Raw genomic sequence first — 84,832 nt, forward strand, 5'->3', positions numbered from 1 at the left:
GAAAGATTAATGAAAGTATTAGGATTAAAAGCTATACAAAAGCGTAAATTCAAAGTTACAACAAATTCTAATCATAACCTGCCAATAAAAGATAATATTCTTAACCGAGAATTTGATGTATCTCAAAAAAATAAAGTCTGGGTCTCAGACATCACATATATTCCTACTCAGGAAGGTTGGCTTTACCTTGCTGTCATAATAGATCTATATTCTCGTAAAGTTGTTGGTTGGTCAATGGATAGCACAATGAAAAAGAATCTTGTAATAAATGCTCTTAATATGGCTCTAAACAATCGCCAAGTCTCAAGAGGACTTATATTTCATTCAGATCGAGGAAGTCAGTACGCTAGTATAGAATTTCAAGAACTATTAATTGAAAATGGATTTAAATCATCAATGAGTCGTAAGGGTAATTGCTGGGATAATGGAGTGTCAGAAAGCTTTTTTGGAACATTGAAAACAGAATTAATTCATCATAATAACTATATAACAAGAGCTCAAGCAAGAAGAGATATATTTGAATATATTGAAGTCTTTTACAATAGATTTAGAATGCACTCGACTTTAAATTATAAAAGTCCAGAAAAATACGAAAACGAGAGAAAAGCCACTAAACTTAGTGTCTAATTTAATGGGGGAACCTCAGACTCATCTTGATTATATAGAGCAAGTATACGATTATGAATGTGAGCATGGTGAAGTCGAAATAGAGCTTAACAATACAGAGGTAACGATAACAATCCCTATGATAATTGAATTCACCTTTGATGGGCGAGCCAATGGTTTTGAATTTACAGAGGCGAAGGCAGAGTATGAATTCGATGTTGAATTTACTAAAGAGCTAGACAATGATGATGTGGATCTTATAAAGTGTGAAGTTGATGCAGAAGAATTAGCATGTAGTATAAGTGAATGGGACTTCGATGGTGACACCAAGGAATTAAAAGTTGATGGTAGTGTTTCAGGAAATATTAAATGTGTTATAGCTGTACCAGAGCTTATAGAGGTACAGGAGTGTGTAGTTGATCCTGATTAATGATGAATGGTTTTAATAATATGTATCAAGTTTTAAAATTATAAATATAAATTATATTTAATTAGATTAAATTCATATTAATCTCAAAAACCTCCTTATGATAGCTATCATAAGGAGGTTTTTGAGAAAAAATAATATATCAAAATCACAAAAAAGTATATATTTCATATTATATAATGAACCAACAAGGAGGTGAGATAAAAGATGGCAGAGAAATGTGAGCAGTGTCAATGTAAACCCTATGAGAATAAGTGTTGTTGTCCAGTAAAGGATGGTATTTTTGTAGCTCAGCCAGAGTGCCAACGTTTACCTGATGGGAGGGTAGTAAATAATCCCTGCTACTGTGTTGAGGGGGATATAAAGTGCTCCTTTTGGACCTATAAGGTAGTTACAAATTGTGATAGGGGCACTCGAGGTGTCAGTAGTATTGCTATTCCTATCTGTGAAGCTATACCAGCAGATAATATCAGAGTCGAGGAGAAGGTAGATGGATGTGGAGAGTTTGAAGAGGTAGATACCTTTGAATTGAAGAGAACAGATCCTAACTATGGGGAGGCTTCAGAAGGATTTAGATTCTTAAAGATAGAGACTAACGACAGGTATGATAAAGGTGTCGCAGTAGACTATAGAATAAGAATCCATGGTAACTATCCAGTTGGAACCCAGCCTATCTCAGTTAAAGCAGGACCAAATATCTTAACCTTTGATTGTGATGATGACTGTTATCAAGTTCCAGCTTGCCCTGCAATCCCAAGATTATTTGTAGTCAAAGATTGTAAAGAAATTATAGAGGATAATATGGCAACCTTAAAATATAATATAACTGTCAGCAATACAGGTGATACAGACTTCGATGATGTGGATATATTAGATCGAATAACTTATGATGCTTCTAATATTGTCTTTGGAGCTATAAGTGTTGATCCTCAATTAGAGATAGATATAGTAGCCCCAGGGGTTATAGAGATTAGTGGTAGTCTTGGTGAGATAAATCGAGGAGAGTCAAAGCATATTAGTATAGAGGTTCCAATTATAAATGTGGAGACACCTAATAGATATCTAATCAACAATACTGCAGTAGCTTCCTTTGAAGGTATAGAGGCCACAGATTCATGTATCTTAAATTTAGATGCAGTACAGTTGGCAGTAGATAAATGTTGTATTCAAGGGGCAACAGCCAATTCAAAAATATTTAGAATAATAGTCAATAATGTAGGACATTCGCCTCAGACTGATATAGGTATTAAAGATATAATGATAATACCCCAAGAGGTAACAGTTAGATTTACTAACTTCGATGTATGTACAGCAACCTTTGCTGATGATGGCAGCCCAGTTCCTTTAAACACAGATATATCAGGGCGTGCTATTAATATAACTTGTAGTAATATAAATATACCGCAGGGTGGATCAGCAGTTAAGGAGATTAGTTTTAATGTGGTAGGAACTACAGCTATAAGCAGTCCAATAGAAATAATTAATACTATTCAAGATATAAACTTTTTAAATGAAGGTGAACAGATATTGCTAGGTGTAGATAATTTACCTGCAACTGCATCCGTAGCAATTATAGGAAATGTTGATTGTGAAGACCCTTGCTAATTTTTGCTATAGAGAGTAAAAAAAGTAGTTTCCTGAGAGCTTATCTTAATTGTTAAAATTTAATTTAACCCTTCTATCAAATAAGATAAAAGCATAAGATAAATAATGTATCGAAAAGATTATAGCTATTCATATCTATATTAATAAATAATAAGATTTATAAAATTTCAATTAGCTATATAAAAGTATTGCATATTAAAGATCAAGGAGGAAAAGGTATGGAGGTACTAAAAAAAGATAGGTTTCAGGGTTATCCATCGGGGGTTAAAAGAGAGTTAAAGCTAAGGGTTGATCATTTATTTAATTCCTATCAAGATCAAAGGCCAGGTTATCTTTCTCTTAGGGTTAGTGATTATATGAAAGGGTTTGGAAGAGTAAGGTTCTATGGAGTTAAAGAGTTTGGAGAAGAGGTATCAGGAGAAGGGGTAAGGGTTTCAAAGGTCATAAATAAGTCAAAAGGATCTTTGATTTTATTATTTAATATCAGTAAGTTGACTAAAAGTAGCCAGTTTACTGAGGATACGGTTGAAGGGGTTTTAACTTTGGATGGTAGCGAGATAGGTCGGATTAAGGTTGAGAGTAATCCAGCGATTTATTTGGGTTAAAGATAATTTGATATTTTAATATAAAGAAAAGAACCTATCAATTAATTAATTGATAGGTTCTTTTTGTTATCTTTTTCCCATCTGGTATATAAAGGTTGAAAATTAGTCGGTTCTTATAAAAGTATCTTTTAGTAATTGTAAAGAGGTGGTATGAATTCTCTCTTCTATTACCAATGGTCTGAACTCGATGTGCTCTATAGAAGATGTCGTCAACCTTAAAGTTAGTCACTAGGATGAGCAGATTATTATTAAAGTCTATAGGTTCAGTTTTGCTTATGTTATACATCCTAAATACTCTATCTTGTTCTCTATTGCTATCTATTATATATAGTTTGACACTATGTTCGTTGGCCCAATTTTCAGCATCCATTATATTATTAATAGTTAAGGGAATATATTCGATAGCAGGATAAGGTAAAATCTCATTAGGATAACCCAAAGTTAATAAATCCATTATTTCACCTCCTTTTTTTATTAATAAAGCAAAGCTTTATTAATAGTGTCAGTGTGAGTGTCTGTGTCTGTGTCAGTAAAAACCTCAGACCCATCAAAAGAGAGCTAGAGTTATGTCGAGTTTTGAACTAGCTCAGGACTCACAGCTCATAGCTAGTGGCACGATCGTGCCACTGCATAACTTATTTCTCAATATTGGAATAAGGGTCTAATCAAATATATATATATATTAATATATGCAAAGGAGTTGAAAAAAGGGATTATCCAATAATTGTAAGGTTAACTCATGCACATTTTAATTTCTCTTGCATATATTTATAAATGAAGGAAGCTAGTTATATAGGAAGGAGGAAAAAAATGTCTATTAATTTTAAGGAAGAGATGGTAAGGGTAGAGTATTTAATCGGTGAAGATACAGTACGTGAATCAATTACCCAAGAGGTAGAGATTCCAGTAGCAGCTAAGCCAGATATTGAAAGAATATTGGAGGTAAAGACCCAGCTTAGAAATATAGAGTATATGGTTGAAGATGGTGGAGTTACTATAGATGGAGTAATTGACATTGGAGTTATGTATGTAGCAGAAACTGTAGAGGGTGACCAACCAGTTCACTTCTTTGAAGGGGAGATAACCTTTAGTAACTTTGTTGAGATTCCTGAAGCTGAAGCTGATATGAGTGCTTTTGCTGATGTTCATATTTTAAGGGCAAGTTATGATGTAGTCGATGAGCGTACCTTAAGGTTAACAGTTATAATTAGAAAGTTTGCTAAGGTATTTGATTATCGTCAAATCAATATTATCACTGATGTAACAGGGATTAGAAAGGATCTAGTAGAGAAAGAATTACTAAGGATAGAAAATGTAGTTGCCGAAGATGTTTATCAAGTAATTGTAGGTGGTATAGTTGATGTGCCAGATAGAAAGCCAGATATTGAGAGAGTACTGAAGGTAACAGGGGGGCTGGTAGAAGCAGATCGAGCAGATGTAACAGATGATGGGGTAATAATAGATGGGGTCTTTGAAGGTGGAGTAATGTATGTAGCTGAGACTGTAGAGGGTGATCAACCAGTTCACTTTGCTGAAGGTCGTTTTGACTTCTCTGAGGTTGTTGATCTTCCTGGGGTAGATGAAGGTATGGCAGCTTTCACTAACATTAGAGTGAAGAGGTGGGATTATACTGTCCGGGCCGAGGGTAGACAGGTAGAGGTTAGAGCGGTAATTGAGGTCTTTGTTAAGGTGACTGAGCCTAAGCAGATGAAGGTTGTAACCAATATCTTAAGTGATAAGGTTGAAGTTGAGGAAAAATTGCTTAGAGTAGAAGAGGTTATTGGTGAAAATACTGTAACAGAGACTATTACTGAAAACCTTATTGTACCAGATGTTAAGCCAGATATTGAAAGGATACTAGAGGCCAATGCTCAGCTCTTTGACCCAACAGGTACTGTAGAAGAAGGAGGAGTATTGATAGAAGCCACCATTGAAGGTAGCGTTCTTTATGTAGCTGCTACCGTTGAAGGTGATCAACCAGTCCATTACTTCCGCCGTGAGATAGACTTTAGTAACTTTGTCAGTGTACCAGGTGCTGAGCCAGGGATGTCAAGTTATATAAATGTAATACTTAAGAGAATCAGGGCCAACCGTTTAGGGCCAAGAACGGTAGAACTTTCCTTGACTTTAAGTAAGTTTGCTAAAGTTACTAACTTCAGACAGCTTACTATTGTTACTGATATAGTTGTAGTATCTCCAATAGTTGATAAGCCAGTTTGTGATCGTCCATCAAGAGTTGTTTATGTAGTCCAACCAGGCGATACCTTATATAAGATAGCTAGACGTTATAGAACTACCATAGATGCAATAGTAGATGCTAATAATTTGGTTAATCCAGACTATTTAGAGGTAGGGCAAAAGCTTGTAATACCAAAGTGCATCATAGATAAACCAAAAGGATAAGAAAATGCTGTGGGATTACCCACAGCATTTTTTATTTTTTGGGTACTTCCATTATAATAGGTATTATCATAGGATTTCTTCTTGTTTCTTCATAGATATAGTCTCTTAGTGGATTCTTGATTTTAGACTTTAAGCTAGACCAATCGGTGATATTATTTTCTTCACATTCTTTTAATACTTTAGTTAGCATTCTCTTTGCTTTTTCTATCAACTCCTGTGACTCCTTCATATAAACAAAGCCTCTAGATAGTATATCTGGTCCAGCTAATATTTTCCCAGTTTTATGCTCGATTGTAGTTATAACCACTATCATACCATGCTCAGATAGTATTCGCCGATCTCTTAGGACTATATTACCAACATCACCTACTCCAGATCCATCAATTAATACTTTACCAGTAGGGACAGAAGAAGAAAAATAACCCTTATCCTCTGAAACATTTAATCTCGATCCATTTTTAGCAATAAAGATATTATCTTCTGCTATCCCTACCTCTTGTGCTAAAAGAGAGTGATGGTGAAGGTGTCTATACTCCCCATGAACAGGTATAAAGTACTTTGGCTTGGTCATATTAAGCATCATCTTTAGCTCTTCTTGATAGGCATGGCCAGAGGCATGAACATCAAGTTCTCTTCCGTAGATAACTTTGGCCCCTCTTTCAAAAAGCTGATTTATAGTATGGCCAACTGATCTCTCATTTCCAGGAATAGGGGTGGCAGACAAGAGAACTGTATCACCCTTATGGAGGTTAATCTGTCTGTGATCACCTCTAGCTATTCTAGTAAGAGATGCCATGGTTTCACCTTGGCTACCAGTCATCATATAAACTACTTTATGGTCAGGTAAATTTTTAATCTCTCTTATCTCTAATAACATATCATCAGGAAAGTCTAGATACCCTAGATCTTTAGCAATCTTAGTATTAGCAATCATACTGCGCCCAGAGATAGCTATCTTACGACCTGTTTTATAGGCAGCATTGATGATCTGCTGTAATCTATCTAAATGGGAAGAGAAGGTAGCAACAATAATTCTGCCTCTAGTCTTAGAGAAAATTTCATTTATACTCTCTGCGACTACACTCTCAGAGATTGAATAACCCTTATGTTCTGCATTTGTACTATCTGAGAGTAAAGCTAGTACTCCTTTTTCCCCTATACTGGTTAGACTATTAAAATCTGTTGTATCATCATTAATAGGAGTTTGATCGAATTTGAAGTCACCAGTATAAAGAATTGTTCCAGAAGGGGTATGAATACCCATTGCAACAGCATCTGGGATACTATGGTTTACTTTGATGAATTTAACTTGAAACGGATGAAGGTTTATTTGATCTCCAGCACTTATCTCTCTTAATTCAGTCTCTCTTAAGAGTTTATGCTCATCCAATTTCTTCTTAACCATTCCAAGAGTAAGTTTTGTTCCGTAGATAGGAACATTTATATCCCTAAGGAAGTAAGGGATTGCTCCAATATGATCCTCATGTCCATGGCTTATAAGTAGCCCCTTTATCTTATCTTTGTTTTCTTTTAGATAGGTGATATCAGGCATTACTAAATCAATACCTAACATATCTTCAGTAGGGAACATAATCCCACAGTCTAATATCAGAATCTGATCATCATATTCGATTAGAATCATATTGTTACCTATTTCTTCTCTACCTCCTAAAGGGATAATAGAGATCTCTTTGTTTTTACTCATTTATAATCACCTCAATTATTATTATATACATAATTACAATATTTATCCTAATGCCAGGTTAATAGGGTATCTTAATTTTCTGACCTGGATGGATAAGGTTTTTATTACTAATTCTATTTATTTTGATAATCTCCTCTATTGTTGTATTAAATCTTTTAGCAATTTTGTAGAGAGTATCACCTGGCTGTATTGTATAGTATTTAAAATTTTCATAATCTTTATCCCGTTTTGTAGAGTTAGATTTAATTTTTATCTCAGTTCCAACTTGAACTTGATCATAAAGGTACTCAGCATCATGATTATACATTCTAACACATCCTTTTGAAACAGCTTTCCCAATTGACCAAGGTGCGTTTGTTCCGTGTATTCCATGCATCCGATGAGTAAATTGCATCCAACGTGTACCTAAAGCTTTATTATATGGATTTTTGGTCATATTAATAATGTGGAAGGTTCCAGTAGGGGTAGGAGCATCTGCCTTTCCTATAGCAACAGGAAAAGATCTAAGCATTTTATCACCTTCATAAAGGTATAGTCTCCTTTCGTTTAAAATGATTACTATTCTTTTCATCATTAACACCTCCTTTTAAATAATTTTGTTTTTCAATTAAGAGGAAAAGAATTAAATTTGTTTAAATTAAGATACAAAGTAATATAAAATCAAAGCCTTGCTTTATTTTATCCTGAGCTCAGTTTCCTGTTACCATTATATTCATAAAATGAAAGAAGAGTTAAAGGATATGAATTACTTTTTATAAATTGGTTAAACTAATCTTTAGGCTTAAAATTAAATCGTTTTGGAGGAGAGAGATGATAAGTAAAGGGAGTTTGAAGGTGGTAGAACTTGAGGAAGAGATGATAAAGGCAGTAGCTAAAAAGATGGGTATACCTACAATAAAATTGGAGAATAATTTATTACAATTAGGTTATGGTCGTTATCGTAGGATACTAGATGGTGTTATTAGTGATAATGTTTCACATTTAGGAGTAAATATTAGTTTAGATCAAGATTTTACTCGGAGTTTTTTAAAGGGGTTAGGTTTAAAGGTACATGATAAGGAGGATAAAAGCGAAGAAGGTGATATTTATCGGTTTTTGGTCATAGGCGAGAGGGTTTTAAGGGCCAAAAATATAACAACAAGGAAGTCTTTATCTTTAGACAGCGTAGATAAATCTTATAAGGATTTAGCAGTTAAAGCAGTTGGTAGTTTAGGATTAGAAGTTGGAGAAGTATATCTATACTCTTATACTTTAGATGGGCCAATTAGAGAAGGTGAAGGGGTAATAAAATTAGATTCTAAGCCTTTGCTTGATAACAAGGGTTTAATAAAGAAATTTATTAGGTTTTTAAGTGTAGATAGGATTCCGATAGTAACATTAGCAGGAGGTAAAGATGACATAATTATACTAGAGATACTGAAAAAAATTTGTGAGGAGTTTGGGTTACAAGCTGGGGTGAATGATAGTTATGAAGATAAAGAAAGAAAAGGTTTATTAAGGAATGAGAATTTAGAAGTTGCGCTCTTTTTAGAAGAGGCAGAGGGTTTATTGAGAGAAGGTTTTGGTTATGAAGGGATTGATATAGGAATTGTTGGCCCTTCCTTTAACAAAGTTCTTGAAGATAATCAACCTAGTCAAGTTAAGGGCTTGCTTAAAGATAATATCTTAGATGGTGGATATTTAATCCTAGAAAGTAGTGATCCATATTTATTTAATCTATTAAAAGATAATAATGACTTTAATATAATAATATCATCCCTAGAGGAGAATGATATTATTATACGTAAGCAGATAAGTCAAAATAAAGCTGCAGTTTATCTACGAGATAGAAATATAATTCTATTTGATGAGGAAGAAGAGCTTCCAATAATTTCTCTAGATGAATTGGAGGGGCAACTAACAGAAAAATTACTTAGAAAAATAATGCTAATTATAGCAGTTTCCTTTGCTCATCATATACCAATCTTTATCCTTCGTTCAGTTTTGTTAGAATTTTTTAGAATTTAATTTAAGAAAAGCTGATTAATTAAAAGTTAAGGAGGACTTTATTTAGAAATGATTAAATAATTTATATAAGTAGTTATAAAGAGGTGAGAAGGATGAAGAAATTAAATTTAGTATCATATGGAAAAATAAATTTAGGGCTTGATGTATTGGCAAAAAGAAGCGATGGATACCATGAAGTTCAAATGGTTATGCAGAGTATAGATTTAAAAGACAAATTATTTTTTACTAAGATTGAAAAGGGGATTGAGATTATAACTGATCATTCAAAAATACCTACAGATAGTTCAAATCTCATTTATAAAGCAGCTCAGTTATTATTTGAGGAGTTTTCTTTACAAGGTGGGCTAAGAGTTGAGTTAAAGAAGAATATCCCCTTAGCAGCAGGATTAGCAGGGGGAAGCAGTAATGCAGCAGCTACCCTGGTAGCAGTTAATAAGCTTTGGGAGTTGGCTTTATCAGAAGAAGAGTTAGCTTCAAGAGGGGCAAAGTTGGGAGCTGATATACCATTTTGTATTAAAGGTGGGACACAATTAGCTAGTGGTATAGGAACTGATCTAGAAGTTTTAGATGATTCTCCAGAGCTTAATATTGTCTTAATCAACCCGCCATTAGAGGTATCAACAGCTGAAGTTTATGGCAGTTTGAATGTGGATGAGATCAAGCAACATCCCAATATAAAAAGCTTAATTAAGGCTTTAAGGGAAGGGAATAAAGAAGATACCCTTAGAAATTTAGGGAATGTCTTAGAAGAGGTGACTTTAAATCTTTATCCTCAAGTTAAAAAATTAAAGGAATTAGCTAACTCTTTAAGTGTAAAAACATTGATGTCAGGAAGCGGGCCAACAATCTTAGCCTTTGTCAATGGAGTAAAAGAGGGTAAAGAGGTAAAAAGTAGATTAAAGAAGCACTTAGGTGAAGAGCATGTAATTGAACTTGTTAAAACGACTAGTCAAGGGATAGATAACAGATAACAGGCTGATAATCATTTTCGATAATTTTAGATTAATACCTATAATCTATTATCTGTTTAAAAAAAAGGGGGGTAATTATGGGGGTGGATGCGGTTGTTTTGGCTGGGGCAAGAAATGATGGAGATTTAGCAGGTTTTAGTGATCAAGATTATGAAGCCTTAATTGAAATAAACAAAAGACCAATGATTGAGTATGTGATAGAGAGTTTAAGGGGTACCCCTTTGATTGATCGGATCATAGTCGTTGGCCCTGGAGAGTTGAATGTAGAAGGTGTTAATCAAGTAATTACTGCTAAAGGTGATTTAGTCTCTAATATAGAGTTAGGTTTGAAAGCCTCTCTTAGTCCTTATACTTTAATTATAAGCTCTGACATCCCATTGATTACTCCAGAGGCAATAGAAAGTTTCTTAGTAGAATGTGAGGAAGATAAAGCTGCTTTTTATTATCCAATAGTTAGAAAAGAGGTTTTAGAAGCTAGTTTTCCTCAAAGTAATAGGACATATTTTTCTTTAGAGGAGGGTGTATTTAGTGGGGGAAATATATTTTTAGTTAACGGGGAAATCTTACTTCAATTAACTAGTTTGTTAGAGGGGATTTTAAAATGGAGAAAGCAACCTTGGAAGATGGCTTATTTGTTAGGTTTTAAATTTATTATCAAGTTATTGACAGGCAAATTATCTATAAGTTTAATAGAAGAGGAATTATTTAATTTGACTGGATATTTAGGAAAAGCTATTGTTTTAGACCATCCAGAAGTAGGATTTGATGTTGACAAACTCGAGCATTTTATTATGGCAGAAAATATTCACAAAAGTTCGGATACAAAAAGTGGATGAACTATTTACAAAGGAATTAATTAGTGATAAGATGGAATGAAATAAAGGTTTATAAAAATTGAAGCTAGAATGTTCGGAAGGAGTGTCTATTTTCTAACCATGAAAATGCGTCGTAGTGAAAGAATTGTTGGAGTGACTAAGATATTAATTGATAATCCTTATAAATTGATATCATTAAATTATTTTACAGAACGTTTTGAGGCTGCTAAATCAACGATTAGTGAAGATTTATCAATAATAAAAAGGGTCTTTAATATTGAGAAGATGGGTAAGGTAGAGACAGTAGCAGGTGCTGCAGGTGGAGTGAGGTTTATACCTAATAAAGGGATTAAAGATATAAAGTTAGTCATCGATGAATTATGTGAAAAATTATCTGATTCCACTAGGATTTTAGCAGGTGGATATATATATATGACAGATATAATTTTTAATCCAAATCTTATAGATAGGGTTGGAGAGATATTTGCTACAAAATTCTCTGATTTAGGTGCTGAATATATAATAACTATGGAAACCAAAGGAATTCCTATTGCTTTAATGGCTGCTAGAGCTTTGAATTTACCTTTAGTTAGTATTAGAAAAAGTAGTAAGGTAACAGAGGGCTCTGTTGTTAGTATAAATTATGTAACCGGATCTTCTAGAAAGATAGAGACGATGTCTCTATCACGTCGTGCACTTCCAGAAGGTGCTAAGGTAATAATTATTGATGATTTTATGAAGGCTGGTGGAACCGCAAAGGGAATGTTAGATCTTATGAAAGAGTTTAAAGCAGAGGTTTTAGATATAGGAGTTCTAGTTGAAACTGCACAGCCAAAAGAGAAATTAGTCAAAGAATATACGGCATTAGTTGTACTAGAAGATGTAGATGAGATTGAGGATCAGATTATTGTAAAACCAAGCAGTTGGGTTGAAAATTTATAGTAATTCAATCGTTACTCTTAAATTTAGAAGGAAATATATTTTTATATTTTATGAGATTAAAGTACTATTTATTTTATAAGTTTTTATTTCTTGATTAAATTTTTCTTAAAAGGCTTTAACTATCAATTATTAGTTGTAAATTATAAACTGAATTAAAGAGGAGGGATAATTGTGTCTGAGTTGGATTCAAAAACTCCCATATATTCTATTGGTGTAGTGCAAGAGAAGACAGGGTTAACAGGAAGGCAGATTCGTTATTATGAAGATTCTGGGCTTATAAAACCTGCCAGAACTAAGGGTAATCAACGTATATATTCACCAAATGATATCAAGAAGCTAGAAGAAATCAAAGATATGCTAGAAAAAGGTTTGAATATAGCAGGTATTAAGGAGAAATTAGCTTCGGCTGCAGCTAAAAAGACAAAGGAAGCTAAAAGGGTAAAGAAGTCCTATGATGGTAGGCCATTAAGGAGATTTAATCCCGGTAAAGGTGGATTAACATCTTTATATCCAGTATCTAATCGGGCTCAATTGTTAGAGATATTAGATAAAAAAGAAAGTAAAAAGGATAAAGAATAAAGAATAAAGAATAAAGAATAAAGAATAAATTTATCACTTCTTACTCATTGCTATAAATATATGATAATTAATTATGCAATAAATTTATTTCAAATACATATAATAAACTTGACAGGTGATAGGCACTTTGTTATAATACCTGTGGTTAATCACGAATAATCTGATTTTTAAGGTTATTTTGTCAAAAGATAGTTGGATTTAAAGCAATATATCCATTGAGTTAAGAAGGTTTATTTTCTATTAAAATAAAAAGCTGAAATAAATATATTATATTATATTATTTTATTTTATGATAGTAAAGGTGATTTTAACTTAAACAATGGGTAATTACCCATTGTTTATTTTATATATTCTTCGCTTAGGGAAGGGGTTATTTATGAAGATTTATCTCGATACCGATGAGCTTTATCAAGATGAACTTTATGAACATAAATTAGCTATTATTTTAGGAAGAGGTAAGAGGCTTAAAAGGATGCTGAAAGAATTTCCAACTGAATATGATTTTAAGAAGGCTTCCTTAAGTCATATAGCAAAGGTAGTCGGGATAGAGAATAGAGGATCTAAGACATTAAATCAACTAAATCAATTAGATAAGACTTATCAGAGGTTAACTAAACCTAAATTTAGCCCTAAGCTAAGTAAGAATTCTAAAGCAGAGGTAATAATGTGTATAGATACTGAATATCTATGGAGTGAATTAGATTCTATACAGTATGCAATTAAAAGCAATAAAGGGTGGGAGTTAGGCATTATATTTACTAATCAAAAGTTGGCCCCATCGGTAAGCATTAAAGAAGGAATAGATATATTATTAGACATAATAGATCAGTTTAAACCAGATATATTTGTGGGGCACAACTTTAATTGTGATATTACGGTTTTGGAGAAAGCTTATGGAGAGAAGATAAAAGCTTTACATTATTATGATGATACTATGAAGATGGTTAGAAGAAGTAATATAGCCAATGTAATCGGTGGAGCTAGTTTAGATAATATTATGGAAGAAGTATTTAATTCAGAGACAATAGGTCTCTTTAATGCTTATAATGATTTAGATCTTTTTATCAAGTATGGATTAAAAGATGCTATATATCCAATTTATGCAAGAGATTATTTTATTACAGGAGAGCTTCCGTTGATTAAGCAGAGTCTTGAAATCAATAAAGTGATTAAGGCTGAGGTTTTAGATTTGATAGATTTTAATTCGATTTCTTTAAAGGGGGATGATTAATGTCTGATCTGTTAACGATTACTTTAGCTGCTGGTAAGGGAACGAGGATGAAGTCTAAGTTGCCAAAAGTATTACATAAAGTATTGGGTAAGAGTATGGTTCAACATGTTTTGGATACAGCTTCTAATTTAGACCCTTCTCTAAATATTACTGTAATAGGATATAAAGGAGAAGAGGTTAAAGAAAATACTGAAGGTGATATTAAATTTGTAGAACAGAAGGAACAGCTAGGAACTGGGCATGCAGTTATGCAAGCGCGAGAATACTTAAAAGAGTTTGATGGTACTGTTTTGGTTCTTTATGGTGATACACCTTTATTGACTGAAGAGACCTTAAATAGGCTTGTTAAGGATCATCAAAATAAAGAGGCTGCAGTAACAATTTTAACTGCTAAACTAGATGATCCAAGTGGTTATGGTAGGATTGTTAGAGATGAGATAGGAAATGTTCTTGGAATTGTTGAAGATAAAGATACTACCCAAGATCAGGCAAAGATTAAGGAGATAAATACAGGTATTTGCTGTTTTAATAGTAGATTACTATTAAAAGCTTTAGATTCTTTGGATACAGATAATGCTCAAGGAGAATATTATCTAACAGATGTGGCTGGTATTTTAGCTAAAGAAGGTAAGGTTGTTAGTGCAATGCTAACAGATAATTATAAAGAGACTATTGGGGTAAATAGTAGGCGTCATTTAGCAAAAGCTGAAAAGGTACTACAACAAAGAGTCTGTGAGTATCATATGGATTCTGGTGTGACCATTATTGATCCCCAAAGCACTTATATAGATACCAAAGTTAAGATTGGTCAAGATACTATAATTTATCCGTTCACCTTTATAGAAGGAGAGACAGAGATAAAAGAAGATGTTATTGTTGGCCCACAGAGTAGGATTGTAGATTCAGTTATTGGTAATAAGGTAGAGATAGAATCTTCTACTATTGTTGGAAGTGAGATTGGAGATAGGACAGTTGTTGGCCCTTATGCTTATTTGCGACCTGGCAATAAGATTGGTCAAGGTGTAAAGATAGGTGATTTTGTTGAGGTTAAAAATTCTCAAATTGGAAATGAGTCCAAAGTTCCACATTTGAGCTATATTGGTGATACAACTATTGGAAGAAGGACAAATGTTGGTGCAGGTACTATTACAGCCAATTATGATGGGGAGAATAAACATAGGACAGTCATAGGCGATGACGTATTTATAGGAAGTGATTCTACATTAATTGCTCCTATTAGGATAGGAGATAGATCTGTCAGTGGAGCAGGTTCAGTTATAACAAAGGATGTTAAAGAGGGAGAAACTGTAATTGGAGTTCCCGCTAAACCAAAAGAATAGACTCAGATATAAGGATATCTACATTCAGTAAGAAGATTAATCTTCTTACTGAATGTTAGTAAATTAATCTACTGGCTTAAAGGCCACGATTAAGATTATCATATAGATATATTAATTTAGGAGGTTTATATTAAATGTCATCCAATAGTGAATTAAAGATTATCAGTGGTAATGCAAATCCTAAGTTAGCAGCGAAGGTCTGTGAAGTCTTAGGAACTAGTTTGATTAAGGTTAAGGCAAGTCGTTTTAGTGATGGAGAAATTGGCGTTCAGATTCAAGAGAGTGTTAGAGGGGATCATGTATTTGTTATTCAACCAACATGTCCACCAGTTAATGAGAATTTAATGGAGTTATTGGTTATTATTGATGCTTTAAAGAGGGCATCTGCTCGAGAAATAACAGCGGTAATACCATATTACGGCTATGCACGACAGGATAGAAAAGCAAAACCTAGAGATCCAATTACTGCAAAGTTAGTTGGAAATTTATTGACTGAGGCTGGAGCAGATCGTATGTTGGCTATTGATCTTCATGCTACACAGATTCAAGGGTTCTTTGATATACCAGTTGATAATCTTTTTGGAGCACCTAGATTAGCTGATTATTTTTTAAATAAAGGTTTAGAGGATTTAATCGTTGTAGCTCCAGATATTGGTGGAGTAAAGCGAGCAAGAGATTTTGCTGATAAGCTAGATACTTCAATTGCTATTATAGATAAGAGAAGACCTAAGGCAAATGTATCAGAGGTTATGAATATTATTGGTGATGTTAAGGGTAAAAATGTAATATTAGTCGATGATATGATAGATACTGCGGGTACAATTACTAATGCAGCTAGAGCATTAAAGGAACAAGGTGCTAAGGATGTATTTGCTGCCTGTTCTCATCCGTTATTCTCTGGTCCTGCTATTGAAAGGTTAGAGAATTCACCTATTAGTGAGTTGGTAGTTACGGATACAATTCCTTTAGATGAAGCCAAGATGATGGATAAGCTTACTGTGTTATCTACTGCACCATTATTGGCAGAAGGTATTGAAAGAATATATAAGAACCTTCCTGTAAGTGTATTATTTTAAATTTTTTTTGCTACTTAGCGATAAAAGTGTTATAATTTAATTTATGAGAAATTAAAAAAGGAGAGGGTAAGTAATGGAACGTTTAAAACTTAAGGCTAGTCTTAGAGAGCAGAAAGGTAAGGGTGCTGCTAAAAGGTTAAGAAGAAAAGGGCTAGTTCCTGGTGTTCTATATGGACTCGACCGTGAACCAGTTAATTTAACTGTAAATGCTAAAGAACTGGGGCAAGTAGTTGGAGGAAATGCAATTATCGATTTAGAGGTTGCTGAAAAAGAAAATCAACCAGTTATGGTTAAAGAACTTCAACGTGAGCCAGTAAGAAAAGACATTTTACACGTTGATCTTTATAGAATTGACCTTAATGAAACTGTTGTTGTTTCTGTACCTGTTGAGCTTGTAGGACAAGCAGCTGGTACTAGAGAAGGTGGAATCTTAGAGCAAATACTTAGAGAAGTTGAGATTGAAACTCTACCAACTAATATTCCAGAGAAGCTTGAAGCAGATGTTACTGAGCTAGAGGTTGGTAAGTCACTAAGTGTCTCTGAAATTACTGTTGAAGAGGGTGTTACTATCTTAACTGATGCTTCTGATACAATTGCTACAGTAGTTATTCCTACTGAGCTTGATCTAGAAACCGATGAAGAAGAGGAAGTAACTGAACCAGAAGTAATTGGTGAGGATCCTGAAGAAGAAGAAGGCGAAGAAGAGTAATATCTTTTAGCTAATTAAAAATAGGTGTAATCATAATTATGATTACACCTATTTTTAATATTATTAGATAAGGAAGTGATCAGATGAAGCTTGTAGTTGGTTTAGGTAATCCAGGGCCAAAATATGAAACTACCCGTCATAATGCTGGATTTTTAGCTATAGATAAGATTGCTGATTATTATAGGGTTAATATCAATAGTAAAGAAAAGAAAGCTTTAGTTGCTAAAGCTAGGGTTGGAGGAGAGAAGATAATCCTTGCTAAACCTCAAACATATATGAATAATAGTGGTCAGGCTGTTAGAGCTTTGGCTGATTATTATAATATAGTAAGTGAAGATATTATAATAATCTATGATGATTTAGATTTGGACTTGGGTAAGATAAAGATTAAGAAAAAAGGTGGACATGGAGGTCATAATGGTATAAAATCTATCTTTAGTCATTTAGGGACTAAAGAATTTACAAGGCTAAGGGTAGGGATTGGTAGACCAGAGTATGGAAATGTAGTAGATTATGTTTTAGGTAGGTTTTCTAAACAAGAGATTAAAGTATTAGAACCTCTTTTAGATGATATAAGAGGAGCAACAGAACTTTGTATAGAAGAAAAAGTTGATAAAGCTATGAATAGATATAATTAATCCTGAGAATTAATTCTCAGGATTTTTTGTATATAAAATATATAATAGGAGATAATAGAATTTGTATAATAAATTAGAAAAAATAATCTGAAAAAATTAGAGGTTGATCTATGAGTTTAATTTTTCCTGGAATTTTAGCTTCTTTTTTAGCCTTTATTATCAATCGTTATTTAGTCTTTAATTTTGGAAACAAGGTTATAGTATACTTAATACCATTATTAGAAGAGGTATTAAAGAGTGGGTTGTATTATATTTTTGGAAGTAGTCTAATTCTTACCCATTTAATTTTTGGGATTATAGAAGGGATATTTGATTATTTAGATAGTAGGGTAGCAGCCTTAACAGCTGTAATAAGTCATCTTTTATTTGGTTATATTACAATATATATATGGGATTTAGTAGGAAATTTATTAGTTGGAGTTTTAGTTACAATTTTAGTCCATACTATATGGAATTATCTAGTAGGAAGGATGGTAATATGAAAGTTTTCTACAGGTGCCCTAAATGTCAAAAGTTAATAGATTTCTTAGAGGTGGAAGAGTATAACGAAAAGGCCTTGGGGCTGAATATCTTGACTGAGGATGAGAAAGAAGATATAATAGAGGTAGAATATGACAATATATATATAGATTTGACCTGCGATGAATGTTTGGAAGAGGATAATTGGGTTGAGATGATTCATAATGTAAGGATACATTAATTTAAAGAATTTAGGGTCTTAGGTTAGCCTAAGGCTCTTTTTACTGTTTATAGAGAGTTGAAAAGTTAATAATAAGATTAAGAATGAAAGGGCTGTTGAAGCACTTTTTATTATGGATGAATTTTTTAGTTTAAGTTGATAGCTGACAGATAAAATTGGAGTTAGTTAATTTGTTAATTTTAAAGGAGTAGATTAGGATGGGAAATAGTTTACTAAATATTTTAAAAGGAAATAAAGTCTTTGAGAAAACACTAGACTCTTATGATAATGGAATAGAAGGAGAGGTGGTTGGCTTAGATGATAGTAGCCAGAACCTCTTTTTAGCTAATTTAGATAATTCTATTGATGATAGGATGTTGATAGTCACACCGACTTTGGAGTTGGGAGAATCTATTTTTGAAGACTTAGTTAGGCTCTTAGGTGAAGAAAGGGTTTTGTTATTTCCTAAATTAGATATATTACCTCATGAAGAGTTAGAGATTGAGCAGTTAATTAAGGTGGAAAGATTAAAGGTTTTAGATAGTTTGACCAAAGGAGAGGGTAAGGTAATAATTGCTCCTATAGGTTCTCTTTTAGAGGTTGTTATACCCTCTGATCTTTATAAAGATTTAAGCTTAGATCTAACTATAGAAGATGAAATTATCTTAGATCAGCTAAGTTATAAGTTGGTAAGTATGGGTTATAGTAGAGTTCAAAGAGTTGAAGATAGAGGAGAGTATAGTATTAGAGGTGGGGTAGTTGATATTTATCCCCCTATCCTTGATGAACCTGTTAGAATTGAATTTTTTGGTGACGAAATAGAATCTATTAGAAGTTTTGATGTAGCAACTCAGGTATCATCTAAAGAGTTAGAAGATGTATCAATTGATCTGGCAAGGGAGTTTATAATTACTTCAAAGATGAGAGATGATATTATAAAGTCGATTAAGAGTGCTTTAAAAGAGGAAATAACATCTTTACCTAAGGATAAGGCAAAGAAATTAAAAGAAAAGGTGGCTTATGATTTAGAGAGGCTAGAGGAAGGGGTTTATTTTCCTGGAGTTAGAAAGTATTTAAACTATGCTTATGGAGAAAGTACTTTGGCTGATTACTTTAATGGGGTAGTTATCTTTATTAACCCCTTTAAGGTTAAAGAAGAAGGGGTTAATTTTTTAAAGCAAATAAATGGAGTCTACCTTGATCTAGTAGATGAAGGTAAAGTACTTTCTAACTACAAGAAACTATTTTTAGATTTTTATGATCTCTTTTATAAGATTCAAGATTATAAGTTGTATTTATCACCATTAAAAAGAGAAGTAGATTATATAAATAAAGGTTTTTCTTTTGATATTAAAGCAAGGAAAGTAGAAGTATTTAGAGGTAGTTTAGATCGGTTAATAGATAGTATTAAAGGCTATGTAGGGCAGAAGTATAAAATTGTAATTGGGATGTCTACTTTAAGTAAGGCAAGAAGGTTAGAAGAGAGACTTGAGGAAGAGTTTCCTGTGAGTTTTATAGAAAAGATAGAAGATCAAATAAAGTTAGGAAATATAGTAATAACTATAGCTAATTTGAATAATGGTGTCTTATTTTCTGATGATAAGTTTATACTGTATACAGAAAGTGAGATATTTAAAGTTGCTAAGAGGAAGAGAAGAAGGGCCAAAGCCTTTAAGGAAGGGGCTAAGATTTCTTCCTTTACTGAGTTGGATGTTGGAGATTATGTGGTTCATGAAAACCATGGTATTGGAAAGTATTTGGGTATAAAGAAGCTTAAGATTCAGGGTAAAAGTAAGGATTATCTATTATTACTTTATGCTAAGGATGATAAATTATATATTCCAACAGATCAGGTTGATCTGATTCAAAAGTATGTAGGTTTACAAGATAAAAAGCCTAAATTACATAAGTTAAATAGTGATAGTTGGAATAGGGCCAAAGCTAGGGTTAAGGAATCTGTAGAAGAGATGGCTGAAGAGCTCTTAGAATTATATGCTAAGCGAGAATTAAAGAGGGGGCATTCCTTTTCTGAGGATACTATTTGGCAAAATGAGTTTGAAGAGTCCTTCCCCTTTGAGGAGACTCCCGATCAAATCAAGGCTATTACAGAGGTTAAGGAAGATATGGAGTCTAATCAACCTATGGATAGATTAATTTGTGGTGATGTTGGGTATGGTAAGACCGAGGTGGGAATAAGAGCTATATTTAAGGCGATTATGGATGGAAAACAGGCTGCTTTTTTGGTTCCTACAACGATTTTGGCTCAGCAACATTGGAGCAATTTTGTGGATCGCTTTAGTGATTACCCTATAAGAGTAGAGGTTTTAAGCCGTTTTAAGAGTGCCAAGGAGCAAAAAGAGATTATTAAAGGTTTAAAGCGTGGATCAGTAGATTTAATTATTGGAACTCATAGATTATTATCTTCTGATATTAAGTTTAAGGATTTGGGATTAGTAGTTGTAGATGAGGAACAACGATTTGGAGTAAAACAGAAGGAAAGGTTAAAGAGGTTAAGGGAGAGTGTAGATATCTTGACCTTAACTGCTACTCCTATTCCAAGAACTTTACATATGTCTTTGGTTGGAGTTAGAGATATAAGTTTAATTGAAACTCCACCTGAAAATAGGTATCCAATTAGAACATATGTAGGTGAGTATGAAGAGCATTTGATAAAGGATGCTATTAATAGAGAGATAAATAGAGGTGGGCAGATATATTTTGTCCATAATCGAGTTAGAGATATAAAGGAGATTGCAGCAAAGATAAACACTTTAGTGCCAAAGGCAAGGGTTGGTGTAGCTCATGGTCAGATGAGTGAAGTTAAATTAGAAGATTTAATGATGAAATTTTTGGCTGGAGAGTATGATGTTTTAGTTTGTACAACGATTATAGAGACTGGAATGGATATCTCCAATGTAAATACAATTATTATCAATAGAGCTGATAGATTTGGGTTGGCTCAGTTGTATCAATTGCGAGGCAGGGTGGGAAGAAGTAGTCGACTTGCTTATGCTTATCTATTGTATAAAAAGGATCAGGTCTTATCAGAAATAGCAGAGAAGAGATTGAAGGCTATAAAAGAGTTTACTAGTTTAGGATCAGGATTTAAGATAGCTATGCGTGATTTAGAGATTAGGGGAGCGGGTAATATCCTTGGCCCACAGCAGCATGGTCATATTGAAGCAATTGGGTTCTCTCTTTACTGTAAGTTGTTAGAAGGAGCAGTAAATAGCTTAAAGAAGGGAGAAGTAAAAGAAGAGGAAGAGATATCATTAGATCTGAAGGTAGATGCATATATTCCTGATGATTATATAGGAGATTCTAAGGAGAAGATTGATATATATAAAAAGATAGATGGAATTAGAGATATTGAAGATTATGAAGAGATTAAGGATGAATTAAGGGATAGATTTGGTGATTTAAGGGAAGAAATAATAATATTACTCCAACTAGCTTTAATAAAAGTAAAAGGAAAAGAGTTAGGATTACTTCAAATCAAAGAGCTTGGTCAGAGTTTAGAGATGCTATTCTCTAGTGAACATAGGTTATCAGGAGAAAATCTAATCAATTTAAGTAATAGATTTTCTAACCTTAAATTTACTGCTTCCAAAGAGCTTGTAATTAAGGTCTCTTCAGAAGGATTATCTGATTTGAGAAAACTTAACTTATTAATTGATATCTTTGATTTTTTACTTTCTGATTAAAAAAGACAATTAATTTTACATTAGTTGCCACATTAAGAATAATATTTTCAATCTAAATATATACTAATAATGAAGTAGTTAGCAAATAGCCTAAAAATAATAATTGGGAGGTGAAGGTTGTTTAGCAATTTGGAGGTTTTAGATTGCTAAATAGTTAAATATGAAAGCTACAGGTATTGTACGTAGGATAGATGACTTGGGTCGGGTTGTAATACCAAAAGAGATCAGAAGAACTATGAGGATAAGAGAAGGCGAGCCTTTAGAGATTTTTGTTGATAGGGATGGCGAAGTTATCTTAAAGAAGTATTCACCAATTGGCGAGTTAGGAGAATTTGCTCAAGAGTATGTAGAGTCATTGGCAGAGGTAACAGGCCATATAGCTTGTGTATTAGATCGAGATGCTATTGTTGCAGTAGCAGGGGCCAAAAAAAAGGTCTTCATTGATAAGCCTATTAGTAAAAAGGCAGAAGAGATATTAAATAGTAGAGAGACTAAGGTTATAAATCAAGAAACTGAAGATATATTCTGTGAGGGGATTTATGGAGAAGATTATAGCTCCTTTACAGCTCAAGTCTTGGCCCCAATTATTGCTGATGGGGATGCAATTGGATTGGTAGCACTTGCCTCAACTAAAGGTGGAGAAGAGATGGGAGATTTAGAAGTAAAGCTAGCTAATACAGCAGCAGGATTCTTAGCCAAACAGATGGAGAGCTAGAGTTAATTAACAATTGTTGGTTAAGTGAAAAATTAGATATAATTAATTAAAGGTAAAAACTATTTAAATCTATTGATTATTTCATAGGGTATATTACAATTTTTTTGTAATATACCCTATGAAATTTTTGTAAAAGGGGTGGCATAATTGAGATAAATTTGTTATTATTATTAGTTAGAGGTAGTAGATTTTTAAGGAAGGAAGATTTATTTGACTAAAGAGAAGAATACTCTATTACAAGGGACAATGATATTAACAAGTGCTGCTTTAATAAGTAAATTTCTAGGTTTTTTTTATAAAGCCATCTTAGCTAGATTAATTGGTTCAGAAGGCTTAGGAATATATGAGCAGGCCTATCCAATATATACTATGGTTCTAGCTATATCTATAGCTGGAATACCTGTAGCTATCTCTAAGTTAATTTCAGCTAAGAGAGCAGAAGATAAGCCATATTTAGCTGATCATATCTTTAGGACAACCTTGAAGTTAAGTTTTTCTATTGGTTTAATCGGTTCTATAGGTGTGGGTTTATTGGCTAGATTTTTGGCCCTATATATATGGCAGGATATAAGTGTGTACTATTCTATACTAGCTATATCACCGGCAATATTCATTGTATCTATTATGGCAGCATACCGTGGTTATTTTCAAGGGTGTCAGAAGATGGAACCAACAGCTATATCTCAGGTTCTAGAACAGTTTATTAGAATTGTTGCAATGTTGATATTGGCTTATCTACTAATCCCTTATGGTGTAGAATTTGGTGCTGCAGGTGCAGCAGCTGGAGCATTTTTTGGTTCAATTGGCGGGCTAATAGTAATGCTAATAATTTATCGTCGCTTTAAGAGAAGAAGTAAGGCTCTTAAAGAAGGTGCTAAAAGAGTGGATGAAGAACAACTACCTGATATAAAAAAGGTTTTTAGAGAAGTATCTGCTTTAGCTGTACCTGTTACAATTAGTGCTATGATCTTGCCTCTAATGAGATTAATTGATTCTTTTATGGTGGCTAATCGCTTACAGGTTGCAGGATTTTCATTAGGCGAGGCCAGGGCTTTATTTGGTCAATTTAGTGGGATGGCAATGACCTTAGTTCGTTTTCCTACTGTTCTGGCAGGGTCTTTAGCAGTGAGTTTGGTTCCTGCAATATCTGAGGCTGCTTCTTTAGGTGAGGATAAACTGGTTCGAGCTAGGATACGTAAGGCAATTAAGTTGGTTCTTTACATAACTATTCCAGCCTTTGTAGGACTATTTATCTTAGCTGAGCCTTTAACTGGAGTTATCTTTGACCATCCAGAGGCTGCAATACCATTGCGTTATTTAGCTGTTGGTGTTATAGCAGTTAGCTTACAGCAGGTAACATCTAGTATATTACAAGGCTTTGGTAAGGCAAAGTTGCCTGCAAGAAATCTTTTAATTGGTGTTATGGTTAATGTTGTTTTAAATTACACATTAACTGCAAACCCTATATTAGGTATTAGGGGAGCTGCTATTGGAACAACGACTGGGTTCTCTTTGGCTGCTGCTTTAAATATTATTAATGTCTTCCAGATAACTAAGCCTAAATTTGATAATTATAATCTCTTAGTTAAGCCAATCTTTAGTAGTCTAGTGATGGCTTTTGTAGTCTGCTTATCATACAGAGGGGTGTTGGCCCTTTTAGGGATAAGGTCAATTGCAACTTTAGTTGCTGTTGGCATCGGTATGCTAGCTTATGGTCTGGCTTTATTATCAAGTGGTGCTATAGTTGAAGAGGATCTTAGGATAGTTCCAAAGATTGGCGAAAAGATGGCAAATATTTTAGCAAAATTAGGATTTGTGAGGGGATAAAATGATAAGTATAATAGGGTTAGGAGCTGGTGATTTAAAGCTCCTTACTTTGGAAGGGTATAGAGAGTTAAAGAGTGGTAAGAAGGTTTATTTAAGGACTAAGGAGCATCCGATAGTTAATGATTTTAAAGATGAAGGTATAGAGTTTATTTCCTTTGATTATCTATATGAGAAGGAAGATACCTTCTCTAAGGTCTATGATAAGATAGTTGATCAAATTTTAAAATTAAGTAAAAAGGAAGATATAATCTATGGGGTTCCAGGTCATCCTTTGGTAGCCGAGTCTACAGTTAAGATTCTTATTGATAAATTAAGTAAAGAAGATTATAAGATTATTGGCGGGCCAAGTTTTTTAGATCAGATATTTGTTTCTTTGGAGTTAGATCCTATTGATGGTGTTAAGTTATTGGATGGTTTAAATTTTGAAGTAAAAGATTTAGATCCAAGAACTCCTACTATCATTAGCCAGGTTTATAACTCTAGAGTGGGTTCTGATGTTAAATTAGAACTGATGGAAATCTACCCTGATGAATTTAAAATTAAGGTTTTAAGAGGTGTGGGTCTTGATGATGAGAGGATAGAGGAAGTTCCACTTTATAAATTAGATCACTTAGATTGGTTAGATAGTTTAACTAGTATCTACCTTCCACCAGAAAGGGATAATTTAAGACAGTTTAATTATCTTTTAGAGATTGTTGATATTCTAAGAAGCCCTGGTGGTTGTCCTTGGGATATAAAACAGACACACAGCTCTTTAAAGAAACATTTAATAGAAGAGGCTTATGAAGTTATTGATAGAATTGAAGAAGGAGATTACTTTGGCTTGGCTAATGAGTTAGGTGATGTACTTTTACAGGTTATTATGCATGCTCAAATTGCCTCAGAAGATTTTAGATTCAATATTTATGATGTTATTGAGGAGATAAATCAGAAGATGATTAGGCGACATCCTCATATTTTTGGTGATGTTGAGGTTGAAGATGAGAAGGATGTAATGAAAAATTGGGCCCAAATTAAGAAAGAAGAGAAAAAAGAGAGTGGGGAAGAAGGGGAGTCTATATTATCTGGTATTCCCAATTCATTACCTGCTTTGATGTTGGCCCAGAAGATACAATCTAAAGCGGCTAAGGTTGGCTTTGATTGGCCCGAGATTGATCAAGTCATAGATAAAGTTGAAGAGGAAATAGGAGAATTTAAAGAAGCTTTAGCTTTTAAAAGGGATCAGGATGTTAAAGAAGAGTTTGGAGACCTTATTTTTGCTCTTGTAAATTTAGGTAGGTTTTTGGACTTAGATGTAGAGGAAGAGCTAAGGTTTGGAATCAAAAAGTTTCAAGGGAGATTTGCTTATGTTGAAAGAGAGGTTAAGAAAAAAGGATTTAGTTTAGAAGAAATGAATTTAGAAGAGTTAGATAAGCTATGGGAAGAAGCAAAAGGAGAAGATAGGGGGAATTATGATGTTTAATTTTAAAAGGGGAATGAGTTTTGTTTTAATTGTACTTTTATTATTATCTCCTAGCATGGCTTATGCTGGAGGCAATTTTGATGTTAGTGTAGATTCGGCTATCTTAGTTGATGCTCAAACAGGACAGGTTCTATTTGCTAAGAATGAGCATAAGCAATTACCACCAGCTTCAATTACTAAGGTAATGGCTATCCTATTAGTGATGGAAGCTTTAGAAGCAGGAGAGATAAGCTTAGAGGATGAGGTTACAGCAAGTCAATTAGCTAGTTCTAAGGGTGGATCTCAGATTTGGTTATCTACCGGAGAGAAGATGAGTGTTGAAGATTTATTAGTAGCTACTATTATTCCTTCAGCAAATGATGCTACAGTAGCTTTAGCAGAATATATAGGTGGAACTAAGGGCAATTTTGTAAGAATGATGAATCGCAGGGCTGGGGAGCTAGATATGGAGAACACCTATTTTGCTAATGCAACAGGTCTTCCAGTTAAAGGGGGAGGAACTTATACAACAGCCTATGATATTGCTATAATGTCTAGAGAGTTGGCTAAACATGATCTTTACTTTAACTGGTCTGGAAGAAGGACTGCTCGAATTAGAGATGGAGAATACCCAGTCTTTACTACCAATGAACTCATAGGACATTTTGCTGGTGCTGATGGCTTAAAGACTGGTTGGACTACCGAAGCTGGTTACGGTTTAGTAGGAACAGCTGATCATGGAGATGGGCGTTTAATAAGTGTTGTTCTTGGAGCAGAGAGTGATGATGAGCGAGTTAATGAAACAATTAGATTATTAAGCCATGGTTTTAGAGCTTTTATTAGAGATATCTTTGTAGTTGAAGGTACAGAGGTAGGTAGTGCCGAGGTAGATAAAGGGAGAGAGGCAGAAGTTCCGGTAAGAACAGTCAATTCTTTTGAAGCTTTTATTGAACGTGGTACGAAAGGTGATGTAGAGCAAGAGATAGTAATAGATAGAGAGTTAGAAGCCCCTGTTGAGGAAGGTGAGCCTGTAGGTCAATTAGTATTTACTCAGTATGGAAATGAATTAGGAAGTGTAGAGTTAGTAACGGCTGGCGAGGTTGAAAGGGCTGGGATCTTTACTCTAATCTTTAGATGGGTGAGAGATTTTATAATGGGGTTTTTCTAGAATAGGAAGTTAAAAGGATTAGTATGCAGATCTGCATACTAATCCTTTTGGACTTTTATATACCACAATTTATCAAAAGAAGGTCTATGCACTTTATATACTTAACTATATAGGTACAAGATTAATATCGATTAATAAGAAAAAGGAGGTAGTTAAGATGGTAATAGATTCACATCTACACTTTGGAAAGATAGGTAAGTTTGATATGGGGGTTGACGTACTCTTAGAATCTTTAGACAAGTATGGAATTGACTTTGGTATTGTATCAAATATTGAGGGTGTTGAATTTGATACAGAACTTAGGAAGATCCCTAAAGAATTTATGGTATCTCAGATGGAGGTTAATAAAAAGACGTTGGAGTTAGTTAAGGATCATTTTGATAAGTTGATAGGACTAGTTTGGATTAAGCCTCATACTGAATCCTTTACTAATGAACTAGGAGATTTCATTTTAGATAATAGAGATTACTTTGTTGGTTTTAAGATACATCCTTACCACTCTAAATTAAAGATAAGTGATGATAGATATAAGGAGTATTTAGGTTTTGCTAATGAGATAAGTCTACCCTGTGCTGTTCATACAGCTAAATGTCCTTACTCAGATATCGGAGATCTTTATAAGGTGGCAAAGGAGTATTCTAAAGTTAATTTTATTGCAGTACATATGGGGCTAGGAAGTGATAATAGCAGAGCTATTGATTATATCAGTAAACTTGATAATTTATATGGAGATACAACATGGGTTCCTTTGGAGAGAGTTATAGATGCTGTAGAGGGGTGTGGAAGTCATAAGATCTTATTTGGAACTGATAACCCTATTGATGGTTTAGATACTTATCAAAAGTATGAAGAATTATTGATTAAAGGAAGAGATTTATTTAAAGAGGAAGATTATCAGGATATTTTTAGCTTAAATGCTAAAAGGATATTTGGATTAGAATTAAATAGTTAGTAGATAATAAAATAACAACCCCCTATATAACATTATTTGTTATATAGGGGGTTGTTATTTTATTTAAATAAGAAAGCCTCAAACAAACACTAACAAACAAAAAAAATAAAAAACAAACAAAAAGGTATTGACATAAAAAAAATAATAGTGTAAAATAACATTAAGAAACAAAAACAAACACAAACAAACAGAACTGGGGTCGTTATTATGATAAAAGAAGAACGATTAGAAAAAATTATGGAAATATTAGATGAAGAAGGGTTAATTAAGGTATCTGAGATCACAGAGCTTTTGGGTGTTACTGAAATGACTATTAGAAGAGACTTAAATATTCTAGAAGGTAGAGGTCTATTGATTAGAGTTCATGGGGGAGCCAAGAAGAAAGAGAAGAAAATTCTTAAGGAGCTAACTCATAATGAGAAGAAAGAGATTAATACTGAGGAGAAAAGACATATAGCTGAAATTGCCGCAACTTTTATCGAAGATAATGACACTATTTATATTGGCCCAGGAACAACTTGTGAATTTATTTATGATTATATTGATGCTCAAAATATTAAAGTTGTAACCAATTCAATTTCTATCTTTTCAAAGTTTGCTGACGACAAGAGATTTGAATTAATCTTAGCTGGTGGTCGTTTAAGACCTTCTACTGGAACTTTTGTAGGAAGCTTTACTAATGAATTATTGACTAAATTAAGTGTTAAAGCTGCTTTTGTTGGAGCTAATGGTATTTATAAAAATTATATCACAACCTCTAATGAAGAAGAAGGAGTTGCTCAAAATATTATTTTAGATAATTCTTTAGAGAAGTATGTCTTAGCTGATCACGAAAAAATAGACAGACAAGATTTTTATAGTTTCTATAATCTAGAGGATGTAACTGCACTTATTACTGATAAAAACTTAAAAAAAGGTGTAAAGAGAAGATACTCAGAGTTTATTAAAATTATTGATTAAAATAAGGAGGAATTGAAATGAAGATAATCATTGGTTCAGATAAGGATGGATTAGAGCTAAAAGAATATGTAAAGGATTGCTTAGAGAAGTCAGGATATGAGATAGTTGATAAAACTCCAAAGGGAGCAGATGATTTTGTAGATTCTGCAAAATCTGTTGCTCAAGCAGTAGTAGAGCAAGAAGGGGCTAATGGGATTTTGGTTGATGAGTATGGAGTAGGATCTTTTATGGTAGCTAATAAAATAAAAGGAGCTATCTGTGCAGTGGTTTCTGAGGAGCATTCCGCAAAGATGACTAAAGATCATAACAATGCTACTATCCTAGCCTTAGGATCAGGAATAGTAGGCAAGAAGTTGGCTAAAGAAATTGTTGATAATTTTGTTGGATCAGAATACTCAGGAGGTAGACATCAAGTAAGAGTAGATATGCTAAATAAGATGCTTTAATATAATTAATATAAATATAAAGGAGGAGTTAAAATGATTATCTCAATAGGATGTGATCATATAGTAACGGATTTAAAAAATCATATTATTGAATATTTAGAAGCAAAAGGTCATAAAATAATTGACAATGGGACTTATGATCATATTAGAACACATTACCCGATTTATGGTAAGAAGACTGCTGATAAGGTAGCCAGTGGAGAAGCAGATTTAGGAATAGTTATCTGTGGGACAGGTGTAGGTATTACTACTAGTGCTGCAAAAGTAAAAGGTATAAGGGCTGCTCTAGTTAGAGATATAACTACTGCTAAATATGCAAAAGAAGAGTTGAATGCTAATATTATAGGTGTAGGAGGAAGAATTTGTGGAGTTGGCTTAATAGAAAATATTATAGATGAGTTTTTAGAATCTAAATATAAAGAAAATTTTGAAAATGATAAGATAATAGAAAAAATAGATCAAATTGTTGAAGATGATAGTCAAGTTGGAGATGAAGAATTCTTTGCTGAATTTATTGAGAAATGGGAAAATGGTTACTATCCAAAAAAATAATTAATAATAGGAGGGCTAAAGATGTCTGAAGAAACTTCAATGATTGCTTTAGAGATAATAGGAAATGCAGGAGATGCAAGAACTAGATACATGGCAGCTATGAAAAAAGCTCAAAATGGAGAATTTGAAGAAGCAGAAAAATTGATAGAAGAGGGAAATGAGTTTATTTTAAAATCACATAAGGTACAGACTAGCTTAATTCAAGCAGAAGCTAAAGGGGAAGCAAAAGAGATGGGCTTTTTAATAGTTCATGCCCAAGATCATTTAATGACAAATATGTTATTAAGGGATGTAATTGAAAACTTTATTACTCTTTATAAGAGAACAACTTAAAACAATTATAGTTTTAAGTATTATATAAATTAAAATTTCACTTTAGAACTTGCTAACATAAGTGTTCTCTAATAATGAAAATAAGTTTTTATAGAGATATAAGTAGAAAAGATTAAGTAAGTCTAAAGGGTTCTTTGAGAAATTATCACTATAAGTTTATAATTTTATCTTTAGCTGTATAGATAAGTTTTAAGATTTATGATTCAAAAATTTAAAATGAGGTGATAAAATATGGAATCCTTAATTAAAAAGATTGAAAAGATGAAACCATTTTTCGAGAAAATTTCTAACAATCCTTATCTAAGAGCAATACGTGATGGATTTATCAGTTTAATTCCTGTCATTTTATTCTCAAGTCTATTTTTGTTGGTGGCTTTTGTACCAAATATCTTTAACTATTATTTACCTGATCATATGGTAGATTCATTGCTTAAAGCGTATACCTATTCAATGGGAATATTGGCGTTATTTATGTCTGCTACTGTAGCTAAAAGCTTAACTGAGAACTTTAATGGTAATCTACCTAAAACTAGACAGATAAATGTTGTTTCAGTAATGGTAGCTTCAATGATTGGATTTTTATTAATTGGCGTGGGCCAAGTAGATGGTGGGCTTTCTCTATCCTATCTTGGAACTAGAGGTTTATTAGCAGCCTTTGTAGTTGCTTTTATTGTACCGAATATTTATAAATTTTGTGTAAAGAATAATATTACTATTAAATTACCTGATGAGGTTCCGGCAAATATATCTCAAACCTTTGCTGACTTAATACCTTTATCGGTTTCAATCTTATTCTTTTGGGTCTTTGATATTGTCTTTAGAACAGTCTTTAGCGTAGGATTTAGTGTTTGGATTCTTGAAGTATTTCAACCACTCTTTACTGCGGCAGATGGATATTTAGGATTAGCACTTATCTTTGGTGCAATGGCCTTCTTCTGGTTTGTTGGAATTCATGGTCCATCAATTGTAGAGCCAGCAGTAGCTGCTATTTATATAGCTAATGTTGAAGCTAACTTCCAATTGTTCCAAGCAGGAGAGCACGCATCAAACGTACTATCCCAAGGTTCTCAATATTTTGTTGCTACTTTAGGAGGTACAGGAGCAACTCTGGTTATTACCTTTATGTTTGCTTTTATGGCTAAGTCAAAGCAGTTAAAAGCAGTTGGTAAGGCTTCTAGTATACCAGTTATATTTGGTGTAAATGAGCCTGTCTTATTTGGAGCACCAATTGTATTGAATCCGGTATTTTTTATTCCATTTATTGCAACACCAATAGTTAATGTCTGGCTGTTAAGATTCTTCATTACAACTTTAAATATGAATGGATTTGTTTATAATCTACCTTGGACTACTCCAGGGCCAATAGGATTGGTACTAGGTACAGCCTTTGCTCCATTAGCTTTTATATTGGCTCCGTTGTTATTAGCAGTAGACTTTGCTATCTACTATCCATTTATGAAAGTCTATGATAAACAGTTAGTAGAAGAAGAGAAGGAACGTGCAGATGAAGAGGAATCAGATTTAGTTGAATTAGAAACTCCAGCTGAAGAGGTAGAGGCGGTAAGTGAAGTAGCCTCATCTAATGAAGAGTTATCAGTTTTAGTAGTCTGTGCTAATGGTGCAACTAGTGGGATGTTAGCTAATGCTATAGGAAAAGGGGCAAAATCAAAAGGAATTAACCTAGAGTCTACAGCAATGGCATATGGTCAGCATAAAGAAGTAATTGCAGATTTTGATTTAATTATATTAGCACCACAGATGGCTTCTATGTTAGAAGAGTTAGAAAAGGACTGTCAAGGAAAAGGTACTAAAGCAATGTCAACTTCTGGCCAAGAGTATGTAAGTCTTGCTCGTGACCCAGAAAATGCTATTAAATTTACGCTAAAGAATTTAAACTAATAAAACAATAATTTAGTGGCAACTTAAGTTGCCACTAAATTACAAAAATGTGAAAATTTTAAATCTAATTCTAATTAGAGGGGTGTTTAATTATGAGATTCCCAGAAAATTTTATTTTTGGAGGAGCAACAGCAGCATATCAAGCAGAAGGATCTACTAATGTAGATGGTAGAGGTCCTTGTTATTGGGATGAATATCTTAATAGAGAAGAAAGTAGATTCAATGGTGATACAGCTAGTGATTTTTATAATAAATATCCAAAAGATTTGGAGTTGGCCCAAAAATACGGAGTTAATGGAATTAGAATCTCTATTGCTTGGAGTAGAGTGATTCCAGATGGAAGTGGAGAAGTTAACCCTAAGGGGATTGAGTTTTATAATAACTTAATAGATGAATGTCTTAAAAGAGGTATTGAGCTTTATGTTACACTGCACCACTTTGATACCCCTCTTAGCTTGTTTAAAAATGGAGACTGGCTAGATAGAGACAATATCGATCATTTCCTTAATTTTGCTAAGGTTTGTTTTGAGAACTTTGGTGATAGAGTTAAGAAATGGGTTAGTATTAATGAGCCTTGGTCAGTTGTAGCAGGGCAGTATATTATAGGTCACTTTCCGCCTAATATTCATTATGATATTACAAAGGCAGTACAAGCAATGCATAATATGATGGTAGCACATTCTAAAGTTGTAGAACTTTATAAATCTATGAACTTAGATGGTGAAGTAGGTATAATTCATATCCTTGAATCTAAATACCCTATTTCTGATAAGAAAGAGGATGAAAAGGCAGCATATTTAGAGGATACAATTGCTAATAGGTTTATGTTAGATGCTTGCTTAGGTGGAGGGTATGAAGAAGAAACCTTAGAAACTATTAAAGGTATTTTAAGTAAGAATGATGGTAAATTAGTAATTGAAGATGGGGATATGGAAGTTATAAAATCTGCTGCTATTAAAAATGATTTCTTAGGTATTAACTATTATGCAAGCCATTTCCTAAAAGGTTATGAAGGAGAAAGTAACATTTATCATAATGGTACTGGAGAGAAAGGAACTAGTATATTTGCTTTAAAAGGAATAGGAGAGAGAGTAGATAATCCTGATGTTCCTACTACTGATTGGGATTGGCCAATTTATCCTAAAGGATTATATGATATGTTAATTAGAATTAAAGAAGATTATCCAAATTATAATAAGATCTATGTTACAGAGAATGGTATGGGGTATAAGGATGATTTTGAAGATGGTAGGGTTGAAGATGATCCAAGAATTGATTATATAAAACAGCATTTCCAAGCAATTTTGGAAGCAATTGAAGATGGTGTAGATATTAGAGGATATTTCTTATGGTCGTTAATGGATGTTCTATCTTGGACCAACGGTTATAACAAGAGGTATGGATTATTCTATGTAGATTTTGATAGCCAAGAGAGATATGTTAAGAAGAGTGCACATTGGTTTAAAAAGGTTTCTGAAGAAAAGAGGATAGTTGAAATAGATGAAATAGATTATTAGGGGGGGTTGAAAAATGTTAGTAAATACTAAGAATATGTTAATAGAAGCTCAAAAGAATGGATATGCAATACCTGCTTTTAATATCCATAATCTAGAAACGTTAAGGGTAGTAGTAGAGGTATCTAACAAATTGCGCTCTCCTGTTATTTTAGCAGCAACACCAGGTACCTTTAAATTTTCAGGAAGAGATTATATCCAAGCTATATCAGAGGTTGCGTCAAATCGTTATGATATTCCAATTGCCCTTCATTTAGATCACCATGAAGAATTTTCTGATATTAAGGAGTCGATAGATTTAGGGACAAAATCAGTGATGATTGATGCTTCTCACTCTGATCTTGAAGAGAATATTAGAAGGGTAAAAGAGGTTGTTGATTATGCTCATCCTCGAGGTGTAACTGTTGAAGCAGAGCTTGGATGTTTAGCAGGTCAAGAAGATGATTTAGTGGTAGATGAAGCCGACTCTAAATATACCGATCCAGATCAAGCAGTAGAGTTTGTAGAGAGAACAGGGATTGATTCTTTAGCAGTTGCTATCGGTACGGCACATGGACTATATAAAGAGGAACCTAATTTGGACTTTAATAGGTTAAAGGAGATTAAACAGAAGATTTCTATACCTTTAGTATTGCATGGAGCATCTGGAGTTTCTAAGAAGGATGTTAAAAGAAGTATTGAATTAGGAATTTCTAAGGTTAATATAGCAACAGAGTTGAAAATTCCATTTTCTAAGGCTGTAGAGGAGTATTTTGAAAGGCACCCTGAGATTAATGATCCAAGAAAGTATTTGGCCCCAGGAAAAGAGGCTATGGCTAAGGTTGTAGAAGATAAGATTAGAATGTGTATGAGCAATAATAGATATTAATATAACAGAAAATCCCCACTGACTAAATTTAGTCAGTGGGGATTTTCTGTTATTTAGTTGGTTAAATTAATTCTCACAATAATAAATTATAAACAAAATTATAATATTATTCCTTGACAAAACATATAATCATATATATACTTTAGGTAGTAATGGAAATTAAATCTAAAAAGAGAAAGGGGGTTGTGAATATGAGAAGGCTTAGGATAAGGCAGATTGGTAGAAGAGAAAATGTAAAACTATATTTATATTCACAACCAACTTGGGAGCTGAGGGATAAGTAGAAGTAAGGTGATTAATATCATCTTCTTTGAGTATGCCTCAGTATAAATAATCGGATTACTATACCCATAGGTTGTGAAAACCTGTGGGTATTTGCTTTTTTGTATAGGTATATAAGTTAAAGGTGTGTTATAAAGTCTTTGGAAAATCTAAGAGCTGATTATTTATTTTCTAAGTGTTTAGATAATGATATTAGCTAGTGGATTAATAAGGTCTATCTTTAGCTATATATCTTAGATTAAAGTTGTTTTATCTATTTAACCACAGGTGAGTTTTATACCTGTGGTTTTTTGTATGTTAATTTAAATTGAAGGGATTGATTATATGAGGATAGACTCTCATTTACACTTGCCAACTTTTAAAGGTTGGTAGTTTAGATGAAATTTTAAATTTATTTGATGATGAGAGAAGAATTTTTATAATGGGGACTTTGAATATATTAAAGGATAGTAAGCAAACCATAAAGAAATTAGACATCCTAGCAAAGGAAAAGGAGATTGTTGGAATAAAGATTTTTCCCGGTAATGATAAACATTATCCAAATGATTCAAGATTAGAGGCAATATTTAGGATGTGTGCAGAAAATGAAATTCCATTAGTCATACACACAGGGTGGAATAGTGGCGATTCTAATGCTGCTAAGTATAATGATCCTAAATATATAATCGATATTGTAGAAAGGTATAGGGGTCTAAAGGTGGTTATTTCTCACTATTTTTGGCCCGAAGTTGAGTATTGCTATAGAATAACTAAGGACTTTGATAATATTTACTTTGATACCTCAGCTTTAGAAGATTATGAAGTTGGAGAAGTAACAGGAAGAGATAATATTATTAATATCTTAGAGAGGACAATTAGCGATAATTCAAAGAGAGTTTTATTTGGCAGTGACTATGGTATCTGTAGTATAGAAGACCATATAGAACTTATAAATCAGTTGGATATAAGTTTTGAAGATAGGGAGAGGGTTTTTTACAAAAATGCAATTGAGGTATTTAACCTAGGTTTATAAAATTTTGAAGAAATTTAAGGAGTTGATTAAATGATAGTAGATAAGTTTAATTTTGAAATAGAAGAGGTTTTGGATTCCCAAAGAAAGGCAATGGTATGTGAAGATATATTAAGAAGTTTACCAGAATGGTTTGGAGTAGAAGATGCTATTAAGGATTATATAGAAGGGGTAAAGGATAAATGTTTTTTTCTTGCTAAGGTTGAGGAGAAAGTAGTTGGATTTTTAGCTATAAAAGATCATAATGACCATACTAGTGAGCTTTATGTAATGGGAATTTTAGAAGGTTATCATAGAAAAGGGATTGGTAAAGAACTTATTATAATTACAGAGGAGAGATTAAAAGGTTTAGGAAGAAAGTTCTTCACCGTTAAGACTCTAGGAGAAGGTAGGGAGTCAGAGCATTATGATAGAACAAGAAAGTTTTATAGTGGGATTGGATTCTATCCCTTAGAAGAGTTTAAAGAGTTATGGGATGAAGATAATCCATGCTTGTTTATGGTTAAAAGTTTGGGTTGAAGTAATGCATTGTCCAGTATCAAATTGATACTTAGTAGTAATTAAGCTATTCTTTGGTGAGAATAGTATGGAGGAGATTAATAGCTTTTTGCCAGATTGTCAGGCCAATAAAGAGTATATAGACCTTATTAATATTTTCTTTCCGAAGATGGAATCACATTTTTATATGGCCAAAAGATAAGCTTTGTTCAGGGTGATGCAATGGCTTTACTTTATGATGATAATAGTTTTGATAAGATAATTTGCCTCGAAGTTTTAGAATGGGTTGAAGACCCTAAGAAGGTTATCAGTGAAATGAAGAGGGTCTTAAAGCCTGGAGGCAAGGCATTGATTGGACACACAGACTTTGATACCCAGATCTTTACTACTAAAAATTTGGCTAGAGAGAGAAGAATAAATCAAACTTTTTGTGATTTAGGTCCAGATGGGACGATAGGTCGTAAGTTAAAGGGGATGTGTAATAAGGTTGGTTTTAAAAAGGTAGATTATATAGTTTATACCTTGACCAATGAAAGCTTTGAGGAGAATAATTACTCCTATAGAATAGCTTATATGATGAAGGAATGGTTAGTTAAAGAAAGTGAGGTTTATTTAGAAGATTTAGAGGCTTGGATTGAAGAGATGAAAGATTTATCTAGCAAGGAAGAATTCTATTATTCGATTAATAGGTACTTAACGATTTGTGAGAAGTAGTAATAAAGACGTCACTTTTAGGAGTTAGGAGGGTAGGAGGTAGGTGTTTAGGAAGGTCTTACCTACCTAGCCACCCACCTACCCATCTAACCGACACTTTATTACTATCTCTGTATAATCGTTCCTTGCCATAGGGTGGTCGGTTCAAATTGGTCATTGACAGGTTATGCAGGAGGACTATGGAGGAAGAAGTGGCTGCTTGAGCATGAGAGAAAGAATCTGAAGTGATTAAAATGAATAAATAGTGTCAGTAAATTGAATGATTTAGATTTTAACAGACACTGGCACAGGCACTGACACAAAAAATGAAGGGGTGAAGAGAATGATTGTTGTTAATGAGTTTAGTAAAGTAGAAGGCGGTAAGAAGAAAATTTCAAATAAAAAAGGAGAGATTAACATTGGATAGATTTAAGCGTGTTAATAATTATGATCAGAAGTGGATAGATGAAAATAGAATGGGGCCAAATCCGTTATACGGATTAGAGGATTTGACTAATCAGATGGACTTGAAGGAAGGGATGAGGGTTCTAGACTTAGGGTGTGGTAAAGCAATGACCTCAATTTTCTTAGCCAAGGAGTTTGGAGTAGAGGTCTGGGCTACTGACCTATGGATAGACCAGACAGAGAATTGGGAGAGGATTAAAGAGGCAGGAGTTGAGGATAAGGTGTTTCCAATCAAAGGGGAGGCCCATCAGTTGCCATATGCCGAAGGTTTCTTTGATGCTGTTGTCAGTATTGATGCTTACCATTACTTTGGTACTAATGAACTTTATCTACCTTGGTATCTTCACAAGTTAGTAAAGCCAGGCGGAGAGATAGGAATAGTAGTACCGGGTCTAACAAGGGAGTTAAAAGGTGGAATTCCTAAAGGTGTTGAGGAGTATTGGGCCAACGATATGTTCACCTTCCATTCAGGAGAGTGGTGGAAGAATCATTGGAGTAAGACAGGTCTGGTAGAGGTTCAATTGGTTAGAGATATTGAAGATAGCAAGGAGATATGGAAGACATCCCAGTTTGAAATAGATGAGAAGTTAATGGAAGCAGATGTAGAGGACTGTTTAACCTTTGTGATGGTATTGGCGAATAAAAGGTGATATTTTATAGTAATAAAGCGTAGCTTTATTACTATAGCAGTCAGCTATCAGCTATCAGTCGTCAGCTAAGGTCAAGAGCTTAAAAGCTTTAAATTCTTTAGCTGATAGCTGAAGGTTGACGACTGATAGCTAGTTGCACAGAGTGCAACTATATTATCTAGAAAGTTTCATTTAGAATTGTGAAGTAGTTTTATGGCAAGTTTGACACAAAATTAAAAATAAAGGAGTGGTGAGAATGATTGTTATAGATAAGTTCGGAGTTAATGGTTCGGTGATGGAAGGTGAAATAAGAAGAGAATAGGTTAAATTAAAAGGAGGAAGAAACGTTGAATTTGATAAAATTAGGTTGGAATGATGATTATTTAAAGGATATAGATAGAGAAGGTTATAAGATAGCAAGGGTAGCTATCAAGTATAGAGATATATACAAGGTTTATAGTGAAGAGGGAGAGATATTGGCCGAGACTACAGGGAAGATGCGATATAATGAGGCCTTTCCAGCAGTAGGAGACTGGGTCTTAGTATCGATTAATGAAGGTGATGAGCGGGCAATAATTCACAGTATCTTACCTAGAAAGAGTAAGGTCTCTAGGAAGGTTGCTGGAAATACAACCTATGAGCAGGTGGTGGCTTCTAATTTAGATACCATCTTTATCGTCTCATCTTTGAATCAAGACTTTAATTTAAGGAGGATTGAGAGGTATCTGACCATCGTCTGGGAGAGCGGGGCCAACCCAGTCATAGTCTTGAGCAAGGCCGATCTCTGCCCTGATGTTGACTCTAAGATAATGGAGGTAGAAGGGGTCGCCTTCGGTGTGCCGGTTCATCCAATAAGCTCCTTGACCGATGAAGGTATAGGAGACCTTAGCCAATATTTGCAGGAGGGAGAGACCGTTGCTTTAATTGGGTCCTCTGGTGTTGGTAAGTCTACCTTAGTTAATAAGTTAATTGGAGAAGAGAGGTTGAAGGTTCAGGATATTCGCGAGGATGACGATAAAGGAAAGCATACTACTACCCATCGAGAGTTGATTCCCTTAAAGGAGGGTGGAGTGATAATCGATACCCCAGGGATGAGAGAGATACAACTCTGGGATGGTGGAGAAGGTCTAAAGGATACCTTTGGTGATATTGAAGAGTTGGCAAGCCGTTGCCATTTCAATGACTGCAACCATGACTCTGAGCCTAAGTGTGCAGTAAAGAGAGCAATAGAGGAGGGTGAACTCCCTCAGGAAAGGTTGAAGAGTTATAGGAAGCTACAGAGGGAGCTTGAGTATATTGAGTTAAAGAAGAAGTATGGATCAGAGGGAGCATCTAGGATAAAATTGAAGAGAATGGGTTTGTAGAAGGTAGGACCAACGATTTAAATCGTTGGCCCTTTTTTAGTTGAGGTTATTATAAAGTGTCAGTGTTGGTGTCGGTGTCAGCAAATTCAAGAACTTAAATCTTAACTGACACAGACACTGGCACTGACACTAGTAATAAAGTTACACAGCCAATGTATAAAACCAAACCTCCAGTTGTATCCTAATCTTAAGATTTTATATTAATTAAAGAGAAGGAGAAATATAAATGGAGACTTTGGAAATATTAGAAAGTCTATTGCATGGATTTAAGTTTCTTTTATGGGCTATAGCTACACATTTATTTCACTATCGGCAGAACTTCTTTCATTGGAGCTTGTGGGTGCCAGTAATAGCCCTTTATTTTTTAGCAGCAATCTTACTTCTAGCAGAGTTTTATCCAGCAGCCTGGGTGTTGACCTTATTATTTATAACTTTAGTTATTGTTATAGCAACACATCTATGGGGGTTCTATCTCCATTTTGATGGTGTAGGCAAGCGTGTAGGTGGTCAGAATGTACATAACCATATGGTTGGTCCGCCTATAATCTTACCCTTGATAGTTGCTACCGTTGCTGCTATTGATCTGTTGCGACTTTTGCAAGGGAGGTTTTAATAGATGGAGAAGGGAAAGACTTATTATCCAGACTTTGATGTCTTAGACTCTGTTAAAGAGTGGGATCCTGTTACTGCAGACGTGGTACTTAAGAGGCTTGGCCCTTTTCCTCCATTGAAGTTCTTAACTGATGAGGAAGAATCCAAGCTAAGAGTAATATGTAAACACCTTATGTACGATAATCGGGATGAGATATTTGATTGGGTTATCCATTCTATAGATGCTAGACTAAACGACAAGACAGGAGAATATCAGAGAAGCTCTAAGGCTCCACCAGAGCATATCTTGGTCAGGGAGGGTTTGAAGGCAATTAATGATCTTTCAAGAAAGTTATATGATACAGATTTTCTGTCTATAGGAGTCCAGGAGCAGTTTGATATCATAGCATCCTTGCAGGTGGGAGAAGCAGCCCAGATTCCCCAATGGTCACAGATTCCTCAAAAAGATCTATTTGATAAGCTATTGATACTGACTGTAGCACCTTACTATTCACATCCAACTATCTGGTCAGAGATAGGTTATGGTGGCCCTGCCCATCCAAGGGGGTATTATAGGCTAGAGATTGGCTTGGCAGATCCTTGGGAAGCTGTAAGGAAAAGAGAGGGCAACAAGGGAGATGATGACGGTGGAGAATGAGAGCTATGTAAAGCATAATTGTGATCATTATAAGGATAGTCGCTATGATGATCTAAATCATAGAAAGTATGGAGATAAAGAGGTAGATGTCTGTATAGTCGGTGTGGGAGCAGCTGGGGGAGTCTTAGCTTATGAATTGAGTAAAGCAGGTTTAGATGTAGTAGGAATTGAAGCAGGACCTTTCTGGGATCCTCAAGTGGATTTTGCCAGTGATGAACTACATGCTTATCGATTAAATTGGCAGGATACCCGCTTATCTGATGGAAATGATGCCTTAAAGTTCGGGCCAAATAACTCGGGTCGAGGTGTTGGAGGTGGAACTACCCATTTTACTGGTGTCTTCTATCGTTTTCATAAAAGTGACTTTAGAACCAAATCTACTGATGGGGTAGGCGAGGATTGGCCCATCACCTATGAGGATCTTGAGCCTTACTATACAAAGATAGAGAATGATATTAAGGTCTCTGGGCCAAAGCAATTCCCTTGGGGACCCTTCAATGGACCATATCCTTACCCTGAGAGGGAGCCGATAAGTGCCTGGGCTCAGGTCTTTCGGGAAGGGTGTGAGGTCTTAGGAATTAGAAGTAGTGTTCCTCCCCTTGCTATCTTATCTGCTCCCTTCGATGGGCGGCCACCTTGTACCAATCGGGGTTTTTGTAATGAAGGGTGTAAGCCAAATGCTAAGTTCAGTACCCTTATACATCATGTCCCCAAAGCCATAAAGTATGGGGCAGAGATAATTACTGATTCCATGGTTACTAGAATTTTGGTAGACCAAGATGGGAAGGCTCAGGGTGTGGAGTTCAATCATGATGGAAGCTACTACCTACAAAAAGCTAAGGTCGTAATTGTTTCGGCTTTTGCCGTTGAAACACCAAGATTATTACTCAATTCGGCCTGTTCTCAGTATCCAGATGGATTAGCCAATAATAGTGGTCTAGTAGGAAAGTATCTTATGACCCATAGTGGACATGATATCTTTGCTAAATTCGATGAAGAGATGAGGTTATATAAAGGAACTCCAGTGATGGCATGTACTCAAGACTTCTATGAGACCGATCCTGATAATGATTTTTTAAGGGGATATACTCTAAATGCCCATGGTGATAGGCCAGTAGCGCTTTCCAAGATATTGACAGCCGACGCAGGGTATTGGGGTAAGGATCTAAGGGAGAAGATGCTCGACTTTAACTTCTACTCTCAGATAACAATGGTAGGGGAGGTTCTTCCTCAAAAAGATAATTGCGTAACTTTAAGTGATCAAAAGGATGAGTATGGATTGCCAAGGCCTAAGGTTATCTTTAATTATTGTGAGAATGATAATAAGATGATTGAGCATGGAGTAGAGAAGGCCAATCAGATCTTTAAAGCAAGGGGCGGGAAACCGACCTTTGTAGCAGCTGATACAGGTCATTTAATGGGAGGGTGTCGAATGGGCGATGATCCAGACAACTCTGTGGTCAATGGCTACTGCCAAAGCCATGATATCTCTAACCTCTTTGTCTGTGATGCCAGTGTCTTTACGACCTCTGGAGGTTGTAATCCGACTAATACAGTTCTAGCAATTGCTGCTAGGACAGCAGATTATATAATTCAGATGGGTAAGAAGGGTGAGTTTTGATATGAAGGGCCAATGCTTTTTAAGCGTTGGCCCTGTTTTATGGTTGAAAAAAGTTTTTAAAGGTCTAATGGATTATTTTGGTGAATAAATGATAGTATAAAGATAGAGGAGGTGATGATAATGGATTTAATTTTGATAATTTCAGTTACAGGACTTATAATTATTACCGGTTTAGGTTTTATTGTTAAGTTGCAATATGATTATATTGAAGGTATGGAAGAGAAGAGAAATAAGCTAGGATTATCTCAGGGAGAGATGAATGAGAGGGCAACCTTGCAAGAAGATGTAAATAACTATTTTATGAGAGCAAACCCTTTAATTGCAATCTCAGGATTTATTGCTTGGTTAATCTATGAGTTTAAAAAGAGAAGAAAGTAAAATCTGGGCTTATAATATTTTATTAAATTATCACTTCTTTAGATATAATAAATAATAATCTTTATAATAAGATATTTAAAAAATAAAGTTGTAGCAAGATAAGAGGGGGCCAATGGATGGAGATTAAAGACCTTATTGGAGGATCTAAAGAAGAACTTTTAAATTGGTTTGAAGCTATTGTTGATTCTGTTCATAATGGAGTAATTGCTATTAATAATGATGGTAGAATAATTATCTTCAATCAAAGTAGTGAAAGTTTATTAGGGATAAAGAAAGGTAAAGCATTAGGAAGACCTATTGAAAAGGTAATTCCAGAGACTGACTTTAAAGACATATTGAGCTCTAAAAAAGATCAGCCAGGGTATCACTTAAAAATCAAAGATAAGGAAATTTACTCCAATAGAACCTTGATATCTTATGAAGGAGATGTAGTTGGGGCGATAGCTGTCTTTCAAGATATAACAGAATTAAATAGAATAAAGTGTAGCTTAGAGAGAGCAGAAGATGATCTTGGAATTTTAGAAGCAATCATAAATAGTGCTTATGAAGGGATAATAATTGTCGATAATGAAGGAAGGATAACTAAGTTAAATCAAGCTTATCAAGAGTTTCTAGGCATCAAAGAGGAGAATGTATTAGGAAATCATATAACTGATGTGATTGAAAATACAAGGATGCACATAGTAGCTAAGAGTGGAAAAGAAGAGATAGGACATGTCCAAAGGATTCAAGGCTATGATATGATAGCAAGTAGAATTCCCTTTAAAAGAGATGGCAGGGTGGCTGGTGCTGTAGGAAAGGTTCTATTTCAGGATATCAAGGAGTTAAATGCTTTAGCTAAGAGGTTAGAGTCCTTAGAGGATAAACTGGATTATTATAAGAATGAGATTAAGAGTATGCAAAAGTCTAAGTACTCTTTTGATAATATTATTACTCGTAATAAAAGGATGGAATATCTTAAAGAGGTAGGAATGAGGGCAGCTGAAAGTAGTTCGACAGTACTTATTCAAGGTGAGAGTGGAACAGGTAAGGAGTTATTTGCCCATGCTATTCATAAGGCTAGCCATCGTAAGTATGGTGCCTTTATCAGGGTTAATTGTGCTGCCATTCCTGAAAATTTATTAGAATCTGAACTTTTTGGCTATGAGAAGGGTGCTTTTACAGGGGCCAACGCTAAGGGGAAGGCTGGTAAGTTTGAGTTGGCCCATGGAGGAACAATTTTCTTAGATGAGATAGGTGAGATGCCTCTTGATATGCAGGTTAAGTTACTAAGGGTTTTGCAGGAGAGAGAGGTTGAAAGGGTAGGTGGTGGAAAGACTATTGATATTGATATTAGAGTAATAGCTGCCACTAATGAAGATTTGGAGGAAATGGTAAGTGAAGGTAAGTTTCGAAAGGATCTCTATTATCGTTTGAATGTTATTAGATTATCCATCCCCCCTTTAAGAGATAGATTAAATGATATTCCATTATTATCAAAGGCAATACTAAAGAATTTGGTGGAAGAGCTTGATCTTGGGCCAAAGGAGTTGTCGACTAAGAGTATTATGGCTTTGATGAATTATGATTGGCCGGGAAATGTTAGAGAGTTGCGTAATTTTCTAGAAAGGGCTATAAATTTAACTTCGGAACGTATTATTCACCCTTCTCATTTGCCTGATATTTTAGGAGCTAATCAGAATAAAGTTAGTAAAATAAAGAAAGAAGAGAATTGGAACTTAAAGAATATTGTCGTCCAGACTGAGGTCAATACTATAAAACAAGTACTTAAAGAGACAGATGGCAATAGAACTGAAGCGGCTAAATTATTAGGGATTCATCGAACTTCTCTTTACAATAAAATAGATAGTTACGGGATAGATATGTCTAATTTTTAGGCATATCTATTTTTATTTTGAATTAGAAGTCGCACTAAATTACTATAAATTCTAACCTTATAATTACTTGAATACAAAGATGTATAAAAAAATCTACACTCTTGATCAAGAGTGTAGATTTTTTTATACAGTAACTTTTTGATAGCTCACAATAAAGTTAGATAACAAGTGATATGAAGCACAAATAGTTAAGGATATATTTCACTAAATAGTGTAGATAAAAATATACAAAAACAATAAAACTAACTTTTTTACAAAAAATTAAAAAAGATATTAAAAGCATAAGGAACCCTATTCTAGCGGGGTTTTTAGTTTTTTAAAAAAGAAATTTAATATATTTTTCGACTTTGGCACGGAAGTTGCATTTTAATATAGGTGGAGGCAGATAAAGTTCTAATATAAGATTATAAGAATATAAGAGAGATAATTTAAAGATATATAAGTTTATAAGCGGAAACTAAAACCTAAGAACTAGTTAAACCAAAGGAGGTTATAATATGTCAAAGAATAAGATAAAGAAATTAGAAGAAGCTTTAGGGATGATTAAAGATGGCATAACTGTAGCTACAGGAGGTTTTGTTGGCTTTGGACATGCAGAAGAGATTACTGCAGCTTTAGAAGAGAAGTATAAAGAAGAATCTACTCCTGCAGATTTAACTTTAGTTTATGCAGCAGGCCAAGGTGATGGAAAAGATAGAGGTTTAAATCACTTTGCTCAACCAGGTATGGTTAAGCGTGTTATTGGAGGTCACTGGGGATTAGCACCTAAATTAGGTAAGTTAGCTAACCAGAATAAGATTGAAGCTTATAACTTCCCACAAGGTGTAATTACTCATCTGTTTAGAGATATAGCAGCTGGTAAACCAGGGACAATTACTCACGTTGGTTTGAAAACTTTAGTTGATCCAAGGGTGCAAGGTGGTAAGTTAAATGATGTAACTACAGAAGATTTAGTAGAAGTTGTTAACTTCAACGACCAAGAATGGTTAATGTATAAGACATTCCCAATAGATGTAGCAATTTTGCGTGGAACTAGTGCTGATGAAAAAGGAAATATAAGTATGGAAAAAGAGGCTATGCCATTAACAGCACTATCAATTGCTCAAGCAGTTAGAAATTCTGGAGGAAAGGTAATCGTTCAAGTTGAGAGGGTTGTTAAAGCAGGCAGTATCGATCCTAAGCTAGTTAAGATTCCTGGAATCTTAGTTGATGCAGTAGTAGAAAGACAGGATTCAGCTAAACACATGCAGTCTTTTGTAGAGGCATATAACCCAGCTTATACTGGTGAAGTTAGAGTTCCTTTAGAATCATTAAAGCCATTAGCTTTAAATGAGAGAAAGATTATTGCTCGTAGAGCAGCTATGGAATTAATTTCTAATGCGACTGTAAACTTAGGAATTGGAATGCCTGAGGGTGTAGCATCTGTAGCTTCTGAAGAAGGAATTAATGAAGAGATGAACTTGACTGTAGAATCAGGGCCAATTGGCGGTATCCCTGCTGGGGGCTTAAGCTTTGGTGGATCTACTAATCCAGAAGCAATTGTGGACCAACCATATCAATTTGATTTCTATGACGGTGGTGGATTAGATGTAGCATTCTTGGGGTTGGCCCAAGCTGATAAAGTTGGTAATGTTAATGTAAGTAAGTTTGGCCCCAAGATTGCTGGAGTAGGTGGATTTATAAATATCACTCAAAACGCAGAGAAGGTTGTTTATTGTGGAACCTTCACAGCTAGAGGCTTAAAGGTAGAAGTTAAGGACGGAGGGCTTAATATTCTAGAAGAAGGAAAGATTAAGAAGTTCTTAGACCAAGTAGAGCAAATATCCTTCAGTGGAGAATATGCAAGTGAGAAGAAGCAAGAGGTAATCTATATAACTGAAAGGGCTGTCTTTGAATTAAGAATTGAAGGCTTAGTCTTAACAGAAATTGCTCCAGGGATAGATTTAGAGAAGGATGTACTAGCTTTAATGGATTTCAAACCTTTAATTGCTGATGATTTAAAGACTATGGATAATAGAATTTTTAACGACCAAGCAATGGATCTAGAGATATAAATAAAAAAGTTCAGGATTATATTCTTAAAAAATACTAAAAATATCAATAAGGGGGCCAACAAACAATGGAAATGTTATCATTAATCGGAATTATACTTGGATTAGCAGGTCTTATGTATGCTTGTATGAAAGGTGTAAGTATTATTATTGCTGCTCCAATATTCTCTCTATTTGTTGCTGCAACAGGTGGGTTACCACTCTTAGATACGTTTTTAGATACTTTCATGGGAGGATCAGTAGGTTATATTCAATCTTTCTTCCCAATGTTTATGCTAGGTGCTGTATTTGGAAAGATTATGGAGAATACAGGTGCTGCTGCTGCAGTAGGTAACTGGGTTATAAGTAAGATAGGTGCAAAGAGAGCTATTTTAGCAGTAGTTGCAGCTTGTGGTGTCTTGACTTATGGTGGAATTAGTTTATTTGTTGTTGTATTTACTATGTATCCTTTAGCAATGGGAATCTTCAAAGAGGCTGATTTACCAAGAAGGTTAATTCCTGGTACTATCGCTTTAGGTGCATTCACCTTTACAATGACAGCTATTCCAGGTACACCTCAAATTCAAAATATTATCCCAACAGAGTTCTTTGGTACAAATGCAATGGCTGCACCTCTAATGGGTATTGTTGGTGCTTTAATCATGGGAATTGGTGGTGTAACTTATCTTAATAATGAAGCAAGAAAGGCTAAAGCTAATGGTGAAAGGTTTGAAGTAGGAGGTGCTTCAGATTATGAAGATATTGCTGAGGATAAATTACCAAGCTTTGCTTTATCAATTACACCTTTAGTCAGTGTTGTATTACTTTTAAATTTATTTGATATGAACATTAATGTTGCCTTATTCTGGGGAGTTATCTTATCTGTAGTTCTATTATGGAATAAGCTTGAGACATTAGATAGACTAAAAGAAACAGTAAATGTAGGTGCTACTGGTTCTTTAACAGCTATTATGAATACAGCTTTAGCTGTAGGTTTTGGATCTGTAGTAAGAGCAGTAGATGGTTTTGATGTATTAGTAGATGCTTTATCTAGAGTAACATTTGGCAACTCATATCTTTACAGTGTAATTTCAACCAATGTTTTAGCAGGAGCTACAGGTTCTGCTTCTGGAGGTATGAGTATTGCCCTAGAAGCTCTTTCTGAGTCTTTCTTAGCAATGGGAGGTAACCCTGAAGCACTTCATAGAGCTGTTGCTTTAGCATCAGGAGGTCTTGATGTATTACCTCACAATGGTGCAGTAATTACTCTATTAGTTGTTACTGGTTTGACTCATAAGGAATCTTATAAGGATATCTTCGTTGTAGCACTTGCTATCCCTGTTGTTGCTGGTCTAGTTGGAGTAGTAATGGCTACTATTGGTATCTTTTAATATGAGCAATCAGTTTTAATAAATAAGTATAATTTTATTTAAATTGTATAAAATGGAGAGAGTTAATTTAGCTGCCCTCTATTATACACTTTTATTTTTTAGTTTATAGAAGTGGTTTGAATTAGATAAATAACGGTAATATTTTAATAGGAAATAGACAATAACTATAATTAAGAAATTAAATTTAATGGAGGGGTTATAATGAGATTAGAAGGAAAAGTTGCAATTATTACAGGGTCTGCACAGGGAATTGGTGAAGAGGCAGCTAAGATATTTGCTCGTGAGGGCGCTAAAGTTGTTGTAGCTGACTATAGTGCTGAAGGTGGAGAAAAGACTGTAGAAGATATCAAAAATGCTGGTGGAGAGGCAATGTTCTATAAGATAGATGTCTCTGATTATAGTGCTTGTGAAGAGATGATTGATAGGACTGTAGAGGAATATGGCAAGTTGGATATTTTAGTAAATAATGCAGGTATAACTGCTGATGGATTCCTAGTTAAGATGAGTGAAGAAGCTTGGGATAAAGTAATAGATGTTAACTTAAAAGGGGTATTTAACTGTGCTAAGCATGCTGCTAAGGCAATGATGAAACAAGGTGGTGGAGCTATTATTAATGCGACTTCTATAGTTGGTTTATATGGAAATGTTGGGCAAACTAACTATGCTGCAGCTAAATTTGGAGTAATCGGTCTAACTAAGACTTGGGCCAAAGAATTAGCAAGTAGAGGAATTAGAGTTAATGCTGTTGCACCAGGATTTATTCAAACTCCAATGACTGATGCAGTACCAGAGAAGATATTAGGTAAGATGGAAGCTAAGACACCTTTAAAGAGGCTTGGTAAGCCAGAAGATATAGCAAATGCATACCTTTACTTAGCATCTGATGAATCTTCTTACGTAAACGGAGAAATCCTAAGCGTTGATGGAGGACTTGTGTTAGGATAATTCTAATTCAGAGAATATAGTTTCAGGAATTAAGAGTTGGTCTCAGTATAGAAATTCAAGTCTAAAATTTTGAATTTATTGATTCCTAATTCCTGATTCCTATAAATAAATCGAGGAGGGTTTATAATGAATGAGGTTGTAATTGCAAGTGCTGTTAGAACACCAGTTGGTAGTTTTGGTGGTTCTTTAAAGAAAGTATTAGCTGTAAAGCTTGGAAGTATAGTAATTGAAGAAGCTATAAAGAGAGCAGGAATTAAGACTGATGATGTAGACGAAGTAATTATGGGTAACGTACTACAAGGTGGTTTGGGTCAAAATCCAGCCCGTCAATCTGCAATAAATGCTGGCTTACCAGAGACTGTTCCGGCCACTACAATTAATAAACTTTGTGGTTCAGGGCTTAAAGCAATCAACTTAGCAGCCCAAGCTATTAGAGCAGGTGATACAGATGTTCTTGTAGTAGGTGGGATGGAGAATATGAGTGGTGCTCCTTATCTATTAAAGAAAGCTCGTTGGGGAGAGAAGATGGGCGATGGTAGATTAATTGATTCAATGATTCATGATGGTCTGCAATGTGCTTTTAATGACTACCATATGGGAATTACTGCTGAAAATATAGCAGAAAAATATGGTATCAGTAGAGAAGAGCAGGATAAATTCGCGGCAATGAGCCAACAGCGCGCAGAAAAAGCTCAGAAGGAAGGTAAATTCGAAGCTGAGATAGTACCAGTAGAGATACCGCAGCGTAAGGGTGATCCGATAATCTTTGACAAGGACGAGTATCCAAAGACAGGAGTAACTGCCCAAGGTTTAGGTAATTTAAGGGCAGCATTTAAAAAGGATGGTACAGTAACAGCAGGTAATGCTTCTGGAATTAATGATGGTGCAGCAGCTTTAGTTATAATGTCAAAGGAGAGAGCAGATGCTCTTGGAGTTATACCTTTAGCTACAATTAAAGCTTATGCTTCTGCAGGTGTAGATCCTAAGATAATGGGTATTGGTCCAGTTCCTTCTACAATTATGGCCTTAAAGAAAGCAGGGTTAGAGATATCAGATATGGACTTAATAGAAGCAAATGAAGCCTTTGCAGTTCAATCTATTGCAGTAGCAAGAGATCTTGAGTTAGATATGGAGAAGGTAAATGTAAATGGAGGTTCTATTGCTATAGGACACCCTATAGGTGCTAGTGGAGCTAGAATCTTAATTACTTTATTACATGAAATGGAGAAGAGAGATTCTAAACGTGGTCTAGCTACACTCTGTGTTGGTGGAGGACAAGGACTTGCTACCATAGTAGAGAGGTAATTGAGCTATCAGCGAATGGTTTTTATTACGGAAGGTCTTGATTTTTAGACCTGTAGGGTGAGCTAGTTAAAAATCAGAAGATTAAAAGATATAATCTTTTGTAATATAGTGTAACTTTTATAAAATTAAATGTAGGGGCAGACCTATGTGTCTGCCCAAACGGTACATTACCGTTATATTTTCTGATTTGATAAAAGTTATATGAAAGCTCCAAAAATAATCGGCAATGTATTTCGGGTGAACACATAGGTTCACCCCTACATTTACTATATAACTTCAACTCTCATATACATATTAGAGAATCTATAAACACTACATATAAGAATTGGAAATTGATACTACTCTCTTTTTGTAGAAATTTCAGCCCAAATGTGATAAATTTAAAGTAAGAAGAGAGTAAGAAAGGAGAGTAAATGAAACTCAAAGAGGGTCTTACTCATAAGATTAAAATTAAAGTAAGTGATGAAGATAATGCTAATAACCTTGGAAACCCTGGAGTTAATGTCTTTGCCACACCAGCAATGCTAAGGTTAATGGAGCATACAGCTAGTGAAGGGGTACTTCCTTATCTAGAGGAAGGACAGGCAACTGTTGGGATTTCATTGGATATTAATCACCTTGCTGCTACACCTATAGGTATGGAAGTAGAAGCAAGAGCAGAGTTAATTAAGGTTGATGGCAAAAAACTTACCTTTAAAGTAGTAGCGGAGGATGAAATAGAAAAGGTTGGAGAAGGAATTCATATGAGATATATTATTGACTTAGATGAGTTCGAAAACAGAACTAATGATAAATTATCTAAGATATAGTCGCTATATAAGAAGGTTTTTAATAACTGTATAATATTAATATAAGGCACTATCTCTTTATTAATTTAATATTTAAGCTAAAAATAAGCTTAAAAGGTGGTGCTTACTATGATGTTAAATCAGGATATAAATTTACAACAAGAACAGAATCTAATAATGACTCCAAAGTTACAGCAAGCTATAGAATTATTGCAACTATCTACTTTAGAGCTTACTGAGTATCTAGAGAAAGAAGTAATGGAAAACCCTTTATTAGAGTTAGAAGATAATTATAGATATCAAAGTAGTACAAATTATGAAGAATTTGATTATAAAGAATTTATAGCTAAAGAAATTAGTTTAGAAGAACATCTATTAAAGCAGTTGAAATTAGTGGTAAATAATAAGAGTGAAGAGGAAATAGGAAGATATATTATCGGAAACTTAGATGGTTCCGGATTCTTTAGTTTAGATGAGGAAATTATTTGTAAGTTGAATAATAGTTTAAAAGGTGAGAAGTTTTACAAAGTTTTAGATATGATCAAAGGGTTTACTCCAAGGGGGATAGCTTCTTCAGGAATAAAAGAATCACTCCAAATACAATTAGATTCTTTAAAGGGGCTAAAAGAGCAAAGACAAGTCAAATTAGCTAAAAAAGTTGTAGAGAACTACCTTGAGGAGGTAGGAAAGAATCAGGTGAAAAAAATTGCTAGAGCTTTAAGAGTTAAAACAAGAGAAGCCCAAAGTATTATTGATTTTATTAAATCTCTTAACCCAATTCCAAGTGATATGTTTACAAAGAGTAATAGCAATAGTTACTTGGAACCTGATATTATCATAAAAAAACACAGTAATGATTATACAATTATAATGGATGAGAGAAGTTTTCCTACTTTAAGAATTAATAACTATTATAAAAATTTATTAAAGAATAGCAATCAAAGTGATGTTAATGAATATATTGATGATAGATTGAACTCTGCTTTATGGTTGATTAAAAGCATAGAGCAAAGAAGACAGACAGTCTATAACATTGTTGAAGCTTTTATTAATCTTCAGCAAGAGTTTTTAGATAACGGGCCAAAGTATTTAAAACCAATGACTATGAAAGCAATTGCCGATCAGATTGGTGTCCATGAGTCAACAGTTAGTCGTGCAACTAATGATAAATATATTCAGACACCTTATGGTTTATTTCCATTTAAATATCTTTTTAGTGAGAGTATTGACTGTAAATTTACAAATGTATCAGCAGTTAGTGTTAAAGAAGATATTAAAGAAATTATAAGCAAAGAGAGTATAATTAGTCCTTTAAGTGATGAAAAAATTAAAGCAGAACTTGAAGAGAAAGGGATAATAATTTCTCGCCGAACAATAGCTAAATATAGACAAGAGTTGAAAATACCTTCATCAAGGTTAAGAAAAAGGTATGAGTAAAGAAAGGAGAGACCATTGGTCTCTCCTTTCTTTTATTTTTATATCTTGTAAATTAAAGCTGCACTCAAACTTTTAGTTTAACTTTTTAGATTTAGAGTATTTAACGCAGTAAGTTAATCAAAACTTAAAACAGTAGAAGGTTAAGGGGGGTTATAAAATATTATTATAAATTAAATTGGTTTAGGGAAAATATAGATTGAACTATAGGAAACAAAATATATATGATTAATTGTAACAATAGTCCTCTCTTATCTTCAATATGTGACAAACAAACTTCAATATTCCTGGAACTTTAGATTATATTGGAAATTATACCATAAAAACTTGACATTTTACACCAATCAAAGTATAATAATTCAATAAGTGGTTTTAAAAGTTTAATTATGCATTATTATATCGATATAAGGCATTTATACAAGGTAAAAAAGGGAGTAGATATAAGTTGCAGTATTTTATGTAAATCATTTGCACATTAAAACATTTTATTGGGGGTGATTTAAATGAATAAAGCTACAAAAATTAAATATAGAAAAAAGGTTAGGGATAAATATTTAACACCTAAATTATATGAACTTGGATACTCAAAATCTAACATAAAATACAATTCTAAATTATTGATAGAAAAAGGAAGAAGGAAGGTTTTTATTAGAGCTGATATGTCAGTAGAATTAAATAGTAATCCAGCTATTATAATAGCTGTTAGGTATAATGATGAAGAGATAACTGATTATTTAAAGGGTAGAATGTTGGCTTATGCTAGATTATTAGATAATCCAGCTCCAATTATAGTAATTACTAATGGCATAGAAACAAAGGTTTATGATGTTTATACAGGAAAAAATATAGAAGAGATCCCATCTAAAGATAAATTAAATAAATTAATCTTAACAAGTAAAATTGATCAAAGAATGAAAGACGAGGCTTTAGATAACATCTTCTCTTTGATTTCTTTATGGGATAAAACAGAACAAAAGAGTCCTTATCACTTTAAAGATATTAGAGCTTATGATGATCCTAATGAAAATACTCCTTTCACAACAGACTTATTTCATGACTATAACTATTTTCCTGATATTCCTAATTCAATTGATGAGGTTTCAATTCGAGTTAGTAGTAAAAGAAATTTAGTAGATAAAGTATATTTATATTATACAACTGACGGAAGTAATACTTGTTATAAACAAGAACAAGCTAAAAATGTGACTAAAATAGATTTAGAAAAGAAGTATACTGAAATAGCTCCTAACAATAACATATTAATTGATTGGTGGGAATGTAAAATACCAGCACAAAGTGATGGAACTATTGTTAAGTATTTAATACAAGGTTATGATAGCGAAGCAGATAAATTATACTTTACTGAACAGGAGCAAAGTACACTAAAAGGAACAACTAAATTTTCATATTTAGTAGATAATTATTCAACACCAAATTGGGCTAAGGAAGCAATAGTTTATGAAATCTTTGTGGATCGCTTTTATCAGGGTAATTCTAATGAAGATTATAGAGTAAATAATTGTTATAAAAGTTATCAAGGTGGTAACTTACAAGGAGTTATTGATAAATTAGATTATATTAGCGATTTAGGTGTAAATGCTATCTGGTTAACTCCCTTCTATAGTAGTGAAGGTTATCATGGTTATCATATTAAAGATTATTTAAAGGTTGATTATCGTTTTGGTGATAATAAATTACTAAAAGAATTAGTAGATAAGGCTCATCAATATGACTTAAAGGTTATTTTTGATTTTGTTCCCAATCACTGTTCTAATCAACATCCTTTTTTTCAAGAAGCGCAAAGAAGTAAGGATAGTCTGTATTATGATTGGTTTATCTTTTATAATTGGCCAGAGGATTATGAAGCTTTTTGTGGGATTAAGGAATTACCAAAATTAAATACTAATAATCCTAGTGTACGTGATTATTTGATTAATCAGGTAGCTATAAAATTAATACAAGAATATGATATTGATGGAATTAGAATTGATCATATAGAAGGTCTTTCTCATGATTTCTGGGTAGAATTTAGAAAAACGATCAAAGAATTTAGTCCAGACACCTATATTTTTGGAGAAGTTTGGCAAGGTCCTGGAATTACTAAAAAATATACAAGTCAATTAGATGGTTGTTTCGATTTTGCTTTAGTGTGGTCTTTTAGAGAATTATTTATTTATGGTAGCAAAAACATTTCAGAATTTAAAGAAGATTTAGATTATTTAGATGAGGTTTATCCACAAGAATTTAATATAGGAAGATTTTTAGATAATCATGATATGAATCGTTTTTTATGGGAAGCAGAAGGTGAAAAACAAAGGCTTAAATTAGCAGCTGTTTGTCAATTTACTCTACGAGGAACCCAGTTTATTTATTATGGAACTGAAGTAGGTTTGTCTCAAGACAGAGACTGTCGTGATGATAATACTGGAGATATTATTTATGATTATTCACGTAAATTTATGCATTGGGGAGAAGAACAAGATAAAGAATTATATGATTTCTATCGAAATTTATGTAAGATTAGAAGAAATAATAAAGCACTATCTCTTGGTAAGAGAAAAGACTTAGTAGTAGATGATGATACGGGGATTTTTATTTATTCTAAAATATATAATCAACAACAATTAATAATTATATTAAATACTAAAGATAAGACAAATAAAATAAATCTTAATCTAGAAGGATTAAAAGTAAAATCTAAAACAAACTTAGTAGATTTATTATCACTTAAGGAGTATAAAGTTAAAGGTGGTAGATTAGAGTTAACTTTAGATAATTTAACAGGAGCTATTTTGAAGTAATCACGTTTTTATTAAATTTTATAAATCAGGAGGAATAGAAATGGAGTCTTTGGGGGGAAAAACAATAATTGATTTATTTGAAGAACAAGTTCAAAAAACTCCAGATAGAATAGCTTTAATCTATAAAGAAGACAGTTTAAGTTATAGGGAATTGAATAAAAAAGCAAAAAAGGTAGCTATAAATCTTAGAAAGCATCAGGTTAAACCAAATGATATTGTAGCTATAATGATAGATAGATCTATAGATATGATTATCTCTATTTTAGGGGTATTAAAGTCAGGGGCAGCTTATTTACCAATTGATATTAATTACCCTAAGGAGAGAAAAGATTATATTTTTGCTGATAGTAGGGCCAAAGTTTTGTTGACAGAGAGTAATTTAAAGCAGGAAATAGATTTTAAAGGACAAGTAATCAAGGTTGATAAAATTGCTCAACAATCTTTAATAGATTCAAAGCTAGATAAAGTTAATAGCCCTTCAGATTTGGCATATATAATTTATACTTCTGGAACAACTGGACAACCTAAAGGGGTTATGATAGAGCATCATAGTGTGATTAATTTAGTGCAGAATTTTAAAAATAAAGTATATGATAGATATAATCAGCCTTTGAAGGTAGGATTTTTATCTCCTTATGTCTTTGATGCATCAATAAAGCAGATTTTTCCTTGTTTATTATTGGGGCATACGTTAGTCATTGTTCCCGAAAGTGCTAGATTAGATGGGAATAAATTAATAGATTATTACAATCAACATAAAGTAGATATTTCTGATGGAACTCCTACTCATTTATCTATCTTATTTGAAGTGCTCTCTAATAATAAAGATCAAAATATATCTATTCAACATTTTATTATTGGAGGAGAAGCTTTATCAATTAACTTAGTAGAAGATATTTTTGCTACAGTAGATAATTTTAATTTGATAATTACAAATGTTTATGGTCCAACTGAATGTTGTGATGTAAGCACTTTGTTTTCTATCGACTCCAATATTATAGATGATTTAGAAGATATTCCAATTGGATTTCCTTTGCAAAATGTTAATGTTTATATTGTAGACCAGAATTTAAAGGAAGTAGCTCAAGGAGAATATGGGGAAATTATTATAGGAGGGCTAGGGTTAGCACGAGGCTATTTAAATAAAGCGACTTTAACACAAGAGAAGTTTATAGAATCTACTTTTAAAACAGGAGAAAGAATATATAAAACAGGAGATCAAGGAAGAATTTTAAAAGATGGTAGTTTAGAGTTTAAAGGACGATTAGATCATCAGGTTAAAATTAGAGGATTTAGAATAGAATTAGGAGAAATAGAAAAAAATTTACTAGAGCATAAATCTATTAAAGAGGCAGTTGTAACTGATATTAAACAGGATAAACAAGAAAAGTATTTATGTGGATATATTGTTACAAAAAAATCTTTAAATATTGAAGAGATTAGAAGATATTTAACAAAGAAATTACCTGACTATATGATTCCGCAGTACTTTGTATTTTTAGATAAAATTCCCGTAACTAATAATGGTAAGTTGAAAAGGAAAAAATTACCTAAACCTGATACAAAGGCAGTGCTTACTACAAATTATGTTAGTCCTCGTAATAGTGTAGAAAAGAAGTTAGTTGAGATATGGCAAGACATATTGGGCGTAGAAGAGATAGGAATAGAAGATGATTTTTTTGTTTTAGGTGGTACTTCTTTAAAAGCTATTAAGATTTTGGTACAGGCTAACAAATATCAAATTCCTATTTCAGTTAAAGATATTTTAGAAAATAAGACAGTTAAAAATATTATTGATAAAATACCACAAGGAAAATTAGAGATACTTAAAAGTAAAGCAGAGGTAGCTGCTACAGCCTTAAAAGAAAGAGATAATAGAGTTTATAATAAAAAATTTAAGCCAGATAGTTATTATGAACCTTATTATGGGTGTATAGCAGGGGCTTTATTAGAAAAATTAAAGTATGAAAATGATCTTTCTATCAAAAAACATTTTGTTCCAATCGGTCTAAAGAATGCAATTTTAAATTATGGCTTTGTAAATGATTCAACATTAGCTAATGAATTAATTTATAGGGAATTACCATCAGAAAAGATTATGGAGTTAGGATCTATTTTAGATTATTTAGATATTAGAATGGATAAAGTTTCCTTTTCTTCTTTAGAAGAAGGGTTAAAGTATTGTGAACAAGAATTGAGTAAAGATAAATTAGTCTTAGCTTTAGGTGCTACTTATTATCTTAATTATACTCCAGATTATAAATTAGATGAAGAAGAATTTGCAAAGAATTTTAACGTTTTTGGTAATGATGAAATAGCTATTTTTCAAGATAATGAGATTCACAATCATGCTTTTTTAGTAGTTGACAATATTGATAATCAATACCTTGTTTATGATGTAACTTATGATTATTTTGGTGCAATTTCAGCAAGTGATTTTAAGAAATCCTTTAGTGGGAATAAAGAGATTAACTTTATAGATAAATATTTTCCACACAAAAAAGATATCCCTTATCAAATAATCAATGTAGATACAACTAATTTAAAAAAATATAAAATGGAAGATATCGGAAGGTATATTTTACAGCAACATATTGATTTATACTTATCTGCTAAAGAAAAAGAGGTGCAAGGACCTACTAATAAGTTTAGCTTTTATTTTGGATTAAGGGTATTTAAAGAAATAGCAAATAAAATAGATAAGTGTATAAATTATGAAAAAAATTATGATCAAATTAAAACACTATTATTATCTGCTTTAAATTCTTGGCATTTTAAGTATGATTATATAGTAAAGTTTTTATTAGATTATTCTGAATATCAGCAGATACCTAAAGATATCATAGATAACTTGATACAATGTCAAAAAAAGTTCGAGATTTTACAGCCAAATAACAAAGTAACTAAAGAATATCTTAGTAAAGTTAATAAAGAATTACTTAACATATATAATGAACAAAAGGAATTATTTAAAGAGTTAAAGTATATTATCAAATAAAGGAGGAAGTTAGATGAAAAAGGGAGAGTCTGATCCATTTAATAAAATTATAAATAGAGTTTATAATAAGAGCTTTAAACCAGATATATCTTATGAATCACATTATGGTTGTGTAGCAGGAGCTTTATTAGAAAAGTTAAAATATGAACATAATCTTTCTATTAAAAAACATTTTATCCCAATTGGTCTAAAGAATGCAATTTTAAATTATGGCTTTGTAAATGATTCAACAATAGCTGATGAATTAACTTATAGAGAGTTAATGTCCGAAAATATTATGGAGTTAGGATCTATATTAGATTATTTAAATATTAGAATGGATACAGTTGTATTTTCTTCTTTAGAAGAAGGGTTAAAGTATTGTAAGCAAGAATTAAGTGAAGGTAGAGTAGTTTTGGCTTTGGGTACTACTTATTATCTTGATTATACCCCAGATTATAAATTAGATAAAGAAGAATTTGAAAAGAATATTAATTTTTTTGGTAATGATGAAATAGCTATTTCTGAAAATAAAGAGGGTAATAATCATGCTTTTTTAGTTATTGACATCATTAATGATAAATATCTTGTTTATGACGCAAGTTATGATTATTTTGGTAAAATTTCAGCAAGTGATTTTAAGAAATGCTTTAGTGGAAATAAAGAGGTTGACTTTATAGATGAATATTTTCCACATAAAAAAGATGTTCCTTATCAAATAATCAATGTGGATACAACTAATTTAAAAAGGTGTGGAATGAAGGAGCTTGGGAGGTATATTTTACAGGAAAACATTGATGTATACTTATCTGCTAAAGAAAAAGAGGTGCAAGGACCTACTAATAAATTTAGCTTTTATTTTGGATTAAGGGTATTTAAAGAAATAGCAAATAAGATAGATAAGTATATAGATTATCAAGAAAATTATGATCAACTCAAAATACTATTATCATCTGCGTTAAATTCTTGGCATTTTAAGTATAAATATCTAGTAAGTTTTTTATTAGATTATTCTAAATATCAGCAAATACCTAAAGATATTATTAATGCTTTTGTGGAGTGTCAAGAAAAGTTTGAGATTTTACAGCCAAATAATAAAATTACCAAACAATATCTTAGTAAAGTTAATAAAGAATTACTAAATATATATAATGAACAGAGGGAATTATTTGAAGAGTTAAAATCACTTATTAAATAAAGGGGGAGTTAAGATGAAAAAGGTAGCGTTTTATCCATTTAATAAAATTACAAGAGGATTAATTAAATTTAGTGATTTATTAGACTTTGAAATAGCTTCAGTAGTAGATTTTGGATTTTATAAAGAAGAAGGATTTAGAGAAGGAGATGAGTACTTTGAAGATATCTGTATCACAGCCTCTTTAACAAAAGCTTTAGCAGATGTAGATACCCTTATCTTAAATGGAGAAGGTGTTTCTATGGAGGGAATGAAGGATTTTTATGCAACTGGAGGATTAAAAGAGAAGTGGAAAGAACTAATTAAATTTGCTGACCAAAAGGGAATCGAAATAATTAATATCCATAAAGTAGAAGATGAAGAATTAAGAATGTGGCTACAAGAAAAAGATATTGCCATTAATAATTATGATAAAAGCAGGGAGTATATTCAAAAATATATAACAGAAGCTGAAAAATTAGATGTTGCTGATAAGATAACAAAGATAGGAATTTATGCTACAAGAGGTTGTATTGGCAAATTTACTACTCAAATGACTTTATTAAGGTCTTTAAAAGAAGCTAATGAGAAGGTTGGAGCAATTATTACAGAACCAACATCATATTTATTTAATCAATATGATGGAGATTATTTAAGATTAAACGTTAAAGGTCACCCCCTTGATGCTATTCAATATATGTCAGCAACAGCTAAGTATGCAGAAAAGGATGGTAAGGAATATTTATTATTTTCTGATCAACAAAGTTTAACTGGGAATGTAGAAACACTTAATATGGTATTATATAAGGTTGGTATGTTAAAAGAATTTAATCCAGACATTATATTATTAATTGTAGGATATGACGATGATGATGTAATTGAAGAATGTTTAAATGTTTTGCAGGTGTATTCTGATACCAAGAAACCTTTAGCTTTAATGTTACCAGATTGTGTACAGGTTAAGTATGGACAATATAAAAAGAAGAGCCCTAAAGAGATTGAAGAGAGAAAAAAAGAATTAAAGGAGAAGTTTGCTATAGAAAATATAGAATTAATAAAAGATATTGATAATATTAGAGATTTAATTACTAATCAATAGATAATTAAAAAGAGAGGTTTTAAAGTGATGACATCTAAGATAGAGAAAAAACAGAAAAATAATAGTCAATCTATTAAGAAGATAAATTATAAGCAAAACTTTATATTAATGATTTTAGGGAGATTGGTATCACAATTAGGTACTTCTATATTCTCCTTTGCTTTAAGTCTTTATGTACTAGATCTTACTGGATCAGCAGGTGCTTTTTCAATGGTATTAAGTTTTTCAATTATTCCTAATGTGATATTAAATATCTTTGGTGGAGTATTTGTAGATAGAAATAATAAAAAGAAAATCATTGTGGGTGCTGATATTTTAAGTGGTATTTTTGTATTAGTCTTTATGTCAATTTTTTATTTAAATGATAAAAATATTATCATTCTAATAATTTGTAATATGTTATTAGCATCTATACAATGTATTTTTAACCTTGCTATGAATGCCTCAATTTCAAATATAGTAAAAAAAGAACAGGTTCCAAAGTTGAATTCTGTATTTACTGCTACAGGATCTATTATTAATATCATTGGACCTATCTTAGGCGCTATTGCTTATACCGTATTAGGAATGAATGTTATTTTTTGGCTTAATAGTATTTCTTTTATTCTTTCTGGTATTTCTGAGTTATTTATTACTTTCATTCAAAAGAAGAATAGTGGAGAGGTTAGTACTATAGAACAAAATTACCTTAATGATTTTAAAAAGATATTAATATATTTAAAGAAAGCTAAAACAGTTAGGTTTTTACTTATATTTAATAGTACTATTTTATTAATCTTTAGTCCGATGTGGGCTGTAGTGGTTCCCTACATTACTTATAATGTCATTAACGTATCAGAAATACAACTTTCAATTGTGAAAGGTTCTTTAGCTGCAGGAGCTGTTATTGGTTCAGTTATTATATCCTATATTTCTGCAGAAACTACTACTAAATTATTAAAAAGAATATTTACTTTAGTAAGTATACAAGCTGTTTTTATTATTTTATTAGTTATACCTAATTTATTTCTTGATTATGATCCATCTAAATGGATTACTACCTTAGCCTTTAGTTTATTATTAAGTGTTAATGGAGTTATTACTGTGGTTTGTGCAGTTCCATTAAATAGTTATTTTCAAATAACTGTTCCAGAAGGTTTAAGAGGTAAATTTTTTGGGGTTATGAGTACGACAACATCTTTAGCTGCTGTAGTAGGGATGTGGATTTATGGTGCTTTTTTAGAAACAATGGATTGGTATAAAATAATTGTTTTTTCAGGAGTAATTGTTTTAACTGCAATGTTATACTTGATACATAATCAACAAAGTGATGAATTAGAATTAAAGTATCAAGAGCAGGAAATTGAGAGTCAAGGTGGGTTGTTATAGATAAAAAAAGCGAGCTACAGTTTTAAAACTGTAGCTCGCTTTTTTTATTTGAGCAGTATAATTAAGTCTTCTATATATTTTTGTTTGTTTATAGTTTTGCTTATATATATTGTAAATTATAGATATTTTTAAAATTTTAATCTAATAAAAAAATTTTTGTTGATAATATTGACAATTGAAATATATTGGATATAATATGACTATAAGGTCATATGACTACTAAGTCATATAGATAATTTAAGGGGGAATAAAGATGCCAAAGGAAACATTCTTTAATTTACCAGAGGAGAAGCGAAGAAGAATAATTGATGCTGCAATTAATGAGTTTGCTAATTATTCCTTTTATAAATCAAGTATTAATCGTATTGTGGAGAGGGCCCAGATAGCTAAAGGAAGTTTTTATCAGTATTTTTCGGGGAAGAAGGATTTATATAAGCATATAATAGATCTTGTTGGAGAAAGAAAATTAGATTATTTTGGTGATTTTATAAATAATCTAGACAGCCTTGAATTCTTTCAACTTTTAAGAGAACTTTATGTTAGAGGAATTAAATTTACTAAGGAAAATCCTAAATTCCAAGCTATAGGAGAGAACTTTATCAAGACAGAGAATGAGGCTTTAAAAAGAGAGATCTATGGAGAGGCAAGTAAGAGGAGTGATGATTTTTTTGAGAAGATATTAGTTATGGGCAGAGAGAAAGGGGATATAAACCCTAATCTAGATTTGAAATTGACCTCTTTTCTCTTAACAAAATTAAATTTTGCTATATCAGATTATCTTTTTGAGAATATAGATAGAGAGGGTGAGGTTAGTATGGAGGATATCTATGATGAGTTATTACCATTAGTTGATAAATTTATATATATTCTAGAGAATGGAATAGGGATAAGGGATAAGGGATAAGGGATAAGGGATAAGGGATAAGGGAATATTGGTATTTTAATAACAATGTTATGTTTTATTCAATATTCTTTATGTACTGTTAATTGATTTTAAAATAAGGGGGTATGGATAATGTCATTATTAGAACTTACAGAGGTAAAGAAGATTTATAGACAGGGAGAGATTGAGGTAGAGGCTTTGAGAGGGGTTGATTTGACGGTAGATAAGGGTGAATTCACTACAGTCTTTGGCCCGTCTGGTTCTGGGAAGACTACTTTATTGAATTTAATCGGGGCTTTAGATAAGCCCAGCAGTGGTACAGTAGTAATAAATGGTGAGAGTATTGGAGAGATGGACAAGAATGGTTTGGCTATATTACGTAGGTACCATATAGGCTTTATATTTCAAAGCTATAACTTAATTCCCGTACTTACAGCTTATGAGAATGTAGAGTTTGCTTTAAAGATTGCCAAAGGAAATGAGGGAGAAGAGACAAAGGAGAAAGTTACAAAAATATTAGAACAGGTTGGCTTAGGTAATATGTTAGATAGAAGGCCCAATGAGCTCTCTGGTGGACAGAAGCAGAGAGTAGCAATAGCTAGGGCTTTGGTTAAAGAACCCAAACTTGTTTTGGCTGATGAGCCTACGGCAAATCTTGATTCTAAGACCAGTAAAGAGGTATTAGAGTTAATGCTTAAGATGAATCAAGAATTAGATACTACTTTTATTTTTTCTACTCATGATTCAATGGTAATGGAATATGCTAGTCGTTTACTTGAAATTCGTGATGGTCAGATTTCTCGTGAAGAGAGGAGGGAGTAATATGTATCTTTTTAAGATTGCAGCTAGAAATTTATTTAGAAGAAAGAAAAGAATGTTTATTATTTCTAGTATCTTAGCTTTAGCAGTAATAACCTTTTTACTTATAGATTCTTTTATGATTGGGATGATGGATTTATCTTTTGGAAATGTAATTGATTTTGAGACACCACATATAGAGATAGGGCGAGAGGAATTTTTTATTCAAGCTGATGATGGTCAAGAATTACCTTTAGAAGAAACTTTTATTCCTGAGAAATATATGTTAGAAGAGATAAAGGCTAGTGATGGTTTTTTAGCTGTGACACCTGTTTTAGATTTTTCAGCTAGTTTTATTGCTGGTAGAGAAGAATTTCCTGTCTTAGTTCGTTCTATAGAAACAGATAGTTTTGGTGGAGTATTTAAAAATGAAGATTATTTAGTGGAAGGAGAGTTTGTTGAAGCAGGAGATTCTGGGGTAGTGATTGGAAATCAAATGGCAGAATTTTTCGACTTAGAGATTGGAGATTTTTACACTTTGCGTTTTCAAGATAAAAATGGATATTTTAGTACTATTGAAGGTGAAGTAAGAGGAATTACTACTACACCACATCCACAGATGAATATGGGGGTTGTATTTGTTGCTCGTGATTATGCAGTTAGTCGGCTTGGAGTTGAAGAAGATAATATAAGTCAATTGATGGTTAGGGTAGAAAATCGAGATTTAGCTCTTAGTAGTGCTCAAAGTTTGGCCAATAAATTTAAGAATACAGATTACCAAGTTCGTTCTTATCGAGATGCCTCGGAAATGTTAGTTTCGCTTGAAGCTTGGGGTTATTTAGAGACTTATTTTATTTTAGCTCTTATTTTAATAGTAGGAGCAATCGGGATTATTAATACAATTGTTTTATCAGCTTTAGAAAGGATAGAAGAAATAGGAATGATGAAGGCAATGGGATTAAAAGTAAATCAGATTGTTCGTGTCTTTTTATTAGAGGCTGCTGGCATTGGAGTAATTGGAGGATTAGTTGGCTGTATTATATCGGCGTTAATTAATCATTTTTTTGTAAATTATGGTCTTGATTTAGATTTATATTTAGATGCAGAGTCTATGGGATTACCGATTTCAGGTAGACTTTATGGTGTCTGGAATGCTTCATCTTTTCTATTAATTTTTATTTTGGTAATTTTAATTGCCTTAATTGCTAGTATAATTCCTTCGTATTGGGCAGCTAGGAAAGATCCTGTTGATGCAATACACCATAGATAGTTCAGCAATCAGTAATGAGTGATGAGTTAAGTTCTTTAATTCTTAATTTTTAACTCTTAATTTTTAATTAAAAAAGTGGGGTGAAAGGATGTATTTATTAAAGATTGCTTGGCGTAATTTGACTCGTAATAAGCTTCGTACTTTAATTTCTGTTTTGGCAGTTACTGCTGTAGTGATGATTGTTATTTTTTCCCGGGGATTAACAGTAGCTTTTACAGAATCAAGTTTTAGTATGTATATTGATAATAACTTTGGTCATGTTAGAATTACAGATGAAGAATATAAACTAAGGGAAATTTTATTATCCCTAGATTATACTGTAGATGGTTTTGATGGTTCTGGGGCAGATGAAATGATTAGTCGAATTGAAGAAAATAAGCTTGTTGAACATGTACTTCCTAGAATTAGATTTGGAGCGATGGCCAGTATTGATGATAATTTGATAAGAATGATTGGGGTAGGGGTTGACCTTAGTAGAGAAATTAATTATGGTGCTTTAGCAGATGATGTTAAAAGAGGAAGGATGCCTAAGAGCGGAAATGAGATTTTAGTAGGGCAGGGTTTATTAGAAGATTTAGAGACAGAGATTGGCGATAGAGTAACTTTAATGTTTTCTGATGCTTATCAGTCTTTACAGGGACGTACTTTTGAGGTTGTAGGTATAAGAGAAACAGGGGTAGGAGAGTTAGATGATAATTTCTTTTACTTATCCTTAGAAACTGTCCAGGATATATTATGGCTTCATGATGAAGCAACTGAAATATTAGTTTTTACTTCTGATGCACGTAGAGCAGATGATTTACAGGCTGAGATGGATGCTTTATTAACAGAAAAAGGTGCAGGTAATTATTCAGCTGTAGTTTGGAATGAAGCTGATCCAATGATAGAAATTTATGATGAAGTGGTTGATCTTATGAATTTTGCTTATGTTCTTTTTATTATAATGGGAACTGTTGTGGTAGTTAGTACCTTGACTATGATTATTAGAGAGAGAACTTCAGAGATAGGTATGATGGCTGCTTTAGGACTTAAAAGCAAAGAAATTATGAAAATTTTTGTTTTAGAGGGTGGTTTTATTGGATTGATAGGTAGTCTTTTAGGGGTAGTTGGAGGGGGAATAATTACTTTCTACTATTCAAAAGTAGGGCTTCATGTAGAAGCTTTTGCTGAATCAATAGGTGAAATGGATCTCTTAGTTGAGCCAGTTTTTTATGTTGGTTTTAGTTTTGAAAATTTAATTGTCAGTTTTATTTTAGGAGTTTTAATTGTAACTTTTGCTTGTTTTTATCCAGCTCGTAAGGCAGCTAAGTTAGAGCCAGTTGATGCTTTGCATTATATTGATGAGTAATGAAGGAGGAATTAATAATGAGAAAAAAATTATGGTATCTTTTATTAATAGGCGGATTAATTTTATTTATAGGAGTAAGTTCTAATTTTGTTTTAGCAGAAGGTTTAACGGCGACGGAGATAATGGAGCGGGTTGATGACAATGAGTATATTGAATCTGCTCGAATGGAAGCGAAGATGATAATTGAAGATAGAGGTAGAAAAAGGGTTAATGAATTTTACTCTTATCTCCAAGGAGAAAATAGTCTAAGTGAATTTACTAATCCTAGAGATAGGGGGACTAGATATCTTAAGCTAGGTAATGACTTATGGATGTATTTCCCTGCTGCTGAAGATTTAGTTAGTATTTCTGGACATATGATGCGAGATGGAATGATGGGGAGTGATTTTTCATATGAAGATTCTGTGGAATCGCAACAGTTGTCAGAGCTTTACCATTTTGAGTTAAAAGGTGAAGAGATTATTAATGGTGGAGAAACTTATGTTATCTTAGCTACTGCCCGTGAGGGTGAAGATGTCTCCTATTATCAAAGAAAGATTTGGGTTGATCAGGAACGTTTTGTAATGTTAAGAGGAGAGTATTTTAGTACTAGTGGGAGATTGCTTAAGGAGATGGAAGTTAAAGAAGTTCAAGAGTTTAGAGATGGACGATATTTTCCGATTGAAGTTGTGATGAATGATAAATTAAGGCAAGGAAGTAGAACTACTATGAAGGTTACAGAGATTGATTTCGATTATGATATTCCAGAAGGTAAGATATCGTTAGAAACGCTTAATTAGTTGATAGTTAGGTTCAAAAGCATAAGAGTAGTTTGTTGTAAAGATTTTGATTTAAACTATTAACTATTAAAATTGGAGGTGAAAAGATTGAACTTTCAAAGTAAAGTTAAAATTTTTTTGATAGTATTTATTTTATTATTAACTTTAATTGTTAATTTAAAAAGTGTAAAAGCAGTTGAGATCGGCGGAGAGTTAGAGATAGGTAGTGGTTTATCATATAGCGATGATTTAAAAGCAGAATTTTATGGACAAGGAGAGTTCGAATTATTTTTACCCCAATCTTCTATCGTAGAACCTAGGTTAGTCTTTCAAACATCATTAGCAGATGATAGAGTAAATTCTGATATTAAGTATATGTATATTCGGCATAGAAAAGATGGAAATCATCTTACAGTTGGTCGGCAACCTGTTTCTTGGTCTTATGGAGCGATGATTAATCTTTTAGATTATGGGTTAGGAATAGATGGGTTGGCCGATGAGACGATTAGGCCAGGGATTGATGGTTTGCGTTATCATTATTCTTTAGGTGAAGGGCGAAACATACAATTAGTTACTTCTTTTTCTGAATTTTCTAGAGTTGAGTTAGATGAATTAGGTTATGGAGGTAGACTCCGCTTGCCAGGAAGTGGTTATGATTTAAGTTTTAACTTGGCCTATCAGCCACTTGGAAAAGATAATTTATTGCGTACGGGAATGACTTATAATAAGGACATTGGTGATATTGGCACATATGGTTCATTAGGTTATTTTTATAAGCAAGATCGAGAGATAGATGATATAATGCTTCAACTTGGGATGGATTATAGTTGGATAGTCGGTGGGGATAATGGTTATGGAGGAAGACAGTTGATTTTACAGGCAGAGTACTTTAGATTTTTAAAGAATAATTTAAATGCTAGTATAATGAGCAAATTAATGATTGGTGGAGGAGAAGCGGAAGGGGCAGGAAGCGGATTAGAAACTGTATTGCTAAGCAATAGAGATTTATTAACACTTAATCTTTCTACTAGCTTAGATTATTTTTCTGATTTAGGACTTCTTCTAATGATAGAAACAAAAGATTGCAAGACAGTTTTAGCACCTTATTATAGTAGCGATTTAGGTGGAGGATTGGAAATGAGTATTGATGCAATGGTTTTAAGAGATAGTGGGGGTGATTTTTATTCTGGAATTTCTTCTAGTTTGAGTTATTATTTCTAATGGTTTATTTTGGAGGGCTTTTGGCCCTCTTTTTTTAAAATACTAGGAGGCTAACTATGAAGGATATTTTTAATAAAATTAATTTATTAAAAGCAAGATTGTATTTAGAAGGTGGAGAAAATATCATATTGGCTTTAAAAAATAACAGGGTAGTTGAAGAGAGCAGTTTTAAAGAGTAATAAAAAGATTTCTTTAATTAAGAAGATGAAAATTTATCTACTTAAGTTATTTATGTTGATACCTTTAAATAAAATCGATAAAATTGAAGAAAGTGATTCTAAAGTTAATAGGATTAATCTTTTTACTGCTGATAAGAAGAGTCAACTTATACCAGCGTCTTGCTTATAATACAATTGAGAAAGAAGCTAATGAAGAGATTAGAATTTACCATATGTTAATAATTAAAATTTAGGGAAAAATCTAAAATTAAAGATATGGAGTGATATATTATTTCAAAAAAGAAAATACTTTATTCAACTATTTTTATATTTATATTGACTGCTACAACTTTAGCTAATTTAACAAATAAAAATGAAATTACTACTAAAGATAATATAGAGGATAAAATTATAGAAATTGAGGTTGTAGCGGGCGAAGAATGGGAGCATAAACTTAGAATAATTAGATGGTTGCCTTTTATAAGAGTAACCAATCAACCTCAAATAGCAATTTGGATTGAGGATATAAATAAGCATTACTTAGAAACTTTATATGTAACAGAGAGTGCTGCTAAACAAAATTGGAGGAGAGTTCCAAGTGAAGTTATTCGTAGAAAAGAGATTAATCGTCCAGAAGCTTTACCTCATTGGACTCATCAAAGAAAAAGGTATGAAGATGAAGAATATTTAGCAACAAAAGCATATACTATACCTGATGTTGTTACATCTGCTACTCCTAAAGAAAGTTTTAGAATATCTAGTAAAGTAAAGACTCAAATTGAAGAAGTTATTATTAAGGTTGAAGTTAATCATTCTACCCACTTTAATGAATATTATAGTAAAGATATTAAAGAAGGAAATAAGTATTATAGTGGCGGAGAATGGGGGAGTGGACAGCCTGCAGTTATATATGCAGGAAGAATTAATTTTAATGATGATTTAAAAGAATATTCATTAAGGATTATTGGCCATAGTAGTCCTGATGGTCAAAGTGGAAGATTATATTCTGATATTTCCAAATTAACAACTGCTAAAGATATTCTTGAAGATATAATAGTAAAAGTAGAAGAATAATTTATAGAGGGAGGATAAATATAATTTTGTAAAAAGGAATAATAAAAGAAAGTTTAATTTAGCTATTTGAGCTACGTATTAACTTATATTATCAATTTTAGCTCCTTTACTGTTTTAAACTTAGGTGATGGTTATTTATTAACGTATGATTTTGATGAAAATTGGACGATAGCTGGTAGTAAAATTACAGGTGGACCATTAGAAAATCTTTATGGATTAGCTGTAACTGCTAGATTGAGTTTTGGATTTTAGGTTATAATTATGAAGAGATATATTTAATTTACTATAGTCTCTATATATTAAATATTTGTATGTTTTTTAAGAAGGTGTTATAAATTATGTTTTTAAAAATTATAAAGAATACTTATAATGAAATAAAAGTTTATTCGTTATTAGGTATTTTAGTTACGATTGGGTTAATGTTTTATGCCCATGGGTTCTCAATTAATATGTATGCTTTAATAGGTAACATATTATTAGGATATATCTTTGCTTTTTGTATTTTTATAATTAATCAAATCATAACCTTAATATTATATAAATTATTTCCTAGATATAAAAAGTTTATTATATTAAGGTTAGTAATTTTCTTTTTGATTAGTATTTCTATTTCATTTGTTTTAATAGAAATATTTGCATTAGTTGTTAATTTTACTAATTTTAAAGCACATAATTTTTATACAATTAATAATGTTTTTAAATGTTCTTTTGCTATAGGATTTGTAGCAGTAGCTATATATTCAGTAATTATAACATATAAAGAAAAATTAAGATTAGAAAGAGTTAATAAAAAATTATTACTAACAGAAGAAAGAAATAAAATTGCAAGAGAAATTCATGATGAGGTGGGACATATATTAATTGCTTCAATAATGCAGATAGAATTAAGTAAAAAATTAATTAAAAAGGGAGAGTTTAAATTAGCTTTAAAAAAATTAGATTCAGGGCAAAATAAGATTAGAAATGGTTTAGATGATATAAGAAAAATAGTAAGACTATTAAAAGAAGATAGAGACGAATTTAATTTAAAAGTTGCACTAAAGTTTTTAATTAAAGATTTCAAAGAAGCTACAAATGTAGATATAAAATATGACATTGATGAGATGAATAGATTGAATATTTTACAAGAAGAGATTATTTATAAAGCACTCAAGGAAGGACTAACTAATGGGGTTAAACATAGCAGGGCTGATAGATTTAGATTTAAATTAAAAAATAAAGGTAATAAAGTTGAATTTTTATTAAAAAATAATGGGTTAGGAACTGATGAAATAAAAAAAGGATTTGGGCTTGCTAATATGGAAGATAGAGTTAAAGGACAAGGAGGTTTATTAGAAATTGATTCAAAGAAAGGAAAGGGATTTAGCTTGAAAATAAAAATTCCTATCAGAGGAGATAATAATGAAAGAGATTAGAGTTTTAATAGCTGATGATCAATCATTGATAAGAGATGGTTTAAAAATGCTTTTAGATTTAGAAGAAGGCATAGAGGTAGTAGATACTGCCAAGGATGGTATGGAGGCTTATGATATGGTAAGAAAACACAAGCCAAATCTTGTATTAATGGATATAAGAATGCCTAAAATGAATGGGATATTGAGTATTAAAAAGATTAAAAATAATTATCCAGCGACAAAAATTATAGTATTAACAACTTTTGATGATAAGGATTATATCATAGATGTGTTTAACTATGGAGCAGAAGGATATATTTTAAAAGATATTGATAGCGAAAAACTTATAAAAGTAATTCGTGATGCGATTAATGATGAACTTCTTTTACCAGTTGAAATAGCTAAAAAATTAATAAAAGAAGAAAAAAAAGAAACTATTGCTTTGACAACGTTAGAGAAGGAAGTAGCTATGATGTTGGCTAAAGGAAGGGATAATAAACAAATAGCTAAAAGTTTAAATATTGCTTACGGAACGGCTAGAAATAAGGTGAGCTCTATTTATAATAAAATAGGTTTTAGTAATAGAAGTAAGGCAGTTTTATATTTAAAAGAATATTTTGATAATGAACAATAAGAATTAAACTTCATTTTAAAGAAATAGTAGGTGAAGAAGTAGATACTTATAATTGAACTATTTAAAAATTATAGATTTAAACTGTTAATTACTTTGATTTTAATTTTTATTCTATCTATAGTTATTGGTGTTAATTATTATATCATTATAGAAAGATCTTGATGAATGAATATAAAGAAACCAAACAAAATGCAATTAGTCAAACAAAAATGGTTTTGAATTTGCTTGATACTAATTATGTAATATCAAATTAAAAGAGCTTTAGATAATATAAGAAAAACAATAAGTGTGTTAAAAAATAGAGAAGAGATTGACTTTGTGAACTCAATGAAATTTTTAATTGATGATTTTGAAGAAGATACAGATGTATGTGTGAAGTATAAAATTGATAAAATATTTGAATTAACTCTTTTACAAGAAGAAATTATTTATAGAGCACTTAAAGATGGCTTAATTAATGGAGTTAGATATGGTCAGGCTACTATTTTTAGATTTGAATTGCAAAAGAGAGATAGTAAAATCAAATTAGAAGATAATGGTATAGGGTGCGAGAATTTAGAAAAAGGAGTTGGTCTTATAACTATAGAGGATAGAATTAAGGGACAAGGTGGGAGTTTAAAGATTAATTTTAAAAAAGGAAAAGGGTTTATTTTAGAAATAGAAATACCTTTAAGAGAAGATAAGCATTGAAAAACAATTAAATAATAATTATAAAAAGTTACAATTGTCATTGAAATTACTGACATTTGTGACTTTTTTGATGTTGAAATTTGTTATAATATAGATAATAGTTATATTGAATTTAGGAGGTGGAAAAAATTAGCATCTCGCTTTTAAAAAAAGAAAATAATTTTTCTTATACTTATAATCATTGTCAAGCAGTTTCAAAATATAGTGCTTTTTTGGCACAAGAAATAAATCTTAATCAAGAAAAAATAGAAGGAATTAAAATTGCAGCTGTATTACATGATATAGGAAAGATAGCAGTTCCTCATTTTATCTTACATAAACCAGAGCGTTTAACTAAAGAAGAATTTGAAGTAATAAAGCTTCATCCTTCTGTAGGATATAATATTTTAAAAGGAACTGGATTAAATAAAAAAATTCACCTTAATTCTATACTTTATCATCATGAAAGGTATGATGGGCAAGGATATCCAGAAGGTTTGAAAGGGGAAGAAATACCGTTAGAAGCTAGGATAGTAGGTATAGCAGATGCGTTTGATGCTATGACATCTAAACGACCTTATAATAAAGCCCTTTCAATTGAAAGGGGATTAAAAGAGTTAAAAGATAATGCTGGGAGTCAATTTGACCCTTATTTAGTAGAAGTTTTTGTTAATTCACAGTATTTCAGGAGGAGTATAAATGAATAAATTTAGTATTAGAGTTAAAATAATAATTTCAATTTTAATATCTTCGTTTTTAATATCTACATTAGTAAGTATTGTTGCAACGACTAATAGTCAAAATTTATTAGAAAAAGAAGTTGAAGATAAGTTAGTAAATATGGCCGCTAATTATGCTAATGAATTCAGTCAAAGATTTATTTTAATTGAGGAATCAGTTGAACAGTTTGAAGAAATTATTAAACTAACTATTGATGTAGATAAGTTTAAAAATGATCCAAAATATATTGACGAATATAAAAAGAAAATAATTCCTATTGTTAAAGGCTTTGCAGATGGTCTTGAGGTCTCACCAAGTGCATATATATATTTTAATCATCAATTACTTGGTGAAGGGCATGATGTCTGGTATCAAGATGGAAATAATGATGGATATAGCATAAGACAAGAAGAAATACCACTAGAATATTTTGAAGATGAGAATAGAGCTAGCTCATGGTATTATAATCCAATAGATGCTGGAAGAGGTCTTTGGTCTGAACCTTATGAGACTACTTATGGAAAAAGTACTACTTTAATTTCTTACACTAAACCTATCTATAAGGATAATGTATTAATTGGAGTTGCAGGTATGGATTTTTTCTTTGAAGATATAAAAGAAGCAATAGAATCTATAATAGTTTATGATAGTGGATATGCTTGGTTACATAATCAAAATTTTGATTATCTTATTCATCCAGAATTAGAAGGTCAAAATTTACTTGAACTTGGAGCTAGGGATTATGAGTTTATGGCTGAAAGAATGTTAACTAAAAGAAATGGAGTAATTGAGTATGATTATGAAGGAGAAGATAAAATTTTAGGATATGCAACTTTAGTTAATGATTGGATATTAGCTATTGGGCCACCAATTGAAGAAATTCTAAGGTCTATAAATCGAACAAGAAATTTACTGATTATTTTAATAATTTTAGGAGTATTAATTTCAACTTTTATAGGTTATATAGTATCTTTAAAAATTACAAATTCATTAAATTTAGCAGTAGGGCAATGCGAAGAAATGGCCAATGGTGATTTCACAAGAGTATTAGGAGAAGAGTGGACTGAAAGAGGAGATGAGATAGGAGCATTAGCTCAAGGTTTTAATAAAATAACTTTTGCTATGAAAGATGTGATAACTAATATTTCGAACAATGTTGAGAATCTATCAGCTTATAGTGAGGAACTATCAGCTTCAGGAAATCAGGTTGGAGATGGTGCTAGTCAAGTAACACAATCAATTCAAGAAATTGCTTTAGGGGCAGAAGAGAGTACAGTTCAGATTGCTGAGATTAATCAAAAGATAGAAGACTTAATAAGTGAAATTGAAGAAATAGAAGATAAAACTAAGGAAATGACTAATGTTTCTAGTTCTGCTTTAGAATATATAGAAAAAGGTAATCAATCAGTTAATAAATCTGTAAAGGTAATAAATGAAGTTAAAGATGATACAAAAGAAGTTGCAGATATTATCTTTGATTTAGGAGAAACATCTAATCAAATTAATTGTATTGTAGGATTAATTGATGATATAGCAGATCAGACAAGCTTATTATCATTAAATGCAACAATAGAAGCTGCTAGAGCCAAAGAGCATGGTGAAGGTTTTGCAGTAGTAGCAGAAGAGATTAGAAACTTAGCTAATGAGACTTCTGAGGCAACTAATAATATAGCAGATTTGATTAATAATATGCAAAACAAAGTAAATAAAGCAGTAAAGAAGATGAAAGAGAATAAAGAGGTAGTTCGAACAGGGGTAGCGAGGATAGAAGAGACAGGTACTTCATTTAAAGATATCCAAGAAGTTGTAAATAAACTTAGTAGTATTATTTGTGATGTAACAGCTAGTACAGAAAATATGACAGCTAATAGTAAAGAAGCAAAAGAGAAAGTAGATAATATAGCTGAAGTAACAGAAGAGTTTGCAGCTAATACAGAAGAAGTATCAGCATCAAGTGAAGAACAGTCTGCTGCTACAGAAGAGATTATATCTGCTTCTTATGAACTATCAGAAATGGCTCAAACTTTGCAAAATTTAGTAGAGAAATTTAAGGTATAAATCTTGCTGTAAAACAGTAATAAATCTATACAAAGGAAAACTTTAATCTTCTGGAGGGTCTTTGATCCTTCAGTTTTTGAAAGAAGCGCGTTCTAATATAATAAGAGTTGATTTTTTTGAAAAATTAAAACAAAATATACTAGAGAGGTTAGTAATAAAGAGAATTAAGATAATAATAGCTGATGCTATTTCATTGATAAGAGAAGGAATTGAAATCATATTAAATTTGGAAGAAGGGTTAGAGGTTATAGCTACTGCAAGAGATGGTATTGAGGCTTATCAAAAAGTAAAAGAGCATCAACCAGATATTGTATTAATGGATATAGAAATGCCTAGAATGAATGGCATAGAAAGTAGTAAAAAGATTAAGAAGGATTATCCTAATACGAAAATTATAGCATTTACAAGCTTTGCCGATAAAGATTATATAATAGATATGTTTAGTTGTGGAGTAGAAGGATATATTTTAAAAAATATAGAGCCTAGCAAACTTATATAAGTAATTTATGATCTTGTTAATAATGAAATGTTTTTAGCAACTGAAATAGCCCAAAAATTAATAAATGAAAAAGTAAAAAAAGATTTTGATAAAGAGTAAGTCTTTTGTTTATCATACTAAAAAGATAACTTATTTAATGTCTGTTGAATATTAATTTAACAAAAATAAACAACTAATATATTAAGGTTAAAATAAAGTTATTAAAGGAGAGATAAAAGTGATTAGATTACTTAAAGAAAAGATAGAAAATAGCATTAGTAAGCAATTTATATTTATTTTAGCGCTTAGTATGATAATAACTTTTGTTATTGTTATTATGTTTATTAATCATTTAGTTGGTAGCAGAATATTTAATGTTGTAGATGTTAATACTTTTTTAACTACAGAGCAAAATATTCAGTTTATAGGTACTTGGTTTGAAGAAAGAAAAAATCAGATAGAAGACTATGCTGATATTCCTATAGTTCAGAGTATGGATTGGGAAAAAGCAGAGGATTATTTAAAAAGTAGACATAAAAAACATTCTAATATATATGATAACATTTGGATAGCGGATATTGAAGGGGATTTTATTACTACAGATGGTATAAAAGGAAATGCAAGAGAGAGGGATTATTTTGATAAAGTATTAAATGGTGAAGTAGTATTTTCTGAACCATTAATTTCTTTATCGACAGGAAATCCAATAGTAATTATTGTTGCTCCCATATTTAGTGAAAATAATCAAGTTATAGGAGTTATAGGTGGTAGTATTCTTTTAGATAATTTAACAGAGTTTATTTCTGATATGAGAGTAGAACATCCAGATTCTTATTCTTATATAATTGATAATTCAGGTTTAAATCTAGCTCATCCCAATACAGATTTGATTTTAGAAGCTAATATGAAAGATATTCCTGCATTTGAAGGTGTAGTAGATAATGTACTTAATAAGTCTTATGGAGAAGTAGATTATGTTTATGAAGGGGTAAAGACATATGCTTATTTTTATGAAATTCCAAATACTGATGGTTGGAAACTAATAACTAGAGTCCCAGCTGAATTTATAGATGAACCGATTTCTGAAGTTAGGAATAGATTAATGATTGCTTTAATAATAGCTTTATTTATTTTATTGATCATAGGGTATAAAGTTATTAGTCTATTTGGAAAGGGTTTAAATCTTGCAGCAATTGATTTTGAAAAGATGGCTAATTATGATTTTACTGACATAAAAGAAGAAGATTTAACTAAAAGAAAAGATGAATTTGGTAGGTTAGGACGAGCCTATAATAAAATAAACTTTGCTATGAAAAATATGATAACTAATGTTTTAAATAATGTTGATAATCTATCAGCTCATAGTGAAGAATTATCAGCTGCAGGAGATCAGGTTGCAGATGGTGCTAGTCAGATAACACAATCAATTCAAGATGTTGCTTCGGGTGCAGAAGAGAGTACAGTTCAAATAGAATATATTAATCAAAGTATAAAATATTTAACAGATGAGATTGAAGGGATAGAAAGCAAAACTAAACAAATGATTGATGTTTCTAATTCTGTTTTAGAAGATATAGAAAAAGGTAATCAATCAGTTAATAAATCTGTAAAGGTAATAAATGAAGTTAAAGATGATACAAAAGAAGTTGCGGATATTATCTTTGATTTAGGAGAAACATCTAATCAAATTAATTGTATTGTAGGGTTAATTAATGATATAGCAGATCAGACAAGTTTGTTATCTTTAAATGCAACAATAGAAGCTGCCAGAGCTAAAAAGTATGGTGAAGGTTTTGCAGTAGTAGCAGAAGAGATTAGAGATTTAGCTAATGAAACTTCTAAGGGGACTAATAATATAGCAAATTTAATTAATAATGTTCAAGAGAAAGTAAATAAAGCAGTAAAGAAAATAAAAGAAAATGAAAAAACAGTTAAAACAGGGGTAATTACCATAGAAGAAACAGGTATTTTGTTCAAAGATATTAAAAAAGTTGTAAATGAACTTAGTAACATTATTATTGATGTAACAAATAGTACAAAAAATATGACATCTAATAGTAGAGAAGTAAAAGAAAAAGTACAGAATATAGCTGAAGTAACAGAAGAGTTTGCAGCTAATACAGAAGAAGTATCAGCATCAAGTGAGGAACAGGCTGCTGCTACAGAAGAGATTATATCTGCTTCTTATGAACTATCAGAAATGGCTCACACTTTACAAAATTTAGTAGAACAATTTAAGGTATAGGTTGTATAATAAATCTTTAGGAGGGCTTTTTGCTTTCTTATTTTTCTAAATTTATATATAAAATGATTCTCTATCAATTGTTGTGTAAAAGACTCTTGTTTAAATTAATTAATCATATAGAATTTTTAATGTACCTTAACTTAAGTCATATTCTTCTAAGTGAACTTATTTATAATAACAATTCGTACCTCACCCTAACCTCTACGGAGAATAAACTTCAATTCCCCTTCGTACCAAGACCAGTCTCTCCTACCCTAGGAGAGGGAATAAAAAGCCTTTAGTTCACCCTCTCATAAGGTAGGAGGGGGGTGAGGTATAAAGTATGAAGCTTTGATTAACTTACACTGTGTCAAACACTCTACGTCTAAGATTATTTATATTTGGAACATCATAACCAGTTCTTTTAATCAATTTAATTTTATTATTAATGCCTTCAGTGTATCCATTATTTATCTTATAATTAAGGTAATTTAAAATCTTTGTTTCCCAACGCTTGATAGTTCCTTTACCATCATTAAATGGGGTTAATTATAAACTCAAATATAAATAAAGAAAAAATCATAAGAGGGAGTGATATAAATGTTTAAATTGATTAAAGAAAAGATAGAGAGTAGTATTAGCAGGAAGATGTTGTTTGTTTTAGCAAGTAGTATGATATTAGCGTTCATTATTGTTATCTTGCTGTCTAATCATTTAGTCAGTAGTAGAATGTTCAATATAGTTGATAGTAATGTTAGTATAACTATAGAACAGAATGCTCAATATGTAGGAGATTGGCTTGAAGAAAGAAAGCAACAGATAGAAGATTATGCTGATACCCCAGTAGTTAAGAGTATGGACTGGACTCAAGCAGAAGGGTATTTAAGTAGAAGACATAGACAATATTCAGATATATATGAATTATTCTATATTGCAGATTTAGATGGAGATTTTCAAACCACAGGTGGGGCAGATGGAAATGTGAAGAATAGAGAATATTTTCATTTGGCAATGCAAGGAAGGACTATAATTTCTGAACCATTAATTTCTAGAGCAACAGGTGAACCAAATATAGTTGTGGTAAGTCCTATAAGAGATAATGGACAGATAGTTGGAATGATGGGTGGTGCACTTAATTTAAGTAATTTGACAGACTTTATGTCTGATATGAGAGTAGATCATCAGGGTTCATATTCTTATATAGTTGATAGTTCTGGTTTAAATTTAGCTCATCCAGAAACAGACTTGATTTTAGAAGCTAATATGAGAGAAATTCCTGCTTTAAAAGGTATAGCAGATACTGTACTTAATGAAAGGTCTGGAGGAATATATTATGTTTATGAAGGTGTAGAAACCTATGCTTATTTTCATGAGATACCAAATACTGATGGTTGGAAGTTAGTAACTAGAGTTCCAGCTGAGTTTATAAATGAACCAATTTCTAATGTTAGGAATGGATTGATTATCTCCTTAATTATAACCTTAATTATCTTATTAATTATAGGTTATAAGAGTATGAGTTTTATAGCAAATACATTTAAATTAGCAATAGAAGACTGTGAGATTATGGCTGATGGTGATTTTACTAATATTCAAGGTGAAGAGTGGACTGAGAGAGGGGATGAACTTGGAAGATTGGCGAAAGCATTCAATAAGATAAATTTTGCTATGAAAGATGTGATAACTAATATTTCGAACAATGTTGAGAATCTATCAGCTTATAGTGAGGAACTATCAGCTTCAGCAGAAGAAGGCAATGCAAGTATAGATACTACAAGTGGATTAATTCAAAATATGTCAGCAGGAATAGAAGAGATTTCAGCATCTTCACAGGAAGTAGCCAGTTTTTCTGACCAAGCTAAGTTAGAGACTAACACAGGTAGTGAAAACATTAAAGATACTATAAGAAGTATTGAAGAAATTAATGAAGTTATTGCTGAGACAGTTGATGTTATAAAGCAATTAGATGAAAATTCTCAAGAGATTGAGCAAATTGTTGAATTAATAACTAATATAGCAGAGCAGACTAACCTACTAGCTTTAAATGCTGCTATTGAAGCTGCTAGAGCTGGAGAACATGGACATGGTTTTGCTGTAGTAGCAGATGAGATTAGATCTTTGGCAAGTGAAACTTCTAAAGCAACAGAAGAGATTTCTCACTTAATTAATAGGACTCAAGAACAATCTAAAAAGGGGATTAAAAAGGTTAAAGAGGTTGAAATTAAAGCTAAAAAAGGTCAAGAGATTGTTAAAAAGACAGGAGAAGTGTTTGGAAACATTAAGAAGTCAGTAGAAGAAACATCTTTACAAATAGAGCAGACTGCTAAAGCAAGTAATGATTTGGCACAAAATAGTGATGAAATAGTAAGTGCAACTGAAGATATAGGTGATATGTCTGGAGAAATATCTAATTCTTCACAGGAGTTAGCTCAAATGGCTCATAAATTACAAGAGTTGATAGCACAATTTAAGGTATAAACTTAATATTATTGTAGCTATATAAGGGAGAACAAATGGAAATTAGTTCAATTTATTATTGCACTTTAGGTAAATTAAATTTTATTATTGGGTGGGATACTAAAATAAATTCTTTTGAGGAAAAAGATAATGAAGAGATTAGAATTTAGCATATTTTTAAAGAGAATAATTTAAACTTAGAGTAAAGATTAAAAATAAAAGATATGGAGGAATATTTATGGATTGGGAAGTAAAATCAACAAATATAATCGATAGACTTAAAGATCTTAATCTAAAGAGGAATATATCAGAAAATAAAGATATTATGAGATTTGAGAAACAGGATAAATCTATAAAAGAAACAATTGGTTTAAAAGATGAAATTAAAATCTCTGAGGAATCAAAAAAAATGGAAAAAATCGGAAGGGTTTTTGATGTATGTTATTTAGATGAAAGAGGAGATATTGATTTTGAAAGAATAGAAAGAAGTTTAGAAAGCAGATTATCAATGAGAGAGATCTCCTTTGGTGAAGAATACGTAAGAAGAATTAATAATCAAGACTTTATAGATGATTTTGTTTATAGATCGCGCTTACTAGAGGATAAATTTGAATTTGTATTTGATGGTGATGAAAAAGAAACTATGCTTAATCAATTTGAGCAAGTTGTAGATGGTGTGTCTAATACCTTAATAAGAGAAATGACTAGTGAAATTGAAGATTTTTTTAATGGTAATTCTCCTTATATTTATAGTAGAGATAATTATGAAAAGTATGTAACAGATAAAGAGCAAGGAGAAGCTTTTAATACTGAAGATTTTAAAATAACTTTAGAAGAATTAATTGATCAAAGAATTAATGTGTTAGACGAGATAATTAATGAAAATCAAGAGGAATGGGATAGACGACTTAGGCAGACAGATGTATTTAGAGGAAGAAGTTTAGAAACTCTAAATTTTAATGAATTATTAAAAGATACTGTTAATGAAGAGAGTAGTCAATATACTAAACTTGAAGATATGAGTAATGATATATTACAAAATGTTATGATTATTACAAAAGAGTTAAATCAAGAGTTAGCAAGGTTTAGTAATTCTAGTTCGTTAGCTATGAATGAAGAGGTTTTAGGTATGAATTTAGGATTAAGCTATGCTAAATTAGATGTAATGGTGAGTGAATTAAATTTAAGTGATCAAGTAGGAGAAGAACTAAGAAGTGGATTAGATAGAAATATTGACAATAAAATCAAGCAATTTGAAGATATGAATAGAGATAAGATAAATAATGCTTTAGAGATGACGAAAAAGTTAAGTAAAAAAGAGAATTATGAATTAGAAAGTTTTTTTGCAGAAACAAAATTATATTTAGAAAAATCATATGATAATTTTTCTAAAACTATAGTTAAGGGGGGATTTGTTTTAGAAATTCCTGAATTATTTATTGAAATACAAATAGACAGTACAATAAATGGTATAGAGTCTAGATGGAATAAATTTAAAGATGATTATTATAATTAATAGGTAAAGGTGTAATATTATCAATTGTTTTTCAAACAAAATTAAGGAATATAGATTTTTGGAGATATAAATTATGAAGAGTCAACACTATATAGTATTGAGGTTAGAGAGGAAAAGTACTGAAGAATTTTCTATTGAAATTATTAAAGTAAAAGAGATTATAAATTTGATTATATTAAAGGAATAACTAATTTAAGAAGAAAAGTTGTTATTATTGATTTAAGAAAAGGTTTCTGAATTTATTTTTTTACTGCTGATAGGAAGAATTAACTTATCTACCAGCACTTTGATTATAATACATTTGAGGAAAAAGTTAATGAAGAAATTACAATATATCATATATTTAAAGAGAACAATCTAAATTTAGGGAGAAATCTAAAATAAAAGGTGAGGAGTGCCAGTATAAATTGGAAAGTAAAATCAACAAGTGGATTAAAAAAAGGAGAGGGTTATATGATTGAGGTAAGGAATCTGACAAAGGAGTTTAAGGTTTACAAGCGAGATCCTGGTTTGATTGGAGCACTAAAAAGTTTATATAAGAAAAAGGCTGAGATTAAACGAGCAGTTGATCAGATATCATTTAGTATTGATAAGGGAGAGATTGTAGGGTACATTGGCCCAAATGGAGCAGGGAAATCTACAACTATTAAGATGATGACTGGTATTTTGGTTCCCAGCAGTGGAGAATGTATAGTTAATGGGGTAGTCCCTTATGAGAATCGTAAGTTAAATGCCAAGGATATAGGGGTAGTTTTTGGTCAGAGGAAACAGCTATGGTGGGATCTTCCTTTGACTGAGACCTTCTCTATACTAAAAGAGATATATAATGTAAGTGATAGTGATTTTAAATAGAGGATGGATTTTTTAGATAAGACCTTGGAGCTAGAGGAGTTTATCTCAAGCCCTGTTAGAACTTTGTCTTTGGGCCAACGAATGAGAGCTGATTTGGCTGCTTCTTTATTACATAATCCTAAGGTTTTATACTTAGATGAGCCGACAATAGGCTTAGATATAGTCGTTAAGGAGAGAATTAGAGAAGCGATTAAGGAGATAAATAGAAGATATCAGACTACTATAGTCTTAACAACCCATGATGTTGATGATATTGAAGAGCTGTGTGATAGGATGATCATTATCGATCAAGGAAAGAAGATCTATGATGGGAAGATTAAAGAGATTAGTGATACCTATGGGTATATGAGAACAATACAGGTAGATTTAAAGTATTCAGATGATATAGAGAAGATGGACTTCTCTAAGGACTTTAATTTAGATGAGGAGGATTTGAAGGTTTGGAATGAGGATAACTCCTTATTTATTAAATTTAATAAAAACAAGGTGAGTATGCCTCAGATAGTCTCTTATGCCATGGAAAAGGCAGAGGTAGTTGATATTAATATTCAAGAAACCAAGATAGAAGAAATTATTAAGAGGATTTATAGAAATGAGGTGACCTTTTAATTGGAAATTAGAAAGCGCTTTAAGGTGTATTGGCCCTTTTCTATAAGTGTTATACAAACTTTATTAAGTTATAGGGTCAACTTCTTTATCTTTGTTGCAGGTGGGATATTACAGACCTTTGTAATATATTACTTATGGAGGGCTGTCTTTTATAGCTCTGGTCAAGAAACTTTAGAAGGTTTTACAATAGGTACTATGTTAATTTATATCTTTATGAGTGAGATAACTTCAAGAATAGTTCAATCAGATGTAGATAGGGCCATAGGTGATGAGGTAAAACAGGGGACAATAGCTATGAATTTGATTAGACCTATATCTTATCATATTAGATTGTTATTTATGGCAATAGGAGGAAACCTCTACCAATTCATCTTTATCTGTTTGCCTATCTGGGTTGGGGTAGAATCCTATAGATATTTCTCCTTAGGGGGAGGATTGCCAGATTTGAGGGTCTTTTTCTTTTATTTTTTAAGTATTAGCTTAAGTTTTATTATATTATTCTTATTTAATTTATGCTTTGGGTTGATGGCTTTTTTTGTTACTAATATGTGGGGCTTTAGTCGGCTTAAAGGGGTTATTATAGCTTTCTTCTCCGGTCAGATAATACCTTTGGTGTTTTTTCCAGAAGCTTTGCAAAGAATCTTAAACTTTTTTCCTTTTGCTTCAATGAACTATATACCAGTAATGATTTATTTAAATAAGATAGAAGGTAATGAGATGTTTAGGGCATTAGGAGTACAATTTTTCTGGGTTATTATCTTAGGGATTATTAGTACCTTAATTTGGAATAAGGCTATATCAAGACTTACAATATTAGGGGGTTAGAGGATGAGAAAGTATTTTCGATTATATTTTAAATTTTTATCTCAGTATCTAAAGGGGTTAATGGAGTATAGAATAGATTTTTTTGTCGGTTTTTTCACCTTTCTTGTAACCCAAGCAACAGGAATAGCTTTTATCTACCTTATCTTTAGGCAGATTCCTCATTTGGCTGGGTGGAGTTTTGAAGAGATAATGTTTATCTATGGATTTGCTCAAATACCTAAAGGTATAGACCATTTATTTACTGATAATTTATGGGCATTAAGTGGTAGAATTATTGTTAGAGGTGAATTTGATCGATACCTTTTAAGGCCTATTAACCCTCTCTTTCATTTAATAGCAGAAGTCTTTCAGCCTGATGCTTTTGGAGAGTTGGCAGTGGGGATAATACTTGTAATTATAGCTGTAATAAGACTAGGTATAACTTTTACTATTCTAGATATCTTTTTATTTGGAGTAGCTATTATCTTTGCTACCTTAATCTATACATCAGTTAAATTGATCTTTGCCTCTTTAGCATTTTGGATTAAGTTTAGTCAAGCATTTTTATATATGACTTATTCTTTAAGTGACTTTGCTAAGTATCCAATAACTATCTATTCCAAGTGGATTAGAAAGGTATTAACTTTTATTGTTCCTTTTGCCTTTACTGCGTATTTTCCTGCAAGTTATTTTGTAGATAAAGTAGATGGGTTGGTGGCTATAGGTGGAACTATTTTAGTTGGAGTAGTCTTTTCTGTGATTTCTTATTCAGTCTGGCTTAGAGGGATAAGTGTTTATGAGAGTGCGGGAAGT

At 32.2% G+C, this 84,832-nt stretch carries 74 protein-coding genes and 3 pseudogenes; 73 read left to right on the top strand and 4 right to left on the bottom strand.

Annotated elements, in window-relative coordinates; genetic code table 11:
* The 4 genes from HALSAC_RS17495 to HALSAC_RS0107670 form a co-directional block, all read left to right on the top strand.
* Positions 1-627: IS3 family transposase (locus HALSAC_RS17495; protein WP_027339774.1), on the top strand; the 627-nt coding region annotated here is incomplete at its 5' end.
* Positions 628-631: 4 nt separating this feature from the next.
* A complete protein-coding gene (locus HALSAC_RS0107660) occupies positions 632-1,036 on the top strand; it encodes a hypothetical protein (RefSeq protein ID WP_027339775.1) in 405 nt (134 codons plus the stop codon).
* A 204-nt stretch (positions 1,037-1,240) separates the two neighbouring features.
* The gene (locus HALSAC_RS0107665) at positions 1,241-2,638 is read left to right on the top strand and encodes a hypothetical protein (RefSeq protein ID WP_027339776.1); all 1,398 of its coding nucleotides are present in this window, start codon (positions 1,241-1,243) and stop codon (positions 2,636-2,638) included.
* Positions 2,639-2,856: 218 nt separating this feature from the next.
* Entirely contained in the window at positions 2,857-3,243 is a 387-nt protein-coding gene (locus HALSAC_RS0107670; RefSeq protein WP_027339777.1) for a hypothetical protein, read from the top strand.
* 37 nt (positions 3,244-3,280) lie between these two features.
* Here the strand turns inward: HALSAC_RS0107670 and HALSAC_RS0107675 are convergent, their stop codons facing one another.
* A complete protein-coding gene (locus HALSAC_RS0107675) occupies positions 3,281-3,697 on the bottom strand; it encodes a hypothetical protein (RefSeq protein WP_027339778.1) in 417 nt (138 codons plus the stop codon).
* Between the two features lie 356 nt (positions 3,698-4,053).
* On the opposite strand from HALSAC_RS0107675, the gene HALSAC_RS0107680 reads away from it, so the two are divergent.
* On the top strand, positions 4,054-5,646 hold the full coding sequence (locus tag HALSAC_RS0107680; protein ID WP_027339779.1) for a DUF3794 and LysM peptidoglycan-binding domain-containing protein: 1,593 nt from the start codon (positions 4,054-4,056) through the stop codon (positions 5,644-5,646).
* A 31-nt stretch (positions 5,647-5,677) separates the two neighbouring features.
* On the opposite strand, the gene HALSAC_RS0107685 is transcribed toward HALSAC_RS0107680, so the two are convergent.
* Both HALSAC_RS0107685 and HALSAC_RS0107690 read right to left on the bottom strand, forming a co-directional pair.
* On the bottom strand, positions 5,678-7,351 hold the full coding sequence (locus HALSAC_RS0107685; RefSeq protein ID WP_027339780.1) for a ribonuclease J: 1,674 nt from the start codon (positions 7,349-7,351) through the stop codon (positions 5,678-5,680).
* Positions 7,352-7,409: 58 nt separating this feature from the next.
* Entirely contained in the window at positions 7,410-7,925 is a 516-nt protein-coding gene (locus HALSAC_RS0107690) for a L,D-transpeptidase family protein (RefSeq protein ID WP_027339781.1), read from the bottom strand.
* A gap of 236 nt (positions 7,926-8,161) precedes the next feature.
* Here HALSAC_RS0107690 and HALSAC_RS0107695 point away from each other — a divergent pair, with 236 nt between their 5' ends.
* The 63 genes and pseudogenes from HALSAC_RS0107695 to HALSAC_RS16460 all read left to right on the top strand — a co-directional run bounded on the left by HALSAC_RS0107695 (position 8,162) and on the right by HALSAC_RS16460 (position 77,802).
* Positions 8,162-9,358 carry a hypothetical protein gene (locus HALSAC_RS0107695; protein WP_027339782.1) on the top strand — a complete coding sequence of 399 codons (1,197 nt, stop codon included), beginning with the start codon at positions 8,162-8,164 and terminating at the stop codon, positions 9,356-9,358.
* Positions 9,359-9,450: 92 nt separating this feature from the next.
* Positions 9,451-10,329 carry a 4-(cytidine 5'-diphospho)-2-C-methyl-D-erythritol kinase gene (ispE, locus tag HALSAC_RS0107700; RefSeq protein ID WP_027339783.1) on the top strand — a complete coding sequence of 293 codons (879 nt, stop codon included), beginning with the start codon at positions 9,451-9,453 and terminating at the stop codon, positions 10,327-10,329.
* A 77-nt stretch (positions 10,330-10,406) separates the two neighbouring features.
* The gene (locus HALSAC_RS0107705; RefSeq protein WP_027339784.1) at positions 10,407-11,165 is read left to right on the top strand and encodes a nucleotidyltransferase family protein; all 759 of its coding nucleotides are present in this window, start codon (positions 10,407-10,409) and stop codon (positions 11,163-11,165) included.
* Positions 11,166-11,264: 99 nt separating this feature from the next.
* Positions 11,265-12,086 (top strand): pur operon repressor, encoded by an 822-nt coding sequence (gene purR / locus HALSAC_RS0107710; protein ID WP_027339785.1) that lies wholly within the window; start codon positions 11,265-11,267, stop codon positions 12,084-12,086.
* 171 nt (positions 12,087-12,257) lie between these two features.
* Positions 12,258-12,665 carry a MerR family transcriptional regulator gene (locus HALSAC_RS15355; RefSeq protein ID WP_051412134.1) on the top strand — a complete coding sequence of 136 codons (408 nt, stop codon included), beginning with the start codon at positions 12,258-12,260 and terminating at the stop codon, positions 12,663-12,665.
* Positions 12,666-13,041: 376 nt separating this feature from the next.
* Complete coding sequence (locus tag HALSAC_RS0107720) at positions 13,042-13,896, top strand: hypothetical protein (RefSeq protein ID WP_027339786.1); 855 nt, start codon at positions 13,042-13,044, stop codon at positions 13,894-13,896.
* A complete protein-coding gene (glmU, locus tag HALSAC_RS0107725; RefSeq protein WP_027339787.1) occupies positions 13,896-15,236 on the top strand; it encodes a bifunctional UDP-N-acetylglucosamine diphosphorylase/glucosamine-1-phosphate N-acetyltransferase GlmU in 1,341 nt (446 codons plus the stop codon). Before HALSAC_RS0107720 ends, glmU begins: the two co-directional genes overlap by 1 nt.
* Before the next feature lie 134 nt (positions 15,237-15,370).
* Positions 15,371-16,312: a ribose-phosphate diphosphokinase gene (locus HALSAC_RS0107730; protein ID WP_027339788.1), complete on the top strand. Its 942-nt coding sequence runs from the start codon at positions 15,371-15,373 to the stop codon at positions 16,310-16,312.
* 73 nt (positions 16,313-16,385) lie between these two features.
* Positions 16,386-17,021: a 50S ribosomal protein L25 gene (locus HALSAC_RS0107735; protein ID WP_027339789.1), complete on the top strand. Its 636-nt coding sequence runs from the start codon at positions 16,386-16,388 to the stop codon at positions 17,019-17,021.
* Between the two features lie 83 nt (positions 17,022-17,104).
* Positions 17,105-17,659 (top strand): aminoacyl-tRNA hydrolase, encoded by a 555-nt coding sequence (gene pth / locus HALSAC_RS0107740; protein ID WP_027339790.1) that lies wholly within the window; start codon positions 17,105-17,107, stop codon positions 17,657-17,659.
* 110 nt (positions 17,660-17,769) lie between these two features.
* Positions 17,770-18,141: a hypothetical protein gene (locus HALSAC_RS17255; RefSeq protein ID WP_027339791.1), complete on the top strand. Its 372-nt coding sequence runs from the start codon at positions 17,770-17,772 to the stop codon at positions 18,139-18,141.
* Entirely contained in the window at positions 18,138-18,359 is a 222-nt protein-coding gene (locus tag HALSAC_RS0107750) for an anti-sigma-F factor Fin (protein WP_027339792.1), read from the top strand. Before HALSAC_RS17255 ends, HALSAC_RS0107750 begins: the two co-directional genes overlap by 4 nt.
* Positions 18,360-18,556: 197 nt before the next feature.
* Entirely contained in the window at positions 18,557-22,042 is a 3,486-nt protein-coding gene (gene mfd / locus HALSAC_RS0107755; protein WP_027339793.1) for a transcription-repair coupling factor, read from the top strand.
* A 160-nt stretch (positions 22,043-22,202) separates the two neighbouring features.
* On the top strand, positions 22,203-22,757 hold the full coding sequence (gene spoVT, locus HALSAC_RS0107760; protein WP_027339794.1) for a stage V sporulation protein T: 555 nt from the start codon (positions 22,203-22,205) through the stop codon (positions 22,755-22,757).
* A 210-nt stretch (positions 22,758-22,967) separates the two neighbouring features.
* Positions 22,968-24,584, top strand: a complete 1,617-nt coding sequence (locus HALSAC_RS0107765) for a putative polysaccharide biosynthesis protein (protein ID WP_027339795.1) — start codon at positions 22,968-22,970, stop codon at positions 24,582-24,584.
* A gap of 1 nt (position 24,585) precedes the next feature.
* Positions 24,586-26,046, top strand: a complete 1,461-nt coding sequence (yabN, locus tag HALSAC_RS0107770; RefSeq protein ID WP_027339796.1) for a bifunctional methyltransferase/pyrophosphohydrolase YabN — start codon at positions 24,586-24,588, stop codon at positions 26,044-26,046.
* Positions 26,039-27,193, top strand: a complete 1,155-nt coding sequence (locus HALSAC_RS0107775) for a D-alanyl-D-alanine carboxypeptidase family protein (RefSeq protein ID WP_027339797.1) — start codon at positions 26,039-26,041, stop codon at positions 27,191-27,193. Before yabN ends, HALSAC_RS0107775 begins: the two co-directional genes overlap by 8 nt.
* Positions 27,194-27,350: 157 nt before the next feature.
* On the top strand, positions 27,351-28,145 hold the full coding sequence (locus HALSAC_RS0107780; RefSeq protein ID WP_027339798.1) for an amidohydrolase family protein: 795 nt from the start codon (positions 27,351-27,353) through the stop codon (positions 28,143-28,145).
* A gap of 207 nt (positions 28,146-28,352) precedes the next feature.
* A complete protein-coding gene (locus HALSAC_RS0107785) occupies positions 28,353-29,105 on the top strand; it encodes a DeoR/GlpR family DNA-binding transcription regulator (RefSeq protein ID WP_027339799.1) in 753 nt (250 codons plus the stop codon).
* Positions 29,106-29,122: 17 nt separating this feature from the next.
* Positions 29,123-29,551, top strand: coding sequence for a galactose-6-phosphate isomerase subunit LacA (gene lacA / locus HALSAC_RS0107790; RefSeq protein ID WP_027339800.1), 429 nt, complete (start codon positions 29,123-29,125; stop codon positions 29,549-29,551).
* Positions 29,552-29,584: 33 nt separating this feature from the next.
* Entirely contained in the window at positions 29,585-30,103 is a 519-nt protein-coding gene (gene lacB / locus HALSAC_RS0107795; protein ID WP_027339801.1) for a galactose-6-phosphate isomerase subunit LacB, read from the top strand.
* A gap of 21 nt (positions 30,104-30,124) precedes the next feature.
* Positions 30,125-30,436: a PTS sugar transporter subunit IIA gene (locus HALSAC_RS0107800; protein ID WP_035571522.1), complete on the top strand. Its 312-nt coding sequence runs from the start codon at positions 30,125-30,127 to the stop codon at positions 30,434-30,436.
* Positions 30,437-30,667: 231 nt separating this feature from the next.
* Complete coding sequence (locus HALSAC_RS0107805; RefSeq protein WP_027339803.1) at positions 30,668-32,335, top strand: lactose-specific PTS transporter subunit EIIC; 1,668 nt, start codon at positions 30,668-30,670, stop codon at positions 32,333-32,335.
* Positions 32,336-32,424: 89 nt separating this feature from the next.
* Positions 32,425-33,852, top strand: a complete 1,428-nt coding sequence (gene lacG / locus HALSAC_RS0107810) for a 6-phospho-beta-galactosidase (RefSeq protein ID WP_027339804.1) — start codon at positions 32,425-32,427, stop codon at positions 33,850-33,852.
* A gap of 13 nt (positions 33,853-33,865) precedes the next feature.
* Positions 33,866-34,717 (top strand): tagatose bisphosphate family class II aldolase, encoded by an 852-nt coding sequence (locus HALSAC_RS0107815; protein ID WP_027339805.1) that lies wholly within the window; start codon positions 33,866-33,868, stop codon positions 34,715-34,717.
* Between the two features lie 664 nt (positions 34,718-35,381).
* Complete coding sequence (locus HALSAC_RS0107825) at positions 35,382-36,011, top strand: amidohydrolase family protein (RefSeq protein ID WP_281172344.1); 630 nt, start codon at positions 35,382-35,384, stop codon at positions 36,009-36,011.
* A gap of 30 nt (positions 36,012-36,041) precedes the next feature.
* Entirely contained in the window at positions 36,042-36,527 is a 486-nt protein-coding gene (locus HALSAC_RS0107830; protein ID WP_027339807.1) for a GNAT family N-acetyltransferase, read from the top strand.
* Between the two features lie 177 nt (positions 36,528-36,704).
* Positions 36,705-37,220: a methyltransferase domain-containing protein gene (locus HALSAC_RS0107840; protein WP_281172345.1), complete on the top strand. Its 516-nt coding sequence runs from the start codon at positions 36,705-36,707 to the stop codon at positions 37,218-37,220.
* 108 nt (positions 37,221-37,328) lie between these two features.
* Positions 37,329-37,448 (top strand): annotated as a pseudogene (locus tag HALSAC_RS16860) (methylated-DNA--[protein]-cysteine S-methyltransferase); the annotation flags it as partial.
* A gap of 170 nt (positions 37,449-37,618) precedes the next feature.
* Positions 37,619-38,314 (top strand): SAM-dependent methyltransferase, encoded by a 696-nt coding sequence (locus HALSAC_RS0107850; protein ID WP_035571524.1) that lies wholly within the window; start codon positions 37,619-37,621, stop codon positions 38,312-38,314.
* A gap of 326 nt (positions 38,315-38,640) precedes the next feature.
* Positions 38,641-39,657, top strand: a complete 1,017-nt coding sequence (gene rsgA, locus HALSAC_RS0107855) for a ribosome small subunit-dependent GTPase A (RefSeq protein ID WP_027339810.1) — start codon at positions 38,641-38,643, stop codon at positions 39,655-39,657.
* 226 nt (positions 39,658-39,883) lie between these two features.
* Entirely contained in the window at positions 39,884-40,270 is a 387-nt protein-coding gene (locus HALSAC_RS0107860) for a hypothetical protein (protein WP_035571525.1), read from the top strand.
* Between the two features lie 3 nt (positions 40,271-40,273).
* Positions 40,274-40,906 carry a gluconate 2-dehydrogenase subunit 3 family protein gene (locus HALSAC_RS0107865; RefSeq protein WP_027339812.1) on the top strand — a complete coding sequence of 211 codons (633 nt, stop codon included), beginning with the start codon at positions 40,274-40,276 and terminating at the stop codon, positions 40,904-40,906.
* The gene (locus HALSAC_RS0107870) at positions 40,887-42,527 is read left to right on the top strand and encodes a GMC family oxidoreductase (RefSeq protein ID WP_211231321.1); all 1,641 of its coding nucleotides are present in this window, start codon (positions 40,887-40,889) and stop codon (positions 42,525-42,527) included. The genes HALSAC_RS0107865 and HALSAC_RS0107870 overlap by 20 nt, the downstream gene beginning before the upstream one ends.
* Before the next feature lie 120 nt (positions 42,528-42,647).
* Complete coding sequence (locus HALSAC_RS0107880; protein ID WP_027339814.1) at positions 42,648-42,905, top strand: DUF3949 domain-containing protein; 258 nt, start codon at positions 42,648-42,650, stop codon at positions 42,903-42,905.
* 116 nt (positions 42,906-43,021) lie between these two features.
* Complete coding sequence (locus HALSAC_RS0107885; protein WP_035571527.1) at positions 43,022-44,782, top strand: sigma-54 interaction domain-containing protein; 1,761 nt, start codon at positions 43,022-43,024, stop codon at positions 44,780-44,782.
* A gap of 497 nt (positions 44,783-45,279) precedes the next feature.
* Positions 45,280-46,836, top strand: coding sequence for an acyl CoA:acetate/3-ketoacid CoA transferase (locus HALSAC_RS0107890; protein WP_027339816.1), 1,557 nt, complete (start codon positions 45,280-45,282; stop codon positions 46,834-46,836).
* A gap of 65 nt (positions 46,837-46,901) precedes the next feature.
* Positions 46,902-48,203 carry a GntP family permease gene (locus HALSAC_RS0107895; RefSeq protein WP_027339817.1) on the top strand — a complete coding sequence of 434 codons (1,302 nt, stop codon included), beginning with the start codon at positions 46,902-46,904 and terminating at the stop codon, positions 48,201-48,203.
* Between the two features lie 201 nt (positions 48,204-48,404).
* Positions 48,405-49,148, top strand: a complete 744-nt coding sequence (gene fabG / locus HALSAC_RS0107900; protein ID WP_027339818.1) for a 3-oxoacyl-ACP reductase FabG — start codon at positions 48,405-48,407, stop codon at positions 49,146-49,148.
* A gap of 126 nt (positions 49,149-49,274) precedes the next feature.
* A complete protein-coding gene (locus HALSAC_RS0107905) occupies positions 49,275-50,453 on the top strand; it encodes an acetyl-CoA C-acetyltransferase (RefSeq protein ID WP_027339819.1) in 1,179 nt (392 codons plus the stop codon).
* A gap of 413 nt (positions 50,454-50,866) precedes the next feature.
* The gene (locus HALSAC_RS0107910; RefSeq protein ID WP_027339820.1) at positions 50,867-51,262 is read left to right on the top strand and encodes a thioesterase family protein; all 396 of its coding nucleotides are present in this window, start codon (positions 50,867-50,869) and stop codon (positions 51,260-51,262) included.
* 108 nt (positions 51,263-51,370) lie between these two features.
* On the top strand, positions 51,371-52,678 hold the full coding sequence (gene rpoN, locus HALSAC_RS0107915; protein ID WP_027339821.1) for an RNA polymerase factor sigma-54: 1,308 nt from the start codon (positions 51,371-51,373) through the stop codon (positions 52,676-52,678).
* 500 nt (positions 52,679-53,178) lie between these two features.
* Entirely contained in the window at positions 53,179-55,476 is a 2,298-nt protein-coding gene (locus HALSAC_RS15360) for an alpha-amylase family glycosyl hydrolase (protein ID WP_051412135.1), read from the top strand.
* 40 nt (positions 55,477-55,516) lie between these two features.
* Complete coding sequence (locus HALSAC_RS16445) at positions 55,517-58,474, top strand: non-ribosomal peptide synthetase (RefSeq protein ID WP_051412136.1); 2,958 nt, start codon at positions 55,517-55,519, stop codon at positions 58,472-58,474.
* A gap of 13 nt (positions 58,475-58,487) precedes the next feature.
* Positions 58,488-59,651: a cysteine peptidase family C39 domain-containing protein gene (locus tag HALSAC_RS0107930; RefSeq protein WP_027339822.1), complete on the top strand. Its 1,164-nt coding sequence runs from the start codon at positions 58,488-58,490 to the stop codon at positions 59,649-59,651.
* 13 nt (positions 59,652-59,664) lie between these two features.
* Complete coding sequence (locus HALSAC_RS0107935) at positions 59,665-60,726, top strand: N-acetyltransferase DgcN family protein (RefSeq protein WP_027339823.1); 1,062 nt, start codon at positions 59,665-59,667, stop codon at positions 60,724-60,726.
* A 27-nt stretch (positions 60,727-60,753) separates the two neighbouring features.
* Positions 60,754-62,094 (top strand): MFS transporter, encoded by a 1,341-nt coding sequence (locus HALSAC_RS0107940; protein ID WP_156924160.1) that lies wholly within the window; start codon positions 60,754-60,756, stop codon positions 62,092-62,094.
* 253 nt (positions 62,095-62,347) lie between these two features.
* Positions 62,348-62,998 carry a TetR/AcrR family transcriptional regulator gene (locus HALSAC_RS0107945; RefSeq protein WP_027339825.1) on the top strand — a complete coding sequence of 217 codons (651 nt, stop codon included), beginning with the start codon at positions 62,348-62,350 and terminating at the stop codon, positions 62,996-62,998.
* Positions 62,999-63,109: 111 nt separating this feature from the next.
* Positions 63,110-63,799: an ABC transporter ATP-binding protein gene (locus HALSAC_RS0107950; RefSeq protein ID WP_027339826.1), complete on the top strand. Its 690-nt coding sequence runs from the start codon at positions 63,110-63,112 to the stop codon at positions 63,797-63,799.
* A gap of 1 nt (position 63,800) precedes the next feature.
* Complete coding sequence (locus HALSAC_RS0107955) at positions 63,801-65,045, top strand: ABC transporter permease (protein WP_027339827.1); 1,245 nt, start codon at positions 63,801-63,803, stop codon at positions 65,043-65,045.
* Between the two features lie 88 nt (positions 65,046-65,133).
* The gene (locus HALSAC_RS0107960; protein ID WP_027339828.1) at positions 65,134-66,393 is read left to right on the top strand and encodes an ABC transporter permease; all 1,260 of its coding nucleotides are present in this window, start codon (positions 65,134-65,136) and stop codon (positions 66,391-66,393) included.
* A gap of 17 nt (positions 66,394-66,410) precedes the next feature.
* Entirely contained in the window at positions 66,411-67,172 is a 762-nt protein-coding gene (locus tag HALSAC_RS0107965; protein WP_027339829.1) for an outer membrane lipoprotein-sorting protein, read from the top strand.
* Positions 67,173-67,250: 78 nt separating this feature from the next.
* On the top strand, positions 67,251-68,372 hold the full coding sequence (locus HALSAC_RS0107970; protein WP_211231322.1) for a hypothetical protein: 1,122 nt from the start codon (positions 67,251-67,253) through the stop codon (positions 68,370-68,372).
* Positions 68,373-68,428: 56 nt separating this feature from the next.
* Positions 68,429-68,551, top strand: coding sequence for a hypothetical protein (locus HALSAC_RS17655; protein ID WP_281172338.1), 123 nt, complete (start codon positions 68,429-68,431; stop codon positions 68,549-68,551).
* A gap of 315 nt (positions 68,552-68,866) precedes the next feature.
* The gene (locus HALSAC_RS0107980) at positions 68,867-69,604 is read left to right on the top strand and encodes a hypothetical protein (RefSeq protein ID WP_051412137.1); all 738 of its coding nucleotides are present in this window, start codon (positions 68,867-68,869) and stop codon (positions 69,602-69,604) included.
* Positions 69,605-69,670: 66 nt separating this feature from the next.
* Complete coding sequence (locus HALSAC_RS0107985) at positions 69,671-69,856, top strand: hypothetical protein (RefSeq protein ID WP_027339832.1); 186 nt, start codon at positions 69,671-69,673, stop codon at positions 69,854-69,856.
* 86 nt (positions 69,857-69,942) lie between these two features.
* Complete coding sequence (locus HALSAC_RS16450) at positions 69,943-71,019, top strand: sensor histidine kinase (RefSeq protein ID WP_051412138.1); 1,077 nt, start codon at positions 69,943-69,945, stop codon at positions 71,017-71,019.
* Positions 71,006-71,632, top strand: a complete 627-nt coding sequence (locus HALSAC_RS0107995; RefSeq protein ID WP_027339833.1) for a response regulator transcription factor — start codon at positions 71,006-71,008, stop codon at positions 71,630-71,632. The genes HALSAC_RS16450 and HALSAC_RS0107995 overlap by 14 nt, the downstream gene beginning before the upstream one ends.
* A 327-nt stretch (positions 71,633-71,959) precedes the next feature.
* Positions 71,960-72,322: a sensor histidine kinase gene (locus tag HALSAC_RS0108000; RefSeq protein ID WP_211231323.1), complete on the top strand. Its 363-nt coding sequence runs from the start codon at positions 71,960-71,962 to the stop codon at positions 72,320-72,322.
* 119 nt (positions 72,323-72,441) lie between these two features.
* Positions 72,442-73,008, top strand: a complete 567-nt coding sequence (locus tag HALSAC_RS15375; RefSeq protein ID WP_035571534.1) for an HD-GYP domain-containing protein — start codon at positions 72,442-72,444, stop codon at positions 73,006-73,008.
* Complete coding sequence (locus HALSAC_RS16455; protein WP_051412139.1) at positions 73,001-75,079, top strand: methyl-accepting chemotaxis protein; 2,079 nt, start codon at positions 73,001-73,003, stop codon at positions 75,077-75,079. The genes HALSAC_RS15375 and HALSAC_RS16455 overlap by 8 nt, the downstream gene beginning before the upstream one ends.
* A gap of 76 nt (positions 75,080-75,155) precedes the next feature.
* The gene (locus tag HALSAC_RS15385) at positions 75,156-75,578 is read left to right on the top strand and encodes a response regulator (protein WP_211231324.1); all 423 of its coding nucleotides are present in this window, start codon (positions 75,156-75,158) and stop codon (positions 75,576-75,578) included.
* A gap of 217 nt (positions 75,579-75,795) precedes the next feature.
* Positions 75,796-77,802: a methyl-accepting chemotaxis protein gene (locus tag HALSAC_RS16460; RefSeq protein WP_051412141.1), complete on the top strand. Its 2,007-nt coding sequence runs from the start codon at positions 75,796-75,798 to the stop codon at positions 77,800-77,802.
* Positions 77,803-78,141: 339 nt separating this feature from the next.
* Here HALSAC_RS16460 and HALSAC_RS17815 read toward each other — a convergent pair.
* Positions 78,142-78,315, bottom strand: a pseudogene (locus tag HALSAC_RS17815) (transposase); the annotation flags it as partial.
* Between the two features lie 66 nt (positions 78,316-78,381).
* Here HALSAC_RS17815 and HALSAC_RS16465 point away from each other — a divergent pair.
* From HALSAC_RS16465 to HALSAC_RS0108060, 5 genes and pseudogenes are all read left to right on the top strand, one after another.
* Entirely contained in the window at positions 78,382-80,259 is a 1,878-nt protein-coding gene (locus HALSAC_RS16465) for a methyl-accepting chemotaxis protein (protein ID WP_051412142.1), read from the top strand.
* A 217-nt stretch (positions 80,260-80,476) separates the two neighbouring features.
* A complete protein-coding gene (locus tag HALSAC_RS0108040; RefSeq protein ID WP_027339836.1) occupies positions 80,477-81,754 on the top strand; it encodes a hypothetical protein in 1,278 nt (425 codons plus the stop codon).
* A gap of 453 nt (positions 81,755-82,207) precedes the next feature.
* A pseudogene (locus HALSAC_RS17500) lies at positions 82,208-83,215 on the top strand (ABC transporter ATP-binding protein).
* Positions 83,216-84,040: an ABC transporter permease gene (locus tag HALSAC_RS0108055; RefSeq protein ID WP_051412143.1), complete on the top strand. Its 825-nt coding sequence runs from the start codon at positions 83,216-83,218 to the stop codon at positions 84,038-84,040. It abuts the pseudogene before it with no gap.
* Between the two features lie 3 nt (positions 84,041-84,043).
* The coding region (locus HALSAC_RS0108060) for an ABC transporter permease (RefSeq protein ID WP_027339838.1) at positions 84,044-84,832 on the top strand (789 nt) is incomplete at its 3' end.

Origin of the sequence: Halonatronum saccharophilum DSM 13868 (genome assembly GCF_000517025.1) — a bacterium.
GTDB lineage: Bacteria > Bacillota > Halanaerobiia > Halobacteroidales > Halobacteroidaceae > Halonatronum > Halonatronum saccharophilum.

Excerpts from the sequence above, each read along its gene's own strand:
- ispE (WP_027339783.1), top strand. The coding sequence starts at position 9,451 with ATGAAGAAATTAAATTTAGTATCATATGGAAAAATAAATTTAGGGCTT.
- rpoN (WP_027339821.1), top strand. The coding sequence starts at position 51,371 with ATGATGTTAAATCAGGATATAAATTTACAACAAGAACAGAATCTAATA.
- HALSAC_RS0107950 (WP_027339826.1), top strand. The coding sequence starts at position 63,110 with ATGTCATTATTAGAACTTACAGAGGTAAAGAAGATTTATAGACAGGGA.
- glmU (WP_027339787.1), top strand. The coding sequence starts at position 13,896 with ATGTCTGATCTGTTAACGATTACTTTAGCTGCTGGTAAGGGAACGAGG.
- HALSAC_RS0107830 (WP_027339807.1), top strand. The coding sequence starts at position 36,042 with ATGATAGTAGATAAGTTTAATTTTGAAATAGAAGAGGTTTTGGATTCC.
- lacA (WP_027339800.1), top strand. The coding sequence starts at position 29,123 with ATGAAGATAATCATTGGTTCAGATAAGGATGGATTAGAGCTAAAAGAA.
- lacB (WP_027339801.1), top strand. The coding sequence starts at position 29,585 with ATGATTATCTCAATAGGATGTGATCATATAGTAACGGATTTAAAAAAT.
- purR (WP_027339785.1), top strand. The coding sequence starts at position 11,265 with ATGAAAATGCGTCGTAGTGAAAGAATTGTTGGAGTGACTAAGATATTA.
- HALSAC_RS0107665 (WP_027339776.1), top strand. The coding sequence starts at position 1,241 with ATGGCAGAGAAATGTGAGCAGTGTCAATGTAAACCCTATGAGAATAAG.
- HALSAC_RS17655 (WP_281172338.1), top strand. The coding sequence starts at position 68,429 with ATGAAGGATATTTTTAATAAAATTAATTTATTAAAAGCAAGATTGTAT.
- fabG (WP_027339818.1), top strand. The coding sequence starts at position 48,405 with ATGAGATTAGAAGGAAAAGTTGCAATTATTACAGGGTCTGCACAGGGA.
- HALSAC_RS0107885 (WP_035571527.1), top strand. The coding sequence starts at position 43,022 with ATGGAGATTAAAGACCTTATTGGAGGATCTAAAGAAGAACTTTTAAAT.
- HALSAC_RS0107910 (WP_027339820.1), top strand. The coding sequence starts at position 50,867 with ATGAAACTCAAAGAGGGTCTTACTCATAAGATTAAAATTAAAGTAAGT.
- HALSAC_RS16450 (WP_051412138.1), top strand. The coding sequence starts at position 69,943 with ATGTTTTTAAAAATTATAAAGAATACTTATAATGAAATAAAAGTTTAT.
- HALSAC_RS0107890 (WP_027339816.1), top strand. The coding sequence starts at position 45,280 with ATGTCAAAGAATAAGATAAAGAAATTAGAAGAAGCTTTAGGGATGATT.
- HALSAC_RS0107690 (WP_027339781.1), bottom strand. The coding sequence starts at position 7,925 with ATGATGAAAAGAATAGTAATCATTTTAAACGAAAGGAGACTATACCTT.
- HALSAC_RS0107720 (WP_027339786.1), top strand. The coding sequence starts at position 13,042 with ATGAAGATTTATCTCGATACCGATGAGCTTTATCAAGATGAACTTTAT.
- HALSAC_RS0108000 (WP_211231323.1), top strand. The coding sequence starts at position 71,960 with ATGAAATTTTTAATTGATGATTTTGAAGAAGATACAGATGTATGTGTG.
- HALSAC_RS0107735 (WP_027339789.1), top strand. The coding sequence starts at position 16,386 with ATGGAACGTTTAAAACTTAAGGCTAGTCTTAGAGAGCAGAAAGGTAAG.
- HALSAC_RS0107930 (WP_027339822.1), top strand. The coding sequence starts at position 58,488 with ATGAAAAAGGGAGAGTCTGATCCATTTAATAAAATTATAAATAGAGTT.
- mfd (WP_027339793.1), top strand. The coding sequence starts at position 18,557 with ATGGGAAATAGTTTACTAAATATTTTAAAAGGAAATAAAGTCTTTGAG.
- HALSAC_RS0107660 (WP_027339775.1), top strand. The coding sequence starts at position 632 with ATGGGGGAACCTCAGACTCATCTTGATTATATAGAGCAAGTATACGAT.
- HALSAC_RS0107750 (WP_027339792.1), top strand. The coding sequence starts at position 18,138 with ATGAAAGTTTTCTACAGGTGCCCTAAATGTCAAAAGTTAATAGATTTC.
- HALSAC_RS0107865 (WP_027339812.1), top strand. The coding sequence starts at position 40,274 with ATGGAGAAGGGAAAGACTTATTATCCAGACTTTGATGTCTTAGACTCT.
- HALSAC_RS16465 (WP_051412142.1), top strand. The coding sequence starts at position 78,382 with ATGTTTAAATTGATTAAAGAAAAGATAGAGAGTAGTATTAGCAGGAAG.
- HALSAC_RS0107705 (WP_027339784.1), top strand. The coding sequence starts at position 10,407 with ATGGGGGTGGATGCGGTTGTTTTGGCTGGGGCAAGAAATGATGGAGAT.
- HALSAC_RS0107680 (WP_027339779.1), top strand. The coding sequence starts at position 4,054 with ATGTCTATTAATTTTAAGGAAGAGATGGTAAGGGTAGAGTATTTAATC.
- HALSAC_RS0107675 (WP_027339778.1), bottom strand. The coding sequence starts at position 3,697 with ATGGATTTATTAACTTTGGGTTATCCTAATGAGATTTTACCTTATCCT.
- HALSAC_RS0107800 (WP_035571522.1), top strand. The coding sequence starts at position 30,125 with ATGTCTGAAGAAACTTCAATGATTGCTTTAGAGATAATAGGAAATGCA.
- HALSAC_RS16455 (WP_051412139.1), top strand. The coding sequence starts at position 73,001 with ATGAATAAATTTAGTATTAGAGTTAAAATAATAATTTCAATTTTAATA.
- HALSAC_RS0107815 (WP_027339805.1), top strand. The coding sequence starts at position 33,866 with ATGTTAGTAAATACTAAGAATATGTTAATAGAAGCTCAAAAGAATGGA.
- yabN (WP_027339796.1), top strand. The coding sequence starts at position 24,586 with ATGATAAGTATAATAGGGTTAGGAGCTGGTGATTTAAAGCTCCTTACT.
- HALSAC_RS0107805 (WP_027339803.1), top strand. The coding sequence starts at position 30,668 with ATGGAATCCTTAATTAAAAAGATTGAAAAGATGAAACCATTTTTCGAG.
- HALSAC_RS0107860 (WP_035571525.1), top strand. The coding sequence starts at position 39,884 with ATGGAGACTTTGGAAATATTAGAAAGTCTATTGCATGGATTTAAGTTT.
- HALSAC_RS0107670 (WP_027339777.1), top strand. The coding sequence starts at position 2,857 with ATGGAGGTACTAAAAAAAGATAGGTTTCAGGGTTATCCATCGGGGGTT.
- spoVT (WP_027339794.1), top strand. The coding sequence starts at position 22,203 with ATGAAAGCTACAGGTATTGTACGTAGGATAGATGACTTGGGTCGGGTT.
- HALSAC_RS0107960 (WP_027339828.1), top strand. The coding sequence starts at position 65,134 with ATGTATTTATTAAAGATTGCTTGGCGTAATTTGACTCGTAATAAGCTT.
- HALSAC_RS0107785 (WP_027339799.1), top strand. The coding sequence starts at position 28,353 with ATGATAAAAGAAGAACGATTAGAAAAAATTATGGAAATATTAGATGAA.
- HALSAC_RS17255 (WP_027339791.1), top strand. The coding sequence starts at position 17,770 with ATGAGTTTAATTTTTCCTGGAATTTTAGCTTCTTTTTTAGCCTTTATT.
- HALSAC_RS0107695 (WP_027339782.1), top strand. The coding sequence starts at position 8,162 with ATGATAAGTAAAGGGAGTTTGAAGGTGGTAGAACTTGAGGAAGAGATG.
- HALSAC_RS0107775 (WP_027339797.1), top strand. The coding sequence starts at position 26,039 with ATGTTTAATTTTAAAAGGGGAATGAGTTTTGTTTTAATTGTACTTTTA.
- HALSAC_RS15360 (WP_051412135.1), top strand. The coding sequence starts at position 53,179 with ATGAATAAAGCTACAAAAATTAAATATAGAAAAAAGGTTAGGGATAAA.
- HALSAC_RS0107965 (WP_027339829.1), top strand. The coding sequence starts at position 66,411 with ATGAGAAAAAAATTATGGTATCTTTTATTAATAGGCGGATTAATTTTA.
- HALSAC_RS0107995 (WP_027339833.1), top strand. The coding sequence starts at position 71,006 with ATGAAAGAGATTAGAGTTTTAATAGCTGATGATCAATCATTGATAAGA.
- HALSAC_RS0107895 (WP_027339817.1), top strand. The coding sequence starts at position 46,902 with ATGGAAATGTTATCATTAATCGGAATTATACTTGGATTAGCAGGTCTT.
- HALSAC_RS0107730 (WP_027339788.1), top strand. The coding sequence starts at position 15,371 with ATGTCATCCAATAGTGAATTAAAGATTATCAGTGGTAATGCAAATCCT.
- HALSAC_RS0107780 (WP_027339798.1), top strand. The coding sequence starts at position 27,351 with ATGGTAATAGATTCACATCTACACTTTGGAAAGATAGGTAAGTTTGAT.
- HALSAC_RS0107940 (WP_156924160.1), top strand. The coding sequence starts at position 60,754 with ATGACATCTAAGATAGAGAAAAAACAGAAAAATAATAGTCAATCTATT.
- HALSAC_RS0107905 (WP_027339819.1), top strand. The coding sequence starts at position 49,275 with ATGAATGAGGTTGTAATTGCAAGTGCTGTTAGAACACCAGTTGGTAGT.
- HALSAC_RS16445 (WP_051412136.1), top strand. The coding sequence starts at position 55,517 with ATGGAGTCTTTGGGGGGAAAAACAATAATTGATTTATTTGAAGAACAA.
- HALSAC_RS0107955 (WP_027339827.1), top strand. The coding sequence starts at position 63,801 with ATGTATCTTTTTAAGATTGCAGCTAGAAATTTATTTAGAAGAAAGAAA.
- pth (WP_027339790.1), top strand. The coding sequence starts at position 17,105 with ATGAAGCTTGTAGTTGGTTTAGGTAATCCAGGGCCAAAATATGAAACT.
- HALSAC_RS0107870 (WP_211231321.1), top strand. The coding sequence starts at position 40,887 with ATGATGACGGTGGAGAATGAGAGCTATGTAAAGCATAATTGTGATCAT.
- HALSAC_RS0107935 (WP_027339823.1), top strand. The coding sequence starts at position 59,665 with ATGAAAAAGGTAGCGTTTTATCCATTTAATAAAATTACAAGAGGATTA.
- HALSAC_RS0107945 (WP_027339825.1), top strand. The coding sequence starts at position 62,348 with ATGCCAAAGGAAACATTCTTTAATTTACCAGAGGAGAAGCGAAGAAGA.
- HALSAC_RS0107880 (WP_027339814.1), top strand. The coding sequence starts at position 42,648 with ATGGATTTAATTTTGATAATTTCAGTTACAGGACTTATAATTATTACC.
- HALSAC_RS0108040 (WP_027339836.1), top strand. The coding sequence starts at position 80,477 with ATGGATTGGGAAGTAAAATCAACAAATATAATCGATAGACTTAAAGAT.
- HALSAC_RS0107685 (WP_027339780.1), bottom strand. The coding sequence starts at position 7,351 with ATGAGTAAAAACAAAGAGATCTCTATTATCCCTTTAGGAGGTAGAGAA.